Raw genomic sequence first — 109,877 nt, forward strand, 5'->3', positions numbered from 1 at the left:
CAGGAAGGGCGACGGCGAACCTGGCGTGAAAACCCTCTGGCTGGGATACCAGCGCATCAGGGATTTTGTTCAGGGCGTCGAGCATATGCGAGCGCTTCATGCGATATGAGTTATGTGTAACGCTATGAGGAAAGCTGGCGCTGCTGAAGCGCCAAGGTTTGTTCGTCCAAGCCAGTAAAGGTTAGCCAGTCAGACTCGATGACGATACCCTTGTGTTCCAGATAGGCGAGAAAGGCAACAAACTGATCCCGAGCATCAGCACCGTGTAATCTTGCCATGCGCTCGGCAAGCGAATCGACATTCTCACTACCGTCCAACCACGCCAGTGATTGGATAAGCAAGGGTTTTACTTTCGCAGTAATGCGCTTGCGGGTAGCAAGAAATACGAAATAGACCTCGTCATCCCCTCGAACATAGACGTCGACTCCATCCCGCAGGAACGGTCGGACAACCATCATGATTTAGTACTGGATTTCGCCGCCACGCACAGCGAGAAAGGCCTCCCAGTCATCTGCGGAGCCAACAAATGTCGGATCTGCACTACATACGCGAGTACAACAGGCAGAACGAGCACCGGAGCAACCTGCAGTGTATTTAGTTGCGTTGGTCATCCCGTCCTCAATCGAAACCTCGCAAAATCCCGCTATCTCAAACTGATCTTGGTCAAATTCTAGCTTCTGTGCAGCCATTTCTCTCCCCTGATCCCAGCAAAAATGGCATAATACCATGTAATTTTTCTGACTGTCTATGCGCGAAGTTCAGAGATTACGGGCTGCTTTTACACAATACCTTCTATACGCCCTCGAACTTGCAGAGGATAGCTCAGGTCGTTTTCTTCTGTGGGCCATCTGTCATTGCCGGAGGGTAGCAGAGGCCCAGCTAACCCCTCGCAATAAAATCGCAACGGTAGCAGACGGCTGGCAGTTACTGAATCCGCATTCCAGCTCAGCGGCAACACCATCCCGCAACACCTCAACCCACCCCCTCCCTCAAACTCTCATACAACCCCGCATTGTTCAGCAGGATATCCCTGAGTCCGCCCTGAACTTCCGCTGAATTCAGCGCCTGGGTGCTCATCAGCGTGTGCGCGTCGAGCGCGCCCATGATCGCGTTGAGCAGTTCGCTGGCCAGATCCGGGGAATTGGCGAACTGCTCCTTGGTGTTGTTCGCCGCCTGCTGGCGCAGCGTCGGCGACTCCAGCAGCTTGCCCTTGATCACGTTGTTCACATAGACGAGCTTGTCCTGGTCGGTCAGGTCGCCTTCGAAGAGGTCGTTCACCCTGGCGATGATCTCGACCAGGTAGGCCTTCTCCGGCTCGTGGACGCTGCCGCTGCCGGTCGCGGTGATCGGCGCGAGCTTCGGCGTCTCGCCCGAGTCGAGCGGCAGCTTGCGGCGGCCCAGGTCCTTCAGGTGGTGGTGCGTCAGCACGAGCTTGGAGAGGTCGATGCCTTCGCGCTCGCGGCCGAATTCGAGCAGCGGCAGCAGGCGCTTGTAGAAGATCGCGCGCTTCTCGATCGCGGTGTTGCCGTAGTCGAAGATCTGCGAGAGGAAGGTGTAGAGGCGCAGGTACGCGCCCATGTCGCTGCGGAACAGGAGCAGCGCGTCGATCTCGTTCTGAGCCGCTTCCTCTTCGCCGGCGTCCTTCCTCTCCCGCGCGCTCTTCAGCGCCGCGCTGGCGGCCTTGTAGCGCCGCATCACGCGGTCGCGCACCGGCTCCAGCGCGGCGACGAGGTCGGACTGCTTCGCCTGCGGGTCGAGTTCGACGGCGACGACGCGATCGACCTCGAAGTCGTCGTAGTGGCCGGCGGCGTCGAGCTTGGCGCGCAGGTTGAAGACGAGGTTCGGGTCGGTCGTCGCCGCGAGTTCGGCGGTCGTGTGGTAGGTCTTGAAGGCGGCCAGCACTTCCTCGGCGTCGTTCACTAAGTCGACGACGTAGGTGGTGTCCTTGCCCGGATGCGCGCGGTTCAAGCGCGAGAGCGTCTGCACCGCCTGGATGCCGGCGAGCCGCCGGTCGACGTACATGCCGCAGAGCAGCGGCTGGTCGAAGCCGGTCTGGAACTTGTTGGCGACGAGCAGCAACTGGTACTCGTCGCCCTTGAACGCTTCGCGGATGTCGCGCCCGTTCAAGTTCGGGTTGAGCGCCCGGCTGTTCTCGGTGAAACCGTCCGGCCCCGACTCGGGGTCGCAGACCTCGCCGGAGAAGGCGACCAGCGTGCCGATGCGGTAGCCGCGTTCCTTCACGTACTTGTCCACCGCCAGTTGCCAGCGCACCGCTTCGACGCGGCTGCCGACGACGACCATCGCCTTGGCGCGGCCTGCGAGCAGCGGCGCGACGAACTCGCGGAAGTGCTCGACGACGACCTGCACCTTCTGCGCGATGTTGTACGGATGCAGGCGCACCCAGCCCATGATCTTCTTCAGCGCCGCGCTACGCTCGACCTCGCGCTCGTCGATTTGTCTCGCCTCCTGGCCGTCCTCGCCGGCGTGCGCGAGCCGGAAGGCGAGCTTGTACGAGGTGTAGTTCTGCAGCACGTCGAGGATGAACTTCTCCTCGATCGCCTGGCGCATCGAATAGACGTGGAACGGCCGCGGCAGGTTGTCGGGCGCCGGTTTGCGCGTCGGGTCGGGACGCGTGCCGAAGAGTTCGAGCGTCTTGTTCTTCGGCGTCGCGGTGAAGGCGACGAAGGTGATTCCCGAGCTTTCGCCCTCGGCGGCGCGTCCGGCCATCTGCGCGGCGAGGATGTCCTCGCTGCTCACCTCGCCGCCGTCGGCGAGTTCCTGCCATTCCTCGGGGCTCAGCACCGCCTTCAGCTTGGCCGCCGCCTCGCCGGTCTGCGAGCTGTGCGCCTCGTCGGCGATCACGGCGAAGCGTTTCCCTTGCGTCGCGGCGAGCCTGCGCACCTCTGCGAGCGCGAAGGGGAAGGTCTGGATGGTGCAGACGACGATCTTCTTGTCGCCGGAGAGCGCCGCGGCGAGCTTGCCGCTCTTGCTGCCGTCCTGGTTGGTGATGGTGGCGACGACGCCGGTGGTGCGCTGGAAGTCGAACAGCGCTTCCTGCAGCTGCGCGTCGATGACGTTACGGTCGGAGACGACCAGCACGCTGTCGAAGACTTTCTTGTTGTCCCTGTCGTGCAGCTCGGCGAGGAAGTGCGCCGTCCACGCGATCGAGTTGGTCTTGCCGGAACCGGCCGAGTGCTGGATCAGGTACTTGCTGCCCGGGCCGTCGGCGAGGACCGCGGCCTGCAGCTTGCGCGTGACGTCGAGCTGGTGGAAGCGCGGGAAGATGATCTTCGCGATCTGCTTCTTCTTGTCGCGCTGCGCGATCAGGTAGCGGCCGAGGATTTCCAGCCAGCTCTCGCGCGCCCACACCTGTTCCCACAGGTAGGCGGTACGGTGGCCGTCCGGATTCGGCGGATTGCCGGCAGCGCCGTCGTCGCCCTGGTTGAACGGCAGGAAGACGGTCGCCGGGCCGGCGAGCCTTGTCACCATCGCCACTTCACTGTTGCTGACGGCGAAATGCACGAGCGCGCCGTTGGGGAACGAGAGCAGCGGCTCGGCGGCCTGCCCCTTCGGACGCGGCAGGCGGTCGAAGCGATACTGGTCAATGGCGTCGTCGATGCGCTGCGTGAAGTCGGTCTTCAGCTCGGCCGTCGCCACCGGAACGCCGTTCAGGAAGAGGACGAGGTCGATGCTGTTCTCGCTCACGAGCGAGTAGCGGACCTGGCGGACGACGCGCAGGCGGTTGGCGGCGTAGCGGTCGAGCAGGTCGCGGTTGATCGCAAGCGCCGGCTTGAACTACGCGAGCTTCAACGGCGCCCTGAGGCCGATCAGCTCGATTCCCTGGCGCAGCACGTGCAGGGTGCCCCAGCGGTCGATCTCGTCACGCAGGCGATCGAGCAGGACTTCGCCGGCCTGGTTGCCATGGTTTCGGGTCAGCGTTTCCCAGGCCTGCGCCTGAGTCTCCTGCACCCAGGCCAGCACGTCGGCCGGGAACAGCGCGCGCTTGCGGTCGTAGGCGGCGGCGTCGCCTTCGGCGTAGAGCCAGCCATTTTCGGCGAGATGCTCGCAGATCTCGGTCTCGAAGCGGATTTCCTTGTGCAGGCTCATGCTCGGTCCTCCTGGTCCCACGCAAGTTCCATTTCCCAAAGATCAATGATCGTTTGAAAACGTTTGAGCCGTCGATCAAGGTATTGCATCTCCGTAAAAACCATACCGGCTGCATCATCAACGAAAAAGCCTCCGAGATGGAATGCAGCCTCATCGCCCACGGTCATGTATGTCAGGAATAGCGTCGATTCGGAGTTCCCGTCACCATCTAAACGCTCCTCGTCGAGTGATCTAAGAAAACTGGAGAACAACATTTTCCCCTTATCTAAGCTAATGCCCCGCTCCCGACAGAGCCTATCTAGCTTATTGAAGAGCGACGTAGCTTCGCAGCTTGAACCCGAGGAACAAGGTTTTCCTTCAAAATCGATAATACGGCTTAAATGGTGCGCCGCGGTTGAACCCAGGACCTTCTGGACTTGGGAAATAAGTTCTGCTTGGTCTCGCCCTGATTTGGTAAATATTTCGTGAAGCGAGCGGAGGAAGTCACGGATGACTGCACAAAAAATGTATATTCCATCACCGCCTGCCGCATATCGAAGTCTTGCCACAAGGCTTTCGATAGTCATACCTCGACCTCCACGTTCGCCATCCTTCTATGTGCAGTCATGGCTCGAACGTCGATCCGGCCGGTGACGGCGGCGGAGATGAGGACGGCGCGGCGTTCCTGGAGGAGGTCGATGGCGCGCTGGGCTTCGGTGGTTAGTGCGTCGAACTCGCTAGCTTGCTTGCTGAGGAATGCGCCTATTTCGCGTTGTTCTTCGATGGGAGGATGCGCAAGGCTGTAGTTCCGAATCGTCGAAACATTGATGTGAGGTGACGTAGCACCAACGGTATCAAGTTCGCCCTGCACGTAGGTCGCCTCAGCGTTTAGAGCCCACATAAGGTACTCAGGGCAAAAATCGCCAGACGCACGAAACTGCATCATTCGCTGTCCCAGACAAAAGCGGTCGCCGTCTGGAATCAATGCCGCATGGCCCCATCTTTCACCCTCGCGACTGTAGACAATGTCGCCACAAAGCAGCGGGGCTCTGCGAATGCGGCAGGGCCTCCGCACTCGAAATGCATAAAAGGCTCGTCAACTTTCTCAATAAAATCAATGCGTAGAGACGACGAGCGTACGCCGACTAGTTGCCGGAACAACCAAGTTTTCGTCCTGTCGGTGCTCTGTGTGACGACAGGACGACGAAGAAATGTTTATAACAATCAACGACTTATTCCTAAGTGATGCAATGATATCCGAGTGCAGAAGCCCTGGCGAATGCGGATATGGTACTCAGCTTCCGATACCCTAAACATTTGGGAATCGTCGACTCGCCCCTCGTCTAGATCAGCGGTTCGAACGACGAGGTACATGCCGTTCTCGGAATAAATTGGCGTTTCATGAGGGCAGTCGACGATAAGCGTTGTTGCGTGCTTGAGCTTGGTGGTCTCCCAATGCCTCGGCACCTCTCCCAGCCACTCGATCCCGGAGTTTTTCATCGGTGCGTCGGGGTTCAGCCCCTTGGTCACGGCGTGCGAGATGACGGCTTGGCGCTTTTCCTTCAGGAGTTCGATCAGCCGCTGCTGCTCGGCGATAAGCGCGTCGATTTTCGCGGTCTCGCGGTCGAGGAATGAGGTGATCAGCCTTTGCTCAACAATTGGCGGGAAGGCACTCGCGAAATCCCGCACAAACGCATCGGGCACGCGCTTCTGGCCGCCAGCTCCGTACATGTGCGATTCGCCGAGGCAGCGGAAATCTGCCGAGATGAACAGGTAATGCAGGTATGTGCCGATGACTTCGCCTGTTCTCGGACGAGCCACGATCAACTCCGTCGTCCCGAAACCAATGCCATTGACCAAACCGCGCATCAGCGCGCCCTTGCCATTCTCGAAGCAGGGCGTGATCTTGGCGACCGTGACATCGCCATCGCGGAAGTATGTGTAGCCTGTTTCCACCTCACCGAGGGTTCTTTCTCTGTCAAGATTCAGGCTGCCGTCGTCGCCAATAGCTTCCATCGGCAAGAAGGAAACGAGGGTTTCACGGTCGAGGTCGCCTATCTCCGACTTGGATGGATTCAGTTCAGCGACGAAACGAAGCCGCTTCACTTGCCAATGCTCCGGCACCTCCCCCAGCCACTCGACGCCGCTGTCCTTGTATTTCGGATAGCGCGGAAAGCTCATGGCTGCCCCCGCTTCCAAATCGGTCGCGCCTGCCAGCCATCGGGAAAATCCATCGCGGCAAGCGGGACGGAATGGCGTCCGATGAGTTCGAGCAACCGTGCGCGCCAATGATGTTGTGGAGCGACGATATCCATGAGGTGCAACAGGATGACCAGCGTGTTGTAGAGCTTGCGCGACCCCCCGACGAATTCGCTGACGAGTTCACGCGGCTTGCTTCGCGGCAACTCCGCGGTGATGGTGAACTCGCGGTTCCAGAGGCGGCTGTGATGCGCGCAGGTGTTGCGGATGAAGGTGAGGTGGTGCATCCACGATTCGAGTACACGCTGATCGAGGCCGTAAACATCGGCGATTGCGCGACGCGTCGGCATCGGCTTGAGGTTCCCGTACCAGCGTGAAAGCAAGCCCAGCGACATGACTTCGCACACCGCCCATACCGGCGGCAATGCTTCGCTGTAGGTGTTGGTGAGGTGCTGGACGAAGGCTTCGTCGGAGCGCCCGAGCTCGACCCTGAGTTTTTCCCGGTTGGCTTCCCAGTGCCCCTGCTTGTGGGCAAGTGCGGCATCAAGATGCGCATGCGGCCCATGCCGGTGAGCCATCTGATACGCCCACTGGCTGCGCAGCGACACTTCGATGCGCTCGATCGCATCGAGCGTCAGCAGCCGCAGTTCCCGGTCGAAGACGTAGAGATCAAGGACAGTCTCGAAGCTCGTATCCGGGTGAAACCGGTGGCTGCCGTGGTCTACCTCGAACGGCAACCAGTAAGCACCGAGACGGTAGTAGTTGATGTGCTGGAGGTAAAACGCCGCCCGGTCGGGATCGTCAATGCGCATCCCACGCTGGCGCAGCAAGGCGACCTGTTCTGCGTAGGTGGTGGCGGGCTTGGTGAAAGCGCGTTTCATGCTTCCCGCCGCACAAAAAAGTAACCCGCCGGTTTGAGGATACGCTTGCGCGCATAGCCTTGGCGGGTTTTGTTGCTCAAAATTATCATTGAATTGTCGGCGAAATGCAAGCTCATGCTTCGCATCATGTCGGGAAGCGTATCCGCGAAAGACCCCTTTGGCATGATCGAATCCAGCTGTGCGTTGGGAAACATTTGCATCACGCCAGCCCCTCGATCATCTGCTTGATTCGCTCGGTGACGCCCTTCAGTTCGGCGTCGATCTCGGCGAGCGGGCGTGGCGGCTTGAACACGTAGAAGTGCCGGTTGAACGGAATCTCGTAGCCGACCTTGGTCTTCTCTTCGTCGATCCACGCATCCGGCGCGTGTGGCAGCACTTCGCGCTTGAAGTAGGCGTGCACGTCCTCGCCGAGCGGGACGTTCTCGGTGTCGCGCAGGCTGCTGTCGGCGACCGGCTTGCCCTTGCCTTTGCCCTTCTGCCCGAGGACGATCTGGCCTTCGGCGTCGCGCAGCGGGCGTTCGACGGTGATCGTCCGATAACCGAAGTCCTCGTTCCTGAAGATGCGGCTAACCGGCACCTTGCGGCCATCGACCTCGCGGCTCGCTTCTTCGAATTCGCCGAACAGGCGGGTGATCTCGTCGATGTGCTCGGGGCCGAGTTCGCGGCGCTTGCTGCCGAGGCTCTTCCTCATCTTCTGCCAGAAGCTGCTGGCGTCGATCAGTTGCACGCGGCCCTTGCGCGCGGCTGGCTTGCGGTTGCTGACGATCCAGACGTAGGTGGCAATCCCCGTGTTGTAGAACATGTCGGTCGGCAGGCCGATGATCGCTTCGACCAGGTCGTTCTCGATCACGTAGCGGCGGATTTCGCTCTCGCCCGAACCGGCGCCGCCGGTGAATAGCGGCGAGCCGTTCAAGACGATGCCGAAGCGGCTGCCGCCATCGGCGGCGGGGCGCATCTTCGAGATCAGGTGAAGCAGGAAGAGCAAGGAACCGTCGCTGACGCGCGGCAGGCCGGGGCCGAAGCGGCCGTTGAAGCCCTGTTGCTCGGCTTCCTTGCGGATTTCCTTTTCGATCTTCTTCCACTCGACGCCGAAGGGCGGGTTGGAGAGCATGTAGTCGAAGTGCTTGCCGGGCAGGCCGTCGGCCGAGAGCGTGTTGCCGAAGACGATGTTGGCGATGTCCTGGCCCTTGATCAGCATGTCGGCCTTGCAGATCGCGTAGGACTCGGGGTTCAGCTCCTGTCCGTACATGACGAGGCGCGCGTCCGGGTTGAGCGCAGCGAGGTGCTCGCCGGCGACGCTCAACATGCCGCCGGTCCCCGCGGTCGGGTCGTACAGCGAGCGGACGACGCCGGGCCGGGTCAGCGCTTCGTCGTCCTCGATGAAGAGCAGGTTCACCATCAGGCGGATCACTTCGCGCGGGGTGAAGTGCTCGCCGGCGGTTTCGTTCGAGAGTTCGGCGAACTTGCGTATGAGTTCCTCGAACACCGCGCCCATCTCGGCGTTGCTGACGACGTCCGGGTGCAGGTCGACGCCGACGAACTTCTCGGTGACGAGGTAGAGCAGCCCGCACTTCGCCAGCCGGTCGATCTGCGTGTGGAATTCGAAGCGCTCGAAGATGTCGCGCACTTCCGGCGAGAAGGCCTGGATGTAGGCGCGCAGGTTCTCGGCGATGTGATCCTGGTCGCCGATCAGGGTTTTCAGGTCGAGCGGCGAGGTGTTGTAGAAGTGCTGCCGCGCCACGCGCAGCAGGAAGGGCGCCGGATTGAGGCCGGCCTTCTCACGCACTTCCTTTTCGAGGAGAACGCCGAGCTTGGTCGGTTCGAGGACGCAGTCGAGGCGGCGCAGGACGGTGAAGGGGAGGATGACCTTGCCGTACTCGGATTGCTTGTAGTCGCCGCGCAGCAGGTCGGCAACGGACCAGATGAAGGAAGAAAGATTGATGTCGCTCATTGGGGAAGATGCTTTGTGACTGACGAGCGCTGCGCGGGGTGGGCAGCGGGACGCAAACGGGAAGTATCGTCGGGCGTAGGGTTTTGGGCAATGCCGAGAACATTGGTGGCGCTAGTTCCGGGAGCTGACTGGTCGCGCTCGCCTCGGCCGCCCTCAACTCCTCGCGGGTCGATAACGACCTGAGGCTGCCACACTCACGCTCATGCTGCCTTGGCAGCCAGTAAGCCTTGCCCTTTGCCTGCCCCGATTTCGCGAAATTCGTGATGGTCTGGTCTAAGATTTAGGTCATCCATTCAGCATCCAGGCAGCGGGCACATTCCGCGAAATGCGCAAAATGGAATCCAACAGCGAAGCCACCGCCGCGCAAGAGACCAGTCAACTCGTCGTCTGCCCGAGCGCGGTAGAAAAAGCAGGCTACCGGGCGTACGCCGTGCTCATCGCTCTGGCGCTGTGGCTACTTGGCACCATTTCAGCAGCAGCGAGCGATGCGCCCCCAGCTTCGCTGCGACCATTGGCTGATCGTGCGCTCACCTCGCTGGCCGAGCGCATCGAGCCTCCACCGGTACGCTTTGTGTTCGGATGCGCAGTCCGCAGAAGCGAAGGCGCGCCACTGCGCGAATACATACTGCGGCAACAGGCCCAAGCCATCGACGCCTTACTCACCTCGGCCACCACGCCGGAGGCAGTCGATCGCGTGACGCACTTGCTTGAGAGGCTGCAACGCGACGGCTACGCTGGGGCTGAGGCAAACTGGTTGTCGGACACCTCCCCCGGTGGCCCAGTCGGGCTGCGGCTTGCGGACAGTTTGGGGGAACTTCCGGAGGCTTTGGAAGAACGGATGCACCCGGGATGCCGCCCCGACGGGTACATCGTTCCATTAGGTCGCGACAACCAAAAGCTGGGAGCTTTCGCCAGAACTGACTATCAACGTCTGACTGAACAGGAACCCGGCGACCCTTGGCATTGGCTCGTCCTTGGCTGGCTGGCCGGACCCGAGGGAGAAGCAGCGGTCCTGCGCAGTCTTGCCGTAGCGAAGGAATTTGGCTCTCCGGATGCCGCGCGCGCTCAAATCTTCGCCTGGCAGCAGATGGCCTGGCTACGCCGACAGCAGGGTCGTGGCAGCGAAGCACTCTCTGCCGCGCTGGAGGCGCTGCGCCTCGCAGAAAACGCCACAGGCCAGGAGCCGGCCGAAAATGCCGGAATGGAGACGCAAGCGGCGACGGAGCAGGCATGGCGCGACTTCATGCAGGCCGGCAGCACACTGGCAATCACGCTCGAGGACATCGGAAAGAGGGCTGAGGCACTGGATGTTCTGGAGGGCTTGCTGCCAGTGCAAAGGCAGCTCGTTGAGCTTCGACCGGAAGACATGCCCGCACACTATGCGCTGATCGATACTCTGCTGCGAATGGGCGCACTGCAGGACGCGCTCGATTCACGAACGACAGGGGCCAGTGCCGGGCAATCTTCCCCCACTCAAGAGGCATTCTCGCTGCTGCTCCAACTTCAGCAACGCACGCCCTATACACCCATGTTATCTCCGGCTGCCTGGCACGGCGTGGTCAGCTATGCCGTAAACCTTGCAGCACTGCTTACACTACCGCTGGGCTGGGCGCTGCTCTGGCGCTACCGCCGACGCATCGCTCAACTCATGAAGTTGACGGCCGACCGAACGACCTCATCCGTGTCAGCAGTCGCATCGGGACTACAGCGCTCAAGCACGCCAATCGAGACCGTTGCAGACGAGGGCCTGCTCCCGCACGAAGCGCATAGCGCCACTGTCTCGCTACGCCGTGCTGTGGTAGTGGAGATCGTTGCAGGGCTTGCTTTCGGCCTTGTAGCAGCATGGCTGCAGCTTCGCGCTGGCGGTCACGAACCTAACGTCAATCGAATCGCCATGATTACATGGCCATGGGCTTGGCCCACAGTGTTGGCGCTGGGTCTGATATGGGGAGGGGATCGCCACCGCACGCTATTGGCACTGGCAGGGTATTTCATCGGGCTTCTGCTCATCTGCGCTCACATTGCGCTGGGCGATACACCAACGATGTCGATATACGGCATTCGCACGCCGGCCTTCTTCCAAGGATTGGTGTTCTGGGTGACCACCCTATCGGCATCGCCGATCCTGTTGCTGTTTCTCAATCGCGCAATCCGAAGCATCGGCCCCTCACTGCTCGCGATGATGCTCGTAGCCACAGCTGGCGGAATGCTGGCCCAATTGGCAGCAAGCACGCCGGCTGGAATGACTGCACTGGTCACAGCGAACGGCATCATGCACCTGCCGACAGGTTGGGTGCTACACATCGCGACTCTTGCCGGCATGGTAGCCTTCGCACCACTCGCGTGGGTACTGGGAAAGCTGCTACGCACCGCCTACGCGGCAAAGTGGTTGAGCGATCAGAGCTTGGTCATCGACACGCTCTGGATTTTCCAGGCATCTCTGCTATCGATCGACCTGACTTGGGAGATCGGGCATGAGGGCTGGATCGGACTGGGCGCGTTTCTCTTGTACAAGCTCATCACCGTCGCCGGAATGTGGCCGGCCGCACGCGCCGCGCGGAAGCGCAAGCCACTGCGACTTTTACTTTTGCGCGTTTTCAGTCGGCGCGACAAGGAAGGTAAGACCGTCAGCCGCCGCGCGAGCGCCGAGAAGCTGTTCGACCTGATCAACTCACGCTGGCGCTACGCGGGTCCGATCTACATGATCGCGGCCCCTGACCTCGCCAGCAGCACGATTGATCCCGACGAGTTCCTCGATTTCCTCGCCGGTCGGCTGCACGAGCGCTTCATCCTCAACCCGTCCGACCTGCAAGCACGGCTCGCTGCGCTCGATGATCGCTGCGATTTCGACGCGCGATGGCGCGCGACCGAGTTCTTCTGCGGTGAAGAGACATGGCGCACCGCGGTGCAAGCGCTGATGGCGCGCAGCGACCTTGTAGCAATGGATTTGCGGGACTTTCGGCCTGAAAACGAAGGCTGCCGGTTCGAGTTACAGGCCCTCGTCGATCTGGTTCCGATTCAACGCGTGTTGCTGCTGGTCGACAAGAGCACCGACATCAGTTTCCTCAAAGCCACCCTCGACTTCTGCATCGGCCAAGCACCCGCCAACTCCCCGAATGCCAAGGCCCTCGGGGAAATAGCCATGGTGAACATTGACCACGGCGAGCAGGCCGCGGTGGACCGTCTGCTTCAAATGGGCGCTGCGGGCTGACGCAAGGCGATCCGGGCACCGGGCCGCGCATGCGCCACCGACAGGACAGCTGCGCACGCGGCCAAGTCGAGAATCTGATCGCGCCCGTGGAATACGATCTGAAGTCCGATCGGACCGCGGCCGCCTCCCCACCACGCCTCCCGAACCGTACCAGTCTGATGCCCACAAACCCTATCAATTCCATACAGGTAACCGATAAAGATTGCCTTGACTTTCTCCTCATGACAAACAAAACTGCGCCCCGCAGTCTGTTTTTTGCAGGTAGATCTCAAGAAAGCAATCACTCGGAGGCAAAAGTGGGCAGGTCCACACAGACGGAGATCTTTCCATTGGGAATGATGACTGCTTCCGGTACGCCGCAGCGGCACTCGTCGGAGCTGCCGCTGGTGCTCGCCGTCGACGACAGTCCGCAAAACCTGCTGGTCGTCGGAACGCTGCTGTCGCCGTACTACCGGGTCCGCACCGCGAACTCGGGGCGTCTCGCACTGCAGCTCGCGACGCAGGCGCCTTTCCCCGAGTTGATCCTGCTCGATGTGATGATGCCCGAGATGGATGGTTACGAGGTGATCGCCCAGCTCAAGGCAGATCCGGCAACGCGCGAGATCCCGGTCATCTTCCTCACCGCGATGGACTCGACCAAGGATGAGGAGAAGGGATTGGCACTCGGCGCGGTCGACTACATCACCAAGCCGCTGCACAAGGAGATCCTGCTCTCGCGAGTGCGGACGCATGTCGGACTCTTTCGCTCGCGCCAGGCGCTGGAGCGCTATAGCGACGAACTGGAGCTGCGCGTCGAGGAACGCACGCAAGAGCTCGCGCAGGCGCTGCGGGCGGAGGAGTCCGCCAGTCGCGCGCGCAGCGTGTTCCTGAGCAACATCAGCCACGAAATCCGCACGCCGCTCTCCGTCGTCATCGGCCTCGCCGAACTGCTGAAGAAGGACATCACGCAGCCCGAGCCAATGCGGAAGCTGGACCAGCTTTGCGCCAACGCCGAGCACTTGCTGGCCCTCATCAACGACACCCTCGACCTGTCGAAGATCGAGTCCGGGCAACTCACGCTTGAGCGCACCGAATTCTGCCTCGCCAGCGTGGTCGAGAAAGTCATGAACTCGTTCGCTGAGCGGGCGCGGGAGAAGGGGCTGCAGCTCAGCGCTGACGTCGCTGCATCGATCAGCGAGCTGCACTTGCTGGGCGATCCCCTGCGCCTGTCGCAGGTCCTCATCAACCTGGTCGGCAACGCCGTCAAATTCACCGAGCGTGGATCGGTTCGCCTGGACATCCGCCGCGTGAGCGAGGAGGCCGGGGGCGTCAGACTATGCTTTTCCGTTGCGGACAGCGGCTGCGGAATCTCAGCGGCCGATCAGGCGCATATCTTCGAGCGCTTCCTGCAGCTCGATGCATCGACGACGCGCCGACACGGCGGCAGCGGGCTCGGCTTGGCCATCTCCCAGCACCTCGTGTCCATGGCGGGAGGTTCGATTCGGGTGGACAGCCAGCCGGGCTCCGGCAGCACCTTCAGCTTCGAGCTGCTCCTGCCACGCGCCGCGGGGAACTTGCCGGAGAGGACCGCCGCTCCCGCCCGTCCGCTGGCGGCCACCTTCGCCGGCAAGTGCATCCTGCTCGCCGAAGACCATCCGCTGAGCCAGGAGATTCTTGTGGACATGCTCAGGGAACTCGGCTGCATCGTCGATGCAGTCTGCGATGGTGTGGAGGCTGTCGAGCGCGCGCAGGCTGATCGCTTCGACCTCATCCTGATGGACATGCAGATGCCGCGCATGGACGGCCTTGCCGCCGCGCGCGCGATCCGTGCCCTGCCGGTACATCATGACACGCCGATCATTGCCTTGACCGCCAATGCCTTTTCGGAGGATCGGGAGCGTTGCCTGGCCGCCGGCATGAATGACCATCTCGGCAAGCCGGTGAAGCCGGCCACCCTCGCCGCGGCCCTCGGCCAATGGCTGGATGCGCCAACGGCGCCACCGCCGACAAACTAAGCGGGACGGCGGACAGATCCTCGCCGAACACCACCCTAAAAAAACTTCCGCAGGAAACTCACCTTTCCGGGGGAGGGACGTTCATGCCGCCAACGCTCTCCGTGCGATGTATCCGGAGCGGGATTCGCCCGCTGCTCGTGCCGCGGCGTCGATCCGGCGCAGCACCCGCGCAGGCAGGGTGATGTTGATGCGCTCTGCCTTGTCCGAGAGGGCAGCCAGATCGACAGACACAACAGCCCACACCCATCCGGCGAATTCGGGATTGGCTTGGTGCTCCGCAATGTGGCGAGGGTCGGGAATGGCGCCACCATCGTCGATGACTGTTTCGAGCCACAACTCGATCGCCTCCTTGGCGTTATCGACGGCTTCGTCGAGCGTGTCGCCAGCCGCAAAGCAGCCCGGCAGATCAGGCACAACCACGCCGAATGCGTGAGTATCGTCACCGGGTTCGATCGCAATCGGGTATCTCATTGCCCTCTTCCTTTCATTTCAGTCCTGCCTGCTTCAGCAACTTGTGAGCCAGACCCGCGCCCAAGTCTTTCTTTGGATGCGGCACTGTCAAATGGCCGCCTCGCTGCGGGTGAGTGAAGATGTGGTGCGAGCCTTTGATACCTCGCAACACCCATCCTTCCGCCTCAAGTCGCCTGATCAGGTCTTTGCTGTTCATGATGTGTATTCTACACACTGTAGCGACAATTCGCTTGGTCAGTGGAAGGACAGCGCGGCGTGACGATCAATGCCCCTCTTCTTGCCTTCCGCTAAAGACGCCCGCTTCCTCCCTGGCAAGCCGTTCGACGAAATCGAAGACCTCTTCAGGCACGCGAGCGGCGAGTTGCTTGCGTCGATTGTCGGAGACCTTGCCGCCGTTTTGTAGTGTCGAGACGATCAGGAGGTGCCGGTCGTTGCTGCGCAGGTCGTACGCGTCGTCGAGCGCCTTGCTGATGCGGTCGAAGCGCGCGAGGAATTCGGTTTCCCGACGCAGGTCGACGCCCAGTGCCTCTTCGGCCATGCGGAAGGAGAATTCAACGCAGGACGTCGCGTCCCAGAAGCGGTAGATCGAGTCCGCCCCCTTGAAGCGGAAATCGAAGCGATCCTCGTCGATCCAGGAGACCTCCCACAGTTTGCGCGCCGGCTTGGAGAAGGATTGCAGGGCGGCCAGATAATCGGCTTCGTGGCGCTTCATGGCGACCGACACGGGGAGCAACAGTCCGCGTTCGAGCCTTCCCGACTGGCAAAGCGCATGGTGGAAGAGGAAGCGCGACAGGCGTCCGTTGCCGTCCATGAAGGGATGGAGGAAGACGAACCCGAACGAGGCGACTGCGGCGGCAACGATCGGATCGGTCTGGCGTGGCAGCGTATTGGCCATGGCCATGAACTCCGGCATCAGCCTGGACAGCAGTTGCGGCGATGGCGGGACGTAGGTGACGCTACTCGCTCCGCGCAGAGCTCCGCCGCGCAGCCAGTTTTGTTCGTATCGGAAGGAGGCCGCTCTTTCGAACGGATTGCTGATCGTCGCGGATTGCAGGTCGGCGAGGTAGTCCTCGGTCAGTTCCGTCTTCTCGTGCGCCTGCTGGAGGAGGGCGACGAAAGCTTCCGCCTTGCGCTGGCCCGGTACTTCGCGCTCGATCGCAAAGGAACTGTCGGTTTCACTTAGGTAGGCCCAGGACAGTGCGCGATCCGCGTTGACCGCGCCGAGCGACTCGAGGAATGCTTTGGTGCGGCCCAGGATGTCGCTCTCGATTCCGTGCTTGATGCGATCGCTGAGGCGGACTGTCGGACAATAGGTGGCTGAACCGAGTCCGTTGAAATTGATTCGCCACTTGGCGTTCCTGAGCTTGGCGCCGGTGACGTAGCGTTCGGGGTCGAAGAGCTCGCCATAAGGCCCGGCCACGGTCGGCAAGTCGGCGAGTTCCGCACCCGTGAACCATTCCCAGAGGTAGCACGCCTTGCGTATGAACAGTCCGGAAGGTGACTGCCGCAGGCGGGCCACGAGGTCCGCGCCGGAGATGCGCGGCATGGCTTCGGCGAGGACTTGCAGATTGGTGCCTTCGTACCTGAGAGCAAAGATCAGATGCTCGACCGGATCGTCAGATTTCGGGGCGACCGCTTTGGGGACCTGCAATTCATCCTGAGTGTCGAGGAGCCTGCTCACGGGGCGCATCCTGGCCGGATGCTCGACCGGAAACACGGACAAGCCTAGCTCGGTTCGCAGGTACTCATAGCCAAGCTCATCCATGGTGACCTCTCCTGCACGGATTTTCTTAACGGACTTTGGATATTTTTATTTTCTTGTAGAAACGTCAAGATTTTTTTCAGCCGCGCCAAGCGGAGATCCAATGCTCGGTCGTTGGCGGCATCTTTCTGGACATCGCCGGCACGCAGCCCCTTGGCGTTGCGTCTCGTCTATGCCATGGGGATTAATGGCCTAGTATGAAGCCATCGGCCACGCTAAGGTCACCAGGAGAACGTCATGTGCAGTGATTCCCGCTCGTCCCGGAAAGCTCGCGCCGCGCTGGTGACAGCGTTTTGTCTCATCCTTGCCTCGTTCTCGCTGGCCGGCAGCGCGGCCGCCGCGAGCGACTGCTCGGCCTTCGCGACGCCGCCTTACTTCGCGCGAGCGGTGCCGCCTCCTCCCGCGCCCGGCAACAGCCGCGGGCTCACGCATGAGCAGATCAATGAGTATCTCACCGACCTCGACAAGGCCAGCGACCGGGTCGTGACCGGGGTCGCCGGCAAGTCGGTCGAGGGGCGTGACCTGATGTACGCGATCGTCGGACGCGAGGGCAAGGTGACCGCGCGGGCGCTGGCTTCGCTGCGTTCGGCCGCCCAGGACCTGATGAACCCGGACACGCCGGCAGCGGTCGCCGAGTTGCTCGCCGGCAGCACTCCTCTGATCCTCTGGGTCAGTGGCAACCTGCACGGCAACGAGGAGAGCGGTGCCGACGCGGCGTTGCGCGTGCTCCACGAACTCGCGGCTCGTGACGATTGCGCTGCCAGCACCATTCTCGACAACGCCGTCGTCGTCGTCCTGCCCGCGCAGAACCCTGACGGTCGCGAAGCCAACACACGCCGCAACCACTACGGCTTCGACCTGAACCAGGATGGCTTCGCGCGCACCCAGCCGGAAACCGACGGCAGGCTCGAACTGATGCGCCTCTACCCGCCGATGCTCGCCATCGACGCCCACGAGATGGGCAGCCAGGGCTATTTCTTCCCACCGACCGCCGACCCAACCTATCATGAACTGCCGACCCGCGCCTTCGGCTGGGTCGGGCGCATCTACGGGCCCGCGCTGGCCACCGAGTTCGAGCGTCAGAAGATGTCCTATTTCAACGGCGCCCCGTACGATCTCTTCGCCGTCGAATACGGCGACACCGTTCCGGCGGTAGGCTTCCACGCCGCCGGAATGACCTTCGAGAAATACAACGGCGCCGCGATCGCCGAGCGCAGCCACGCACACTATGTCGCGATGTGGACCGCGCTCTTCGCCGGTGCCGGCCAGCGAACGGAAATCGTCGGCGAATGGCGCAAGTCGTTCACGGAGGCGAGGGAGCAGGGGCTGGCCGGAACCCTGGCGGCGCCGCCCGAGTATTACGCCGTAAGGAAACCGTACAAGACGGTTCCCGGGATGGTGGTCCGTCACTACTTCCTGCGCAACGACCCGGCGCGCAGCCGCGAGCTGGCAAGGCTCATCCGTCGCCTGCAGCGCATGGACGTGCAGGTCTGGCAACTCACCGGCAACCTCGCGGTGAGCGACTACCGGGCCTACCGCGGTGCCGGCCCGGGCAGCATCACCCTGCCGCGCGGGACCTACTGGATTCCGCTGGCGCAACGCCAGAAGCACTGGATTCAGGCGATGCTCAACGAGGACACCTACGTTTCCGTTTCGACCAGCTACGACGTCACCGCCTGGAGCAATCCGCTGCTGATGAACCTCGACGGCGGCTACTCGGGCAAGGACCTGTTTCCCGACGCCAAGCTGGTTGCCGCGCTGGCTGAACCCGCTCCCCCGGTGCCGAGCGGCAGCCTGCCGCGGATCGGGCTGTTCGAGATTCCCGGCGGTGCGAGTGGGTTTGTGGCTGCCGGATCGATCCGCTACCTGTTCGATCGCGTCTGGCAGCTTCCGTACACGCCCGTCACCGCCGAAAACATCAGGAACGACGGTCTCGTGAGACTGGGGATCCAGGTGCTGCTGGTGCCCGACGGCTACGCCAACGCCGGCAAGCAGGCGCTCCGCAGCCAGGGACTGAAGGCGATCGCCGACTGGGTGAGCAAGGCCGGCGGTCGCTACGTCGGCTACGGCGGCGGCAGCGAGCTGGCGGTCGCCGCCGGGGTATCGACCGCGATCCTCAAGTCCTCGTCGACATCGGCGTACGGAACGCTGATCCGCGCCAGGCTCAAGGCGTGCAGTCCTCTCGCCGCCGGCATCCCCGCGCTGCCGCCGGACTGTTCGGCAGACCCGAACGCGACCACTCCCTTGTGGCTGATGTACGCCGACGACGAGATCATGAGCCCCGGCCTCGGCAACACCGCGGCCTTCTTCCCGGCGGGCGACCTGGTCGGCGAGACATCGGGCCAGTCGATCGGCGTCGACGAATTGCGCGGCAGCGCGGCGATCATCGACGAGCCGATCGGGACCGGACGCAGCATCGTCTTTTCCTTCGATCCCAATTTCCGCGCCTGGACCGACGGGACGCAGCGCGTCCTCTGGAACGCCTTGTTCGCCCAATACCCGAGCGCGGGCGTGCTCGCCGCCGAGCCTGGCAGCGCGGCCGTCGCGCGCGCGAGACAGGCGGCCAGCCAACTGCCGGATGTCGGCAAGGCGATCCGCATCACCGTCCGCCCGGAGGACGCCGACGCGACACGCGCCTTGCTGGTGAAATACGGTGCCGAGTTCAAGGAATTGCGCAAACCCGAACGCACGGTCTTCATGATCGAGAATCGCAAGGGCCTGTCGCGGGAGGAACATCCCTTCGCGATGGACCTCACGCGCGAGCTGAGGCGGCAGATCACGCCGATTTCATTCAGCATGCCGTAGCCGCACGGGGAACTCGATCGCGACGCTCCGCTGCCAGCGAAGGCGCGTGGCGCGGAGCCGGCCTGCTCAGTACATCCGGTGCCTGAACAGCCAGCTCGCCAGCGCCAGCGAGCAGGTGCCGATCAGCGCCATCGGCCACAACTGCGCGGTGAGCACGTCGAAACCGGCGCCTTCGAGGAAGACCTTGCGCAGGATGATGAGGAAGTAGCGCAGGGGGTCGATCAGGGTCACGGCCTGCACGAACTCGGGCATGTTGGCGATCGGCGTCGCGAAGCCCGACAGGGTGATCGCCGGCACCATGAACATGAAGGCACCGAGCAGGCCCTGCTGCTGGGTGACCGCGAGCGAGGAGATAAGCAGGCCGACGCCGACGCCCGAGAGCAGGAACAGCGCGAGGCCGGCGTAGAGCGCCGTCAGGCTGCCACGCAGCGGCACCTCGAACCACAAGACCGTGATCAGCAAGATCACCGTTCCCTGCACCATCCCGATCAGGAAGCCCGGCAGCGCCTTGCCGAGCAGGATCTCGCCGGGACGCAGCGGCGTCACCAGCAACTGGTCGAAGGTGCCCTGTTCGCGTTCGCGCGCGACGGTCATCGCCGTCACCATGATCGTCGTCACCAGCGCCAGCATGCCGATGATTCCGGGGATGAAATACCAGTGGCTGTCGAGGTTCGGGTTGAACCAGGCGCGCACTTCCAGGCGGGCCGGCATCTCGGGCTGCCCGCGCGCTTCGATCCAGTCCTCGTTGAAGCGGTTCACGATGCTGTTCACGTAGTTGGTCGCGATCATCGCCGTGTTCGAGTTGCGCCCGTCGACGATCAGCTGCACGGGCGCGGAATCGCCCGACAACAGGTCGGCGGAAAAGCGCTGGCCGATGCGCACGACCAGCATCGCCTGCCGGCTGTCGATCAGCGGCGCAATCTGGCTGTCGTCGGTGATCGTCGCGACGCGGCGGAAGGCCGGCGCGCCGACGAAGGTGGCCTCGAAATCGCGCGAGATCGCGCCGCGATCCTGGTTGTACACGGCGAAGGGGATCTCCTTCAGCTCGAAGCTGGCGGCGTAGCCGAAGACGATCAGCTGGATCAGGGGTGGCACGACCAGCACCGAGCGGCTGCGCGGATCCTTCAGGAGCGCGAGGAATTCCTTGACGATGAGCGCGAGGATGCGGGTCCACATCACGATCACTCCAGCCGTTTCTTCGACTTGCGCCAGGTGATGCCGAGGAAGATCACCGCCATCAGCACCAGCGCCAGCGCGTTCGGCAGCACCACGGCCCAGACGTCGCCGGCGAGGAACAGGGTCTGCACGATGGAGACGAAGTAACGCGCGACGACGAGGTGCGTCACCGCCTGGATCGGCGCCGGCATGCTGTCGATGTCGAAGATGAAGCCCGAGAGCAGGAAGGCCGGCAGGAAGGTGCCGATGATCGCGATCTGGCCGGCGACGAACTGGCTGCGCGAGACCGTCGAGATGGTCAGCCCCATGCCGAGCGCCGCCAGCAGGAACAGCGAGGCACAGGTCCACAGCAGCCAGAACGAGCCGCGCAGCGGCACCTCGAACAGCCAGACGGCAAGCGCGACGGTGAGCAGCATGCCGCCGGTGCCGAGCGTGAAGTAAGCGACGATCTTACCGAGCAGGATCTCGCTCATGCTCACCGGCGTCACCAGGAGCGCTTCGAGCGTCCCGCGCTCCCACTCGCGCGCCATCACCAGCGCGGTGAGCAACGCGCCGATCAGGGTCATGATGATCGCGACCAGCCCCGGCACCAGGAAGTTGCGGCTCTTCAGCTCGCTGTTGAACCAGATGCGCTGTTCGAGTTGCACCGGCACCTTCATGTCGACGCCCAGGCTGGCCGCGCGCCGCATCAGCCAGTTGCCCCAGGCGCCCTCGACATAGCCCTGGTTCAGGCGGGCGGTATTGGCGTCGACACCGTTGACGATCAGCTGGATCGGCGCGCCGTCGCTGCGGCGCAGTTCCTCGCCGAAGTTGGCACGCAGGCGGACGATCGCGTTGACCTTGCCCCTGCGCAGCGCCTGCTCGGCTTCCGGCATCGTCGGGAGCGTCTTGAGCGCGAAATAGTGGCTGCCCGCCAGGCTGCTGCGGAAGTCTTCCGTGTCGGCCCCGGGCTGCTCGGCGACGAAGGCGACCGGGACATGGTCGGCGTCGAGCGAGACGCCGTAGCCGAACAGCAGCAGCAGGAACAGCGGCATCAGGAAGGCGATCGCGATGCTGCTCGGGTCGCGGACGATCTGCAGGAATTCCTTCCTCACCAGCGCCGAGACGCGCATCACCCGGGGTCGGCGCAGCCAGTCGCGCAGTCGCTTCATGCGGCCTCCTCGACCTGGCGGATGAACGCCTCTTCCATGCTCGGGTCGGGATGCCCGGGCGAGCGCGCGCCGGCCTTGATCGCGGCCGGTTCGCCCATGGTCAGGATGCGACCGGCGGCCATGATCAGCAGCCGGTCGCAGTATTCGGCCTCCTCCATGAAATGCGTCGTCACCAGCACGGTGACGCCGGCGACCGCGAGTGCGTTGATGCGCTGCCAGAACTCGCGCCGCGCCAGCGGGTCGACGCCGGAGGTCGGTTCGTCGAGGAAGAGGATTTCGGGCTCGTGCATCAGCGCGCAGGCCATCGCCAGGCGCTGCTTGTAGCCGAGCGGCAGTTCGCCGGCGAGCTGCTCGCGGTAACGCGCGAGGTCGAACTCGGCTTCCGCCCAGGCCAGCCGCTCGGCGCGCTTCTCGCCGTCGAGCCCGTAGGCCTTGGCGAAGAAGACGAGGTTCTGTCCGACCGAGAGGTTGCCGTACTGCGAGAACTTCTGCGCCATGTAGCCGATGCGCGCGCGCGCCGACGCCGCCGCATGGCGCAGGTCGTGGCCGGCGACCTCGACATGGCCGGCGGAAGCCGGCAGCAGGCCGCAGAGGATGCGGAAGGTGGTCGACTTGCCGGCGCCGTTGGCACCGAGCAGCCCGAAGATCTCGCCGCGACGGACTTCGAAGCTGACGCCGGCGACGGCCTGGAAGTCGCCGAAGCGGCGGACGAGCTCGCGCACGTGGATGACCGCCGGGGATTCGTGGCCGTCAGCGTCGCGCGCCACGTCGGGATCCTGTGGGAGCGCCGTAAGGCGCGAAGGATCGACCGCCGAATTCGCGGCTGCCGCAGCTCCCACGGGGATCGGATCCTGCGCGCCGGCGCCGGGTTCGCGCAGCAGGTCGATGACGTAGTCCTCGAAGCGTGGCGGTACCGGCGTGATCGTCGCACCCTCGCCGGCGAGCAGCGTGCCGAGGGCATCCGGGATCTGCGTTCCCTCGCTCACCAGCCGGATGCGCTCGCCCTGGACCAGCGCATCGACGACGCCGTGGGTACGCGCCAGCCGCATCTGCAGGTCACGCTTGCCCCTCCCGGCCGCCGTGATCGACCAGGTCCGGCCGGCCATGCGCGCGCTCATCGCTCCCGGCGGGCCCTGGTCGAGGATCCTGCCTTGGTGCAGGACGATAACCTCGCTGCAACGCTCGGCCTCGTCGAGGTAGGCGGTCGACAGGAGCACGCTCATCCCCTCTTCGCCGACCAGCCGGTCGACGATCGCCCACAGTTCGCGCCGCGAAACGGGGTCCACGCCGACGGTCGGTTCGTCGAGCAGCAGCAGGCGCGGCGGACGCACCAGCGTGCAGGCGAGGCCGAGCTTCTGCTTCATCCCGCCCGACAGGCGGCCGGCCAGCCGGTCGACGAAAGGCGCCAGCCCGGTCATGTGCATCAGCTCGGCATAGCGCTCGCTGCGCACCGCCTTCGGCACGCCCTGCAGGTCGGCGTAGAGGTCGAGGTTTTCCTGCGCGGAGAGGTCCTCGTAGAGCCCGAAGCGCTGCGGCATGTAACCGAGCGCGGCCTGCACCGCCAGCGAATCGCGCGTCGAATCGAGTCCGAGCGCCTGTACGCTGCCCGCGTCGGGGACGAGCAGGCCGGCGGCGAGCCGCATCAGCGTCGTCTTGCCGGCGCCGTCGGGACCGATCAGCCCGGTGACGGCGCCGGGGCGGATCGCGAAGCTCACTGCCTTGAGCGCCTCGCTGCGCTGGGTGCCGCTGACGAAGGTCTTGGTCAGACTCTCGGCGACGAGGACCGGAAGGGCAAGGTCAGACATGGCGGGAAGGATGCACAGGCGCGTTGCGGTCCAAGGGTCGTCAGACCATCAGCCGGCCGCAGCCTTTTCTGCCGGCCTCACCGCCGCTCCATCCGCGCAGGGCGAGGCCTCCGGCGAGCGCGCCGCCTGGTCGAGGCTGATCGTCACCGTCGCCGGCATGCCCTGGCGCAGTTCGTCGGCGCCAGCGCAGACATAGACGCGCGTCTGGTAGACGAGGCTGGAACGGATGTCGGCAGTTTCCACCGACTTCGGCGTGAACTCGGCGGCGGGCGAGACGTAGCCGACCCAGGCGCGGTAGGTCTTCTGCGGATGGCTGTCGGTATGCACACTGGCGCTGGCGCCGACCGGAACGCGACCGAGCTGCGTCTCGGGCAGCCAGACGCGGACCCAGAGCGGTTCGGTCAGGGCCAGCGTGAACACCGGCTTCTGCGGCGACGCCATGTCGCCGCTTTCGAGGATGCGCTTGTCGATGACGCCGGCCGACGGCGCACGCAGCTCGGTCTCGGCGATGTCGCGGCGCAGTTGCGCGACGGCGGCTTCGGCGGCCGCGAGCGTCGCGCGGGCGCCGGCGATGTCCTCCTTGCGCGGCCCGAGTTCGACCAGGCGCGCCGTCTCCTCGGCAGCGAGGAACTGCGCGCGCGCCTTGTCGAGCGCGTAACGCGAGTTGTCGACCTGCAGCTGCGAGATGAAACCGCGCTCGGCGAGGCCCAGCTGGCGCTGGTACACCTGCTCGGCGTCCTGCACGGAAGCGCGCGCGGCGTCGCGCTGCGCACGCGCCTGGCGGATTTCTTCGGGGCGCGACCCGGCCTCGTTGCGGGCGAGCACCTGCTGCTGCGCGGCGGCCTGCGCCTCGGCCTGCTGCAGCGAGAGGCGCAGCCGTTCGCTGTCGATGCGTGCCAGCAACTGCCCGGCGCTGACCCGGTCGCCCTCCCTGACCTCGATGCCGGAAATGCGTCCGCTGGCGTTGAAGGCCAGCTCGACCTGGCGGATGTCGACGTTGCCGTTCAGCGTGATGGCCTTCGGCGCTGCGTCGTCCCTGTGCAGCCAGGCGTACCCGGCGGCAGCGACAACGACGACGGCGGCAGCGCTCAGGATGAGTTTCTTGTTCATGTTCAAGGTCCCCGGGTAGCCGCTACCATCATAAGCCAGCGCGCGGGCGGAGGAAATCGGGTGCGGCGCCGACCCCCGTCGGCTCCGCCGGCACGCTGGCGGTGGCCGGCGGCGCGGCGCTTTCCCTGGCCGGCTCGCTGCCGAAATCCTTGCGCAGCGACGCCAGCCTGGCGAGCCTGTCGCCGACGCGCCGGTTGATGCTGCCTGCAGGGAATTCTCCGTTTTCGTCGGGCTGTCCGGCGGCAACGCCGGTGAGCAGCTCGATCGCCTGATCGACGTCCTCGACCGCATGGATGTGGAAGCGGCCGGCACTGCAGGCGGCGACGACGTCCTCGCGCAGCATCAGGTGCTTGACGTTGGCGGCCGGGATCAGCACGCCCTGGTCGCCGGAAAGCCCGCGCGCCGCGCAGATATCGAAGAAGCCCTCGATCTTCTCGTTGACGCCACCGATCGCCTGCACGCGACCGAGCTGGTTCACCGACCCCGTCATCGCCAGCGACTGCCTGATGCCGACGCCGGCGAGCACCGACAAGAGCGCGCACAGTTCGGCGAGCGAGGCGCTGTCGCCCTCGACCGGCCCGTAGGACTGCTCGAAGACGAGGCTCGCCGCCAGGGACAGCGGCCGCTCGGACGCGTAGCGCGCGCCGAGGAAGGAGGCGAGGATCATCACCCCCTTCGAGTGGATGGCACCGCCCAGTTCGGACTCGCGCTCGATGTCGACCACCTTGCCTTCGCCGATGCGCGCAGTGGCGGTGATGCGCACCGGGTGCGCGAACCTGAAGTCGCCGAGGTCGATCACCGCCAGGCCATTGACCTGGCCGACCTGGCTGCCGGCGACGGCGATCAGCAGGTTGTCGCGCAGGATGTGCTCGTGCACGGTGCCGCGCAGGCGGTCGGCGCGGACGATCTGCGCCTTCAGCGCGGCCTCGACATCGGCAAGCGCGATCGCCTGACGGCCGGCGCTGCGCGCGTAGTGATCGGCTTCGTGCACCAGGTCGGCGATGCGGCGCCGGTCGGCGCTCAGCTTCTCGGCGTCGTCGGCCAGGCGCGCCGCGTGCTCGATCAGCCTCGCCACCGCGGCACGTTCGAGCGGCAGCGCTTGCGCCTCGCGCGCCAGCGTGGCGATGAAGCAGGCGTAGTGCCGGGTGTGCTCGTCGTCGCGCGGCAGCTCGTTCTCGAAGTCGGCGGCGATCTTGAACAGCTCGGAGAAGTCCGGGTCGTAGTGCCTGAGCAGGTAGTAGAGGCGGCGCTCGCCGATCAGCACCACCTTGACCGAGAGCGGCGCCGGTTCGGGCTCCATCGCCACGGTGCTGCCGAAGCCGAACACCTGTCCCAGCGACTCGATGCGGATCTGGCCCGAACGCAAGGCGCGCTTCAGTCCCTCCCACGCGTAGGGCTGGAGCAGCACCTTGAGCGCGTCGAGCACCAGGTAGCCGCCGTTGGCGCGGTGCAGCGCGCCGGGCTTGATCAGCGTGAAGTTGGTCGTCAGCATGCCCATGTGCGCGATGTGGTCGATGCGCCCGACCAGGTTGGGGTACATCGGGTTGTCCTCGAACACCACCGGCGCGCCCTCGGTGGCGCTGTTGTCGACCAGCAGGTTCACCCGGTAGCGGCCGACCGAGAGGGTGCCGCCCATCACCGTGTCGCCGGGATCGCCGTCGGGCTTAGGCTGCTCGCGGAAGGCCTCGCCGACCTCGACCACGTCGGCCATGACCTGTTCGAGGAAGTCGAGCACTTCCGGGATGTCGGCGTAGCGCTCCTTGAGTTCCTCGATCAGGTGACCGACCGCCAGGCGCATGGTGTCCTGGCCGACCGTCTTCACGCGTTCCTGGTTCTCGCGCCGCCAGCGCGGGAACTGGTGCATCAGCTTGCCCATGCGTTCGCCGTACTCGCTGATCAGCTTGCCGATGCGCTGCTTCTCGTCGTCAGGCAACCGGTCGAACTCGTCCGGCTCCATCGCCTCGTCGCCTTTCATCGGCGCGAAGACGAAACCGTTGGGCGTGCGCAGGAGCGCGATCTTGTTCTCGGAAGCCGACTGCCCCAGTTCGGAGAGCGCCTCCCTTTCCTTGTCCTTCAGTTCCTGGCGGATCGCCTCGACGCGGTTGTGGAACTCCTCGGTCTCGAAGCCGGCGACGATCGCCTGCGGCAGCTCGGTGATGAACTTCTGCATGTCCTGCTTGAGCGCGTTGCCGCGACCGGCGGGCAGGCGCAGCAGGCGTGGCAGGCTCGGCTCGGCGAAGTTGTTGACGTAGCACCAGTCCACCAGCGTGTCTTCGGCGCGCGCCCTGGCTTCGAGCAGCTTGCGCACCAGGGTGTGGCGACCGCTACCGGGGTTGCCGAGGATGAACAGGTTGTAGCCGGGGCGGCGCATGTCGACGCCGAAGTTCAGCGCGCCGATGGCGCGTCCCTGGCCGACCGTGTCCGCGCACTCGGTGAGCTCGGCAGTGGTGGTGAAGGGCAGCAATTCCGGGTCGCAGCGGCGGAGAAGCTGGCTGGGCTGGAGTGGGGAGATCGCTGCGCTGGCTGAGGTGGCTGAATTGGCTGACATGATGGGCTCGCTCGTTCTGCTGTGGGTCAATGCGGATGCGGGGACGAATCATTTCCGGTCCGGCGACAGCAGGCGCAGCTGTTCCCAGAGCCTGCGCTCGTCGGCCGAAATGCTTTCCGGGATGCGCAGATGCAGGCGCAGGTAGAGGTCGCCACGCTCGCCGCCGCCGTATTGCGGCAGGCCCTTGCCGCGCAGGCGCAGCGCGGCGTCGGGCTGGGTGCCGGCAGGAACCGAGACCTCGACCTTGCCGTCGAGGGTGGGCACCTCCAGCTCGGTACCGAGGACGGCGTCGACCGGTCCGATCTCGGCGCTGTGCCAGAGGTCGGCGCCGTTGCGCAGGAACCGCGGGTCGTCGGCGCTGCGCACGACGACGAAGAGGTCGCCGGGGGCGCCGCCGGGGACCGGGCTCGGCAGGCCACGACCGGGAATGCGCAGCGCCATGCCTTCCGCAACGCCGACCGGGATATTCACCGTCAGCGTCTCTTCCTCGAGCACTTGGCCGCGACCGCCGCAGCGCGCGCAGGGATGGTCGATGATGTGGCCGCGCCCGTGGCAAGCCGGGCAGATGCCGATCTGCTGGATCACTACCTCGCTGCCGCGCTGGCTACGCTGCTGGCTGATGGTCCGCCGGCCCGAGCCGCCGCAGTCCGGGCATTCGCGTGGCGCCGTTCCCTTCTCGGCGCCGCTGCCGTGGCAGTCCGGGCAGGCACGCGGGTGCCGCAAGTGCATGGCCTCCTCGCCGCCGGAGACGACCTTGGCCAAGGGGATGACGATTTCGATCTCGGCGTTGTCCCCGCGCGGCGGACCGGGCGGCTGGCGATGGAAGAAGCGTTCGAACAGCCCTCCCGCACCGAAGCCGAAGTCGCCGCGGCCGAAGATGTCCTCGAAGTCGATGCCGCCGAACAGGTCTTCGGGCGAGAAGCCGGCGACGCCGGCGAAGCCGCGGTGGTCGTAATCGGCCCGCTTCTTCGGATCGGAGAGCACGGCGTAGGCTTCGGCGATCTCCTTGAAGCGCTCCTCGGCGCCCGGGTTGCGGTCCGGGTGATACTTGAGCGCGAGCGTGCGGAAAGCGTCCTTGATCGCCTTCTGCCCGGCGTCGCGGGCGACGCCGAGAACCTCGTAGTAATCGCGCTGGGTGGCGGCAGCCATGCGCGACCTCGCTCTTCCGGGCGCTGGGCCGGCGGCTCAGCGCGATTCCTTGTAGTCGGCGTCCACCACGCGCGGACCGTTCCCCCCCTGCGCCGTGGCCTTGGCATCAGGCGCCTGGTAGGGCCGCTCGGTGTAGACGCCGCCGGCGCCGCTCTGCGCATAGACGACGACGCCGGCTTCCTTGACCAGCTTGCGCAGCCTCTCGGCGCGCTCGGTGGCGAGCTGCGCCTCGTGCCGGCCCAGCGCTTCGCGCGTCTCGCGCAGTGCCGCCTCGATGCCTGAGCGCATCTCGGCGGTCAGCTTCTCGCCGAACTCGGCGAGGAGTTTCTCGGCCTGGTAGCAGGTCGAGTCGGCGTCGTTGAGCTTCTCGGCCTCCTCGCGCCGCTTCCTGTCTGCGTCGGCGTATTTCTCGGCGTCCCTGATCATGCGCTGCTTGTCGGATTCCGGCAGACGCGTCGAGCCGCTGATGTGGATCGACTGCGACTTGCCGGTGGCCGTGTCGCGGGCGGTGACGTCGAGGATGCCGCTGGCGTCGATGTCGAAGGTGACCTCGATCTTCGGCACGCCACGCGGCGCCGGCACCAGCCCGTCGAGGCTGAATTCGCCGAGGCTGGTGTTGTCGCGCGCCATCGGCCGCTCGCCCTGGAAGACATGGACGGTGACGCTGGTCTGCATGTCGGCGGCGGTGGTGAAGTTCTCGGTACGCCTGACCGGAACCGGCGTGTTCCTGGCGATCAGCGAGGTGGCGACGCCGCCCAGGGTCTCGACGCCAAGCGTCAGCGGCGTCACGTCGACGAGGACGATGTCGCCGACGTCGCCGGCGAGCACCCCGGCCTGGATCGCGGCGCCGCTGGCGACGCATTCCATCGGGTCGACGCCCATCTCCGACTGGCGCCCGAAGATCTCCTCGAAGTACGCGCGCACCGCCGGCATCCGCGTCGGTCCGCCGACGAAGACGATGCGGTCGATCTCCTTCGGCGTGATGCCGGCGTCGCGCAAGGCCTGCTCGACCGGAGCGCGGCAGCGGTCGATCACCGGGCGCACGATGCGTTCGAGTTCGCTGCGCGTCAGATCCAGTTCGAGGTGGCGCGGCTCGCCGCCTAGCGCGGCCAGGTAGGGCAGGCTCAGATGGGTGGTCGGCGTGCTGGTCAGTTCGATCTTGGCGATCTCGGCGGCCTCCATCAGCCGCGCCGCCGCCTTGCGGTCGGCGCGCACGTCGATTCCCGACTGCTCGCGGAAACGCGCGGCGAGGTGCTCGAACAGCGCCTGGTTCATGTCGGTGCCGCCCAGCTGGGTATCGCCGCTGGTCGACCTGACCTCGAAGACGCCCTTGCCGAATTCCATCACGGTGACGTCGAGCGTGCCGCCACCCAAGTCGATGACGGCGATGCGCAGCTCCTGGCTCAAGCGGTCGAGCCCGTAGGCCAGCGCCGCGGCGGTCGGCTCGTTGACCAGGCGGTCGACCTCCAGCCCGGCGATCCGGCACGCGTCCTTGGTCGCCGAGCGCTGGTTGTCGTCGAAGTAGGCGGGGACGGTGACGACGGCGTGGGTGACCGGCTCGCCGAGGAAGGCTTCGGCGTCGCGCTTGATCTTCTGCAGCAGGAAGGCCGACAGCTGCTCGGGCGAGAATTCGCGGTCGCGCAGGCGGATCGTTTCGCGCCGTCCCATGCGCCGCTTGAACGCCGTCGCGGTCCCTTCCGGGTTGCTGGCGGCCTGCCGCCGCGCTGCTTCGCCGACCAGCATCTGGCCGTCGGCGCCGAGCGCGACGTAACTCGGGAAAGCCTTGCCGCCGAGGCTGATGCCCTCGGCGCTCGGGATGATCACGGGACGGCCGCCACGCAGCACGGCAGCGGCGGAATTCGAGGTACCCAGGTCGATGCCGATGACGGACACGTTTTCCTCCTTCGTCGAACAGGCCACCGTGCGGGAGAACCCGCACCAGCGCGGAACGGACGCCCGGTCATGACGACCGGCGAGCTTGTTACGCTGATCTTATCATCATAGGATTATTCCAAATCGGTTTCCCGCCGGCGGCATGCGGCGCCTGCACGCAAGTGGACGGGGGACGGCCTGGGATAAGATGCGCTCCCATGCTGACCATCCTCTTCCGCGACGAGCACTTCGTCGCCATCCACAAGCCTGCCGGGCTGCTGGTGCACCGCAGCGAGCTCGACCGCCACGAGACGCGCTTCGCCGTGCAGATGCTGCGCGACCAGATCGGTCGCCACGTGCACCCCGTGCATCGGCTCGACCGCGGCACCTCGGGCGTGCTGCTGTTCGCGCTCGATCGCGACAGCGCGCGGCTGGCAGGCGCGCTGTTCGAGCGCCAGGAAGTGGCGAAGACCTATCTCGCCGTGGTGCGCGGCCATCCGCCGGAATCGGGCCGCATCGACCACGCGCTCACACGGCGCCGCGACGACGCCGAGTGGGTCGGCGAGGACGCCAGCGAGGAAGCGCAGGACGCCGTCACCGACTATCGCCGGCTGGCAACCTGCGAACTGCCTTACGCGGTCGATCGCTATCCGACCAGCCGCTACGCCCTGCTCGAACTGAGCCCGCAGACCGGCCGCCGCCACCAGATCCGCCGCCACCTGAAGCACATCGCGCACCCGATCATCGGCGACTCGACCTTCGGCAAGGGACGGCACAACCGCCTGTTCCAGGAAGTCTTCGGCTGCCGGCGGATGCTGCTCGCGTGCACGCGGCTGAGGCTCGCTCACCCCATGACCGGCGAGCCGCTCAACCTCGTCGCACCGCTCGAAGGCGAATTCGCCGCGCTGCTCGCGGCGCTGGGGTGGACGGAGGCGCTGATCCCGAGCAGAAACCTCCCGCGACATTTGGAGACCTGACCCCGCCCCGGCTCCGTCTATAATGCAGTGAAACTGCAAATTGGACGAAAAATGCCAAGCAACTACCTCCCGCGCACGCTCGAATCCTTCATCGACAGGGCAAGCGAGCAGTTTCCCGCGATCATGCTGTCCGGGCCACGTCAGGTCGGCAAGACGACCCTGCTCAAGGCGCTGTGCGAACGGGAGAACAGCAGAGGAAGACACAGGCACTACGTCACACTGGACAACCCGCTGTTGCTCAGTCTGGCGCGCGAAGAGCCGGCGCTCTTCCTGCAGCGATTTCCGGCACCACTGTTGATCGACGAGATACAGTATGCCCCCGGCTTGTTCCCCTTGCTCAAGGAGGCGATCGATGCGCGAGGCGAAAAAGGTCTTTACTGGCTAACCGGGTCGCAGCCTTTCCATCTGATGCGGAACCTCTCGGAATCACTGGCTGGCCGTGTCGCCATCATGCACCTGCAGGGGCTATCGACGAGCGAAGCCCTCGAACTCGGAACGTCAACACCCTCGTTCCTGCCCGGAAATCCGCACGGTGACGCTACTTGGCCCGATGCAAGCACCTCGGCTCTGGCCTGGGTTTACGAACGCATCTGGCGTGGCGCCTTTCCGGCTCTGTCAACGCCCGGAGGCGAAGCCGTAGATCACGACCTGTTTTACAGTTCGTACCTACAGACCTATCTGCAGCGAGACATTCGCGATCTTGCGCAGGTCGGCGACCTGATGGCGTTTACCCGTTTCTTGCGCAGCGCCGCTGCCCGCACTGCGCAACTCCTCAATCTCTCCGACATGGCGCGCGATGTCGGGGTGGCGCCGAATACGGCCAAGCACTGGCTCTCTATTCTGGTCGCCTCCGGCATCGTCTGGCTGCTTGAACCCTACCACAGCAACCTGTCCAAACGACTGGTCAAGACCCCCAAGCTGTATTTCCTCGACACCGGTCTGGCAGCCTACCTCACGCAGTGGAGCAGCCCGGCCACTCTCGAAGCCGGTGCCATGGCCGGTGCCATGTTCGAGACCTGGGTCATCTCCGAACTGCTGAAGAGCTACTGGCATAACGGCAAGGAGGCCCCCCTTTACTACTATCGGGACAAGGATCAGAAGGAAATCGACGCGCTGATCGTTCGTGACGGCAAGGCCTACCCGATCGAGATCAGGAAGACGGCACAACCGGGGCGCGATGCGGTCCGTCATTTCTCCGTCCTCGAAACTCTGGGCCTGGAAGTCGGGCAGGGAGCGCTCATCTGCCTCTGCAGCGAAGTCCTGCCGCTGACGTCACGGGTCGAGCTCGTCCCGGCCTGGCGGGTCGCCTGATCACCGGGCTGCCGCCGCGTGCGCACCGCGCCGCCGTCGGTTAATCCGTTAGAATCTGCTTCCCTGCACGAGAGGAGGTATCGGGTGAACGGCGAAGTGGTCTTGATTACGGGAGCGGCAAAGCGCGTCGGCAGCGCCATCGCGCGCGAACTGCACGCCGCCGGCGCGCGCGTCGTCATCCACTACCGCAGTGCGGCGGACGACGCGCAGGCGCTGGTGGACGAACTGAATGCGCGGCGTCCCGCTTCGGCGGCTTCGGTGCAGGCCGACCTGCTCGACACGACTAGCTTCTCGCGGCTGGTCGAGGACACGGTGAGCCATTTCGGCCGTCTCGACGCGCTGGTCAACAACGCCTCCAGCTTCTTCCTCACCCCGGTCGGCACCATCGACGAGGTGGCCTGGACCGACCTCATCGGCAGCAACCTGAAGGCGCCGCTGTTCCTGACGCAGGCGGCAGCGCCTTACCTCGCCGACGCGCGCGGTGCCGTCGTCAACATCACCGACATCCACGCCGAACGCCCGCTCGCCGGCTACGCGCTCTACTGCGCGGCGAAGGCCGGCCTGCTCGGCCTGACGCGCGCGCTGGCGATCGAACTCGGACCGCAGGTCCGGGTCAACGCCGTCGCGCCGGGGCCGATCCTGTGGCCCGACGACGATGCCTTCCCCGCCGACGAGCGCCGGCGCATCGTCGAGCACACCCTGCTCAAGCGCGAAGGCAGTCCGGAAGACATCGCGCGTACCGTGCACTTCCTGCTCGCCGAAGCTCCCTACATCACCGGCCAGGTCATCAACGTCGATGGCGGCCGCACCGTGCATCTCTCATGACCCCCTCACGCAATCTGCAACGCCTGCAAAAACGCCTGCTCGGCGACGTCGGTCGGGCGATCTCCGACTACAACATGATCGAGGACGGCGACACCGTCCTCGTCTGCGTCTCCGGCGGCAAGGACTCGCACACGCTGCTCTCGCTGCTGATGACGCTGCAGCAGCGCGCGCCGATCAAGTTCCGCCTGATCGCGATGAACCTCGACCAGAAGCAGCCCGGCTTCCCGGCGGACATCCTGCCCGAGCACTTCCGCAAGCTCGGCGTCGAGTTCCGCATCGTCGAGCAGGACACCTACTCGATCGTCCAGGAGAAGATCCCGGCCGGCAAGACGACCTGCTCGCTCTGCTCGCGCCTGCGCCGCGGCGTCATCTACCGCGTCGCCAAGGAACTCGGCTGCAACAAGATCGCGCTCGGCCATCACCGCGACGACATCGTGCACACGCTGTTCCTCAACCTGCTGTTCGCCGCCAAGCTGAAGGCGATGCCGCCGAAGCTCGTCACCGACGACGGCGCGCACATCGTCATCCGCCCGCTCGCCTACTCGTCGGAAGCCGACATCGCCGCCTTCGCGCGCGGCATGGAATTCCCGATCATCCCGTGCAACCTGTGCGGCTCGCAGCCGAACCTGCAGCGGCAGAAGATCCGCGAGATGATGGCCGACTGGGACAGGCGCTTCCCCGGCCGCACCGAGGCCGTGTTCACCGCGCTGCAGAACGTCGTCCCCTCGCATCTCGCCGACCGCTCGCTCTACGACTACATCGGCCTCAAGGCCGGCACCGTCCCGGCGCCGGGCGACGGCGACGAGGCCTTCGACCCGCCCGAACTGCTGACGCTGTCGGACAACCGGCTGCCGTTCCGCGTCGTCAGCGAGGCCGACGACTGAAGCGGATGCCGCACAAGGGAAGCACATATCACGTCCCCGTAATTGCGACACGACGATGTTCGCCGACCCCTTCCATGAAACGCGCGCATTCGCGTCGATTCCGTCATTGCGAGGCGCGCAGCGCCGTGGCAATCCAGTTCGTTCTTCAAATTACGCAGCCCTACGCACTGGATCGCCACGCCCTTCGGCCTCGCGATGACGGGCTGTAGTTCCGGCCAGCACTTCGGCCCTTCGCAGTTTCACGCCAAACTCCCACCAACCCACTGATCAGACAAAGGTCCCGACCCGATGAGCGCCACCCACTCCGCACGCCCGTCCTTCGCTTCCTTCGCCCCGCCGCAGCGCACGCTGATGGGCCCCGGTCCGTCCGACCTGCACCCGCGCACGCTCGCCGCGCTGTCGCGGCCGACCGTCGGCCACCTCGACCCGACCTTCGTCGGAATGATGGACGAACTGAAGGAACTGCTGCGCTACGCCTTCCTGACCAAGAACGAGCTGACCTTCCCCGTCTCCGGCCCGGGTTCGGTCGGCATGGAGACCTGCTTCGACAACCTGGTCGAGCCCGGCGACAAGGTGATCGTCTGTCGTAACGGCGTCTTCGGCGGCCGCATGATCGAGAACGTCGAGCGCGCCGGTGGCGTCGCGGTGATCGTCGACGACCCCTGGGGAATGCCGGTCGACCCGCAGAAGGTCGAGGACGCGTTCAAGGCCAACCCCGACACGCGCGTGCTCGCCTTCGTGCACGCGGAGACCTCGACCGGCGCGCGCTCGGACGCGAAGACGCTGGCCGAGATCGCCCGCCGCCACGGCGCGCTGACCATCGCCGACACGGTCACCTCGCTCGCCGGCTGCGAACTACGCGTCGACGACTGGGGCCTCGACGCCGTCTATTCGGGCAGCCAGAAGTGCCTGTCGAGCGCCCCCGGCCTGTCGCCGGTGACCTTCTCCGCCGCCGCGCAGGAACGCATCAAGGGCCGCTCGCGCAAGGTGCAGAGCTGGTTCATGGATCTCAACCTGGTGCTCGACTACTGGAACTCGGCCAAGCGCACCTACCACCACACGGCGCCGATCAACAACCTGTACGCGCTGCACGAGTCGCTGGTGCTGCTCGCCGAGGAAGGTATCGAGAACGCCTGGGCGCGCCACGCCCGGATGCACCGCATGCTGCGCGCCGGCCTCGAAGCGATGGGGCTCGTCTTCGTCGTCCCCGAGGAATGGCGCCTGCCGCAACTCAACACCGTCCATATTCCGGAAGGCGTGAACGACGCCGAACTACGCCGCCGCCTGCTCAACAACTTCAACCTCGAGATCGGTGCCGGCTTGGGGCCGCTGGCCGGCAAGGTGTGGCGCTTCGGGCTGATGGGACACTCCTGCCGCGAGGAGAACGTGCTCCTCTGCCTGGAAGCGCTGACCGAGTCGCTGAACGCGCTCGGCCGGCCGACCGACGGCGACGCCGCGTTTGCGGCGGCGAAGGCGGCGCTTGCCAGTTGACACCACAGGAAGTGGACACGCCTGCCCTCCCACATGGCTGTCTCGTGTGAGGGCAGGCAGGCCTGAACCTCTTTGGCTGACGGCTGTCGGAGCGTCCTGCAGGCTGCGCCGCCCCCGACGGCGGCGCCCCGTACCCGTGGGCGGCATCGATTGACATCCGCGGCAGCGCGGATTAAGTTTCGTCCATAGCGCCGATTTGACCGATCAGCTTGCGGGCGCTCAACAAATACGGCTAAAGCGGGGCAGCCCAGTCCGCTCTTTTGCCGGCTGGGCTTTTTGTTTTCCGGCCACGGCTTTTCCGGAAAGCGGCCCTGCAGACCAACCTGCATCAAACAACGCGATTTCGCTCATGTCCAAGAACCTTTCCGTCGGTAGCGTGACACCGCAGCGCGCGCACTTCGCGTCGCCGCTGCTGCTCAAGAGCGGGGCCTCGCTGCCCGCGTTCGATCTGGTCTATGAAACCTACGGCGAACTCAACGCCGCGCGCAGCAACGCGGTACTCGTCTGCCACGCGCTCTCGGGCAGCCATCACGTCGCCGGCGTCTATGGCGACGATCCGAAGACGCTCGGCTGGTGGGACAACCTGGTCGGCCCGGGCAAGCCGCTCGACACGAACAAGTTCTTCGTCGTCGGCGTGAACAACCTGGGCGGCTGTCATGGCTCGACCGGCCCCCTGTCGACCAACCCGCTCACCGGCCGCCGCTACGGCGCCGACTTCCCGCTGGTCACGGTCGAGGACTGGGTCACCGCGCAGGCGCGCCTCGCCGACCTGCTCGGCATCGACGCCTGGGCAGCGGTGATCGGTGGCAGCTTGGGCGGCATGCAAGCGCTAGCGTGGTCGATCCAGTTCCCCGAGCGCATCCGCCACGCGCTGGTGATCGCCTCGGCGCCGAAGCTCTCGGCACAGAATATCGCCTTCAACGAGGTCGCGCGCCAGGCGATCCTCTCCGACCCCGACTTCCACGCCGGCCATTACGCCGAGCGCGGCGTGGTACCGGTCAGCGGACTGCGTCTGGCGCGCATGATCGGCCACATCACCTACCTGTCGGACGACCAGATGGGCGAGAAATTCGGTCGCCAGCTGCGTCACGGCGAGCGCCGCTTCAACTACGACGTCGAGTTCGAGGTCGAGTCCTACCTGCGCTACCAGGGCGACAAGTTCGCCGGTTTCTTCGACGCCAACACCTACCTGATGATGACCCGGGCGCTCGACTACTTCGACCCCGCCTACGACTTCGACGGCAGCCTCGACGCGGCGCTGGCGCGGGCGCGCGCCAACTTCTTCGTCGCCAGCTTCTCGACCGACTGGCGCTTCTCGCCGGCGCGCTCGCGCGAGATCGTCGAGGCGCTGCTGCACAACCGCCGCCGCGTCGCCTACGCCGAGATCGACTGTGCCGCCGGGCACGACTCGTTCCTGCTCGACGACCCGCACTACCACGCGCTGCTGCGCGCCTACCTGGAGAACATCGAGGCATGAACCCGATTCCCTCGTATTCCGCCGACGCCGAAGCGCGTTTCGACTACGCGGTCATCGCCGAGTGGATCCCGCCCGGCGAGCGCGTGCTCGACTTGGGCTGCGGCGACGGAACGCTGCTGCGCTACCTGCGCGAAACCAAGAACGTCAGCGGCTACGGCGTCGAGATCGACGCGCAGCGCGTGCTCGGCTGCATCCGTAACGGCGTCGACGTGATCCAGATCGACATCGAACGCGGCCTCCTCGGCTTCGAGGACGACTCCTTCGACCACGTGATCATCTCGCAGGCGCTGCAGGCGATGCACGGCACCGAGCACATCCTCGAAGAGATGCTGCGCGTCGGCCGCGAAGTGGTGGTCAGCTTCCCCAACTTTGCCTTCCGCGCCAACCGCGCGGCGATCAACGCCGGGCACATGCCGGTCTCGGAAAACCTGCCCTACGAGTGGTACGAGACGCCGAACGTGCGCTTCTTCACGCTGGTCGATTTCGAGGAACTGTGCGCGAAGATGGGCATCGAGATCCGCGAGCGGCTGGCCTTCGACGACCAGGGCGAGCCGGTCGCCGAAGACCCCAACCTCAACGGCAGCCTCGTCTTCTACCGGCTCGGCCGCGCCCGCTGATGGCGGTTACGGCGCAGCCTGCCGAGGCGTCTTCAGCGCAGGACTGGAAGCGCGCGCTCTTCTCGCGGAAGATGCTGATCTGCATCTTCACCGGCTTCAGTTCGGGCCTGCCGCTCTACCTGCTGATCAACCTGCTGCCGGCGTGGCTGCGGAGCGAGGGCGTCGATCTGAAGACGATCGGCTTCTTCGCGCTGATCCAGTTTCCCTACACCTGGAAGTTCCTCTGGGCGCCGCTGCTCGACCGCTTCGCGCTACCCAAGCTCGGCCGCCGCCGCGGCTGGATGCTGGCGACGCAGGTCGGCCTGCTGCTCGTGATCGGCAGCTTGGGTGGGCTGTCGCCGCACGACGACATCGGCCCGGTGCTGTGGCTCGCTGCGATCCTCGCCTTCCTCTCGGCGACGCAGGACATCGCGCTCGACGCCTACCGCCGCGAACTGCTCGGCGAAAGCGAGCTGGGCCTCGGCAACTCGGTGCATGTGAACGCCTACCGCGTCGCCGGGCTGGTCCCCGGGTCGCTGTCGCTGATCCTCGCCGACCGCCTGCCCTGGGGCGAGGTGTTCTGGATCACCGCCGCGTTCATGATTCCCGGCATGCTGATGGCGCTCGCCATCCGCGAACCGCAGTCGATCGGCGCAGCACCGAAGACGCTGCGCGAGGCGGTGGTCGAGCCCTTCCGCGAATTCATCGATCGCGCCGGCGTCCGCGGCGCGCTGCTGACGCTGTCCTTCATCTTCCTCTACAAGCTCGGCGACTCGCTGTGCACCGCGTTGGCGACGCCGTTCTACCTCGACATGGGCTTCACCAAGACCGACATCGGCCTCATCGCCAAGAACGCCGGACTGTGGCCGGCGGTGATCGGCGGGCTCGCCGGCGGGCTGTGGATGGTCAGGCTCGGCATCAACCGCGCGCTGTGGCTGTTCGGCGTCGTCCAGGTGGTTTCGATCCTCGGCTTCGCCTGGCTCGCCTGGCTCGGTCCGCAGCCGGAGATCGGCGCCGGCGAGCGCTGGTCGCTGGCGCTGGTGATCGGCCTCGAGGCGCTCGGCGTCGGCCTCGGCACCGCCGCCTTCGTCGCCTTCATCGCGCGCGCCACGCACCCCGCCTACACGGCGACGCAGTTCGCGCTGTTCACGAGCCTCGCCGCGGTGCCGCGCACGCTGGTCAATGCCTCGGCCGGCTGGCTGGTCGACGGCCTCGGCTGGTTCGCCTTCTTCCTCTTGTGCACCCTGCTCGCGCTGCCGGGGATGGTGCTGCTGTTCAAGGTGGCGCCGTGGCATGCGGCGGAACCTGCGCGTTTGGGATAGGAGAACAGATTGATGCCCCAATTCGTCCCGGACTGACTGAATTCGCGGCCTCGCCAGCTCGGGCGACCCGATCACAGCCCCAGGCACTGGATCGCCACGCCCTACGGGCTCGCGATGACTGGCTGCTGATCACGGCGGCTTCGGCAGATCAGCTCAGCCGATGTTTCCCGAAATTGTTCCACGTTCCCTTCAATGATTCCTGAAATGCCAACCCCTGCACAGGTCGCCACCCATACCGCCGCATCCCTGATCGACGCCGCCCGCCGGCTCTCCGCCGCGGTGGATGCGCTCGACTTCTCGTCGTCGGCGACCCACGTCTATAACCCGCTCGCCTACGCCTGGGAGGCGCATGCGGCTTACCTTGCACGCTACGGGACGGGCGAGAAGCGCGTCGTCTTCCTCGGCATGAACCCCGGCCCCTTCGGCATGGTGCAGTGCGGAGTTCCCTTCGGCGAGGTCGCGCTCGTCCGGGACTGGCTCGGCATCGAGGCGCCGGTCGGCAAGCCGGCGAACGAGAACCCGAAGAAGCCGGTCGAGGGCTTCGCTTGCACGCGCTCGGAGGTGAGCGGCCGCCGCCTGTGGGGGCTGTTCCGCGAGCGCTTCGGCAGCGCGGACGCGTTCTTCGCCGAGCACTTCGTCGCCAACTGGTGCCCGCTCGCCTTCTTCGACGGCGGCCGCAACCTGACCCCGGACAAGCTGCCGGCGAAGGAAACGGCGGCGCTCAACGCCGCCTGCGACGAGCACGTTCGCCAGGTCGTCGACATCCTCGAGCCCGAATGGCTGATCGGCATCGGCGCCTTCGCCGAGGCGCGCGCGCGTGAGGCGCTGGCCGGGAGGAAGCTGCGCATCGGCCGCATCCTGCACCCGAGCCCGGCGAGCCCCGCCGCCAACCGCGACTGGGCGGGGACGGCAACACGCCAACTGTACGAACTCGGCGTCTGGTCGTAGGCGCGCAATCACTGCGAGCTTGACCGGCTCACGCAGCGGCGCAGGGGCGGTCGCACCGCAAGCATGCGTGCGGCAGGAGGTGTCCGCGCGAATTCTCCTTCCCGCAAGCTTCGCCGAACGATCGCGACCAGCGCCCCCTGAAAAGGTGTTGCGCTGCGCTCGATCTTCCCGGATTATGCCATTGTTCTTGTTTGCAGGAGGGGAATTATTGTCAATGACATTTTCCGACGACCCGACCAGGAACCGTCTTCTGGCGGCGCTTCCTGCCGACCGATATGGTCGGCTGCTGAGTGATCTCGAACCGGTCGACCTGCATCGTGGCCAGACCCTCTATGAACATGGCGTCCGCCCGGAGCATGTCTACTTCCCCACCACCGGCGTCGTCTCGCTGCTGTTTGCCGCAGGGAAGGGCGTGCCGACCGGTTTGGCGACCATCGGCAACGATGGCCTGGTCGGCATCCCCGTGGTGCTTGGCGGCCACGCGACGAGCCATTGCGCCGTCGTGCAGAGCGCCGGCCAAGCCTACCGGATCGCTGCCGAGACGATCCGCCGGAAATTCGAACAGGGCGGCGAGCTGCGCTCACTGGCACTGCGCCACACCCAGGCGCTGATGACGCAGCTGGCGCAAAACGTGATGTGCAACCGCCGCCATACCGTAGACCGTCAGTTGTGTCGCTGGCTCTTGCAGAGCCTGGATCTCCTGCCGGGCAATCAGCTCGACGTGACCCATGAACTGATCGCGAGAATGCTCGGAGTGCGCCGCGAAGTGGTGACCGAGGCAGCCGGGAAACTGCAGGCTGCGGGGCTGATTCGGTACAGTCGAGGTCATCTCACCGTGATCGATCGGCAGGGCCTTGAAGCCCGTGCATGCGAATGCTACTCGGTGGTGAAACACGAGCTTGAGCGCCTGCTGGTCCTGGCGCCCGAGACTGGCGCGAGAGCCCGCGCGCATCCGTCCGCAGCAAGCCGGCATGCCCAAGCGCAGGCAAGGTCGGCACTGCGCGGCGCCCAGGTCGAAACGGATGCACCGCGCGATCGTTACGCCGACCTCTACGATTTTGCGCCGGTAGCCTATCTGACGCTGGATGCGCAAGGCTCGATCATCGACCTCAACCTGGCAGCAGCGATTCTGCTCGGCGTCAGGCGCTCGCAAAGGGAACTCCCGCACTTCGCAGCCGCCGTCACGCCGGAAGACTTGCCGGCTTTCAAGCGCTTCCTGGCAGAGACGCTCAAAGGGACAAGCAAGCAGACCTGCGAAATTTCACTGCTGCCTACCGACAGGCGTCCGCAGCTGCGCGTAAGAATCGAAGCCATCAGCGACGAAGCATGCGCGGAATGCCGCATGGTGTTGATCGATGTTTCCGCTGAAAGGCAGGCGGAGCGGCACAGCGCCCTGGAGGCAGACCGACGCAGCAGCGGATGGACAGACAGGCGGAGAATCCATCCCCCGGGCGCGAAGGCCAACGGCGACCCGGCTCGACAGATCGTGCCTCACGGCCCCTCCCTGGAGCGATGAGCAGCGGCCAGCCGTCGTCATTCACGCTCACCGGCAAGCCGCCGACGCGCCCGAGCGCCACATCTTCTCGATCTCGACGAGGATCATGCAGACGACGGCAAAGCCGGCGAGCGCGGCCCAGTCGGCGAGCCCGATCGGTGCCGTCTGGAAGACACGGTTGAACGCCGGCACGTAGGTGAATATCAGCTGCAGCGCCAGCATCGCCGCGCTGCCGGCCCACACCCAGGGGTTGGAGAACGCCGGCACGGTCCAGAACGGGCGCACCAGCGAACGGCAGTTGAAGAGATAGACGGTCTCGACGAGCACGAAGACATTGACGGCCAGCGTGCGCGCTTCCTCGAGCGTGCGGCCATCGCGCAGCGCCAGCTCGAACAGGCCGAAGGAACCGGCGAGCAGCAAGAGGCTGACCAGGAGCGTCCTGCCGAGCAGCACGCGGTCGAGGATCGGCGCCTTGGGGGGTCGTGGCGGGCGCTGCATGATCCCGGCTTCGGCCGGTTCGAAGGCGAGCATCATGCCGAGCAGCACCGCGGTGGTCATGTTGATCCAGAGGATCTGCAGCGCGGTGATCGGCAGCGCGGTACCGGCGAAGACGGCGACCAGGATGACCAGGCCCTCGGCACCGTTGGTCGGAATCGTCCACGTGATGAACTTGACGATGTTGTCGTAGATGCCGCGACCTTCCTCGACCGCGGCCTCGATCGTCGCGAAATTGTCGTCGGTGAGCACCATCGCTGCCGCTTCCTTGGCGACCTCGGTACCGCCCTGGCCCATGGCGATGCCGATGTCGGCCTGCTTCAGGGCCGGCGCGTCGTTCACGCCGTCGCCGGTCATCGCCACCACCTCGCCGTTGGCCTGCAATGCGCGCACCAGACGCAGCTTCTGCTCGGGCTCGACGCGGGCAAAGACGTCGACCTCGCCCGCGGCCTGGCGCAGCGCCTCGTCGTCGAGCGCGGCGAGTTCGCGCCCGGTCAGCACCGCGCCGAACGTCCCCGTTGCGCTCGCAGGAGCTGCTGCGGCGATGCCGAGCTGACGGGCGATGGCGATCGCGGTTCCCGGATGGTCGCCGGTGATCATCTTCACGCGCACGCCAGCGGCATGACAAGTGCGCACCGCGGCGGCAGCCTGCGCGCGCGGCGGGTCGATCATGCCGGCCAGGCCGACGAAGACGAGACCGCCGGCGACGTTCCCGTGTTCGAGCGTGGCGACGCCCCGGCCAAGCTGCGCGCGCGCCATCGCCAGAACGCGCAGTCCTTCGCCGGCCATGCGCGCGGCGGCCGCCTCGATCGCCGCCCCGTCGAGCGCGCACGCGTGGCCGTCGCGGTCGAGCATCGTCGCGCAGGCGGGCAGGAGCTTCTCGACCGCGCCCTTGAGGTAGACGATGCGCTCGCCTTCGACCTCGTGCGCCGTCGCCATGTACTGGCGCGCCGAATCGAAGGGCAGGGCATCGATGCGCGGGAAGACCGCGTTGAGCGTCGCGTCGTCGAGCCCGCCCTTGTGCGCGGCGACCAGGAGCGCCGCCTCGGTCGGGTCACCGACGATCTGCCAGACGGCCGCATCGCCCCCGGCTTCGTCGCCGCGCAAGAGCCGCGCATCGTTGCAGAGGACGCCGGCGACCAGGGTCTCGCGCAGCGCGCCGCCGATCGCTGCCGCGTCACCGCCCGTCGCTTCCGTAGCGCTGCCGTCAGCCACTTCGGCAGGCGCGATGCAGCCGGCACAGGCGTAGCCGGCACCGCTGACGTCGAAGGAGTCGCCGCCCGCCCACAGCTCGCGCACGGTCATCGCGTTCTCGGTCAGCGTCCCGGTCTTGTCGGAGCAGATGACGGTCGTGCTGCCGAGCGTCTCCACCGCCGGCAGCTTGCGGATGATCGCGCGCCTCTTCGCCATGCGCGCGACGCCGATCGCCAGCGTCACCGTCATCGCCGCCGGCAGCCCCTCGGGAATCGCGCCGACCGCGAGGGCGACCGCCGCCATGAACATGTCGATCATCGTTTCGCCGCGGGCGACGCCGACGATGAAGGTGAGGACGGCCAGCGCCAGGATCGCCACCAGCAGGCGCTGCGCGAAGCTGCCGATCTTGCGCGTCAGCGGCGTCGTCATGTCCGCCGCCTCGGCGATCAGCTGCGAGATGCGCCCGGTCTCGGTGCGGTCACCGGTGGCGACGACGACGCCGGCGCCGGCGCCGGAGACGACCAGCGTTCCCGCGTAGGCCATGTTCTTGCGGTCGGCGAGCAGGGTATCGACGGGCAGCGCCTCGGTATTCTTGAACACCGGCGTCGACTCGCCGGTCAGCGCCGCCTCGGCGGTGGCGAGTTCGCGGCCGTGGAAGAGGCGCAGGTCCGCAGGAACCTTGTCGCCGGCGGCGAGGACGATCACGTCGCCGGGGACGAGTTCGATCGAATCGACGCGGCGCTGGACGCCGCCGCGCAGCACGGTCGTCTCGGTGGCGATGGCACGGCCGAGCGCAGCGAGCGCGGCCTCGGCCTTGCCTTCCTGGACGAAGCCGAGCACCGCATTGACGAGGACGACGCCGAGGATCACGCCGGCATCGACCCACTCGCCGAGGAAGGCGGTCACCACCCCGGCGACGATCAGCACCAGCACCAGCGGTTGCGCGAGCTGTGCGACGAAGCGGGCAAACGGTCCGGGCCCCGGACGTTGCCGCGGCTGGTTCGGGCCCCAGGTCTGCAGGCGGCTGGCCGCCTCGGCCTCGTCGAGTCCATGCGCCGGGTCGACCCCGACGTCGGTGCTCACCCGCTCCAGTTCATGCGCATGCCAGTCTTGCATCGTCGTCTCCCCTGAGGTCGGCGCCAGCGCCGTGACAGGCGGCACGCCGCCCCACAGGGAGAGCATACATCAAGCCGGAAAATGTCTCCGCCAGCGGCCGGCGGCGACGAGCTGCGTGACGAAGTGCGCGCCGGGTCAGCGCTGGTCGATGCTGAATTCCTTGAGCATGTCCAGCGCCAGGCCGGGATGGGCGCCGATCTTCGCCGCGTCGAAACCGCGCTCGAAGAAGGGCGCGTAGGCCGGGTGCGCCAGCGCCTCCGTCGCGCCGAGACGGCGAAAACCCATGCTCCACTGGTCGAAAGAACGCTGCTCGATCGGTTCGCGCTCGATCACGAAGACGTCGGTGTGGCGGGGGTCCTTGACGATGCGGGAATAGATCTGGTCGATCGCCGCCTCTTCGCCTTCGAGCACCTGCATGAAATTGCCCTGTGCGTAGAGCAGCATTCCAGTCAGCTGCAAGGGCGCATTGTTGCGCGCCGAGGCGACGAGGATCTTTTCGAGTTCGGCTGCGTCGCACGCTGCGGTTGCCGAGCTCACGTAAATCAGATGGATGAGTGCCATGCTTGGAGAGCCTTGCGGAGGTTTTCTTGACCGGGACGAACATAGCACGGATCGAGGACAGTGGTTCGCGCAAGGCGCCGGATGCAGCGTTTGCCGTGGCGCCGTTCGCACTCTTGGGGGGAAGTAGTCCTCATCGCCAAGTTCCCGACAGTTGGCCGTGCTCGCCGGGTGGTCACCGCTTCGCCTCCCGGTATAAGCTACGGGACTTCTTCCGGCGCAGACAGCGGCACGACATCGGGATCATCCCGGCGTCGCTGTCGTTCGCAGCCGGGTCGGGCTGGAGAGGCGCTTCCTCCGGCAGAAAATCACCTCAAATCACGGACAGGCCCAGACCCTCGTCACCCTCAGCGGCACGCTGCTCCACCGCCTGATCTCCGGCCAGCTATCTTTGGCGGACATCGAGCGCGAAACGGAAGGCAGCCATGCAGATTGAGTCTAGGATAACCAGACAATGGGGCCTTTCGGGCTCTTATTCGCGGCGGAGAACATGAAAACAGCTAACACGGAAAGCTGGTCGGCGGAGTTGGTGCGCATCGGCAATCAAGCCGTGCGCGAGGCGCAAACCCGGAATCGGCAACGGGGGATACCCAACTGGTACTCCCTCAATGGCAAGCTTGTCACTGACTCACCGCAAACACAGGCTACGTTTGGGTCCGTGAAGAAAGCGCGCTGATATCAATGGCCTCCATGACCGGAGCCCGGCTCGAACGAAAAGCCATCGCCTGCCTGACAGAGGTCGGCTGCATTCCGCCCCGTGACCGGGAACCGGCCCCGGACGCCATTACTCGCCTGACTCAGGCGGAAACTATCATTGAGGAGTCCGCCTGATGTTCGACCTGCACAGCCTCGACGACCTGAGCCGGCTTGCCGAAACCGACGAACTGGAGTGCAAGCTGGCACAGGGTCAGGACGGTAAGGGCGAGATCCCGAAGGATTTCTGGCTGACTTACTCGGCGATGGCCAACGCCCGTGGCGGCGTCGTGCTGCTAGGCGTGCGCGAGAAGAACGGTCGGTTCAGCGTCGCCGGGCTGGAACATCCGCACAAGCTGCGGAGTGACCTGTTCAATACGCTCAACAACCGCGCCAAGGTCAGCGCCAACCTGCTGAGCGATACGGATGTCGAAGAGGCACGCATCGACGGCAAGTCGGTGCTCGTCGTACGCATCCCTGCCGCCACGCGCAAGCAGCGGCCAGTGTTCCTGAACGGACAGCCCCTGGGTAATACTTGGCGGCGCCTGAACGATGGCGACCGCCAGTGCGACGACGAAACGGTCAAGCGCATGCTCGCCGAGCAGCTTGAGGACAGTCGCGACACGCGCATCCTGACCGGATTCGGTATTCAGGATCTCGATGGCGACAGCCTGCACGCCTATCGCAATGCCTTTGCCGTCCATCGCCCGGGGCACCCGTGGATTGCCCTGGATGATGCGACCTTCCTCAAGATGATCGGCGGCTGGCGCGAGGATCGTAGCTCCGGTGAGGCCGGGCTGACCGCAGCCGGCTTGCTGATGTTCGGGCAATGGCCGGCGCTTCCCGAAGCGTTTCCGCTGTATTTCCTCGATTACCAGGAGCGTCCGGCCGACCCGGAGTCGACGACACGCTGGCTGGACCGGGTGGTTCCCGACGGTTCGTGGTCGGGCAATGTCTACGATTTCTTCCGCAAGGTGATCCGCAAGCTGACAGCCGACCTGAAAGTGCCGTTCGTGCTCAAGGACAACGTGCGCGTCGAGGATACGCCGGTGCATCAGGCCTTGCGCGAGGCGATGGTCAATTGCCTGATTCATGCCGATTACACGGACCGGGCCTCGGTCCTGGTGGTGAAGTCTCCGTCCGGCTTCAGTTTTCGCAATCCCGGCGCCATGCGCCTGCCGCTTGCCCAGGTCCTACAGGGCGGTGCCAGCGATTGCCGTAACCGGACACTGCACCAGATGTTCCTGTTCATCAACCTGGGGGAACGAGCCGGGTCGGGCCTGCCGAAGATACGCTCGTGCTGGGAAGCCGAGGGGCACGGACTGCGCCTGTACGACAGCTTCGAACCCTTCGACCACACGGTGCTGGAGATGAACTGGTCGGCTGCATCTCTACCGAAGGATCGCGAAACGCCGGGGAAAACGCCGGGGAAAACGCCGGGAAAAACCCCGGAAAGAATCCTTGAGGTACTGAAGGCGGAACCCGGGGTATCCATCCCCGAGCTTGCCCTGCGCCTGGGCAAGTCGGACAGTGCCATTGAACGAGCCATCCGCAAACTCCGTGAGGCCGGTCGACTGCGTAGACGGGGGCCCGCCAAAGGCGGCAGCTGGGAGCTTGTCGAATGACCGAAAGCCAACCCGAACGGGAAGCCGTCTCCTGGCTGACCGAGGTCGGCTGTCAGCGACCGCCATATAGTCTCCACTTTGTGATCGGCGTAATGGAGCCAGCGCCCGAGGAAAAGTAGGCAATGGGCATTTCGGACTTTGCAACGAGCATTCGGTAGCCTCGGCGTTTTTTTGCCGTGGGACCGATGGCCAGGAGGAAGTTCGACATGGACCACTACCGACAGGCCCTGATGCGCATGCGTCAGGGTGATTCAGATCGCGACATTGCCAAGAGCCGCCTGATGGGGCGGCGCACCGCGGCCGCCCTGCGCGCTGGCACGGGCGCAGGGCTGGCAGTTCCGAAGCGCGCGCACGACGGCTGACCTCCGGTTCATCCCCGCGGGTGCAGGGAACGCTGCATCTGATCGACGCGACACTCGAAGACGCTCGGTTCATCCCCGCGTGTGCGGGGAGCGCGCGGAGTCTCGATTCGATCGTGGCCTACAAGCGCATCGATGGGGATCAATGCGGGGAAGCGCAGCCGTCTGTTGGCGCTGGTGTCGCTGGTCATCAAGACCGAGTAAGAGAGCAGGCGGTAGCCAATGCTGCGCTTTCGCGCCCCCTGACCAAAACGTCCGAAACGATCCGCCTATGTTTTTCATTCTACTGCATCCCACGGGAGATGCTCCGTGACAACCTTCACTGTCGAAGTCAAAGACCAGGAAGTCCTCGCCAAGCTGCGCGGCCTGGTCGCCAAGGTCGGCAAGCCGCAGCCGGTCCTGCAGGCGATCGGCGAGGACATCATGGAGCGCGCCAAAGAGCGCTTCGGCACCGCGGCCGGCCCGGACGGCGCACGCTGGGCGCCGAATGCACGCACGACGCGTTTCATCCCCGCGGTTGCGGGGAACGCCCGGTTCTCGACAAGCGCGAGCTGCTCGACTACGGTTCATCCCCGCGGGTGCGGGGAACGCCGCGCGGCCTCTTTCGGTGTCGTGCCGTCGTACGGTTCATCCCCGCGGGTGCGGGGAACGCGTATTGGCCGCGCACCACGCATCGATGCGGCCCGGTTCATCCCCGCGGGTGCGGGGAACGCCCCATCGCGCGGGCCATTTTGACAAGCTGGGCCGGTTCATCCCCGCGGGTGCGGGGAACGCGCCGAGCGTGGGGGCGCGAGCAAAAAGAGTTGCGGTTCATCCCCGCGGGTGCGGGGAACGCTGCTGTGCCGCCTTGACGGCCAGCTCAGCGATCGGTTCATCCCCGCGGGTGCGGGGAACGCGTCAGAGAACAGCTTTGCCGGCTTCACGGGTCCGGTTCATCCCCGCGGGTGCGGGGAACGCTTCGCTGGCGTCAGGTTCGCGCTTGCCTTCGCCGGTTCATCCCCGCGGGTGCGGGGAACGCGATTCGACCGCCTCTTCGAGGATGATCCCGTCCGGTTCATCCCCGCGGGTGCGGGGAACGCTCGCCAAAGAATGCGAAGTTGGCGAGAGCACCCGGTTCATCCCCGCGGGTGCGGGGAACGCACGTCGCCGAGTCGGCGACCTGCCAGCAGGATCGGTTCATCCCCGCGGGTGCGGGGAACGCATTTGCAGGCCGCGCTCGCCGCCGCCCAGGCCCGGTTCATCCCCGCGGGTGCGGGGAACGCTAGAGCGAATCGGCGCAAGCGCCGACCGGGTGCGGTTCATCCCCGCGGGTGCGGGGAACGCGGCTAGTGCTCAGACGGTGAATTTCTACTCGACGGTTCATCCCCGCGGGTGCGGGGAACGCTAGCTGTTGAGGTTTTCGCCGTGCGCCGTGGTCGGTTCATCCCCGCGGGTGCGGGGAACGCATTGCGATGACTGCGCCGTCGTCCGATACGGGCGGTTCATCCCCGCGGGTGCGGGGAACGCAGACGCGGGATATCTGGAAGCTATCAAATATACGGTTCATCCCCGCGGGTGCGGGGAACGCTCGCCGGCAATGGGGGCCAGAATTCGATCATGCGGTTCATCCCCGCGGGTGCGGGGAACGCTTTCGTCATGGTTTCCGCGATAGTCGCCGTCCCGGTTCATCCCCGCGGGTGCGGGGAACGCGCGGCGGCGGTAATCCTGGCTTTCATGGTTTCCGGTTCATCCCCGCGGGTGCGGGGAACGCAGCCCGATCGCGGTGCGCGTCTTGCCGGTGCCCGGTTCATCCCCGCGGGTGCGGGGAACGCTACCGCCTGCTCGAGCGCCGTTCCATCGTTCGCGGTTCATCCCCGCGGGTGCGGGGAACGCTCAGTAGCGACGATGGCCCCCATCAAGATCGTCGGTTCATCCCCGCGGGTGCGGGGAACGCCGATTTGTATAAGCCGGTTTTAATATCGGGTGCGGTTCATCCCCGCGGGTGCGGGGAACGCAAGGGGCAGGCGCCGTGGAACAAGGGCAAGCCCGGTTCATCCCCGCGGGTGCGGGGAACGCGCGAGCCCTAGGCGCAGCTCGGATTAACCGATCGGTTCATCCCCGCGGGTGCGGGGAACGCTCGACCTGGTGCGGCGTGATCGCGCGCACTTTCGGTTCATCCCCGCGGGTGCGGGGAACGCGTGTTCGCCGGCGCCGCCCACGGCCTGTATGGCGGTTCATCCCCGCGGGTGCGGGGAACGCTTGCTCCTCCGCCAGCCTGGCAGCCGCCATCTCGGTTCATCCCCGCGGGTGCGGGGAACGCGTGCCTGCACCGAATCCGAACATGGTCGTTTCCGGTTCATCCCCGCGGGTGCGGGGAACGCAGAGGACGCCCCGCACTGCATTGGGCCGCTGCCGGTTCATCCCCGCGGGTGCGGGGAACGCGCGATCGCCTCGGCCGCGTCCATCGCCTCCGCCGGTTCATCCCCGCGGGTGCGGGGAACGCGAGCCGAACCAGAACGCGAGCGCGACGATGCCCGGTTCATCCCCGCGGGTGCGGGGAACGCCTGATCGAGCTCTCGATGGACTCGACCGAGCGCGGTTCATCCCCGCGGGTGCGGGGAACGCCATCGGATCCTTGCCGCCCGGGTCGAAGCCGACGGTTCATCCCCGCGGGTGCGGGGAACGCGTGTGGCGGTTCTGTTATTCAAGGCTCTATGGCGGTTCATCCCCGCGGGTGCGGGGAACGCGAAGGCTATATCCATGACGCCGTGTGAGGCGCCGGTTCATCCCCGCGGGTGCGGGGAACGCTACCGACGGAGACGCACAACCACCGCCGCCAACGGTTCATCCCCGCGGGTGCGGGGAACGCGGCAATAGTGCGAAGGCCCGCAAGCTCCCGCACGGTTCATCCCCGCGGGTGCGGGGAACGCCGCAGCGTCCAAGGTCTTAAACACACGCGGGTCGGTTCATCCCCGCGGGTGCGGGGAACGCCAGGGCGCCGTGACTGACATGATGAAGCACGCCGGTTCATCCCCGCGGGTGCGGGGAACGCCGCACGCTCATGGTCTCGCCGTAGTGGTCCGGCGGTTCATCCCCGCGGGTGCGGGGAACGCATGCCTATGCGAACCGGAAACCGTGAAATGTGCGGTTCATCCCCGCGGGTGCGGGGAACGCTAAGCCGAAGCAGACGCATTAACAGAAAATCCTGGTTCATCCCCGCGGGTGCGGGGAACGCGTCGATTGGCATGATTCGATCGTTCGAGGTGACGGTTCATCCCCGCGGGTGCGGGGAACGCCGCATGGCGATCCTGTCGATACTCAAGAACGCCGGTTCATCCCCGCGGGTGCGGGGAACGCGAATTCGCCCCGCTTCTCATCGCGCCTAAACTCGGTTCATCCCCGCGGGTGCGGGGAACGCTCCGTCCGGCAAGCTGCTGGACTGGCTGATCGCGGTTCATCCCCGCGGGTGCGGGGAACGCACCTCGCAACGGCCGGCGAGCATCGACAAAGACGGTTCATCCCCGCGGGTGCGGGGAACGCCGATCTGTCCGGCCTCGCGCCCGGCAGTGCGCCGGTTCATCCCCGCGGGTGCGGGGAACGCGCGCCGCCCTCCTGGTACATCTGCATCGCCAGCGGTTCATCCCCGCGGGTGCGGGGAACGCAAGACGACGGACGGCAGATACGAGATTTGGTACGGTTCATCCCCGCGGGTGCGGGGAACGCTGACCTACCAGGCGCCAAGCCTCTCCATATCTCGGTTCATCCCCGCGGGTGCGGGGAACGCACTTATGAAAGGATGCAAAATGCGTGTTACTGCGGTTCATCCCCGCGGGTGCGGGGAACGCACTGACTCGAAAATCCCTGAGTCTCATCGAATCGGTTCATCCCCGCGGGTGCGGGGAACGCCTCGAGATAAGCGCGCGCTCCGTGAGTTGTTCCGGTTCATCCCCGCGGGTGCGGGGAACGCGTGCGCCCACGCCTGTCCCATCGCCTGGTCGGCGGTTCATCCCCGCGGGTGCGGGGAACGCTGACAGGCCATCGTTGGCGTCGTTTCCGTTGCCGGTTCATCCCCGCGGGTGCGGGGAACGCTGTCGCTGCCACTGCCGCACCCGTCGAACTCGCGGTTCATCCCCGCGGGTGCGGGGAACGCCTACGAACGGAGCGGTTCTTCCGGTAGGATCGCGGTTCATCCCCGCGGGTGCGGGGAACGCCGGTTGTCGATGTCGGCCTGGTCACGCAGGATCGGTTCATCCCCGCGGGTGCGGGGAACGCGTTTGCGAAGCATGAGCTGAAGGCTCGCAATTACGGTTCATCCCCGCGGGTGCGGGGAACGCCTGGCGAATCAGCAAATCGCTGGTCTTGGGCTCGGTTCATCCCCGCGGGTGCGGGGAACGCGCGCCGGACCTCGATTCCGTCATCGCGCAACGCGGTTCATCCCCGCGGGTGCGGGGAACGCCAGATCGTGCTACGCCGCGCGCGCCTGCCCGACGGTTCATCCCCGCGGGTGCGGGGAACGCCGACGCGGCAGCGGCCCGCGATGGTCGGTTTGCGGTTCATCCCCGCGGGTGCGGGGAACGCAACTGGCGCACTCTTGATATATGGCTGATTATCGGTTCATCCCCGCGGGTGCGGGGAACGCTACCCAACTCGCCCCAGCCGCGCTTAAACAGCCGGTTCATCCCCGCGGGTGCGGGGAACGCCGTCACCAGCAGCGCGCGGTCGCGTGCGCCGGCGGTTCATCCCCGCGGGTGCGGGGAACGCTGCGTGATGCTCATGGTTGTTGTCTCCCCAGACGGTTCATCCCCGCGGGTGCGGGGAACGCGGTTTTTATGCAATAACCTCTGCTAATACCAATGGTTCATCCCCGCGGGTGCGGGGAACGCAGAGGCAGGACAAATTTCGACGATCTGGCGTGCGGTTCATCCCCGCGGGTGCGGGGAACGCGTCTGCTGAAAACTCGAAATCTGTTGCGACACCGGTTCATCCCCGCGGGTGCGGGGAACGCACACGGGCATCGCCCTGCCGCCAGATCCTGCCCGGTTCATCCCCGCGGGTGCGGGGAACGCTTACCGCCAGGGGCGTAGTGGAAGCCGCCGATCGGTTCATCCCCGCGGGTGCGGGGAACGCGCGCCATTGGGAACGCCGGGAAGGCCAAAAGGCGGTTCATCCCCGCGGGTGCGGGGAACGCTAATGCGCCACCACGTCCCCGGTAATGTGGGACGGTTCATCCCCGCGGGTGCGGGGAACGCCTGGCCCGGATTGATTGGGCCAACCGCATGAACGGTTCATCCCCGCGGGTGCGGGGAACGCGCAGCCGTAGCCGACCCCACGTTGGCCGCCTGCGGTTCATCCCCGCGGGTGCGGGGAACGCACTTCTTCCATCTCCATGAAAAACATGGAAATTCTTCGAGCCTCAAAAAATACCAACCAAAGCCGATGACGAGGTAATTTTCCGGATTCTTAAAGATCGACGTCTTTTTCCGGGTAAAAACTCACCAAGCGAACGCCATCCCAGTCAGCCGGCAGGCGGCGGTTCGCGCCGAGCGTGAGAAACTCGAAGCCGGCTTCGTTATTCGTCTTCCAGGCGATCACCGCGTTGCCGTCTTCAATGCCCTCTTCGACCTGTGCCCAGATATGTTCGCGTACCTTACGCGAATAGTTGCCGATGTAAACCCCGGCCCGGATTTCGAGCAGCCAAACCGCCAGCCGGCCACGCAGCCGGGGCGGGGCGTTTTCAAGAACGATGACCAGCATCGCCGATACTCTGCGAATTTGGGATGGCTGGGCCGACCGCGTCCGCAGACGCTTGCGGGCGGGGAATTTCTCCGGCGGCGAGAACCTCCTCGATGTCGGGAATGATCCGCTCCAGCAGGCGCGTCTGGCGAAACGCATCCCGGCACGCCAGTCGTACCGCCCGCTCGGGGTTGGGCGGCGCTTCGGCAGCGATCTTGAACGCCGCGGGAACGACCGTTTCAAATTTGTAGAGGTCGGCAATGTCGTAGACGAACGACAGCGGCTTGCCCGTGTGGATGAATCCGACCGCCGGTGCGTAACCGGCGGCGAGGACTGCGGCCTCGGTCACACCGTAGAGGGCTGCCGTCGCCGCCGACAGGCATCGATTGGTGATGTCTGCCGCGTCCCAGTTGTCTGGGTTGTAGTCTCTGCCCGACCATTTGACGCCGAACTTCTGCGCCAGCAACTGGTAGGTGCTGCGCACCCGCGCGCCTTCGATCCCGCGCAGTTGTTCGACACTGCGCCGCTGTGGCGACTCTTCGCCGAAGCGCACCGCGTACATCTTGCGCACGACCTTGAGACGCAGGTTTTCATCGAGCGCCAAGCGCGCTTGATAAAGAAGATGATCGGAACGCGCCCCTCCCGGCTGGCCGGCGGAGTAAAGGCGGACTCCGGCCTCGCCGACCCAGACCAGCAGAGTCCCGACGCGCGCCGCGAGGGCTGCTGCACGGTGCGAGACGCGACTTCCCGGCTCCAGCATGATGCAGGCGACACCGCCGACCGGGATGTGCGTGAGTACCGGCCGAACGCGCGTTCCTTGCGCGTCGACGACCACAAAAGCGCCGTCGACGACGTCGATTTCGCCTTTTTCGACGAAGACGATGGACAGCCGTTCCTTGATCGGAATGGGTTTCAGGGATGGCAACATGAGGTTTCGCTCTGATTTATCGCCGCACCGAGGTCGCCGGCGGAATCATCCGGGCCGACGCACGAGCAGCAGACCGCAGCCGAAGGCTTTCGCCGGACCGATGCCCTTGCGTAGCGCCAGTGAAAATTTTTCGGCGTCGGTCACGGTCAGTTCGCCACGAAAATCGACGGTACTGAAGCGCAGTTCGGCTTTCTTTTTGGCGCCGTGCTGCTCATAGGCCTCGACCAGCAGCGTCGGTGCGTCGACCGCGAAGCCGTGCTTTTCCGCTCGCTGCGCCAGCCAGTCGGCGCAGGTCTCGTGCACCAGGTCGTAGAGTGCGGGAGGTGGGTCGGCGTCGCCTGCCGCCGTGCGTCGATCGGCAGTCCACTCGTTCCAGTTGGCGAGTCCGCGCTCGGCGAGCATGCGCTTCTTGGCGTCCATCACCACGTCGTGCCGCGTGCGTTTCTGCTCGATCATGCGGTTGACGACCGGGTTGGCGCGCAACTCGAAGCTGAGACGCGCACCGGCAGGAACTTGTGGCGAGTATTCGCGACTCTGGACTCGCCAGGCGCCGACAGGGGCTGTCGGCGGGCGCGCGGAGACGACGTAGAACTTCGGGCCCCCATCGAGATCGCGGCGCCGGAAGAGGAAGTCGCGCGGACTTCCCCGCTCGGCGGGAAAGAAGCGCCATAGCCACTGGTGTTCGGCATACGGTCCGCCCATCCACTCGTGGGCGGCTTGGCGCTCCTCTCCGGGAATCGGTTCGATCAGATTGAAGTACATGCTCACACCTCCTCACGCAACAGCGCGACGTGTTCGGTCCGGTCGGTGAATTGCCAGCCTCGACGTCGCAACAGACGATCCTTGCGCCGGGGGGAAAGATGCGCTGTCGCTCCGGATTCGATTCCATCGCCCCAGATCAGGCGAACGATGTCGCGTTCGTCCTCAAGCGGCGCATTGCCCCACCTGTCCGCGTGCTGCGCGCGTTCGCTGCGTAGCGCTGCTCGATAGAATTCCATCGCTGCCAAGGCGTTGTCGTCAACGCTCAGCAAGGGGTGCAGCGGCGCCGCCGGCGGGCAGGACTTGCGTCCGAGGTAGAGGACGAAACGGGGCTTGCGCAGCGCTTGGGCCAGGTCTTCGAGCGGATGCGGTGCGCCAGCCCGCGCCTGCACGGCGACGAGACAGGCGGCATCCTGCCGGTAGTCGCGCGTCGACAGGATCGTGTTCAGCTTTTCTTTCGGCAGATTGAGTTCGTCGCGCCGGGTCGCGCGCGGTCGCTTTTTGAGGTCGGATTCGCTCGGAACCTGGGCCGTGTGGTAGTCACGCAGCAGCGTTCCAGCCGACTGGAGACCGACCGCAAAACTGTATCCATCGCGCAGGGCGGCGTGCGCCGCTTCGTCTTCGCGACGAACCCCCAAGGCGGCGCCGAGCAAGCCGACCAGTGCCGACTCGCCAGGGTAGTCGTAGCTGGGGCGATATTCGCCGACCGCCGTATCGCCCCAGGACGCCAGCGGCGCCTGAAGTTGAAAGACCAGAAAGGTCATTGCGCTCACCCTTGCACGAACGAGACCAGTTCGGACAGTGATCCCGTGCCATCCTCGACGTTGATTTCGTAACGGGCGTCGGCGCATTCGCCGTAGACCTTGTCGAAATTCTGCTGACGCTTGCGCAGCGCGACGACGGCCTTTTCCAGGATGTCTTCGTCTGCGTGGGGTTTCACCGGCTTGAGGAAAGCTTGTGCCAGCGAGCGCGGTTGCTGGTCGCCTTTTTCGGCCAGCACGTAGCTCGCGTAGGCGCGCGAGGCGTGACTGTTTTGCATCCCGGTCGGCGAGACTTTGGTCACGGCATGGATCAGCGCTGCCAGCGCCTTTTCGGTCAGTGCCTCGTCGCCGCCGAGGTTTTCCTTGAGCAGCTCGCGGTTGATGCAGACGTAGAGATAGAAGAGCCCGGCACCGAAGCTGCGCTCGCCGATGTGCGCGGCGCCCTTGTCTTCGAGGCCGCTGTTGAGATCGTCGACGGCGCTGAAGTAATCGTCCTCGACCGCGCTCTTGTGCACGGTGATCGCGTGCGCGACTTGAACGGCGGCTTCGACGTTGAACGCCGGGCTGTCGGCGAGCATGCGCCCGAACATGGCGATGTCGACCGAGCGACTCGGTTTGCGCAGCAGCGCCAGCTCGTCAGCGGTCGGCGCGCTCCCGCGCTCGGCGAGTTTCTTGACCAGATCTGCGATCGCCGCGCGTTCTTCGGTGCTGAAGTGCGCCAGTTGCTCGATTTGCAGATCTTCGTTCTTGTCGGTCTTGCTGTCGGACTTCGATTTGCCGAACTGTCCGGCAATCGCTCGCGCCCACTCACGCGCGTTCTTTTCGGCGACACCGGCGTCCTTCAGCGACTGGTAGATTTCCTTGCCCATGTCCTTGGTCCGCGTACCGATGTAGCCCGACAGCGCGCTCGCAAAAACGTCGGAAGTTCTCCACGCGCGTTTCTGGCTTTGCGAAGAAATCCGCAGGCGCAGGGCGTCGCCCATCAGCGCGGTCTTCGGACGGCCGGTGTCGTCGCGGTTGAGGTTGGAGGGCGGATAGCTGGTCAGAACATGCAGTTGGACGAAGCGCGACATGAATGATCTCCTGAAAGTGGTCGAATGCTTGAGATGGAAAGATGCGGCTATCGGGATTTCTGAGGCCAGACGTAGTCGTAGGCCCAGCGTTTCTTTATCGAGTCGCCCCAGTAGAGAACGTCGTTGGCCAGGGCTTTCACATCGACGCGGTTGTTCATCAACGGCAGCACGCGGCGCAGCGATGAAAACAGCGATTCGATGTCGGGGCTTTCGAGCAGACGCTGGAAGCGCAACTCGCTGACCGGCGGCTTGTCCTCAACGCGGGGTCGCGCGCTCATCGCCTCCGGCAGCGCTTGCTGACTGTCTTCCTTGACGTGGGCGAGCAGACCGACGACGGCGGCCAGCCGATCATTGCGCTCGTCCGAAGACTGGCTGTCCCAACCCGCGGCGACGAGTTGGCGATAAAGCCGCTGGTACGGCGCCGACAAGGCCACGTCGGTCAGTGATCCAGCACGCCGCAGCAACGCGCGATCGCCACGCGCGTCTTCCAGCCCGTGCCACCAACTAGCCAGTTTGTCGATTACGGGGGTGAGTTCCGACATGTATCCTCCTTATTCAGCGGTTTTGGCGGCCTTCTTCGTTGATTTGCCCTTCGCTGCTGCTTTCGCGGGCGGCGGCTCGGGATCGGGCAGACGCAACTCCTTCCGCAGCTTCGGCCCGTGCAGGTTCCTTTGCAGTTGCTTGAACGCCGCCGCAACACGCGCCGGCTTCTGCCGTTCGATCTGGCCGGTACCGACGAACACGCCGTCGAAGAGATCGCGAGCGGCCTTGTCGAGCTGCGCAAGCCAGCGCTCGCGCGTCGCAAGATCGTTGATTTCGGCTGTTTCATCGGCGAGCAGCGTTTCGATGGCTGAACGAAGCTGGCGATAAAAAGCCCCCTCGGTCCGTCCCCAGAAGCTGGCGTCGACAGCACTGAAGTCGCCTCTTGCATCGAGGTCAAACCAGGCGTCCTTGATCGCACCACGCAAGAAAGACGCGACCAGTTCGGCCGCCGCCAGCCAGGTCGATACCGCGTCCCGAAGGGATTCGAGGCCATCCTTGCCGCAGTCGGCCAATCCATAGAGCGGAAGCGTGGACTCGTACCAGCAACGGGCTTTCATGTTGTCCATGTCGTAGCCGAAAGCCCAGATGCCCAGATTGACGCCGAGCTCCTGTCCGGTGAGGTTCATCGCCCGGTTCAGGATCTCGGCCGGTCGCTGGTGCTTCTTGTCGGTCTGCTGCCCGAGCACCCAGGCCAACCAATGACGATAGCCGAGGCCACCGGGTTGCGGATGCAAGGGGAGCCAGCCCTGCTTGGTTTCGTAGTACGGCGAAAGCGGATGGTCCCACGGTCCCTTGTAGTTGAGGCCCAGGTTCTTGGTCACGTAGCGCCGTATCAGGCCTCCCGAATGCCGTCCACAGATGTCACAGCACCCGGCAACGACGTTTTCGAGGTCGAGACGGATTCGCCGCGGCGTTGCCCAGAACACGTGGTGCGGATGAACCATTGCCGGAGCCGTTTCGCCGCCAGCTTTCTGAATCGCGCTGATGTCAGCGAGCCAGGGGAAAGTGCGAAACGCATCCTGCGTGCTCGCGTCGCCGCCACGAGCGAGAAACTGCGAACGCTCGCTGACGTTGAGCCAGAGGTTCTGCCACAGACTGCGCGGCGGTTGGCTGAGCAACAGGGTCGTCAGGGGGCCACCGCCGCGCAGACCAGTCCGAATTCCCGCACCACCGGCAGGCGCATTGATCTGCAGCGTCGTCAGTGCTGCTGCGGCGCAGGCCGGGCAAAGCGCTTCGACCTGCCCTCGCTTGATGAAGTGATCGCTGTTGTTGCGCTGCGTGTTCTCTCCAGGGGCCTCGATCAATAGTGCTCCGATCGAATTTTCAGTCCCGTCACCGGCGCGTAGGCTGAAGTCCTGCATGTAGCGCGCACCGTCACCGGCGAACTCGAACGCGCCGGCAACCGGAGCGAACCACGACTGCAAGGTCTCGCGATCCGGCGGCGATCGCAGGTATTGCTTCCACTGCCCGGTCATCTCGACCGGGGTCGTCGTCTGCAACAGTCCGATCGCGAACTGCGCGAGCGCGCCGTTGAAGTCTGCCCGGTCCGCATCGAAAGCAAGGATGTCCGGGTCGGCAAGCTGGTCAGGAGCGACCCAATCGCGCTCGCCATTGCGGCGCCGAACGGGCATCCATTTTTCATTCAGCAGATTCATTCCGCCTCCTCTGAAACAGTCTGGTCCTGAGCGAGCTGGCTCAGTCCGGTGAGCGGGTCATAGACCCAGTGCAGCAACTGCGCGGGTTTCTTGTCGGCCTCGGCGGTCCAGGCGCTGCCTTGCCAGCCGTTTTTCGTCTGCTCCAGGATCAGCAGAACGGACCAAGCGCCCTTGCCGGGCAGGCTCTGCTCGACTTGGGCGATGGCCGCTTCCCGCGTGCTGTCGGCGGCGCTGGCGCGGCGTGCGATCAGGCGCTCGGCGACGCGAAGGCTGCTGTAAGCCCAGGCGGCGCGAATCTCAGGGTGAGAGACCCAGGGCCGCAGACGGTCGCCGTCCCAACATGCGAGCAGCACCGACATGCTCGCGTCGCCAAGCCGAGAGGGGGTCTTCGCTTCGCTCCACCAGTCCATCACCTGCCCGCGCACGTAGCCAGTGGCGAGCTTGACGACGTTTTGCTGGGCGATGCTGATCGCCGAATAGTCGGCACCTACGGCCTTGTTGGCGTTGCCCTGCAAGCCTTCGGGGAGCGCTGCTTCATCGCCGAAAACGCCTTCGACCAGGCTGCGCGAGTCTTCCGGCATGGATACCTTGCCGGCTCGCAAGTGCTTGGCGGTGAGCCACAGGCGACCGTGGTGCGGATAGACTCCGGCGGCTTTCGGAAACGCTTCCTTGAACCAGCGCGGTCCGGGCTGCTCGTCCCAAGCGGGGCCGAAGACCCACAGGCAGGCGGGACCACGCTGGTCGCGCTCGCGCGGATCGGGCAGGCGCCGGCCGGTGCCGTCGCGCGGATGGCGCTGCAAGCGCCCGGCGCGCTGGATGATGCGGTCGATCGGCGCCAGATCGGTGACGATGAAGTCCCAATCGGCGTCAAGACTCTGTTCGGCGACCTGAGTGGCGATGACGAGACGACCTGCGCGCAGTTCGGGAGTGCTGTCCTTGCCGAAGTGATGCAGAACGGCCTCTTCGATGCGCAGGCGGTCATCCAGGCTGAAGCGCGCATGGAAGAGGATCATTTTTTCTGCCGGCAGCAGGTCGCGGAAGTGTTCGTAGGCCGAAATCGCATCGGCAACGGTGTTGCGCATCCAGCAGACGCATTTGCCGGCGGCGAGCGCCGCGCCGATTCCGGCGAGGACTTCTGCCTCGTCACTGACGTAGTGAATCGCCAGTTCCCGGCGCACGTCGTCGCGCGTCGCAATGGCTTGCTGCACGCATTGGTCGGGCGCTTCGCTCTGCCAGGCAGTGACCAGCGGGAAGTCGTTGGCCGTCAGCGGCGGCGCTTTCTGCCGCCGCCCTCTGGCGAACGCACCGAGCAACTGCCGCTTCATTCCCGCCGGCAGGGTTGCCGAAAGAAGGATCGCGCTGCCGCCGCCGAGCGCGTGAAATTCGAGCAGGGATTCCAGTACCGTCAGCATGTACGGATCACAGGCGTGAACTTCGTCGACCACCAGCACCTTGCGGAAGAGGCCGAGCAGGCGCAGCGACTGGTGTTTGCTATGCAGGACGGCAAGCAGTGCCTGGTCGACGGTGCCGACTCCTGCCGGAGCGAGCAGCGCTCGTTTGTTGTGGTCGGCGAGCCAGGCGCTACAGCGCGCGCTCGCGCTTTCGTCTTGCTGCGCCGAATCGGATTCCTCGGGACCGGCGCGCAGGACGGAGGCGGCGAAGTTTTCGACGAGCTTGCGGTTGCCATGCGCGAGGACCAGGCTTGCATCGCTGGCGAAGAGTCGCGCATAGACGGCGGCGATTCGCTGATACATCGCGTTAGCCGTTGCCATGGTCGGCAGGCCGATGAAGAAGCCGTCGGCCGCCCCCGTGGCCATCAGCCGGTGAGCGAGCATCATCGCTGCCTCGGTCTTGCCGGCGCCGGTGACGTCTTCGAGCAGGTGAATTTGCGGCCCCGGCGCCAGTTCGACTTCGGCAGCCCACTTTTGAAGCGGCGACGCCTGCGCGATAGCTGGAAACAGTTCGGAGAAGCCGAGTTCAGTCGCACCGCTCGGCGGCAGAACACCCGACTCGCTCAGCGCCTGCTCTGCGCGCTCCTGCGCGAGCAGCCAGTAGTCCGACAGGGGAATAGGATCGTCGCAGTACGGGAAGTAATCGGTGTTGGAACCGAGCCAGTCGGCAAGAACGGTGACGCCGGCAACCCACCAGCAAAGGCACTGGCTTATCAACTCGAACAAGTCGGCTTCGAGTAGCGAAGCGACGCTCGCGGAATCACCAGCGAGCAGCAGCGAACGCAGTTCGCCGACGAATTCCACGATCGCGGCGCGATCTTCCTGTGGATCGAAGAAACTCTTCCAACCGATGCTCACCGAGCGCGGCGGCTCTCCGTGATGCCCGGTCACTGCTCGCGCCCACCATGCGAGCCCCTCTTCCCGGTCTTCGCTATCCGCGCCGAACCAGCCATCGGACTTGGCGAGATCGAGCAACTGACTGTTCCACATCAGCATGCCCAGGCTGTCGTGACGCATTCGGCCATAGGGCTTGCCGGGATCAGGCGCACGTTCGCGCAACTTGAGGAAGAGGTCCGGGATCTGGCTCTGGAAAGCTTCCGAGAACTTGCCGAGATCGTGCAGCGCCAGCCAGAAAGCCAGCCAACCGATCAGCGCTTCTTCCGAAGATACCTGCAAGGCTTGCATCAGCAATCGCCGCAGGGAGTGGTGCCGGCGCAGATAGACGGCGCCGACGGCAGCCACGTCGAGACAGTGATACGGAAGCAGATGACAAGCCGTCGTGGCATCGCCAGCAGGCCTGGCTTTTCCCCAGTACTTGAAATAACTCGGAACGGTCACTCGAAGCCTCTTGCACCGGAGATATCGACCGCTACCCAACGGTCAGTGACTCACCCGGTGATCCTGCAAAGAAGTTGGAGAAAAATTTCGTGGCAGTCGGAGAGAATAACACTTGGGCCGAAAAAAATGCCTTGAAAATTCTTCAATGGCGTATTCCCAGCACGATCGCATTCTCGTTCTGAGATGAAATCCGCCCTTCAGGCGATCTGGCAGGCAAGCCAGATAATGTCAAATGCACATTCGCGGCTGCTGCCGTGCCGAAAAAGAGCGCTCCGATAGCAACGGAGAGCGGCCGGACACGTGAGGTCTGTAAGGCCCGAATCAAGGAGGTCCTTGGCCGAGATTTGACCTTGAACCCGGAGGTGGGCTGCTCTGGCCACACCATCCGCCATCAGCCACACGAGCCGCGGCAATGTTATAAAGGCACTGAGCGCCCTGAGAGACGCGTCCGGATTTACACACAGATGACCGCCCGGAAAGGGAGAGAGAAGAAGGCATGAGCGGCGCACGTACCTTGGCATTGGTGGATGAGTTGCTTGCACTGCCGGCTGAAACGACATGGGTTGAGTTCAAGGAGAACAATGCCGATGCGGAGATGATCGGCAAACGCATTTCGGCGATGTCCAATGCAGCACGGTTGGCAGACAAGCCCTTCGCCTACCTGCTGTGGGGGGTACGTGACGCCGACCACGCTGCCATCGGTACCACCTTCGAGCCTTCCAGCCACAAGCATAGCAACCAGCCTCTGGAGTTATGGCTCACACAGCATCTGCGACCCGCCATTGCCTTTACCTTCAAGGTGCTGGATTACCGGGGCAAGCGAATGGTGCTGCTGGAAATCCCGGCTGCCACCAGCAGTCCAGTAGAGTTCGACCGGCAGGCCTACATCCGCATCGGCAGCGCCACACCCCGCTTGTCAGATCACCCGGAGCGCCTCAAGGCACTTTGGGCCACATTGCAACCCTACGCTTGGGAAAGCGGCATCGCCGCACAGTTTCTCAGCGGCGATGAAGTGCTCGCTCGTCTGGACTATGCGGCCTATTTCGATCTCACCGGGCAGCGTCTGCCAGACAACCGCACCGGCATTTTCGACAAGCTCGTGGCCGATCATCTGATCCAGGCGGACGTCGGTGGGTGCTGGAACATCACCAATCTCGGTGCGGTGCTGTTCGCCAGACAATTGGCGGATTTCCCGTCCTCGATTGCCCGCAAGGCCATCCGTTTCGTCGCCTACCACGGCCCTGGGCGTGCCGACACGGTGACCCACAGACACGACGGACAAAGAGGCTATGCCCTGGGTTTTTCTGCGCTTATCGACTACATCGATGGTCTGATGCCGCGTAATGAGTACATCGGCAAGGCTTTCCGTGAAGAACGCCCATTGTACCCAGCCATTGCCATCCGCGAACTAGTGGCGAACGCGCTGATCCATCAGGACATGACCATAACCGGCGCAGGCCCTCTGGTGGAGATGTTCTCCGACCGCTTGGAGATCACCAATCCCGGGCTGCCGCTGGTGCAGCCGGATCGCTTCCTGGATTTTCCGCCACGCTCGCGTAACGAGTCTCTGGCGGCGCTGATGCGCCGCATGCGTCTGTGTGAGGAGCAGGGAACCGGGATTGACAAAGTGATCGTGGCCGTCGAACTTCATCAGTTGCCGCCGCCGGATTTTCGCGTGGAGGGCGACGCTGTTCGGGCTGTGTTGTATGCGCCACGTAAGTTCGCTGAAATGACGCCGCAGGAGCGGGTTAGAGCCTGCTACCAGCATGCTGCCTTAAAATATGTGAGCGGACGGAAGATGACCAATTCGACTTTGCGCGAGCGCTTTGGCATCGAGCCGCAAAACGCGGCACAAGCTTCCGCTGTGATCCGTCAATCGCTGCAAGCTGAACTGATCCGGGCCGCAGACCCCGCTTACCCGCGCTCGGGCTATGTCCCCTTCTGGGCCTAGGTTGGCAAGTTTTGATCGAGGTTTGATCAGAGACTCATGAAAGCACATTGCCTCAAGGCAGAAATCCATTTAGAACAAAGAGTTACCAGCAACGAATGGACGCGGGAAGTTTTGATCGGGTTTTGATTCACTCCGCGGCAATCGCAGCGGTCGAACATCCCCGCGTTTGGGGGGGAGCCGCGCCATCAGCGACACGAGCCCCGGCAATGTTATAAAGGCACTCACCTTCCGCCCCTCGCCGCCCCTTCGCCATGCTCGACATCGACTCGCTCTCCCGCCGCTTCAACGGTCGCAGCGTGCTGCAAGACCTGTCGCTGCACCTGCAGACCGGTGAATACGTCGCGATCGTCGGCGAATCCGGGGTCGGCAAGTCGACGCTGCTGAACCTGATCGCCGGCCTCGACCGGCCCGACGGCGGCCGGCTCGCGCTCGACGGGGTCGATTATTCGGGGCTCGACGAGGACGCGCTGACGCGGCTGCGCCGCGACAAGCTCGGCTTCGTCTTCCAGGCCTTCCACGTGCTGCCGCACCTGACCGTGCGCCAGAACGTCGCGCTGCCGCTCTGGCTGCAGGGGATCGAGGGCGCTGCGGCCGAGGCGCCGGCGCAGCAGCTGCTCGACGCGGTCGGTCTCGGCGAGCGTGCCGCGAGCTGGCCGCGCGAGCTTTCGGGTGGCGAGATGCAGCGCGTGGCGATCGCGCGCGCGCTCGTGCATCGGCCGCGGCTGGTGCTCGCCGACGAGCCGACCGGCAACCTCGACCCGGCCAACGGCTCGCGCGTGCTGGCGCTGCTCGGCGAGCGCATCCGCAGCGCCGGCGCGATCGGCATCCTGGTCACGCACTCGCTCGAAGCGGCGGCGACCGCCGACCGCATCCTGCGCCTCTCCGCCGACGGACTCAGCGAGCTGGAGTCGGGCGAAGAGCGTTCGCGCGACGCCTGAGGGTGAGCGGATGAGTCTCGCCCGCGTCTTTCTCGGCTCGCTCGCCCGGCGCCGGCTGGCGACGCTGTTCTCGTTGGCGGCGATCGTCCTCGGCGTCGGCCTCGGCATGGCGGTGCAGGTCGTGCATGAGGCGGCGCTCGCCGAATTCGCGCGTGGCATGCGCAGCATGAGCGGCGACGCCGACCTGCAGGTGGTCGGCGCGCGCGGCGGCTTCGCCGAGGCGAGCTATGCGCAGGTTGCCGCGCTCCCCGAAGTGATGGCGGCGAGCCCGATCGTCGAGATCGATGCGCAGATAGCCGGCGGCGACCAGCGCCTGCAACTCGTCGGCGTCGACGTGTTCGCGCTGGCGCAGGTGACGCCGGCGCTGCTGCCCAGGCCGGCCGCGGCCAGCCCTGCGAGCGGCGTCTCGAACGACGGCGAACGCTTCGCTGTCCTTGCCGACGACGCGATCTTCCTCGCGCGCGCGGCGCAGGACGCGCTCGGCGTGAAACCCGGCGACACGCTCCGGCTGCAGGCGGGCGCCGGCGAGGTCGCGCTGCGCGTCGCCGGCGACATCCCCGGTGCGGCCGACAATCCGCGCCTGGCGCTGATGGACATCGCCGCCGTGCAGGAACGCTTCGGCAAGCTCGGCCTGCTCTCGCGCATCGACCTGCGCCTGGCCGAGAAGGTGCCGCCCCCGGGAAGCGCAGGTGACTCCGCCTTCGTCGCGCGCGACGAATGGGTGGCCGTCGACGCCGGGACCGCCCGCGCCCGTGTGCAGGCGCTGCTGCCGGCGGGCGTCATCGCCGAGCCGCCGCAGGCGGGCGAGAGCCAGGCCTCGCGGCTGTCGCGCTCGTACCGGGTGAACCTGACCCTGCTGGCGGCGATGGCGCTCCTGACCGGCGGCTTCCTCGTCTTCTCGGCGCAGGCGCTGTCGGTGGTACGCCGGCGCACCGAGTTCGCCTTCCTGCGCGCGATCGGCCTCGACCGCCGGCGCCTGTTCGCCTGGCTGCTCACCGAGGGTGCGCTGGTCGGTCTCGCCGGCGGCATCGCCGGTGCCGCGCTCGGCTATGCACTGGCCGCGGCGCTGCTGGCGCTGCTCGGCGGCGACCTCGGTGCCGGCTTCTTCGCCGGCCTCACGCCGAAGCTCGAATTCGAACCCTCGGTGACGGCGCTCTACGTGCTGCTCGGCATCGTCGCCGGCGTCGGCGGCGCCTGGCTGCCGGCGCGCGAGGCAGCAACCGTGTCGCCGGCGCAGGCGCTCAAGGCCGGTGACGAGGCGGCGCTGCCGGGCGGACACGGGCATCCGCACCTGGCGCTCCTGGTCCTGCTCGCCAGCCTCGCCGCCTGCGCGATCCCGCCGCGCGACGAGCTGCCGATCGGCGGTTATCTGGCTGTGCTCGGGCTGCTCGCCGGCAGCATCATGTTGCTGCCGACGGTTGCCGCCACCATCGCCCGCCATCTGCCGGCGCGCGGCAGCGTTCCGGCACGGCTGGCGATCGCCCGGCTGGCGGCGGCGCCCGGGCACGCGGTGGTCGCCGCGGCCGGCGTGCTGACCAGCGTCGCGCTGGCAGCGGCGATGGCGATCATGGTCACTTCCTTCCGCGACTCGGTCGGCAACTGGCTCGAACTGGTGCTCTCGTCCGACCTCTACCTGCGCTCGGGACGAACGGCGAGCAGCACCTACCTCGACGAGGATCTGCAGCGGCGGATCGCCGCCGTTCCGGGAATCGCCAGCGTCGAGTTCACCCGGCTCGACCAGGTGCGCCTCGCTCCGGAACAGCCGCCGGTGGCCCTGGTCGCGCGACCCGTCGTCCCCGACGGCAGCGAGCTGGCGCTGGTCGGCGCCGCCGATCCGGCCGCTTCCGGAGGCGAACCCAATCTGTGGATCTCGGAAGCCGTGCACGACGCCCAGGGCTGGCGCACCGGGCAGCAGGTCGACTTCCCGCTCGCCGGCAGGCTCGTGCGCATGCACGTCGCCGGCATCTGGACCGACTATTCGCGGCCGACGGGGACGGTGATGATCGACCTCGACGACTACCGGCGGCTCACCGGCGACCGCCTCGCCAACGACGCGGCGATCCGCCTCACACGCGGCGCCGACATGCAGGCAGTGAGCGCGGCGCTGCTGGCGCTGGCGGCCCCGGGGACGATCGAGGTGGCGCCGCCCGACGAGATCCGCGCGCTCAGCCTGCGCCTCTTCGACCGCACCTTCGCCGTCACCTACCTGCTCGAAGCGGTCGCCGTCGCCATCGGCCTGGCCGGTGTCGCCGCCAGCTTCGCCGCGCTGGCCGCCGCGCGCCGGCGCGAGTTCGGGATGCTCAGGCACCTGGGCCTTGCGCGGCGCGAGATCGGCAAGATGCTCGCGCTCGAAGGTGCGCTCGCCGCCGGCGTCGGCGTGCTCGGCGGCCTGCTCGCCGGCGGTGCCATCGGGCTGGTGCTGATCGAGGTGGTCAACCGGCAGAGTTTCCACTGGAGCATGGACCTGCGCGTGCCATGGGGGTCGCTGGCGCTGTTCGCGCTCGGCCTCGTCGCCCTGGCCGCGCTGGCGGCAGTCCTCGCCGGCCGCCAGGCGATGCGCCAGGATGCGGTGCTCGCCGTGCGCGAGGACTGGTGAACGACGATGAGGCAACGATGAAGCGACGTGGATTCCTGCTGGCGCTGGCGGCGTTTCCGGCGCTGCGCGCATGGGCGGCCGGACAGGCGGGCGCGGGCCAGGAGCAAGCGACCGCCTTCGCGCCGGTGCTCCCCGGCCGGCAGCTCGTATTCCCGCGCGACCACGGCGCGCACCCGGACTTCCGCACCGAGTGGTGGTACGCGACCGGCTGGCTGAAGCTCGCCGACGGCAGCCCGCTCGGCTTCCAGATCACCTTCTTCCGTGTGCGCACCGGCATCGGCGAGGACAACCCGAGCGCCTTCGCACCGCGCCAGCTGCTGCTCGCGCACGCGGCGATCGCCGACCCGCGCCACGGTCGGCTGCGCCACGACCAGCGCTCGGCGCGCAGCGGTTTCGGCCGCGCCACCTATGCGCAGGAGACGACCGACGTCCGCGTCGGCGACTGGCGCTTCGCGCTCGTCGGCGACAGCTACCGCGCCGAAGTGCGCGGCGAGGAATTCGCCTATGCGCTGAACCTGCGCCCGGACGCGCCACCCCTGCTCAACGGCAAGGCGGGATTCAGCGTCAAGGCGCCCGACCCACGCCACGCCAGCTACTACTACAGCCGGCCGCAGCTCGCGGTGAGCGGGACGCTCAGCCTCGACGGACGCGCGCAGCCGGTCAGCGGCCGCGCCTGGCTCGACCACGAATGGTCGAGCGAACTGCTGCCGACGGCGGCACAGGGCTGGGACTGGATCGGCATCAACCTCGACGACGGCGGTGCGCTGATGGCCTTCCGCCTGCGCGACCATCGGCAGGGAACGCTGTGGGCGGCGGCGACACTGCGCGCGGCCGCGAGTGCGCGCGGGGCGGATGGCGCCGGCCAGCGCGCGCCCGCCTCGGAGATCCTGGCGCCGGAAGCGGTCGAGTTCGTCCCGCTGCGCCAGTGGCGCTCGCCGCGCACCGGCATCGAATACCCGGTCGAATGGCGGATCCGCGTCGGCCGGCGCAGCTTCCGGCTGCTGCCGCTGCTCGACGACCAGGAACTCGACAGTCGGCGCAGCACCGGCGCCATCTACTGGGAGGGCGCGGTGCGCCTCCAGGAGGAGGGCCGCGAGGACGGGCCGGGCGGCCGCGGCTACCTGGAGATGACCGGCTACGGGGAGCGCATCCGCGTCGGCTGAAGGCGCGGGCGGCTAGCCAAGCCCTCGCCGCTTGCCGCACAATATGCCCCCCGAAAATGACGGAAGAAGGCAAGCATGGTGTTCACGAAGAAGAAGAACGTACGTTTCTCGCATTGCGACCCGGCGGGGATCGTCTTCTACCCGCGCTACGCCGAACTGTGCAACGAACTGGTCGAGGACTGGTTCCGCGAGGCGCTGGGAGTGGATTTCCATCAGTTCCAGGAGAAGCTCCGGCTGAGCGTGCCGGCAGTCCGCCTCAACGTCGAATTCCTGCAGCCGAGCACCTACGGCGAAGTCCTCGAGTTCGCGCTGCACGTGACCGAGCTCGGCAACTCGTCGCTGAGCCTGTCGGTGATCGCCTGGTGCGGCGAGCAGGAGCGCGTGCGCATCCAGTTGAAGCTGGTGATGATTTCGCTGGACACGATGCGCTCGGTGAAGATCGACGACGAGTGGCGCGCGAAGTTTTCGGCCTTCCTCGAATGAGCCCTGAAAACTCTTTTCAGCCACGAAAAACACGAAAGCCACGCAACGAGACATGGGTTCGCGGTGCTTAAGGGTTTAAGCCGTCGGGTTGCCTCCGCGATATCGAACCCTTTGAATGAGTTGGTTTTTTTCGTGAATTTCGTGGCCGACTGCTTTTTGCAGGATGAATCGTCGGCGTCCGGAAGTCAGCGTCGACCCACCTGAGGCGCCCTGCCATGCCCAAAGTCCATCTGAAACGCCTCAGCGTCGGCGCCGACGCGATCGACGTGCACGAGCACGTCAACAACCAGGAGTACCTGCGCTGGCTGCAGGAAATCGCGATCGAGCACTCGACGGCACAAGGCTGGCCGCTGGAACGCTACCTGACGCTCGGCGCCTCGTGGTACGTGAAGTCGCACTTCATCGAGTACCTGCGCCCGGCCATGCTCGGCGATGCGATCGTGATGCTCACCTGGGTGTCGGCGATGAGCGAGCGCAGCAGCCCGCGGCAGACCCTGTTCCTGCGCGAGTCGGACCGGCGGATACTGGCGCGCGCCGAAACGCAATGGACCTTCGTCAGCCTGAAGAACGGCCGCCCGCAGCGCATCCCCGAGGAAGTCGCGACGGCCTTCGCGATCGTGGCCAGCGAGGAGGAGGCGCTGCGCGAGGTCGGCTGGGCAGGGGACTAGCCTGCCAGCCGGGACGAGCTCGTGGGAGGGGCGGCAGCCCCGAAGCGGGCTCTGCAGCGGCGATCAGCGCCGCCGGCTGCCGCCGCCGAGGATCGAGCCGAGCACGCCGCGGACGATCTCGCGGCCGACCTGCGAGCCGATCGAGCGCGCGGCGCTCTTGGCGGCGGCAGCGATGACCGAGTCGCCGCCGCGGGCGCGGCTCCTGACCGGGCTCGCATCACCGCCGCCGAGCAGGTCGCCGAGCGTGTTGCCGAGGCTGCTCAACCAGCCGCCCGATTCTTCGGTCTGCGCATTGCCGCCGCCAGCGGCGGCAGTAGCCCCCCCAGTTCCCGCACTGCCCGCCGCCGGGATGCCCTTGAGCTTTTCATAAGCCGATTCGCGGTCGATCGCGGCCTCGTAGTGGCCGTAGAGCGCCGAGGCCTGGATGCGGGCCTGACGTTCGGCACCAGATAGCGGCCCGATACGCGAAGATGGCGGCATGATGAATGCACGTTCGACTACGTTCGGCCGCCCCTTCTCGTCCAGGAAGGACACCAGCGCCTCGCCGACGCCGAGTTCGGTGATCGCCGACTCGGCGTCGAAGCGCGGATTGGCGCGCAGCGTCTGCGCCGCCGCCTTGACCGCCTTCTGGTCGCGCGGGGTGAAGGCGCGCAGCGCATGCTGGACGCGGTTGCCGAGCTGGCCGAGGACGGTGTCGGGGATGTCGAGCGGGTTCTGCGTGACGAAATAGACGCCAACGCCCTTCGAGCGGATCAGGCGGACCACCTGCTCGATCTTTTCCAGCAGCGCCGGCGGTGCCGCGTTGAACAGGAGGTGCGCCTCGTCGAAGAAGAAGACGAGCTTCGGCTTGTCCAGGTCGCCGGCTTCCGGCAGCCGCTCGAACAGTTCGGCGAGCAGCCAGAGCAGGAAGGTCGAGTACAGGCGCGGCGAGCCCATCAGCTTCTCGGCGGCGAGGATGTTGATCACGCCGCGCCCATCCTCGGTCTGCATCAGGTCGTCGATGTCGAGCATCGGCTCGCCGAAGAATTTCTCGCCGCCCTGTTCGCCGAGGGTCAGCAGGCCGCGCTGGATGGCGCCGATCGAAGCCGCCGAGATGTTGCCGTACTCGGTGGTGAAGCTCTTCGCGTTGTCGCCGACGTGCTGCACCATCGCGCGCAGGTCCTTGAGATCGAGCAGCAACAGGCCGGCATCGTCGGCGATCTTGAAGACAAGCTGCAGGACGCCGGTCTGCGTCTCGTTGAGGTTCAGGAGCCGCGCGAGCAGCACGGGGCCGAGGTCGGAGATGGTCGCGCGCACCGGATGGCCCTGCTCGCCGAAGACGTCCCAGAACACCGCCGGAAATTGCGCCGGCGCGAAGTCGTCGATGCCGAGCGACTCGATCCGGGCCGCGAGCTTCGGCGACAGACTTCCCGGCGCCGCCAGCCCGGACAGGTCGCCCTTGACGTCGGCCATGAACACCGGCACGCCGATCGCCGAGAAGCGTTCGGCCATCAGCTGCAGGGTGATCGTCTTGCCGGTGCCGGTGGCACCGGTGATCAGCCCGTGGCGGTTGGCCAGTGCGGGCAAGAGCGCGAGGGTGGTGGTTCCGTGGCGGGCGATAGCGAGGGGAGCGGTCATGATGTTCGGTTCCAGCGACACAGGAGCGACGATTCTAGCAGGAGCATTCGGGCTGCCGCGCATGCCGGGTAGCACGCGTCCCGGAACCGCGCCACAATCGCGTACTTGCCACCAGCAACCCGCGCCCAGCATCAGCCCACCGATCGCATGTTCCCCGACTTCCAGACCCTCGACGTGCTGCGCAAGCGCTCGAGCAAAGAATACCGCACACAGAAGCTGACCCGACCAGCGGAGACTCTGCCGACATGAGCTGGACCAGCGCCCGCGAACTCAAGGCCCAGGTTTCCCGCCTGTGGGAACGAGGCGAACTGCTGCGCGAAGCGATCGACGAAAAAAGCCGCTTCCCGCTGCGCCTCGTCCTCAAGGGGCCGGCTTCCGACGATCTCGGCAAACAGTTCGACGCGGTGCGCAGCTGGATCCGCGAGCTGGAGAAGCTGCCCCACGTCTGCATCCTCTGGCGCGAAGTCAATCACCGCATCGTCGGCCGGCAGCGGCTGCCGCAATGGGTGCACATCAGCAAGCTCGACGAGGCGCTGGCGTTGATCGGCAAGCGCGACGACTACGCGCGCTTCAAGCGGATGGTCGAGCGCACGCGCGAGCGCCAGCCCGAACTGCTGGCCTGGCTCGACAGGCGCCCCTTGCAGGCGCTCGACGTCGAGGCGCAGTGGGACAAGCTGCTCGCCGTGGTCACCTGGATGCGCCGGCACCCGCGTCCGGGCATCTACCTGCGCCAGGTCGACCTGCCCGGAATCGACAGCAAGTTCATCGAGGCACAGCGCGGCGTGCTCGGCGAACTGTTCGACCTCGTCCTGCCGCCCGCGGCGATCGACGTCGAACACTCGGGTGTCGGCCGCTTCGCGCAGCGCTACGGATTCCGCGAAAAACCGCAGCGAATCCGCTTCCGTCCCCTCGACCCGAAGCTGCTGCCGGGACTGCCGCTCTCGGACCTCACGCTCGACGCCGACAGCTTCGCAGCGCTCGAACTGCCGCTCGCGCGCGTCTTCATCACCGAGAACGAGATCAACTTCCTCTGCTTCCCGCCAGCCGAGGCGTCGATCGTCGTCTTCGGCGCCGGCTACGGCTGGGAGGCGCTGGCGCGCGCCGGATGGCTCAAGCGCTGCCGCATCCTCTACTGGGGCGACATCGACACGCACGGCTTCGCGATCCTCGATCAGTTGCGCGCGCGCTTCGAGCATGTCGAGTCGCTGCTGATGGACCCGCGGACCCTGTTCGCGCACGAGGCGATGTGGGGCGAAGAAGCCGACCCGGTCAGCCACGAACTCTCCCGCCTGACCGACGAAGAACACGCGCTGTTCGAGCAACTGCGCAGGGACGAAATCCGCCCGAACCTGCGCCTCGAACAGGAAAGAATCGGCTTCGAGTGGGTGAGGAAGGCGGTCGCCAGGGTGCTGAAGCAGGGCTGAAGCCGACCGCTCTTGCTCGAACCTTCAGGCAGGGTGCTGCCGCCCCTGCCTTCGCGCATCGGGTCGAGCGCTGAAGTTTGCAGTCGTTCGCGCCCCTGCGCAGGCGATCGGTCGGGTGTGCTAAGCTGGCATAGCCTTTCGTCATTCCCCAGGGGTCGCCGATGAACGATTTTCCCACCCATGAAGAGATCCATGTCATCTCCGACATCCACATGGGCGGCAAGCCCGGCTTCCAGGTCCTGCGCGAGACGGCGCGGCTGGCCAAGTTCATCAGCTGGGTCGGGGCTCGGCGGCCGGAGCAGCGCGTCGCACTGGTCCTCAACGGCGACGTGATCGATACGCTGGCCGAAGACATCGCCGGCTACGTCGCGGTCGACGACGCGCTGCCGACGCTGGAGCGCATCATGGGCGACGCTCACTTCCGGCCGGTGTGGGACGCGCTCGCGACCTTCGTCAGGCGCGAAGGGCGCCAGCTGGTGCTGGTGATCGGCAACCACGACATCGAGCTCGCCTTCCCGCAGGTGCAGCGGCGACTGCTCGAACGCCTGTGCGGCGACAACGCCGCAGCGCGGGCGCGCGTCGAGTTCTCGACGACAGGCGCCGGCTATGCGTGCACGGTCGGCAACGCGCGCGTGTTCTGCACCCACGGCAACGAGGTCGACCCGTGGAACTTCAACCGCTACGAGGACATCGCGCGCGTCGCGCGGCGGATCAACAGCGGCCGCCACCTCTACCTCGACGAATGGACGCCGAACGCCGGCACGCGACTGGTGCGCGACGTGATGAACGAGGTGAAGCGCAAATACGCGTGGATCGACCTGCTGAAGCCCGAAACGGCGACGGCGATCGGCACCCTGCTCGCGATCGATCCGTCGCAACTCGGCAAGATCGCCAAGCTGCCGGCGATCGTCGGCGCCAGGATCGGCGGCGACGTGCAGGTCGACCAGCGGCTGTCGGCCGACGGCCTGCAGCGGCCGCCGCCGAGCAGCGGGCCGCCGGCCCTCGAAGCGCTGCTCGGCGCCAACGTGCGGCAGAGCATGCGCGGCTTCGGGCAGGGACGCAGCGGCGACGAGATGCTGCTGGCGCTCGAAGATCCGGCGCCGCCGGCGAAGGCCTTCGGCGACGCGCCGCTCGGCGTGACGCAGCTGCTCTGGGACCGCCTGACCGGCTGGCTGAGCGGAATCAGCCCCGAGGAAGCCTTGCGCATGGCGCTGCTCGACTGGTGGCGGCAGGATCGTAGCCTCGACCTCGGGCATCGCGACGAGACCTGCAGCGAGGTCGTCGCCAAGCTCGGCCAGGCGGTCGACTTCGTCGTCACCGGGCACACGCACCTGGAGCGCGCGATCGACCTCGGCGGCCGCTACTACTTCAACAGCGGCACCTGGATCCGGCTGATCCACTTCGACGAAACGCTGCTCGCGGACCGTGCCGCCTTCGCGCCGCTCTATCAGATCCTCAAGCGCGGCCAGATGAGCGAGCTCGACGCCGCGCGTATCGGTGGCAAGCCGCTGGTCCTCGACCAGAGCAGTTCGGTGGCGATCGGCGTCGAAAACGGCGTCACCGTCGGCAAGCTCAACCACGTCGACGCGAGCGGTACGCCCCTGCTCGTCAGACAATTCCCGTGAGGTCGGCGATGAACTCGATCCATGGCGTCACCCTCGAACTGGTCCGCGCCGGTCCGGCGCACAACCAGTTGCTGTCGCCGCTGACTCCCTACATCGCGCTGTGCGGCGGCGACAGCCCGGTCAGCGTGCACCTGCCGTTCGAGCACCATCAGCTGCTGCTGCGCCTGCAGCGGCTGCGCTACGAAGCCCAGGAGAACACGCCGAGCGAAGCGCAGAGCGCGCAGCGGCAGGGCGAACTGCTCGACATGGGGCGCCTGCTCGGCGACGTCCTCGGCAGCATCCCGGCCTTGCTCGCCGAGCTGAGCCGGGCACGCTGCCAGGGCGGTCAGCTGGTGCACCTGCGCCTGTCGCTGTCGGCGAGCGAACTCGGCATGGTGCCTTTCGAGACGGCGATCTCACCGGCAGGCTTCCCCGGCTTCGGCTCACCCTTGTTCCTGCAGTCGAACACGCCGGTGTCGATCACCCGCGAAATCCGGCGTGGCCGACCGCTTCCCCTGGACTGGAACCGGCGTCCGAAAATCCTGTTCGCCTTCGCTTCGCCCCCCGAGTATCCGCCGGTGCCGGCCGAACAGCATCTGCGCGCACTGCACGAAGCGATCAAGCCCTGGCTGAAGATGCAGGACGACGCGCAGGGCCGGCTCAAGGAGATCAAGCAGTTCCTGACCGTCCTACCCGACGCCAGCCTGCAGGAGATCCGCAAGGCCTGCACCGGGGAGCACTTCACGCATGTGCACATCCTCGCGCACGGTGCGCCGATCAGCATCGCCGGCGACCGCCGCTACGGCGTCGCGCTCTGCCAACACGACGACAGGGCGCAGCCTGAATTTGTCGACGGCGAGAGCCTTGCGTTCACGCTGACCGGCAAGGACGCCGCAGGCGACGGCGGACACGTCCCGACCCTGGTCTCGCTGTCCACCTGCGACTCGGGCAACCTCAATTCGACGCTCACCCCCGGCGGCAGCGTCGCCCACGCGCTGCACGCGGCAGGCATCCCGTGGGTGATCGCCTCGCAGTTCCCGCTATGGATGAGGGCCTCGGCGATCGCCACCCGGGAACTGTTCTCGGGAATCCTCAACGGCGAGGACCCGCGCTGGGTCCTCTACGGACTGCGCCAGAAACTGCGCACCGATTGTCCGAACACGCACGACTGGGCGAGCATCGTCGCCTACGCGACCCTTCCCGACGACTTCGTGCAGCAGGTGCAGCGTTTCCGCGACGAGCAGATGAAGGCGCGGCTGGACGTCAAGCTCGACCAGCTGGACCGCGCGATCAAGCGAGTCAATCCGGAATCTGCGGACCGGCTCCTCAGGCTGCGTTCGGGAAGTCCCGATGGCGACGCGAGCGCAGCCAGGCCTCCGCTCGACGAGCTCGCCGGGATGGAACGCGAGACGGACGCCGAACTGCAACGCTGGCTGGCAACGGTCGGCGGCGACGGCGGCGACTGCAAGCTGAAGGCTGCTGCAGCGCAGCGGCTGGCGCGCTGCGCGGCGTGGAAGAAGCGGCTCGGCGTCGCCTACGCAACGATCGCGCCGACCCTGGCGGACGCAGCGCCGGCGCTTGCCGCCGCACAAAACGCCTACCGCGCGAGCCGCGACCATTACCTTGACGCGCTGGAGCAGGATCCCGCATCGACCTGGCTGGCCACCCAGTTCCTCGCACTCAACGCCGTCACTGAGCCCGCAAAGACACCGGCCCGGATGCCAATGGGAATCGACGAGAAAGACCTGTGGCTGGTCGCGCTCAAGCTCGCGCGCGGCGAAACTCGGCGCGGGCAGGACGAAGAGAAAGCCTGGGCGCTGACCACGGTGGTCGAGCTCTGCCTGCTCGGCGCTCGTTACAGCGCTGCCTTCGACCCGGCCGGTGCAGCGAAGGAAATCGAGGACGCGATCCACGAAATCCGGCGTCTGGAGGGACGCGCTCCCATGCCCGCGAAGGCACTCGAGTACCAGCTCCGGCGCTACCACCGGCAGTGGAGGGATGAGCGCTGGGACGCGCTGGTCGAAGTGGCAGTGCAGACCCTGCACCCCGATGGAGATTCGCCATCCGGGCTGCCCGCCAGCGGGGGTGGGGAAGCGAGTTCGCCCGACCTCGCTCGCCAGGCAGGCACAGACCTCGACAGCCCCGTCGCGAGCGTCGCGCCCGGCGACGAGGGTGCTGAACCCTGCCAGCCGACAGGCGAGCGCGAAGGGCCCGGCACGGACTAGCGCCCCAACTGGCGCAGGCGTCGACCTGCTGACGATCGCCGGGCGATGTCGCTCGGCACGCCGATCTCTCCCGCGACATGCTCGTCGCCGGACCGGCGCGCGCGGGCCGATCCTGCACACGCACAACAATTCAAGCAGATAGCCGGGCTCCGATGCGAAGATAGGCCGCGCCAGCCGCTATAATGTCGTGTTTTGCTGCGCCCGCCGGCGCGGCTCATTTTCCAGTTTCCAGCGCGGCCGCGGACGGTCGGCGCAGACGAGAGGTCACGATGGCAGGTCACAGCAAATGGGCGAACATCCAGCACCGCAAGGGTCGCCAAGATGAAAAGCGCGGCGCCGCATTCTCGCGCGTCGCCAAGGAAATCACGGTTGCCGCGCGCATGGGCGGCGGCGACCCGGCGTTCAACCCGCGCCTGCGCGTGGCGATCGACAAGGCCAAGGCAGTGAACATGCCGAAGGACAAGATCGAGAACGCGGTCAAGAAGGGTACCGGCGAGCTCGAGGGCGTCGATTACGTCGAGGTGCGCTACGAGGGCTACGGCATCGGCGGCGCCGCGATCATGGTCGACTGCGTCACCGACAACAAGACGCGCACGGTCGCCGAGGTCCGCCACGCCTTCAACAAGTACGGTGGCAACATGGGCACCGACGGCTGCGTCGCCTTCCAGTTCAAGCACTGCGGGCAGATGCTGTTCGCCCCGGGAACCGACGAGGCGGCGCTGATGGACGCGGCGATCGAGGCCGGCGCCGACGACGTGGTGCCGCAGGACGACGGCTCGATCGAAGTGCTGACGCCGCCGAACGACTTCCTGACCGTCAAGGACGCGCTCGAAGCCGCCGGCTTCAAGCCCGAGTTCGCCGACGTGACGATGCGCCCGGAAGTCGAGATCGAACTCGCCGGCGACGACGGCGCGCGCATGCAGCGCCTGCTCGACGTGCTCGAGGACCTCGACGACGTTCAGGCCGTCTACACCAACGCCGCAATCGACGAGTAAAGCCCGCGTGCTGCCGGTACCGGCAGCACCGATTCGCCAGCCTGCGCCAGGCCGGCGGCCAACCCACTCCGACTCCGCCCCCGCCCGCGCCCTCCGGCGCCGCGGGGCTTTCCGCTTCAAGGAACCGCCCATGCAAGCCGACCGCAGCCAAGAACTCGAGACCCTCCTCGAACGCCGCATCCTGATCCTCGACGGCGCGATGGGGACGATGATCCAGCGTCATGGCCTGACCGAGGAGGACTATCGCGGCGAGCGTTTCAGGGAGCATCCCCATGACCTGAAGGGCAACAACGACCTCCTGCTGCTGACGCGGCCCGACGTGATCCGCGGCATCCACGCCGACTACCTCGCGGCCGGCGCCGACATCGTCGAAACCTGCACCTTCAACGCGACGGCGGTTTCGCAGCACGACTACCACCTCGAACACCTCGCCTTCGAGCTCAACTTCGCCGGCGCCCGGCTCGCGCGCGAGGTCTGCGACGAGTTCACCGCGCAGAACCCCGAGAAGCCGCGCTTCGTCGCCGGCGTCATCGGGCCGACCTCGCGCACCGCGTCGATCTCGCCCGACGTGAACGACCCCGGCTACCGCAACGTCGGCTTCGACGACCTCGTCGCCGACTACAAGGTCGCCGTGCGCGGCCTGGCCGAGGGCGGCGCCGACATCATCCTGATCGAGACGGTGTTCGACACGCTCAACGCCAAGGCGGCGCTGTTCGCGGTCGAGGCCTTCTTCGACGAGGTCGGCCAACGGCTGCCGATCATGATCTCGGGGACGATCACCGACGCCTCCGGCCGCACCTTGTCGGGGCAGACCGCCGAGGCCTTCTGGAACTCGCTGGCGCATGCCAAGCCCCTGTCCTTCGGCCTCAACTGCGCGCTCGGCGCCGGCGAACTGCGCCAGTACGTCGCCGAACTGTCGCGGCGCTGCGACTGCCATGTCTCGGCGCACCCGAATGCCGGCCTGCCCAACGCCTTCGGCGGCTACGACGAGACACCCGAGATGCTCGCCGCGGCGATCCGCGAATGGGGCGAGTCCGGAATCATCAACATCGCCGGCGGCTGCTGCGGCACCTCGCCCGACCACATCCGCGCCATCGCCAACGCACTCGCAGGCCTGCCGCCACGGAAAAAGCCGACGATCGAGCCGGCGCTGCGCCTGTCGGGGCTGGAGCCGCTCAATGTCGGCGCCAACTCGCTGTTCGTGAACGTCGGCGAGCGCACCAACGTCACCGGTTCGAAGGCCTTCGCGCGCCTGATCCTCAACGGCGAGTACGAGCAGGCGGTCGCGGTCGCGCGCAACCAGGTCGAGGCCGGCGCGCAGGTGATCGACGTGAACATGGACGAGGCGATGCTCGACGCCAAGGCGGCGATGGATCGCTTCCTCAAGCTGATCGCCTCCGAGCCCGACATCGCGCGCGTCCCGGTGATGATCGACTCGTCGAAGTGGGAGGTGCTGGAGACGGGCCTGAAGTGCCTGCAGGGCAAGGGCATCGTCAATTCGATCTCGCTCAAGGAAGGCGAGGAGAAGTTCCTCGCGCAGGCGAAGCTGATCCAGCGCTACGGCGCGGCGGCGATCGTCATGGCCTTCGACGAGCAGGGCCAGGCCGACACCTTCGCGCGCAAGACCGCGATCTGCAAGCGCGCCTACGACCTCCTGGTCGCCAACGGCTTCCCGGCCACCGACATCATCTTCGACCCGAACGTCTTCGCGATCGCCACCGGCATTCCCGAGCACGACAACTACGCGGTCGATTTCATCGAAGCGGCGCGCTGGATCCGCCAGAACCTGCCGCACGCGCAGGTCTCCGGCGGCATCTCCAACGTCAGCTTCAGCTTCCGCGGCAACGACCCGGTGCGCGAGGCGATCCACACCGTCTTCCTCTATCACGCGATCCGCGCCGGCCTGTCGATGGGCATCGTCAACGCCGCGCAACTCGGCGTCTATGAGGAGATCCCGGCCGAACTGCGTCGCCGCGTCGAGGACGTGGTGCTGAACCGTTCGCCGGAGGCCGGCGAGGCGCTGGTCGAGTTCGCGCAGACGGTGAAGGGAAGCGCCAAGGCCGCGGTCGAGGACCTGTCCTGGCGCCAGCAGCCGGTCGCCGAGCGGCTCGCGCACTCGCTGATCAAGGGCATCACCGAATACATCGTCGTCGACACCGAGGAAGCGCGCGCCGCCTGCGAGGCCGCCGGACAGCCGCCGCTGGCGGTGATCGAGGGACCGCTGATGGCCGGGATGAACGCGGTCGGTGACCTGTTCGGCGCCGGCAAGATGTTCCTGCCGCAGGTGGTGAAGTCGGCGCGCGTGATGAAGCAGGCGGTCGCGCACCTCCTGCCCTTCATCGAGGCCGAGAAGGCGCGCACGGGCGCGACCCAGGCCAAGGGCAAAATCGTCATCGCCACGGTCAAGGGCGACGTGCACGACATCGGCAAGAACATCGTCGCCGTGGTGCTCGGCTGCAACGGCTACGACGTGGTCGACCTCGGCGTGATGGTTCCGTGTGACAAGATCCTCGCCGCGGTGCGCGAGTCGAACGCCGACATCGTCGGTCTCTCCGGGCTGATCACGCCTTCGCTCGAAGAGATGAGCCAGGTCGCTGCCGAGATGCAGCGCCAGGGCTTCAGGCAGCCGCTGCTGATCGGCGGCGCCACCACCAGCCGCGCGCACACCGCGATCAAGATCGCGCCGAACTACGCGGAGCCGGTCGTCTATGTGCCGGACGCGTCGCGCGCGGTCGGCGTCGTCTCCAGGCTGCTCTCGGCCGAGCAGGGTGAGGCCTACCGCGCCGAGGTTGCCGCCGACTACGAGAAGGTGCGCGGCCAGCACGCGAAGAAGGCAGGCACCAAGCTCGTTTCGCTCGCCGCAGCGCGCGCCAACGCTTTCCGCTGGAACGAGGACCCGGCCTACCGGCCGAGCGCACCGCGCACGCTCGGCGTGCAGGTGATCGACGACATCGATCTGTCGACGCTCGCGCAGTACTTCGACTGGGGCCCGTTCTTCCAGGCCTGGGACCTCGCCGGACCATTCCCGCGCATCCTCGACGACGAGATCGTCGGCGAATCGGCGCGCTCGGTGTATAAGGACGGCCAGGCGATGCTCGCCGAGCTGATCGCCGGCCGCTGGCTCAAGGCGAAGGCGGTGTTCGGCCTGTTCCCGGCCAACTCGGTCGGCGACGACATCGAGTTCTACGCCGACGAGTCGCGCAGCCAGCCCGTCCTCGTCTGGCGCAACCTGAGGCAGCAGCACGAGCGCCCGGCCGGCAAGCCGCACGGCTGCCTGTCCGACTTCGTCGCGCCGAAGGGAACGCCCGACTGGGTCGGCACCTTCGCCGTCACCGCCGGCATCGGCATCGAAGCAAAACTCGCCGAGTTCGAGGCTGCGCACGACGACTACCGCGCGATCATGCTGAAGGCGCTCGCCGACCGCTTCGCCGAGGCTGCCGCCGAGTGGCTGCACGCCGAGGTCCGGCGCAAGCACTGGGGCTACGCCGCCGACGAGGCGCTCGGGAACGAGGACCTGATCGCCGAGCGCTACCGCGGTATCCGCCCGGCACCTGGCTACCCGGCCTGCCCCGACCACACGGTCAAGGGCCCGCTGTTCAAGCTTCTCGACGCCGAAAACCGGGTCGGCATGACGCTGACCGAGAACTTCGCGATGAGCCCCGCGTCCTCGGTGTCCGGCTTCTACCTCGCGCACCCGCAGGCGCGCTATTTCGCGGTCAGCAAGATCGGCCGCGACCAGCTCGAAGACTGGGCGAAGCGCAGCGGCATCAGCGTCGAGGAAGCCGCGCGCTGGCTGGCGCCGGTGCTGTAGGCGCGGACAGGATGACTCACCGCAGCCTGGCGGGAAGGCCCGAGTTTTTCGTGGGAGGGGCGTCAGCCCCGAACAGCCATGCTGGCCAAGCTGTGGAAAACCTGTGGAAATACTGTTGGCAACTGTCGTGCGCGTCAGCGAGCAACAGCCGTGTCGGCGCGCACCGAATCGCGCCGACTCGCGCTGATGCCGTGTCATTGCGAGGCGCGCAGCGCCGTGGCAATCCAGTTCGTTCTTCTGACTCCGCACCCTTCCCGAACGCCAAGGACGACCCGATTCCAGCCCCAGGCACTGGATCGCCACGCCCTGCGGGCTCGCGATAACGGGCTACTTCTTGACACACCATGCTGCCTGACTGGATCCGCACCGAGGTCGAACTCGCCACGCTGAACACGCTGGCGCTGCCGGCGCGCGCCGCGCTGTTCGGCCGGCTGGAAACGCCCGGCCAGATCGCCGCAGTCGCCACCGACCCGGCGCTGATGAGCCGGCGCCGCTTCGTCCTCGGTGGCGGCAGCAACGTCCTCCTCGGCGGCGGTGAGTTCGACGGTCTGGTCTTGCAGGTCGCGCTGCGCGGTCGCGAACTCGTCGGCGAGGACGGCGAGGCCTTCTACGTGCGCGCCGCCGCCGGCGAATCCTGGCCCGACTTCGTCGACTGGACGCTCAAGCAGGGCTGGCCGGGCCTGGAAAACCTGGCGCTGATCCCGGGAACGGTCGGCGCCGCGCCGATCCAGAACATCGGCGCCTACGGCATCGAGGTCGGCGAACGCATCCACTCGCTCACCGCCTTCGACCTGCGCCATGGCGAATGGCAGAACTTCAGCCGCGATGACTGCCGCTTCGCCTACCGCGACAGCGTGTTCAAGCAGGAAGGCTGGCACCGCGACGGCAGCCTCGTCGTCAGCGAGGTCGTCTTCCGCCTGCCGAAGCGCTGGCAGCCGCTGCTCGGCTATTCAGGGATCGGCGAGGAACTGGCGCGCCGGGGAATCGACAGGCCCGATGCGCGGCAGGTCGCTGCCGCGGTCGTCGCCCTGCGCCGCTCGAAGCTGCCCGACCCTGCCGAACTGCCCAACGCAGGCAGCTTCTTCCACAACCCGGTCGTCTCCGCGGCGCAGGCCGAACAGCTCGCGTGCGAGTTCCCGGGAATGCCGCGCTGGGTGCAGGCCGACGGGATGGTGAAGCTCGCGGCCGGCTGGCTGATCGAGCGCGCCGGCTGGAAGGGCCGCCGGCTCGGTCCGGTCGGCATGTACGAGAAGCAGGCGCTGGTGCTGGTCAATCACGGCGGCGCCACGGCGGCCGACGTCACCGCGCTGGCAACGGCGGTCGGCGCCGACGTCGAGCGCCTCTTCGGCGTCAGCCTCTGCATCGAGCCGGTCGCGCCATAGAGCGTTGGAACTCATGGATTCGGGCAGTACGGCCCTCCCACGGCAGGCACCCGTTGCAGCGGGTGCGTTTTCCAGGAAGCGGCAGCCGCGAATACGCGCCCTCAGAAGTCCTTGGGTGCTTCCCAGAGGATGTAGCCGTCGTCGCGTTGTGTGCGCTGCAAGAGGTCGAGCAGCGGGAAGGCGCGACGCGACAGGCTGATCGGCTCGACCGGGCTGCCGTTACGATCGGGGGGCGGGTTGGCATCGCAGGGTAGCGGCAGCGAACCGCCGGCGGCGACCGCCCGGCGCAGGCGCTCGATCGCTTCGCCGACCTGTTCGGCAGTGATGACGCCGCGTTCGTCGCAGCGCTTGCCGACGATCTCCAGCAAGGCGTGCGCCACCGGCGCGAACATGACGATTTCCCCGGCGACGCTGGAGTGGAACTTGACGAGCATGGTGCTGTCCTCGGCGATACGCCGGCAGAAGGCCGGCGGTACGTGGGCGAAAGTGCTTGTGCCGGTCCATTGTCGCCGGCAGCGCGGCGCGAGGCAAGGCGGGCGCTGAGGTAGAATGACGACGATCCGGCGGCGCTCGTTCCGCCCGCCTTGCCGCCGCCGCGGCCCCGTCCCGAAGACCGACAACGATGCCAGACCTCGAAAATCTTTTCGCGAACAACCGCGAATGGTCGGAGCGCATGCGCGCTGCCGACCCCGAATTCTTCAATCGCCTGGCGAAGATCCAGAAGCCGGACTACCTGTGGATCGGCTGCTCGGATTCGCGCGTTCCCGCGAACGAGGTCATCGGACAGCTCCCCGGCGAGGTGTTCGTCCATCGCAACATCGCCAATGTGGTGGTGCACAGCGACCTCAACCTGCTCTCGGTACTGCAGTTCGCGGTGGACGTGCTGAAGGTACGCAGGATCCTCGTCGTCGGCCACTATGGCTGCGGCGGCGTCACTGCGGCGCTGGAGAACCGTCGCCACGGGCTGGTCGACAACTGGCTGCGCCACATCCAGGACGTGCGCCAGAAGCACCGCAAGCTGCTCGCCGCCTGCACCAGTACCTCGGCCCGCGTCGATCGCCTGTGCGAGATCAACGTCATCGAGCAGGTGCTCAACCTGGCGCAGACGACGGTGATGCAGGACGCCTGGGCGCGCGGACAGGAAGTGTTCGTGCATGGCTGGATCTTCGGCCTCAACGACGGCATCATGCGCGACCTCGGCATCACCCTCGACGGCAAGTGCGACCTCCTCACGGCCTACGACTCGGCCATCGACATGATTGCGGCGAAGGCCTGCAACTGCGGCAACGACTCCGCCTGATCCTGCGGTGATGGCGGCCACTGCCGAAGTCTCCCCGCTGCGCGGACTGCATGACGCCGGTCCGATCCGCATCGGCATCGACCTCGGCGGCACCAAGATCGAGATCGCTGCGCTTGACGCGAAGGCAAGCGTCCTTCTGCGTCGGCGCGTGCCGACGCCAGCCGGTGACTATGCAGCGACCGTCGCCGCCGTCGTGCAACTGGTCGAGGACGCGGAGCGCGAACTCGGGCAAGGCGCGACGCTGGGAATCGGCACCCCGGGCGCCGAGACCGCCGACGGACTGATCAAGAACTCCAATTCGACCTGCCTCAACGGCCGCCCCCTGCGTGCCGATCTGGAAGCGGCGCTCGGGCGGCCGCTGCGCCTCGCCAACGACGCCAACTGCTTCGCGCTCGCCGAAGCTGAAGCCGGCGCCGGTCGCGGCGCCGGGGTGGTATTCGGCGTCATCCTCGGCACCGGCGTCGGCGGCGGCATCGTCGTCCATGGCCGCCTGCTCGAGGGCGCCAACCGCATCGCCGGCGAGTGGGGACACAATCCGCTGCCGCTCGCCGATGAGTGCGATGAGGAATCGAGTCCGCGCGCGCCCCCCGCCTGCTACTGCGGACGCCGGGGCTGCGTCGAAACCTGGCTGTCGGGACCGGGGCTCGCCGCCGACCACCGTCGCCACGGCGGCGCCGAACTCAGCGCCGAACAGATCGCTGCCGGCGCCGCCCGCGGCGACCGCTCGTGCCTGGCGACGCTCGCGCGCTACCACGAACGGCTGGCGCGCGCGCTGGCGACGGTGATCAACATCCTCGACCCCGACGCGATCGTCCTCGGCGGCGGGCTCGCCAAGCTGCAGGGACTCGCCGAGGCAGTCAGCGAACGCCTGCCGCAGCACGTCTTCTCGCCGACGCTGGCAACGCGCGTGCTGCGCCACGAACTCGGCGATTCGGCCGGCGTCCTCGGTGCTGCCGCGCTCTGGTCGCCCGCCGAAGCCGCTTCCCTGCTGTCAGGGGCGACCGCCAAGCAGGGCGCGGGAGAGTAGGGCGCATGCTCTGGCTCAAGCTCTTCCTGCCGTTCGCCGGCGCCTACTTCCTCTCCTACCTCTACCGCACCGTCAATGCGGTGATCGGGCCGAGCCTCTCCGACGAGCTGGCGCTCGGCGCCGGCGCGCTCGGGCTGCTCACCAGTGCGTATTTCCTCGCCTTCGGCGCCGTGCAGCTGCCGCTCGGCATGCTGCTCGACCGCTTCGGCGCGCGTCGCGTCGAGTCGGCGCTGCTCCTCGTCGCTGCCGCCGGCGCCGCGCTGTTCGCGCTCGGCGACAGCCTCGGCGAGCTCGCCGTCGGGCGCGCGCTGATCGGGATCGGTGTCTCGGCCTGCCTGATGGCGGCGTTCAAGGCCTTCTCGCTGTGGTTCCCGCCCGAACGCCAGGCTTCGCTGACCGGCTGGATGATGAGCGCCGGCGGCCTCGGCGCAATCGTCGCTTCGACCCCGCTCGAAATGGCGCTGACCTGGACCGGCTGGCGCGAGATCTTCTTCATCCTCGCCTGGCTGACCTTCGCCGCCGCGCTCTGGATTTTCTTCGCCATCCCCGAACGCGAGGGCGCTGCGAAACCCGAGCCGCTGGCGACGCAGCTCGCGGGGGTGCGCATGGTCTTCGCCAGTGCGCATTTCTGGCGCTTCGCGCCGCTCGGCTTCGCGCTCACCGGCGGCTTCATGGCCGTGCAGAGCCTGTGGTCGATGACCTGGCTGATGCAGGTGAACGACTACTCGCGCGCAGTCGCCGCCGACCACCTGACCGCGATGAGCGTCGCCATGCTCCTCACTTACGTAGGCATCGGCCTGCTCGCCACCGGCCTGGCGCGGCGCGGCGTGCCGCCGGTACGGCTGCTCGGCGTCGGTCTCGGCCTGTCGCTGCTCTTCCTGGCGCTGATCGTCGGCGAGGCTTCCTCACACACGACCGCGCTGTGGGTCGCCTACGGCATCTGTTCGAGCTTCGGCACGCTCGCCTACTCGCAGGCCGCCGGCGGCTTCCCGCTGGCGCTCGCCGGGCGCGCCAACACCGCCTACAACCTCCTCGTCTTCGCCGGCGCCTTCGGCCTGCAATGGGGAATCGGACTGCTCATCGACCTGCTGCGCGCGCAGGGCAGCAGTCCCGCCGACGCGCAACGCGTCGCCTTCGCCGCGCTGCTGGCGCTGCAGATCGCGTCCTTCGCCTGGTTCATCTTCGTCGGCAGGAAGCGTAGCGTGCCCGCCGCGGATCACTCACGCTGAGTTTTCCGCAGTACCTCCGGGAACGAAGGGAAAGGCGCGCGGTCAACGACAGCGGCCGGCCACTTGCGCCTTGAGGCTCGATCGACTCAAGTGGGCGCCGCTGCCAGCGCGACGATGGCGTCGCGTCTCCCGACCTCGCCCCGCGAGGTGCCGATGGCAGCTCACCTGACTCGTCGCCCTTCAGGCTCAAGAAACCATGAATCAGACTTCAACGAATTCTGCGCACCGCGTCGTCATCGTCGGCGGCGGCGCCGGCGGTCTCGAACTTGCGACCCGGCTCGGCGAAAAGCTCGGGCGCAGCGGCAAGGCACAGATCACGCTGATCGACCGCAGCCGGACCCACATCTGGAAGCCGACCCTGCACGAGATCGCTGCGGGCAGCATGGATCCCGCCGAACACGAGGTCGCCTACCTGGCGCACGGCCGCTGGCACGGCTTCCGCTACCGGATCGGCGAGATGATCGGGATCGACCGCAAGATCAAGGAGATCCGGCTCGCCGCCTACGTCGACGACGAAGGCCGCGAAGTGACCGCGGAACGCTCGCTGCCCTACGACACGCTGGTGATCGCGGTCGGTTGCCAGTGCAACGACTTCGGCACGCCCGGCGTCAAGAACCACGCGATCAAGCTGGAGACGCCGAAGGACGCGCGCCGCTTCAACGTCTCGCTGATCAACGCCTGCGTCCGCGCGCACGCGCAGAAGACGCCCTTGCGCCCCGAACAGATGCACGTGGCGATCATCGGCGCCGGCGCCACCGGCGTCGAGCTCGCCGCCGAGCTGCACCACACCATCCGCGAGCTGCTCTCCTACGGACTCGACCGCGTCAGCGCCGACCGCGACCTCAAGCTCTACCTGATCGAGGCCGGACCGCGCGTGCTGCCGGCGCTGCCGGAGCGCCTGTCGAACGCCACCGAGGCGCTGCTCAAGGACCTCGGCGTCGATGTGATGACCGGCGCCAAGGTGACCGAGGTGCGCGAGAACGGCGTGCTCCTCGCCGACGGGACGCTGCTGCCGGCCGAATTGATCGTCTGGGCGGCGGGGGTCAAGGCGGCCGAGTTCCTGACCCGCCTCGACGGACTCGAGACCAACCGGATCAACCAGCTGCTGGTCAGGCAGACCTTGCAGACGACGCTGGACGACGACGTCTTTGCCATTGGCGACTGCTCGTGCTGCCCCTGGCCGGAGAAGGACAGCTTCGTGCCGCCGCGCGCGCAGGCCGCGCACCAGCAGGCCTCGCACCTGTACACGCAGATCCAGCGCCGCATCGAGGGCAAGCCGCTGCAGGACTTCCGCTACGTCGACTACGGGTCGATGGTTTCGCTCGGCAAGTTCAGCACCGTCGGCAGCATGATGGGCGGACTGACGAAGGGCAGCCTGTTCCTCGAAGGCGCCTTCGCCAAGATGATCTACATCTCGCTGTACAAGAAGCATGAGCTCGCGCTGCACAGCTGGGTGAAGGTGGTGCTCGACACCATCGGTCGCTTCCTCAACCGGCGCACCGGGCCGCACGTGAAGCTGCACTGACCCGTAAAAGCTCTTTTCAGCCACGAAAAACACGAAAGTCACGAAACAAGACATGGGCTTGTAGTCGTTCAGCATCCAGTTCCGTGCCTGGGCGGGTGTTTTTCGTGCGTCGTGGCCAAGTTTCTGCATTGACAGCTGTTTGCCGGACCAGGCGGCGCCGGAGCAGGCCGCCCGGAGCGTGTTTTCGCTGCGGATCCGGATCGGCTGGGTCCGCCCTTCGAGGAGTCACAGCCATGAGCAAGCCGGAAATAACCGCCAAGTCACCTTGTGCCGTCGAAGTCGAGCAGGGAAAGAACTACTGGTGGTGCTCCTGCGGGCGCAGCAAGTCGCAGCCCTTCTGCGACGGCTCGCACAGGGGAACGGGGTTCTCACCCTTGAAATACACGGCCGACGAGAACAAGACGGTCTATTTCTGCGCCTGCAAGCAGACGCAGAACCCGCCCTTCTGCGACGGAACGCACAACTCGCTGTAGCGCGGCCGCGCGCTAGAACTCCAGCGGGTCGACCTCGAGGTGCCAGCGCAGGCGCGAGGAGTGCTTCTGCGCGGCGATGAACTCGCGCCAGGGCGTCAGGAAAGCCTGCAGCGCGCGCCGTGACGGCGACTCGGCGAGGAGTTGTGCGCGCTCGTGGTTGGCGCGACGCGCCAGGCGCATCGGCACCGGGTCGTAGCAGGCGACCGCCGGATGCTCGGCGATCCCCGGCCAGGCGCGCGCTGCCGCCAGGAAGGCGATCGACTCGTCCATCTCCGGCGCTTCGGCACGCAGCATCGCCTGGTAGGAATAGGGTGGGAAGCCGGCCTGCGCGCGCTCGGCGAGCTGTTGCGCGGCAAAGGCCGGGTAGTCGTGCCGCGCCAGCGCCTGATAGAGCGGATGCTCGGGATTCTCGGTCTGGATCAGCACCTCGCCGGGCAGGCCGGCACGACCGGCGCGGCCGGAAACCTGCAAGAGCTGCGCAAACAGCCGTTCGGGCGCACGCCAGTCGGCGGCGAACAGCGCCGAATCGGCGCCGATGACGCCGACCAGGGTCAGGCGCGGAAAGTCGTGCCCCTTGGCCAGCATCTGCGTACCGACGAGGATATCGGCGTCGCCGCCGTGGATGCGTTCGAGCAGGGTTTCCCATTGCCTGCGGCTCTTCGCCGAGTCGCGGTCGACGCGGACGACGCGCGCCTCGGGGAAGCGCGCCGCGAGCACCTCCTCGATGCGCTGCGTGCCACGCCCGAAGGGCAGGATGTCCTGGTTGCCGCAGGTCGGACAGGCACGCGGGATGCGCTGCTCGAAGCCGCAGTGGTGGCAACGCAGCCGGCGGTCGGCGAGGTGCAGGACGAGGTTGGCAGTGCAGCGCGTGCAGCGCGCGACCCAGCCACAGGCGGTACAGGTCAGCACCGGCGCGTAGCCACGGCGGTTGAGGAAGACGAGGCTCTGCTCCTTGCGTTCGAGGCGCCGGGCGAGGGCGGCAAGCAATTCGGCTGACATCCCGTCCTGGAGCTTCTCGCGCCGCGTGTCGATGTAGCGCAAGGGTGGCAGTTCGGCGCCGGCGATCGCCCGCGCCGGCAGGCTCAGCAGCGTGTAGCGTGAAGCGGCACGCGCTTCGCCGGACGCGCCCGCGCTGCCGAGCGCCCTGGCGCTGAGCTCGGGATTGGCGTTGGCCCAGCTTTCGAGCGAGGGCGTCGCCGAGCCGAGGACGATCGGCACGCGCCGCTCGTGCGCGCGGAAGACGGCGACGTCGCGTGCCGAGTAGCGCAGCCCGTCCTGCTGCTTGAACGAGGCATCGTGCTCCTCGTCGACAATGATCAGTCCCAGCTCAGGCAGCGGCGTGAATACGGACAGGCGCGTGCCGAGGACGATGCGCGCCTCGCCGAGGAAGGCGGCGCGGAAGGCGCGCGTACGCGCAGCTTCCGACAGTTCGCTGTGCAGGCTGACCAGGCCCGCCTCGGGAAAGCGCGCAGCGACGCGCGCTTCGAGTTGCGGCGTCAGGTTGATTTCGGGAACGAGCAGCAGCGCCTGCCGGCCGGCGACGAGTGCGCGCTCGATCAGGCGCAGATAGACCTCGGTCTTGCCGCTGCCGGTGACGCCGTGCAGCAGGTAGGCGGCGAAGCCGTCGGCGACGGTGATCGCGTCGAGCACCGCGCGCTGGCCGGCGGTAAGTTCCGGCGGCGTTTCAGCCGGCGGCGGCTTGGTGCGGCGCTTCGGCGTGCGTGCCTGCGGCGGGTCGACGCGGCGCAAGCCCTTCGGCAGCGTCGACAGCATCACCTCGCCGAGCGGCGCCTGGTAGTAGGCAGCGCAGAACTCGGTCAGCCGGAACCAGTCGGCCGGCAGGGACGGCAGGTCGCGCAGGATCTCCTCGGCCGGACGCAGGTGCTCGCCGGCGACCTCGCTGACCTCGGGCAGGTCGACGATGATGCCGATCCGCGAACGCGTGCCGAAGGGGACGCGCACACGGCGGCCGATGTCCTCGCGCACGGGCAGGTCGCCTTCGGCAGCGAGGTAATCGAAGAGACGCGGCAGGGGAACGTCGAGGGCGACGCGCAGGAAAGCCATCGGCTAGTGCGGGGCGGGGGATAGCGTCGTCAGACCGGCGACAGAGCCGGTCGAACGACGGGTAGCAAAGCGTGACGGCGACGAGGGCAGAGACCCCGGCCGCCGCAGGCGGCGACAAGCATTCAGCCGCGGGAACTCCGGCGGCTTCTTGAAACAGTCGCTAACTGCTTCACTCGTCGAGAGTTTCAAAGTTGCTCACACGGACTGTGGATAACTTTGTGGATGACGTCGCAGCTGGCGGCTGCCGGCGCGGCGGAGAGCGCAGCGGCAAGCGCCGCGAACCCCGGAAACTTCATACAAAACCCTTTGAAATCATGGTCTTGTAAAACCACGCCGTGACTGATTGGCGCATGTGACAGGAGGATGACAGTCCCGCGACTTCTGTGCATAAGTCGCGGGATAAACTGTCACCGGCGCGCTCAGGCGGCCTGCGCGCGGAGCTGGCGGCTGTATTCGTGCACCGTGTTGACCAGCGTCGTCACGTGCTCGGGCGGCGTGAACTGCGAGATGCCGTGGCCGAGGTTGAAGACGTGGCCGGTGTTGCCCGGGCCATAGCTGTCGAGCACCTTCTTCGCTTCGACGGCGATCTTTTCCGGCGAAGCAAAGAGCACGTTCGGGTCGAGGTTGCCCTGCAGGGCCACCTTGTCACCGACGCGACGGCGCGCTTCGCCGATGTCGATGGTCCAGTCGAGGCCGACCGCGTCGCAGCCGATGTCGGCGATCGATTCGAGCCAGAGGCCGCCGCCCTTGGTGAACACGATCGACGGGATGCGCTGGCCGTCCTTCTCCTTGATCAGGCCGGCGACGATGCGGCGCATGTACTGCAGCGAGAATTCCTGGTAAGCCGCCGCCGACAGGCCGCCGCCCCACGAGTCGAAGATCATCACGGCCTGCGCGCCGGATTCGATCTGCGCGTTGAGGTAGGAAGTGACCGAATCGGCGGTCACCGACAGGATGCGGTGCATCAGGTCGGGACGGTCGTAGATCATCGTCTTGACGTTGCGGTAGTCGTCGCTGGAGCCGCCCTCGACCATGTAACAGGCGAGCGTGTACGGGCTGCCCGAGAAGCCGATCAGCGGCACCGTGTTGTTCAGCGCGCGGCGGATTTCGGAGACGGCGTCCATCACGTACTTGAGGTGCACGTAGGGATCCGGCGCGGTCAGGTCGCGGATCGCCCATTCCTCGCGCAGCGGGCGCTCGAACTTCGGACCTTCGCCCTCGGCGAAGTAGAGGCCCAGACCCATCGCGTCAGGGACGGTCAGGATGTCGGAGAAGAGGATCGCCGCGTCGAGGTCGTAGCGCGCGAGCGGCTGCAGCGTGACTTCGCAGGCCATGCTCGGGCTCTTGCACAGGTTGAGGAAGCTGCCGGCGCGCTTGCGCGTCTCGCAGTACTCGGGCAGGTAACGGCCGGCCTGACGCATCAGCCACAGCGGCGTATGGTCGGTCGGTTCCTTGAGCAGCGCGCGCAGGAAGTTGTCGTTGGCGGGACGGGTCATGAAAGGCTCCGCGAAGTGAGGGCGAAAGGATTGGAAAAGCGGCGAAGATGCGAAAACCTGCAATTATCCGCTGTAAGTGCCTACTTGCGCCAGAAGGCCGGCGTCAGCACGACGAGCAGGGCGAAGATTTCGAGGCGGCCGAGCAACATCGCGAAGGTACATACCCAGGTCTGGAAGTCGGACAGGGTCGAGAAGTTGCTCGCCGGACCGACTCCGCCGAGGCCCGGGCCGGTGTTGTTGATGCTGGCGACGACCGCCGAGAACGCGGTGATGATGTCGAGCCCGGACAGCGAGAGCAGCAGGGTCATCGAGGTGATCGCGACCATGTACATGAAGGCGAAGGCGAGCACCGCGGAGAGGACGCTGTCGGGCGTGCTCGCGTGCCCGATCTTCACCGGATAGACGGCATTCGGGTGCAGCGCACGCACCAGCTCACGGTAGACCTGCTTGTAGAGGATGATCGCGCGCATCATCTTGAGGCCGCCGCCGGTCGACCCCGCGCTGGTGACGAAGGAGCACAGAAACAGCATCCACAAGGGTGCGAAGAACGGCCATTGCCCGTAGTCGATGGTGGCGAAACCGGTGGTCGTCGCCACCGAGACGAGGTTGAAGGCCGCATAGCGCAGCGCTTCGAGGTAGCTCTCATAGACCCCCTCACGCCAGAGCAGGGCGGCGATGCCGAGCACGCTGAGGACGAGCACGAGCACGACGTAACGCGCCTCCGGGTCGCGTTGGTAGGGACGCAGCGAGCGGCCGGAGAGCGCGAGGAAGTGGGCCGCGTAGTTGATGCTCGAGATGAGCATGAAGACGATGGCGATGCCCTCGATCAGTGGCGAGTTCCAGTAGGCGAAGCTCGCGTCGTGGCTCGAGAAGCCGGCCAGGGAGACCGTCGAGAAGGCGTGCATCAGTGCCTCGAGCGGCTCCATCCCGGCGAAACCGTAGGCGCAGGCGCAGGCCAGCGTGATCAGCACGTAGATCCCCCACAGCCCTTTCGCGGTCTCGCCCATGCGCGGCGTCAGCTTCGCGTCCTTCATCGGTCCGGGGACTTCGGACTTGAACATCTGCCGGCCGCCGATGCCGAGCATCGGCAGCACGGCGACGGCGAGGACGATCAGGCCCATGCCGCCGAGCCAGACCAGTTCCGTGCGCCAGAAGTTGATCGAGGGCGGCATCAGGTCGAGCCCGGAGAGCACCGTGCCGCCGCTCGCGGTCAGTCCCGAGACGGCCTCGAAGTAGGCGTCGGTGAAGGAAAGATCGAGCTGCAGCAAGAGCGGCAGCGCGGCGAAGGCAGGCAGGCCGGCCCAGACCAGCGCGATCATCAGGAAGCCGTCGCGCGTCGTCAGCTCGCGCTTGTAGTTGGCGGTCGACGCCCAGAGGAAGCCGCCCCAGCTCACCGCCACCGTGATCGCGGTGGCGAAGGCGGCGAAGGCGCCGTCGTCGAGCCACCACGACAAGGCGAGCGGCGCCAGCATGGTCGTCCCGAAGATGAGCAGGAAGAAGGACCAGATGCGGACGACCGGAAAATAACTCTGCATGGCCGGCGCTCAGAAGAAGTGGAAGCCGACGGCGAACAGCTGCTCGACCTTCTTCACCACCTTCTTGTTCAGGCAGAAGACGATGACGTGGTCGTCCGACTCGATGACGACGTCGCGGTGCGCGATCAGGACGTGGCCGAAACGCTTCTGCGTCGACAATCCTTCGCGCGTCACCTCGTCGAGTTCCTCGAGGTTGCGGACGACGGCGGCGATGGTCGCGCCGGGGATCGGCGGCAGGTCGCCGATGCGCCGGCCGACCACGCGCGAGGTGCGCTCGTCGCCGTGGGCGACGATTTCGAGCGCCTCGGCGGCACCGCGGCGCAGCACATGCACCTTGGCGACGTCACCCTGGCGCACATGCGCGAGCAGCTCGCCGATCGACACCTGCGCCGGCGAGATCGCGATGTCGATCGGTCCGCCCTGGACCAGGTCGGCGTAGGCACGGCGGTTGATCAGCGCCAGCACGCGCTTGCAGCCGAGCTTCTTGGCCTGCGACGCAGACATGATGTTGTCCTCGTCGTCGTTGGTCAGCGCGAGGAACAGGTCGGTCTCGTCGATCGATTCCTGCGTCAGCATCTCGGCGTCGGTGGCGTCGCCCTGCAGCACCAGCGCACGGTCCAGCTCGCGGGCGGCGAACTCGGCGCGCTGCGGCGACATCTCGATCAGCTTGACCTGGTAATCGTTCTCCAGCGTCTTCGCCACGCGCAGTCCGATCGAACCGGCGCCGGCGATGATCACCCGCCGCACCGGCTTCAGCATGCGGCGCATCTCGCGCAACAGCGGCCGGATGTGCTCGGAGGCCGAGAGCAGGAAGACCTCGTCGCCGGGCTCGATGTGCGTGTCGCCGGTCGGCGTCAGCGGACGCTCGCGGCGGTAGATCGCGGCGATGCGCGCGTCGATCCCGGCGCGCAGGTGCTGATGCATCTCGGAGATCGGCTTGTCGACCAGGAGGCCGCCGGCGTAGGCGCGCACCGCGACCAGCGCGACGCGGCCGCCGGCGAAGGAAAGCACCTGCAGCGCCTCGGGCAGCTCGACCAGGCTCGTGATGTACTCGGTGATCACCTGCTCGGGGCAGAGCGCGTAATCGACGGCGAAATTCTCGTGCGCGAGCAGGGTCTCGCTGGCGAGGAAGTCGCGCGCGCGCAGGCGGGCGATCCGCGTCGGGACGTTGAACAAGGTCTTGGCGATCTTGCAGGCGACGAGGTTGGTCGCGTCGCTCATGGTCACCGCGATCAGCAGGTCGGCGTCGGCGATGCCCGCGTCACGCAGCACCGAAGGCAGGGTGGCGTCGCCGACGACGGTGCGCAGATCGAGCCGGTCCTGCAGGTAGCGCAGGCGCTCGGCGTTCGTATCGACGATGGTGATGTCGTTGTTTTCCGAGACCAGGCCTTCGGCAACGCTGCCGCCGACCTGTCCGGCACCGAGGATGACGATCTTCACGGCAGTCCCTCCCGCTCGACTGCCGCCGCCCTGGCGTGCGCTGCCACTGTCAGTTTCATGATCATTCCTCGCCACGCCGTCCGGGGTTGAGCGCAAGTTGCTTGAGCTTGCGGTAGAGATGGGTCCGCTCGAGCCCGGTGCGCTCGGCAACGCGGGTCATGTTGCCGCCGGCCTGGCGCAGGTGATGCTCCAGGTAGAGCCGCTCGAAGGCCTCGCGCGCCTCGCGCAGCGGCTGCTCGAACATCGGCAGCACCGTCGCCGCGGCCTGCGCCGGGCCGTCGGGTTGCAGCACGCGCACGACGTCGTCGACGCCGATCTCCTCGTCGAGCGCCGACAGCGCGAGGTTCTTCACCGCCGCCGTCAGCTCGGCCCAGTCGCCGGGCCACGAATGCATGCGCAGGCGGTTAAGCGCCGCGCTCGAAAAGCGGCGCAGCGGCGCGTCGCCGCGTTCGGCGAGGTGCGACAGGAGCAGAACGGCGATCTCCGGCACCTCGTCGGCGTTGCCGGCCAGTTGCGGCAGCGCCACCCAGACCTCGCCGAGGCGCGCGATGACGCCGGCGTCCCAGCCGGCTTCGCCGAGCGCGGCGAGCGGCTTGGTCGTCGCCGCGACCAGCTGCAGCTTGTGCTTCTCCAGGCGTTCGAGGGCGAAGGCCAGGTTCATCTGCTGCATGCGACCGAACTGGGCGAGGTCGGCGACGAAGACGATGCCGCCGGCCGCGTTCTGCAGGGTCTCGCTGCTGATCGGCTCGCTCGTCGCCGACAGGTCGAGCCAGGGCATGTTGCGCACGTGCAGGGTGCGCGCGCAGATCTCGGCGATGCTGCCCGAGCTGCTGCGCAGGAGCAGCACCGAGGTGCGTGCCGCCGCCTGTTCGAGCCGCCGCTTGAGGTCCTTCAAGAGCGGCGAGCGCGCGAAGTCGTCGAGCGTGAGCGGCCGCTTCTGCGGCGCCACCGGGCCCTTCAGCGCCTTCTTCACCGTCGCCAGCAGTTTCTGCAGCGCGATCGGCTTTTCCAGGAAATCGGTGGCGCCGATGCGCGTCGCTTCGACCGCGGTGTCGATCGTCCCGTGTCCGGACATCATCACCACGGGCATGGTCAGCAGACCCGCTGCCGACCATTCCTTGAGCAGGGAGACGCCGTCGGTGTCGGGCATCCAGATGTCGAGCAGGACGAGGTCGGGACGCAGCTCGCTGCGCACGCGGCGCGCGCTGGCCGCGTTCTCGGCGAGGCGGACCGAATGCCCTTCGTCGGCAAGGATTTCGGAGAGGAGTTCGCGAATGCCGATTTCGTCATCGACGACCAGAATCTGCGCCATGTTCAGCTCGCGGAAAAAGAGTTTGAGGGGGATGCATCGTCAGCTGCCGCGTCGGGATCCGCTGCAACGGCGGCGGACGCCGCCGTCGGCGCCAGCGGCAGGCGGATGCAGACTTCGGCGCCACACGGCTGGCGGTTGCCGAGGATGATCTGGCCGTGGTGCTCGTCGACGATCTTCTTGACGATCGCCAGGCCCAGGCCGGTGCCGCGCGCCTTGGTGGTGACATAGGGCTCGAAGGCGCGCCCGAGGATCTCGGCGGGAAAGCCGGGACCGCTGTCGGCGACATAGAGTTCGGCCAGCCCGTCGACCAGACGCGTGCCGATCGCGATCACGGGCTCGGGCAGCGCTTCCTGCGCGTCCTCGGCGTTGCGCAGGAGGTTGTGGATGATCTGGCGCAACTGCGTCGCGTCGCCGGCCACCGGCGGCAGGCCGGCGGCGAGCGCGACGTCGATACGCGCGTGCGAGGTCTCGTAGAGGCCGAGCACCTCGCCGACCAGCGCGTTGAGGTCGACCGCGGCGAATTCCGGCGCCGGCATGCGCGCGTAATCGCGGAAGTCATCGACCATGCGCTTCATCGCCTGCACCTGATTGACGATCGTCTGCGTCGCGCGCGCCAGGGCCTCGGCGTCGGCGCCATGCACGCGACCGGCGAGCTTCATCTGCAGGCGCTCGGCCGAGAGCTGGATCGGCGTCAGCGGATTCTTGATCTCGTGCGCGAGACGGCGCGCCACTTCGCCCCAGGCGGCGCTGCGCTGGGCGGCGATCAGCCGGGTGATGTCGTCGAAGACGGCGACGTAGCCGCCGCCGCTCGCCACGGGCAGGCCGGTGCCGCGCAGGAGCAGCACCTGCGGCTGGCCGCCGGGACGTTCGAGTTCGATCTGCGTCTGCCATTGCAGGTCGCCGTGCTCGACGAAGGCATCGCGCAGTGCAGTGCCGAGCGCCTGTTGACGCGGCCAGGCCTCGACGGTCTCGCCGTGCATGCCATCAAACTCGTCGCCGAGGATCGAGCGAGCACCGCGGTTGGCACTGCGCAGCACGAAGCCCGCGTCGAAGACAAGCACCCCGGCCGAGAGGTTGGCGAGGATCAGCTCGAGGTAGGAACGCGCCGCTTCGACCGCGGCGCGGTGGCGGTCGGTCTCGCGCCGGGCCTCGTCGAGCTGCCGCGTCATGCGGTTGAACGACTGCGTCAGCACGCCGAGTTCGTCGCGGCTGTAGATCGCCTGGCGCGGCGTGAAGTCACCGGCGGCGACTGCCTGGGTGCCTTCGGCGAGGATCGACAGCGGCGCCGACAGCCAGCGCGCGAGGACGAAGGCCAGCGCGAAGGCGCCGAACAAGGCGAGCAGGACGGTCAGCGTCAGGGTCATCGCGTAGATCCGCGTCAGGCCCTCGCGACCGAGCGAAAGCTCCTGATAGTCGCGATACACCGCCTGCACGCTCTCGGCGTTGCGTACCAGCGCCGCCGGCGCCTCCTGGGTCAGTTGCAGGATGCGCGCCTCATCGCCGAGACCGCGACCATGCACCGGCAGCAGCACGCGCAACTGCAAATCCTGTCCGGCATCGCCCTCGACCAGCCCATGCCCCGACGCGACCCGCGCCTGGCGCAGTTGTGCCGGCGTCGGCAACGGCGGTCGCACCGTGGCGAGGTCGCCGCTCGAACTGGCGAGCAACTCGCCGGCCGACGAGAAGAGCGCTGCGGTCTGCACGCCGGCGCTCTCGCGCAGGCGGTTGAGCATCGCCGGGCGACTGACGTCGGGCTGATCGCCGAGTTCGAGCGCCATCGAACGCCCCTTGTCGGTGAGATCGACGAGCAGCGAATCGAGCGCGCTACGGCCGAGGTCGAGCCCCGATTCGAGCGCCTTTTCGACGCGGACGTCGAACCAGGTCTCGATGCTCTTGGTCAGGAACTGGACCGAAACCGCGTACACGAGCACGCCGGGGACCACCGCCATCATGCCGAAGAGCAGCATCAGGCGCAGTTTCAGCCGCGAGCCGAACACCTTGGCGCGGTGCTCGCGCCACAGCGCGTGCAACTGCCAGCCGACCAGTCCGAGCAGCGCCAGCGCGACCAGCGCGTTGAGCGCGAGCAACCACGCATAGTGGCGGGCGAACAGCGCCGTATTGGCGCTCGCCGAAGCGAGCAGGAAGAGCAGGATGCCGCCGAAGGCGGCAGCGACGATGATGAAATATTTCATCGCTATCTCGGCTCGCCGGCCACACGCAGGTCGGCGAGCCCCGCGCCCGAGAGGCCCGAGCCGAAGCCGGCGCCCCGCGGGTCGACGGCACGGACTTCGCTCGGCAGGAAGTTCCAGCGCGTCCAGTCGGAGGCGAGGCTCCAGTCACGGTTGGAGAGCGCGCTGACCTGGAAGGTCTTCGCCATCTGCGACAGGTCCAGACGCATGCGCAGCGCGGCCTGGTAGCTTTCGTCGTTGCGTACGGCCCCCTTGTCGAGCACCTGCCAGTTGCGCATGCGGGAAAAGGTGCGCAGGGCTTCCTCGAGCGTCGCGAAGTTCTGGTGCAGCGGGCCGGTCGTCAGCCGGTACTGGCGCGTCAGCGCGTGGTAATAGAGGCGAAAGGTCCGGCTGCGCGTCACCACCTTCTCGTCGAGCCAGTACCAGCGCGCGCGCGACAGCTCGAAGTCGACGACGAAGTAGAGGACGACGCCACGATTCACCGCCTCCTCGAGGCGCGGGTTGAAGTCGAAGACGAAATCGGCCGAGACGGTGAAGCCCTCGTCGGAAGCCTGCAGTTGCGGATTCCTGACCTCGACCTCGGGCATCGCCGCCTCCACGGTCAGCGCCGTCAGCAGCAGGCAGGCAGCGAAGAGCGACCTGAGCATGACGCCCACGCCCTGCGCCGCACAGGCGAGGGCAGGCCCGCTAAACAGTCTTGCGCAGCAGAGCATAGTAGAACCCGTCGTGTTCGGCCTGCGGCAGCAGTTGCTCCTCCTGCTCGCGCCGCGTGTCGGGGTGGCGATGCAGGAAGGCGTCGATCTGGCCCACGTTCTCCTCCGGGAAGACCGAGCAGGTCGCGTAAAGGAGCTTGCCGCCGTCGCGCAGCAGCGGCCAGACCGCGTCGAGGATCGCCGACTGCACCGAGAGCAGTGCACGCACGTCGGCGACCCGGCGCAGCCACTTGGCGTCGGGGTGGCGACGGACGACGCCGGAGGCGGAGCAGGGCGCGTCGACCAGGATCGCGTCGAAGGGACGCCCGTCCCACCAGCCCGTGCCGGCACGCACCGGCAGGCTGGCGTCGGCGACCCGCGTCTGCGCGGCGAGCCCCAGGCGTGCCAGCGTCGCATCGACGCGGCGCAGGCGCGTGGCGTCGACATCGAGCGCGAGCAGGTCGAGTTCGGCGCGTTCGAGCAGGTGCGCGCTCTTGCCGCCGGGGGCGGCGCAGACGTCGAGGACGCGCGCACCGGGGGCCGGATCGAGCAGCAGCGCCGCGCGCTGCGCGCCGGCATCCTGCACCGAGACACGCCCGTCGGCGAATCCCGGCAGCGCATCGACCGGCTGCGGACGCGCCAGCAACAGACCGTCTTCGCCGAGCGGGCTTGCGCTGATGCCGAGCCCGGCGAGCTCGGCGGCGTAGTCGGCGCGCGTGCCACGGCGACGATTGACGCGCAGGCACATCGGCGGCTGCCCGTTGCCGGCGGCGACGATCGCCTGCCAGGCGCCCGGATAGGCGCGCTGCAAGCGCTCCAGCCACCAGCGCGGGTGCTGGCTGGCGACTGCGGGATCGGCGGCCGCGGCGGCGAGCAAGGCCTCGCGCTGGCGCAGGAAGTTGCGCAGGACGCCATTGACCAGGCCGCGGAAGGCACCGCCGGCAACTTCGCCGGCAGCGACGACGGCCTGATCGACCACCGTGTGCGTCGCTTCCGGACGCGTCTCCAGGCGATGGAGCGCGACCAGCAGGAGCGCGCGCACCTCGACGGCCTTCAGCGGCGTCTGCAGCAGACGCCCGAGGATGAAATCGCCCCAGCCGTAGCGGCGCAGCGCACCGTAGGCCGCATCCTGAGCCGCCGGTCTCGCCACCGCCGGCGCCGTGGCCAGCCGCGCCAGGCCGGTGTCCAGACTGCGTCCCTCGAGTACGGCGGCGACCGCCTGCGCCGCGAGCAGCAGGCTCAGCGCGAGCGAGTCGGCGGGCAGGCCGGCACCGGGAAGCACCCCTGCCTTGGCGGCGGCAGGGCGGCGCGCGGAAGCGCTGTCAGCGGCACCTGCCGCGCGCACCACACGCCGGCGCAACGGCGCCGCAGGCTTGCCAGGAGGAGTCGCAGCAGCGCTTGCCGGCGCGGCTTGGGCAGCGACCGGATCGGCGGACGAGGGCTTGCCGGCCGTCCGTGACGGCGACGACGGAGCAGCGGGAACGCGAGGGCGGGAAGAAGAAGCCAAGGGCCTGTATTTCCGGGAAATGGAACAGATTTAGCGGGGATCGTGAAGTTTATCATGGCACCCGCTGCGCACCGTCGGCAGTCCATGCGGCCCTGGATCGGCGCATAATGGATTCATGTCATCACCATCGCTCAAACGCTACGCCTGGCTGTCGATCGGTGCCGCCGTATCGACGATAGTGCTGAAAACCGTCGCCTGGATGCTCACCGACTCGGTCGGGCTGCTTTCCGACGCGCTCGAATCGGGCGTCAACCTCGCCGGAGCGACCATGGCGCTGGCCATGCTCGGCGTCGCGGCGCAACCCGAGGACCGCGAGCACACCTACGGGCACGGCAAGGCCGAGTATTTCGCCAGCGGTTTCGAAGGTCTGCTCATCCTGATCGCGGCTGTGGCGATCGCCTGGACCGCCATCGCGCGGCTGCTCGCGCCGCAGCCGCTGCAGCAACTCGACATCGGCCTCGTCGTCTCGGTCGGCGCCAGCCTGATCAACCTGGTGACGGCGCGCGTCCTGCTCGCCGCCGGCGCGCGTCACCGCTCGATCACACTCGAAGCCGACGCGCGTCACCTGATGACCGACGTGTGGACTTCGGTCGGCGTCATCGCCGGCGTCGGCGCAGTCGCGCTCACCGGCTGGCTCTGGCTCGATCCGGTGCTGGCGCTGCTGGTCGCCGCCAACATCGTCTGGACCGGCGCGAACCTGCTGCGGCGTTCGGCCGACGGGCTGATGGACGTCTCGCTACCGCACGACGAACACGCCGCGCTCGACGCAGTCCTCGCCGCCTATCGCCATTCGGGAATCGAGTTCCACGCCCTGCGTACGCGCCAGGCAGGCGCGCGCAGCTTCGTCGAACTGCACGTGCTGGTTCCCGGCCAGTGGACCGTGCAGCAGGGACACGACCTGCTCGAACGCATCGAGAGCGACATCCGCACGGCACTGCCTTGCGTCACGGTCACCACTCACCTGGAGCCGCTCGACGACCCGGCGGCACAGGACGACGTGTCGAGCAAGGAATGATGTCGAGGAAGGGCTGCAGCAGCTTCCGCTGGCGCCGCGGCCTCGGCGCACTGCTGCTCGCTTGCGGCCTGCTGGCGGCGCCCGCAGCACAGGCCTGGAACGCCGCCGGCCACCGCTTGAGCGCAATGATCGCCTGGGAGGCGCTCGACCCGGACACGCGCGCACAGGTCGCAGGGCTGCTGCGGCTGCATCCCGACCATCCACGCTGGATCGCCCATGCTCGTGGCGCCGACCCGGACCTCACCGCCTTCGTCGAAGCCTCGACCTGGCCCGACGACATTCGTGACGACCCGCGCTTCCACGAGGCCGACGAGGATCCGACACCGACGCTGCCCGGCTTTCCCGACATGGAACGTCATCGCCAGTGGCACTACCTCAACCGCCCGCTGCACGGAGCGCTTTCCGCCCAGAAGGACGACGGCGAACTCGAACGGCAGCTTTCCCGGCTCACCAGGAACCTGCGCAGTGCCGACGCACAGCGCCGCGCCTGGGCGCTGCCCTGGCTGATCCATCTGGTCGGCGACGCACATCAGCCGCTGCACGTCGCCACGCGCATCGGCCCCGACGGCAAGCCCGACGCCGGCGGCAACGGACTCATCGTCGACAACCCCTTCCTGCCGAAGAAGCGTCTGGTCAGCCTGCATCGCTACTGGGACGACCGCCCCGGACCGCCCTGGCTGCGCGGGGAGGCGCTGGGCATCGCGGCACGCGCGATCGTCGCCGCCAATCCGCCGCCGCCCCCTTCAGGCACCTTCGCCCGCTGGATCGACGAAAGCTTCGCCATCGCCGGCAGCGAGGCCTATCCGCCCGACGCGGAGGAAGGACTGCCACCGGTGATCAGCGCCGAGTTCGACGAGCGGGCCGGCAAGATCGCCGACCGCCGCATCGCCTGGTCAGGCTACCGCCTCGCCGAACTCCTGCAACGGACCTTGCATTAGCCGCTAAGCAATCCCGGTGCATGGCGGTCAAAAGCCGCGCCGATGTTTCACGTGAAACATGCGTCCCTTCCTGGCAACGGAATCACCGCGGTGGGAAAGCAACTCGTGTTTCACGTGAAACAGGCGGGCGTTTTGTTTCACGTGAAACAAGCGTAGGGACGCGCCGGGCACCTTGGCACGGGATCGCTTGTGGGAGGGGCGCCACGGTGCGCCGGCACTCCGAAGACAGCCACCGGCTCGTCGTGCGTTTCACGTGAAACATTGCATGCGTCAGCCCGAAGGTCGGGGCAACATGAAACGTGGAACAATTTCGCGAAAGATCGACCGACCTGATCTGCCGAAGCCGTCGCGATCAGCATCTCGTCATCGCGAGCCCGAAGGGTGTGGCGATCCAGTGCGCAGGGCTGCTGTCGGCTCGCCCGGGTTTGGCGAGACCGCGAAAGAACGAACTGGATTGCCACGGCGCTACGCGCCTCGCAATGACGGCAGTGAATGGCCATGCTCAGGGGTGGCACGACTCGCCATGACCGTTACCGTGAAACAGCAGCGTGGGCCGTTCTCGATTCGGGCCTTCCGGCCCTCCCACGACAGGCCAATGCAGCCTGAGCGTTTTTCGTGGGAGCGACGTCAGCCGCGAAAGAACACCTGTCATGGCATGGGGCTGCTGACGTCGCCATGAATGTTACCGGCGACACACCCGGTAGCGGCAGCGGAGCGCGACGCGCTCGCGCTCCAGCCGCGCCTTACGCCGTCTTGGCCGCGTCCTGGGCGCCGAGCACGACGCCGGCTGCCAGCACGGTGCCGGCGAGGAACTGGGCAACCGGCAGGCGCTTGCCGCCAGCCTTCTGCAATTCGAGCAGGCGCAGCGCGCCTTCGCCGCAGGCGACGACGATTCCGTCGCGGTCGGCGGCAAGGACGGTTCCGGGTTCGCCCTGCGCCGGCCCCGACGTCGAACCGGCGGCCAGCGGCGTCGCCCGCCAAACCTTAACCAGCGTTCCGCCGAGCGTGAAGGATGCGCCCGGTGCCGGGTTGAACGCGCGCACGCGGCGGTCGATCTCGATCGCCGGCAGGCTCCAGTCGATCGCCGCCTCGGCCTTGTCGATCTTGGCCGCGTAGGTGACGCCCTCGGCGGGCTGCGTCTGCGCCGGCAAGGGCAGCGCGGCGATCGCCTCGACCACCAGGCGGCCGCCGAGTTCGGCGAGCCGATCGTGCAGCGTGCCGGTGGTGTCGTCGTCGCCGATGGGGATCGTCTGGCTGAGCAGCACCGGCCCGGTGTCGAGTCCGGCTTCCATCTGCATGATGGCGATCCCGGTCTCGGCGTCGCCGGCGAGCAGCGCACGGTGGATCGGCGCCGCACCACGCCAGCGCGGCAGCAGCGATGCGTGGATGTTGATGCAGCCGAAGCGCGGCATGTCGAGCACCACCTGCGGCAGGATCAGCCCGTAGGCGGCGACGACCATCACCTCGGCGCCGACTGCGCGCACGCGTTCCTGCGCCTCGGCGTCCTTGAGCGTCGGCGGCTGGAAGACCTCGACCCCGGCCTCCAGGGCAACGACCTTGACCGGTGACGGCTTCAGCGCCATCCCGCGTCCGGAAGGACGGTCGGGCTGCGTCAGCACCAGCGCGACTTCGTGGCCGGCCGCGATCAGCGCACGCAGCGCAGTCGCCGCGAACTCGGGCGTTCCCGCGAAGATGATCTTCATGCCGTGATCCGCGCGCGCTTCACGAACTTGGCGAGCTTGGCCTTGGCGCGGGTCTGCTTGAGCAGCGACAGGTTGTCGATGAAGACGTGTCCTTCGAGGTGCTCCATCTCGTGCTGCACGCAGACGGCGAGCAGGCCCTCGGCGGCGAGCGTCTGCTCCTTGCCTTCGAGATCGAGATAGCGGACGACGACGCGCTGGGCACGCTCGACCTTGTCGTAAACGGTCGGGAGCGACAGGCAGCCTTCCTCGTAGGTCTGCACGCCTTCGCGCTCAAGGATCTCCGGGTTGATGAGAACGAGCAGCTGGTCCTTGGTCTCGCTGATGTCGATGACGACGAGGCGCACATGGACGTCGACCTGGGTCGCGGCGAGGCCGATCCCCGGCGCTTCGTACATGGTTTCGGCCATGTCGGCGACGAGACGACGCAGTGCGTCGTCGATCTTCTCGACCGGTTTGGCGATCGTCTTCAGCCGCGGATCGGGGTAACGGAGGATGGACAGGAGAGCCATAGCTTGATCGGATAAGGAAGGTTGGGCACAATCATCGTGCATATTTCGGGCACATCCAAGTCATCGGACCGGTGACGGACGCACGGTCGGCGAGGGTGCGCAGGGGGCAGGCGAGGGCAGCGGCCGCGAGCGGGGACGCAGTCGTAGACCGCCGGGCAGCGGCCCGAGTTCAGCCACGCGCTGCCAGTATTCCCGGCAAGGACCCGGCCAGCGGCCGGCGGAGGATATCACGATGGACCGTTCTCTTTCCGCACGCCCGCGTCTTTCCACGCCGGCGCACCGCTCCCCGGCGAGCCGCTGCGCCTGCCGCGAAGCATGAACGACGAACTGGCGGACTGGCTGCGGCTGACGCTCGCCCCCGGCATCGGCGGCCAGACGCAGCGAAGGCTGCTCGCCGCCTTCGGACCGGCGCCGGCAGTCTTCTCCGCCGGGCGCAGCGCGATCGTCGGCGTGATCGGCAGCGCCGCAGCGGCGCGCCTGCTCGACAGCAACAACGCCGCCGCCGTGGCCGCCGCGCTCGCTTGGCGCGCGCGTGGCGACGACCGCCACATCGTCGTCCTCGGTGACGCCGACTACCCGCAGGCGCTGCTCGAAATCGACGACCCGCCGACGCTGCTCTACGTCCGCGGGCGGCGCGAGTTGCTCAACCGGCCTGCGCTGGCGATCGTCGGCAGCCGCAACGCGACGCCCGCCGGCGTGCGCAACGCCGAGCAGTTCGCCGCGGCGCTCGGCAGCAGCGGACTCGTCATCGTCAGCGGACTCGCGCTCGGCATCGACGGCGCCGCGCATCGCGGCGCGCTCGCCGCCGGCGGCGACACGCTGGCCTTCATCGGCACCGGCATCGACCGCGTCTACCCGTCGCGGCACCAGGAACTGGCGCGCGAGATCGCGACGCACGGCGCCATCGTCTCCGAGTTCGCGCTGGGAACGCCGCCGCTGCCGCCCAACTTTCCGCGCCGCAACCGCCTGATCGCCGGCATCGCGCGCGGCGTGCTCGTGGTCGAGGCGGCGACCGGCAGCGGCTCGCTGATCACCGCCCGCCTCGCCGCCGAACAGGGGCGCGAGGTCTTCGCCATCCCCGGGTCGATCCACTCGCCGCTCGCGCGCGGCTGCCACCAGTTGCTGCGCCTGGGCGCCAAGCTCGCCGAGAGCGCCCAGGACGTGCTCGAAGAGCTGGCTTGGGCCAGCCCCCTGCCAGGCCTGGGCAAGGCCAAAAACGGCGCTGCAGGGGGCACCGCTGCCGACCCCGACGACGCGGAGGCTGGGCGCCTGCTCGACGCGCTCGGCCACGAAGCGCGCACGCTCGACCAGCTGGTGCAGGGCAGCGGCTTGACTGCCGACCGGCTTTCCGTGATCCTGCTCGAACTCGAACTCGCAGGACGCGTCGCCAGCCTCCCCGGCGACTGTTACCAGAGGCTGCCTGAAAGCTGAACCATCATGATCGACATCCTCGTATACCTCTTCGAGAACTACCAGGACCTCGACGCCCAGCCGGGCAGCGAGGCGCTGGCGCAAAGCCTCACCGAAGCCGGCTTCGACGACGGCGAGATCAGCTTCGCGCTCGACTGGCTCGACGGCCTGCACAGCTCGCAAATCGCCGATTTCGTGTGCAGCCCGCGCTCGCTGCGCATCTATACGGAAGAGGAACGCCGACGCCTCGGCAGCGAGTGCCTCGACTTCGTGATCTTCCTCGAACAGGCCGGCGTGATCACCCCGGCGCTGCGCGAGCTGATCATCGACCGTGGCCTCGCGCTCGACGAGGACGAAGTCCCGATCGACAAGTTCAAGGTCATCGTGCTGATCGTCCTGTGGAGCCGCGATCAGGACCTCGAACCGCTGATCGTCGAAGAGCTGCTCTCCTCCCCAGACGACACGCCGCTGCACTGAGCGGCGGCGCAGCCCGGCGCCCGGATACTGGATGGAACGCGGCGCCGTCAGCCCGGCGCCAAGGCCGTCTCCAGGTCCCCCGGAGCGTGCTTGCCAAGCGCGGCACGGTACTCTTATCATGCCCCGCGCAGTAGTCGATCCCTCCCACCCGACGCCCGCCGACGGCGTCGCCTTCCTGGCAAGCCTTTCATGAGCAAGAAGCTGATCATCGCCGAAAAGCCTTCCGTCGCCGCCGACATCGCGCGCGCGCTCGGCGGCTTCACGCGCCATGACGATTATTTCGAGCGTGACGATTACGTCGTCTCATCCGCCATCGGCCACCTGCTCGAACTCGCCTGTCCGGAAGAGTACGAGGTCAAGCGCGGCAAGTGGTCGTTCGCGCACCTGCCGGTGATTCCGCCGCACTTCGCGCTGAAGCCGATCGAGAAGACCGAAGCGCGCCTGAAGCTGCTGACCAAGCTGATCAAGCGCAAGGACGTCAGCGGCCTGGTGAATGCCTGCGACGCGGGGCGCGAGGGCGAACTGATCTTCAACTACATCGTCGCGCATGCGAAGAACGCGAAGCCGGTCGAACGCCTCTGGCTGCAGTCGATGACCCCGCAGGCGATCCGTGAAGGTTTCGCGCAGCTGCGCGGTAGCGACGAGATGCGCGGCCTCGCCGACGCCGCGGTCAGCCGCTCCGAATCGGACTGGCTGGTCGGCATCAACGGCACGCGCGCGATGACCGCGTTCAACTCGAAGACCGGCGGCTTCCACCTGACCACCGTCGGTCGCGTGCAGACGCCGACGCTGGCGCTCCTGGTGCAGCGCGAAGCGAAGATCCGCCGCTTCCAGCCGAAGCCCTACTGGGAAGTCGAGGGCGTCTTCGCCTGCGCCGCCGGCGAATACCGCGGCAAGTGGTTCGACGAGAAATTCAGCAAGGGCAAGAGCGAGGAAGAGGAAGTCCTGCGCGCCGACCGCCTCTGGGACGAGGCAAAGGCCCGCGCGCTCGCCGATCGCTGCCGCGGCAAGCCAGGCATCGTCAGCGAGGAGGCCAAGCCGACGACGCAGTTGTCGCCGCTGCTCTACGACCTGACCAGCCTGCAGCGCGAAGCGAACGGCCGCTTCGGCTTCTCGGCGAAGACGACGCTCGGCCTCGCGCAGGCGCTCTACGAAAAGCACAAGGTATTGACCTATCCGCGGACCGACGCGCGCGCGCTGCCCGAGGACTACCTCGGTACCGTCGATGCGACGCTGGCGATGCTCGAAAGCGAAGGGACCGTCGCCAACCGCTACGGCCACTTCGCGCACACCATCCGCAGCAAGCAGTGGGTCGTCCCGAACAAGCGCATCTTCAACAACGCGAAGATCTCCGACCACTTCGCGATCATCCCGACGCAACAGGCGCCGAAGACCCTGTCCGAGCCCGAACAGAAGCTCTACGACATGGTCGTCAAGCGCTTCCTCGCCGTCTTCTACCCGGCCGCCGAGCACCTGGTGACGACGCGCATCACGCGTGTCGAGGGCGAGCCGTTCAAGACCGAAGGCAAGGTGCTGATCAACCCCGGCTGGCTCGCCGTCTATGGCCGCGAGGGCCAGGAAGGAGAGGAGGGCAACCTCGTTGCCGTCGCGCCGAAGGAAACCGTCGCCACCGAGGACGTCGTGCTCAATGCCGGCATCACCAAGCCGCCGGCACGCTACTCCGAAGCGACGCTGCTCTCGGCGATGGAAGGCGCGGGCAAGACCGTCGACGACGAGGAACTGCGCGCGGCAATGGCCGGCCGCGGCCTGGGCACGCCGGCGACGCGCGCGCAGATCATCGAGAACCTGATCACCGAACAGTACATCCTGCGCGAAGGCCGCGAACTGCAGCCGACCGCCAAGGCCTTCTCGCTGATGACCCTGCTCGACGGACTCGGCATCCGCGAACTGACCGCCGCCGAACTGACCGGCGAATGGGAATGGAAGCTCGCGCGCATGGAGCGCGGCGAGATGTCGCGCGACACCTTCATGCAGGAAATCGCCGAGATGACGCGGCGCATCGTCGAGCGCGCCAAGACCTACGACAGCGACACCATCCCCGGCGACTTCGGCGAACTCTCGACGCCGTGCCCGAAGTGCGGCGGCAAGATCAAGGAAACCTACAAGAAATTCCAGTGCCAAGGCTGCGAGTACTCGCTGTGGAAGATCGTCGCCGGCCGCCAGTTCGAGCCCGCCGAGATCGAGACGCTGCTCTCCGAGCGTTCGGTCGGTCCGCTCACCGGCTTCCGCAACAAGATGGGCCGCGCCTTTGCGGCAACCGTCCGCCTCAACGCCGAGAACGCCCCCGAATTCGACTTCGGCCAGGGCCTGCGCAGCGAGGAGGGCAGTGCCGAGGAAGTCGATTTCTCGACGCAGACCCCGCTCGGTGCCTGTCCCAAGTGCGGGGCCCGCGTCTTCGAGCACGGCATGGCCTACGTCTGCGAGAAATCGGTCGCCGCCGAGCGGCAATGCGACTTCCGCTCGGGCAAGCTGATCCTGCAACAGCCGATCGAACGCGAGCAGATGGAAAAACTGCTCGCCACCGGCCGCACCGACCTGCTCAAGGACTTCGTCTCGGCGCGCACGCGGCGCAAATTCTCGGCCTTCCTCGTGCGCGGCAGCGACGGCAAGGTAGGCTTCGAGTTCGAGAAGAAGGAACCGAAAGCCGGGGCTGCAGCGAAGGGCGCCAAGAGCACCAGCAAAGCCGGCAGCGAACCAGCAGCAGAGCCCGCCGACGAGGCGCCCGCGAAGCCTGCGCGCAGGACGACGAAGAAGGCCTGAACTGCGCCGCCGGCATTCCCCACAGATTCCGGGGACAAGCCTGTGGATAAAACGTAAACAGGCGCGTCACGTATCTGTGCCGGCGGGGAGAGACGGCTGTGCCTAATTTTTGGGCAGCCCGAGTTCACATTGAACGGCGCAGGCTAAAGCGAACCCTCAATACATGAGGGCAAAGCATCTCGGACAGCGATGTGACCCGTCGCTAGGGGTTCCGCAAATCTTGCAACGCGGGCCAGAAACGGTCTGCGCTGTCTTTTTCGGCAGTGGGCTGCATGCATTGCAGCACCCAGCCCTTTTGGACCAGCAATTGCTGACACAGACAAGCTTGTTGCAGATAGCGCACCGCCTGCGAGGAGCGTGCGGAGTGCACCCACAACGTTCACAAACCGCTTTCAAGCTGACCACCTACGCTTACCCGTGAGACCCGACTGGGAGCTTGAAGAAAAGCACATAGAGGTCATGTTGGACTCGTTGCTGTATTCGGTGCGCCGTTAACCCGGGTTTAACAGCTACCTTAAACTTTCCTTGTAAAACATAGTCTTGCGTTAAAAATTTTTCGCGAGTGGCACTACATGTGCTTTTCGCGAAGGGATGGCAGCTCAGTCGACGCGTTTTTTGGTGCCTCCGGGCAAGTGGTCGAG

At 66.6% G+C, this 109,877-nt stretch carries 81 protein-coding genes, 1 pseudogene, 1 CRISPR repeat array and 1 riboswitch; of the genes and pseudogenes, 40 read left to right on the top strand and 42 right to left on the bottom strand.

The features are described from left to right. Positions 1 to 109 (top strand): IS4 family transposase (locus CCR84_RS16870; protein ID WP_201211599.1); only part of this gene is annotated, 109 nt, incomplete at its 5' end. Between the two features lie 13 nt (positions 110 to 122). Here CCR84_RS16870 and CCR84_RS06030 read toward each other — a convergent pair. The 9 genes from CCR84_RS06030 to CCR84_RS06070 form a co-directional block, all read right to left on the bottom strand. Beyond that, positions 123 to 458: a hypothetical protein gene (locus CCR84_RS06030; RefSeq protein ID WP_201210558.1), complete on the bottom strand. Its 336-nt coding sequence runs from the start codon at positions 456 to 458 to the stop codon at positions 123 to 125. A 514-nt stretch (positions 459 to 972) separates the two neighbouring features. Continuing rightward, the gene (locus tag CCR84_RS06035) at positions 973 to 3,777 is read right to left on the bottom strand and encodes a type I restriction endonuclease subunit R (RefSeq protein WP_338052575.1); all 2,805 of its coding nucleotides are present in this window, start codon (positions 3,775 to 3,777) and stop codon (positions 973 to 975) included. Between the two features lie 18 nt (positions 3,778 to 3,795). Beyond that, complete coding sequence (locus tag CCR84_RS06040; RefSeq protein WP_201210562.1) at positions 3,796 to 4,107, bottom strand: hypothetical protein; 312 nt, start codon at positions 4,105 to 4,107, stop codon at positions 3,796 to 3,798. Next, positions 4,104 to 4,673 carry a hypothetical protein gene (locus tag CCR84_RS06045; RefSeq protein WP_201210564.1) on the bottom strand — a complete coding sequence of 190 codons (570 nt, stop codon included), beginning with the start codon at positions 4,671 to 4,673 and terminating at the stop codon, positions 4,104 to 4,106. Before CCR84_RS06045 ends, CCR84_RS06040 begins: the two co-directional genes overlap by 4 nt. Continuing rightward, a complete protein-coding gene (locus CCR84_RS06050) occupies positions 4,670 to 5,161 on the bottom strand; it encodes a restriction endonuclease subunit S (RefSeq protein WP_201210566.1) in 492 nt (163 codons plus the stop codon). The genes CCR84_RS06045 and CCR84_RS06050 overlap by 4 nt, the downstream gene beginning before the upstream one ends. A gap of 149 nt (positions 5,162 to 5,310) precedes the next feature. Next, positions 5,311 to 6,267, bottom strand: coding sequence for a restriction endonuclease subunit S (locus CCR84_RS06055; protein WP_201210568.1), 957 nt, complete (start codon positions 6,265 to 6,267; stop codon positions 5,311 to 5,313). Beyond that, the gene (locus CCR84_RS06060) at positions 6,264 to 7,166 is read right to left on the bottom strand and encodes an Abi family protein (protein ID WP_201210570.1); all 903 of its coding nucleotides are present in this window, start codon (positions 7,164 to 7,166) and stop codon (positions 6,264 to 6,266) included. Before CCR84_RS06060 ends, CCR84_RS06055 begins: the two co-directional genes overlap by 4 nt. Then, positions 7,163 to 7,366: a hypothetical protein gene (locus CCR84_RS06065; RefSeq protein WP_201210572.1), complete on the bottom strand. Its 204-nt coding sequence runs from the start codon at positions 7,364 to 7,366 to the stop codon at positions 7,163 to 7,165. Before CCR84_RS06065 ends, CCR84_RS06060 begins: the two co-directional genes overlap by 4 nt. Further along, the gene (locus tag CCR84_RS06070) at positions 7,366 to 9,117 is read right to left on the bottom strand and encodes a type I restriction-modification system subunit M (RefSeq protein ID WP_201210574.1); all 1,752 of its coding nucleotides are present in this window, start codon (positions 9,115 to 9,117) and stop codon (positions 7,366 to 7,368) included. Before CCR84_RS06070 ends, CCR84_RS06065 begins: the two co-directional genes overlap by 1 nt. Positions 9,118 to 9,451: 334 nt before the next feature. On the opposite strand from CCR84_RS06070, the gene CCR84_RS06075 reads away from it, so the two are divergent. Beyond that, positions 9,452 to 12,328, top strand: coding sequence for a hypothetical protein (locus CCR84_RS06075; protein WP_201210576.1), 2,877 nt, complete (start codon positions 9,452 to 9,454; stop codon positions 12,326 to 12,328). Positions 12,329 to 12,714: 386 nt separating this feature from the next. After that, entirely contained in the window at positions 12,715 to 14,322 is a 1,608-nt protein-coding gene (locus tag CCR84_RS06080) for a response regulator (protein ID WP_201210578.1), read from the top strand. 81 nt (positions 14,323 to 14,403) lie between these two features. On the opposite strand, the gene CCR84_RS06085 is transcribed toward CCR84_RS06080, so the two are convergent. From CCR84_RS06085 to CCR84_RS06095, 3 genes are all read right to left on the bottom strand, one after another. Beyond that, a complete protein-coding gene (locus CCR84_RS06085) occupies positions 14,404 to 14,793 on the bottom strand; it encodes a type II toxin-antitoxin system HicB family antitoxin (protein ID WP_201210579.1) in 390 nt (129 codons plus the stop codon). 13 nt (positions 14,794 to 14,806) lie between these two features. After that, positions 14,807 to 14,989, bottom strand: coding sequence for a type II toxin-antitoxin system HicA family toxin (locus CCR84_RS06090; protein WP_201210580.1), 183 nt, complete (start codon positions 14,987 to 14,989; stop codon positions 14,807 to 14,809). Positions 14,990 to 15,055: 66 nt separating this feature from the next. Then, complete coding sequence (locus CCR84_RS06095) at positions 15,056 to 16,558, bottom strand: Fic family protein (protein ID WP_201210581.1); 1,503 nt, start codon at positions 16,556 to 16,558, stop codon at positions 15,056 to 15,058. Positions 16,559 to 16,792: 234 nt separating this feature from the next. Between CCR84_RS06095 and CCR84_RS06100 the strand changes: the two genes are divergently transcribed. Continuing rightward, positions 16,793 to 19,360 carry a M14 family zinc carboxypeptidase gene (locus tag CCR84_RS06100; protein ID WP_201210582.1) on the top strand — a complete coding sequence of 856 codons (2,568 nt, stop codon included), beginning with the start codon at positions 16,793 to 16,795 and terminating at the stop codon, positions 19,358 to 19,360. A 66-nt stretch (positions 19,361 to 19,426) separates the two neighbouring features. Here the strand turns inward: CCR84_RS06100 and CCR84_RS06105 are convergent, their stop codons facing one another. From CCR84_RS06105 to dnaK, 7 genes are read right to left on the bottom strand one after another with little or no spacing between them, the layout of a single operon-like run. Then, positions 19,427 to 20,536: an ABC transporter permease gene (locus tag CCR84_RS06105; RefSeq protein WP_201210674.1), complete on the bottom strand. Its 1,110-nt coding sequence runs from the start codon at positions 20,534 to 20,536 to the stop codon at positions 19,427 to 19,429. Between the two features lie 5 nt (positions 20,537 to 20,541). After that, a complete protein-coding gene (locus CCR84_RS06110; RefSeq protein WP_242508576.1) occupies positions 20,542 to 21,687 on the bottom strand; it encodes an ABC transporter permease in 1,146 nt (381 codons plus the stop codon). Next, positions 21,684 to 23,492, bottom strand: coding sequence for an ATP-binding cassette domain-containing protein (locus tag CCR84_RS06115; protein WP_201210583.1), 1,809 nt, complete (start codon positions 23,490 to 23,492; stop codon positions 21,684 to 21,686). Before CCR84_RS06115 ends, CCR84_RS06110 begins: the two co-directional genes overlap by 4 nt. A 48-nt stretch (positions 23,493 to 23,540) precedes the next feature. Beyond that, positions 23,541 to 24,602 (bottom strand): HlyD family secretion protein, encoded by a 1,062-nt coding sequence (locus CCR84_RS06120; RefSeq protein ID WP_201210585.1) that lies wholly within the window; start codon positions 24,600 to 24,602, stop codon positions 23,541 to 23,543. Between the two features lie 28 nt (positions 24,603 to 24,630). Then, positions 24,631 to 27,150 (bottom strand): Lon protease family protein, encoded by a 2,520-nt coding sequence (locus CCR84_RS06125; protein ID WP_201210587.1) that lies wholly within the window; start codon positions 27,148 to 27,150, stop codon positions 24,631 to 24,633. 48 nt (positions 27,151 to 27,198) lie between these two features. Next, a complete protein-coding gene (locus CCR84_RS06130) occupies positions 27,199 to 28,299 on the bottom strand; it encodes a DnaJ C-terminal domain-containing protein (RefSeq protein WP_201210589.1) in 1,101 nt (366 codons plus the stop codon). A gap of 36 nt (positions 28,300 to 28,335) precedes the next feature. Beyond that, the gene (gene dnaK / locus CCR84_RS06135) at positions 28,336 to 30,192 is read right to left on the bottom strand and encodes a molecular chaperone DnaK (protein WP_201210591.1); all 1,857 of its coding nucleotides are present in this window, start codon (positions 30,190 to 30,192) and stop codon (positions 28,336 to 28,338) included. Positions 30,193 to 30,389: 197 nt separating this feature from the next. Between dnaK and CCR84_RS06140 the strand changes: the two genes are divergently transcribed. The 5 genes from CCR84_RS06140 (at position 30,390) to CCR84_RS06160 (ending at position 35,659) form a co-directional block, all read left to right on the top strand. Next, positions 30,390 to 31,148 carry a tRNA pseudouridine(65) synthase TruC gene (locus tag CCR84_RS06140; RefSeq protein ID WP_201210593.1) on the top strand — a complete coding sequence of 253 codons (759 nt, stop codon included), beginning with the start codon at positions 30,390 to 30,392 and terminating at the stop codon, positions 31,146 to 31,148. A gap of 27 nt (positions 31,149 to 31,175) precedes the next feature. Further along, complete coding sequence (locus CCR84_RS06145; protein WP_201210595.1) at positions 31,176 to 32,459, top strand: DUF4143 domain-containing protein; 1,284 nt, start codon at positions 31,176 to 31,178, stop codon at positions 32,457 to 32,459. A gap of 84 nt (positions 32,460 to 32,543) precedes the next feature. After that, positions 32,544 to 33,284 carry a pteridine reductase gene (locus CCR84_RS06150; RefSeq protein ID WP_201210597.1) on the top strand — a complete coding sequence of 247 codons (741 nt, stop codon included), beginning with the start codon at positions 32,544 to 32,546 and terminating at the stop codon, positions 33,282 to 33,284. Further along, positions 33,281 to 34,168 carry a tRNA 2-thiocytidine(32) synthetase TtcA gene (ttcA, locus tag CCR84_RS06155; protein ID WP_201210599.1) on the top strand — a complete coding sequence of 296 codons (888 nt, stop codon included), beginning with the start codon at positions 33,281 to 33,283 and terminating at the stop codon, positions 34,166 to 34,168. The genes CCR84_RS06150 and ttcA overlap by 4 nt, the downstream gene beginning before the upstream one ends. A 288-nt stretch (positions 34,169 to 34,456) precedes the next feature. Further along, positions 34,457 to 35,659 (top strand): pyridoxal-phosphate-dependent aminotransferase family protein, encoded by a 1,203-nt coding sequence (locus CCR84_RS06160; RefSeq protein ID WP_201210600.1) that lies wholly within the window; start codon positions 34,457 to 34,459, stop codon positions 35,657 to 35,659. Between the two features lie 178 nt (positions 35,660 to 35,837). Then, positions 35,838 to 35,916, top strand: a riboswitch (SAM riboswitch). Here CCR84_RS06160 and CCR84_RS16695 read toward each other — a convergent pair. Next, positions 35,879 to 36,010: a hypothetical protein gene (locus tag CCR84_RS16695; RefSeq protein WP_274610784.1), complete on the bottom strand. Its 132-nt coding sequence runs from the start codon at positions 36,008 to 36,010 to the stop codon at positions 35,879 to 35,881. It overlaps the preceding riboswitch by 38 nt. On the opposite strand from CCR84_RS16695, the gene metX reads away from it, so the two are divergent. The 5 genes from metX (at position 36,009) to CCR84_RS06185 (ending at position 41,518) form a co-directional block, all read left to right on the top strand. Further along, positions 36,009 to 37,136 carry a homoserine O-succinyltransferase MetX gene (metX, locus tag CCR84_RS06165; protein WP_201210602.1) on the top strand — a complete coding sequence of 376 codons (1,128 nt, stop codon included), beginning with the start codon at positions 36,009 to 36,011 and terminating at the stop codon, positions 37,134 to 37,136. The two genes, CCR84_RS16695 and metX, sit on opposite strands and share 2 nt — an antisense overlap. Beyond that, the gene (gene metW / locus CCR84_RS06170) at positions 37,133 to 37,753 is read left to right on the top strand and encodes a methionine biosynthesis protein MetW (protein ID WP_201210603.1); all 621 of its coding nucleotides are present in this window, start codon (positions 37,133 to 37,135) and stop codon (positions 37,751 to 37,753) included. Before metX ends, metW begins: the two co-directional genes overlap by 4 nt. Continuing rightward, on the top strand, positions 37,753 to 39,054 hold the full coding sequence (locus CCR84_RS06175; protein WP_242508577.1) for an AmpG family muropeptide MFS transporter: 1,302 nt from the start codon (positions 37,753 to 37,755) through the stop codon (positions 39,052 to 39,054). The genes metW and CCR84_RS06175 overlap by 1 nt, the downstream gene beginning before the upstream one ends. A 204-nt stretch (positions 39,055 to 39,258) precedes the next feature. Next, complete coding sequence (locus tag CCR84_RS06180) at positions 39,259 to 40,002, top strand: uracil-DNA glycosylase family protein (RefSeq protein WP_201210604.1); 744 nt, start codon at positions 39,259 to 39,261, stop codon at positions 40,000 to 40,002. Positions 40,003 to 40,216: 214 nt separating this feature from the next. Continuing rightward, positions 40,217 to 41,518: a helix-turn-helix domain-containing protein gene (locus CCR84_RS06185; RefSeq protein WP_201210605.1), complete on the top strand. Its 1,302-nt coding sequence runs from the start codon at positions 40,217 to 40,219 to the stop codon at positions 41,516 to 41,518. 27 nt (positions 41,519 to 41,545) lie between these two features. Here the strand turns inward: CCR84_RS06185 and CCR84_RS06190 are convergent, their stop codons facing one another. Both CCR84_RS06190 and CCR84_RS06195 read right to left on the bottom strand, forming a co-directional pair. Next, complete coding sequence (locus tag CCR84_RS06190) at positions 41,546 to 44,302, bottom strand: cation-transporting P-type ATPase (RefSeq protein WP_201210606.1); 2,757 nt, start codon at positions 44,300 to 44,302, stop codon at positions 41,546 to 41,548. Positions 44,303 to 44,437: 135 nt separating this feature from the next. After that, the gene (locus CCR84_RS06195; RefSeq protein WP_201210607.1) at positions 44,438 to 44,863 is read right to left on the bottom strand and encodes a BLUF domain-containing protein; all 426 of its coding nucleotides are present in this window, start codon (positions 44,861 to 44,863) and stop codon (positions 44,438 to 44,440) included. Positions 44,864 to 45,350: 487 nt separating this feature from the next. Between CCR84_RS06195 and CCR84_RS06200 the strand changes: the two genes are divergently transcribed. The 4 genes and pseudogenes from CCR84_RS06200 to CCR84_RS16875 form a co-directional block, all read left to right on the top strand. After that, positions 45,351 to 45,536 carry a hypothetical protein gene (locus CCR84_RS06200; protein ID WP_201210608.1) on the top strand — a complete coding sequence of 62 codons (186 nt, stop codon included), beginning with the start codon at positions 45,351 to 45,353 and terminating at the stop codon, positions 45,534 to 45,536. 154 nt (positions 45,537 to 45,690) lie between these two features. Next, entirely contained in the window at positions 45,691 to 47,178 is a 1,488-nt protein-coding gene (locus CCR84_RS06205; protein WP_201210610.1) for an RNA-binding domain-containing protein, read from the top strand. Between the two features lie 206 nt (positions 47,179 to 47,384). Next, positions 47,385 to 47,540, top strand: a complete 156-nt coding sequence (locus tag CCR84_RS06210; protein WP_201210680.1) for a hypothetical protein — start codon at positions 47,385 to 47,387, stop codon at positions 47,538 to 47,540. 306 nt (positions 47,541 to 47,846) lie between these two features. Then, a pseudogene (locus CCR84_RS16875) lies at positions 47,847 to 48,020 on the top strand (phage virion morphogenesis family protein); the annotation flags it as partial. An 18-nt stretch (positions 48,021 to 48,038) separates the two neighbouring features. Then, positions 48,039 to 52,887: a CRISPR direct-repeat array (repeat unit 29 nt; unit sequence CGGTTCATCCCCGCGGGTGCGGGGAACGC). A gap of 89 nt (positions 52,888 to 52,976) precedes the next feature. Here CCR84_RS16875 and cas2e read toward each other — a convergent pair. The 8 genes from cas2e to cas3 are packed head-to-tail and all read right to left on the bottom strand — an operon-like array spanning position 52,977 to position 61,757. Next, positions 52,977 to 53,270, bottom strand: a complete 294-nt coding sequence (cas2e, locus tag CCR84_RS06220) for a type I-E CRISPR-associated endoribonuclease Cas2e (RefSeq protein WP_201210612.1) — start codon at positions 53,268 to 53,270, stop codon at positions 52,977 to 52,979. Further along, the gene (gene cas1e, locus CCR84_RS06225) at positions 53,251 to 54,177 is read right to left on the bottom strand and encodes a type I-E CRISPR-associated endonuclease Cas1e (RefSeq protein ID WP_201210615.1); all 927 of its coding nucleotides are present in this window, start codon (positions 54,175 to 54,177) and stop codon (positions 53,251 to 53,253) included. Before cas1e ends, cas2e begins: the two co-directional genes overlap by 20 nt. 45 nt (positions 54,178 to 54,222) lie before the next feature. Further along, complete coding sequence (gene cas6e / locus CCR84_RS06230) at positions 54,223 to 54,939, bottom strand: type I-E CRISPR-associated protein Cas6/Cse3/CasE (protein WP_201210617.1); 717 nt, start codon at positions 54,937 to 54,939, stop codon at positions 54,223 to 54,225. 2 nt (positions 54,940 to 54,941) lie between these two features. Further along, entirely contained in the window at positions 54,942 to 55,700 is a 759-nt protein-coding gene (gene cas5e / locus CCR84_RS06235; RefSeq protein WP_201210619.1) for a type I-E CRISPR-associated protein Cas5/CasD, read from the bottom strand. Positions 55,701 to 55,705: 5 nt separating this feature from the next. Further along, positions 55,706 to 56,770, bottom strand: a complete 1,065-nt coding sequence (gene cas7e / locus CCR84_RS06240; protein WP_201210622.1) for a type I-E CRISPR-associated protein Cas7/Cse4/CasC — start codon at positions 56,768 to 56,770, stop codon at positions 55,706 to 55,708. A gap of 47 nt (positions 56,771 to 56,817) precedes the next feature. After that, positions 56,818 to 57,312 carry a type I-E CRISPR-associated protein Cse2/CasB gene (casB, locus tag CCR84_RS06245; RefSeq protein WP_201210624.1) on the bottom strand — a complete coding sequence of 165 codons (495 nt, stop codon included), beginning with the start codon at positions 57,310 to 57,312 and terminating at the stop codon, positions 56,818 to 56,820. A 9-nt stretch (positions 57,313 to 57,321) separates the two neighbouring features. Next, positions 57,322 to 58,968 carry a type I-E CRISPR-associated protein Cse1/CasA gene (gene casA, locus CCR84_RS06250; protein ID WP_201210626.1) on the bottom strand — a complete coding sequence of 549 codons (1,647 nt, stop codon included), beginning with the start codon at positions 58,966 to 58,968 and terminating at the stop codon, positions 57,322 to 57,324. Then, on the bottom strand, positions 58,965 to 61,757 hold the full coding sequence (cas3, locus tag CCR84_RS06255; protein ID WP_201210627.1) for a CRISPR-associated helicase Cas3': 2,793 nt from the start codon (positions 61,755 to 61,757) through the stop codon (positions 58,965 to 58,967). The genes casA and cas3 overlap by 4 nt, the downstream gene beginning before the upstream one ends. A 496-nt stretch (positions 61,758 to 62,253) precedes the next feature. Between cas3 and CCR84_RS06260 the strand changes: the two genes are divergently transcribed. The 6 genes from CCR84_RS06260 (at position 62,254) to CCR84_RS06285 (ending at position 69,556) form a co-directional block, all read left to right on the top strand. Further along, positions 62,254 to 63,708, top strand: a complete 1,455-nt coding sequence (locus CCR84_RS06260) for an ATP-binding protein (protein ID WP_201210628.1) — start codon at positions 62,254 to 62,256, stop codon at positions 63,706 to 63,708. A 251-nt stretch (positions 63,709 to 63,959) separates the two neighbouring features. After that, positions 63,960 to 64,646: an ABC transporter ATP-binding protein gene (locus CCR84_RS06265; protein WP_201210629.1), complete on the top strand. Its 687-nt coding sequence runs from the start codon at positions 63,960 to 63,962 to the stop codon at positions 64,644 to 64,646. Between the two features lie 10 nt (positions 64,647 to 64,656). Beyond that, entirely contained in the window at positions 64,657 to 67,242 is a 2,586-nt protein-coding gene (locus CCR84_RS06270) for an ABC transporter permease (RefSeq protein ID WP_201210630.1), read from the top strand. A gap of 17 nt (positions 67,243 to 67,259) precedes the next feature. Further along, a complete protein-coding gene (locus tag CCR84_RS06275; protein ID WP_201210631.1) occupies positions 67,260 to 68,405 on the top strand; it encodes a lipocalin-like domain-containing protein in 1,146 nt (381 codons plus the stop codon). A gap of 75 nt (positions 68,406 to 68,480) precedes the next feature. Further along, complete coding sequence (locus tag CCR84_RS06280; protein ID WP_201210632.1) at positions 68,481 to 68,888, top strand: acyl-CoA thioesterase; 408 nt, start codon at positions 68,481 to 68,483, stop codon at positions 68,886 to 68,888. 215 nt (positions 68,889 to 69,103) lie between these two features. After that, positions 69,104 to 69,556 (top strand): acyl-CoA thioesterase, encoded by a 453-nt coding sequence (locus CCR84_RS06285; protein ID WP_201210634.1) that lies wholly within the window; start codon positions 69,104 to 69,106, stop codon positions 69,554 to 69,556. 63 nt (positions 69,557 to 69,619) lie between these two features. Here the strand turns inward: CCR84_RS06285 and CCR84_RS06290 are convergent, their stop codons facing one another. Beyond that, on the bottom strand, positions 69,620 to 71,173 hold the full coding sequence (locus tag CCR84_RS06290; RefSeq protein WP_201210636.1) for a helicase HerA-like domain-containing protein: 1,554 nt from the start codon (positions 71,171 to 71,173) through the stop codon (positions 69,620 to 69,622). 245 nt (positions 71,174 to 71,418) lie between these two features. On the opposite strand from CCR84_RS06290, the gene CCR84_RS06295 reads away from it, so the two are divergent. From CCR84_RS06295 to murB, 6 genes are all read left to right on the top strand, one after another. Then, entirely contained in the window at positions 71,419 to 72,597 is a 1,179-nt protein-coding gene (locus CCR84_RS06295) for a Wadjet anti-phage system protein JetD domain-containing protein (RefSeq protein WP_201210638.1), read from the top strand. 161 nt (positions 72,598 to 72,758) lie between these two features. Further along, positions 72,759 to 74,222, top strand: coding sequence for a metallophosphoesterase (locus CCR84_RS06300; protein ID WP_201210640.1), 1,464 nt, complete (start codon positions 72,759 to 72,761; stop codon positions 74,220 to 74,222). 8 nt (positions 74,223 to 74,230) lie between these two features. Further along, positions 74,231 to 76,426 (top strand): CHAT domain-containing protein, encoded by a 2,196-nt coding sequence (locus CCR84_RS06305; protein WP_201210642.1) that lies wholly within the window; start codon positions 74,231 to 74,233, stop codon positions 76,424 to 76,426. A gap of 269 nt (positions 76,427 to 76,695) precedes the next feature. Beyond that, positions 76,696 to 77,421: a YebC/PmpR family DNA-binding transcriptional regulator gene (locus CCR84_RS06310; RefSeq protein WP_201210644.1), complete on the top strand. Its 726-nt coding sequence runs from the start codon at positions 76,696 to 76,698 to the stop codon at positions 77,419 to 77,421. Positions 77,422 to 77,551: 130 nt separating this feature from the next. After that, positions 77,552 to 81,232: a methionine synthase gene (gene metH / locus CCR84_RS06315; RefSeq protein WP_201210645.1), complete on the top strand. Its 3,681-nt coding sequence runs from the start codon at positions 77,552 to 77,554 to the stop codon at positions 81,230 to 81,232. Positions 81,233 to 81,576: 344 nt separating this feature from the next. After that, entirely contained in the window at positions 81,577 to 82,614 is a 1,038-nt protein-coding gene (gene murB / locus CCR84_RS06320) for a UDP-N-acetylmuramate dehydrogenase (RefSeq protein WP_201210646.1), read from the top strand. A gap of 101 nt (positions 82,615 to 82,715) precedes the next feature. On the opposite strand, the gene CCR84_RS06325 is transcribed toward murB, so the two are convergent. Beyond that, positions 82,716 to 83,048, bottom strand: coding sequence for a DUF1840 domain-containing protein (locus tag CCR84_RS06325; protein WP_201210647.1), 333 nt, complete (start codon positions 83,046 to 83,048; stop codon positions 82,716 to 82,718). A gap of 188 nt (positions 83,049 to 83,236) precedes the next feature. On the opposite strand from CCR84_RS06325, the gene can reads away from it, so the two are divergent. From can to CCR84_RS06350, 5 genes are all read left to right on the top strand, one after another. Beyond that, the gene (gene can / locus CCR84_RS06330; RefSeq protein WP_201210648.1) at positions 83,237 to 83,914 is read left to right on the top strand and encodes a carbonate dehydratase; all 678 of its coding nucleotides are present in this window, start codon (positions 83,237 to 83,239) and stop codon (positions 83,912 to 83,914) included. A 10-nt stretch (positions 83,915 to 83,924) separates the two neighbouring features. Further along, positions 83,925 to 84,941, top strand: a complete 1,017-nt coding sequence (locus CCR84_RS06335) for an ROK family protein (RefSeq protein WP_201210649.1) — start codon at positions 83,925 to 83,927, stop codon at positions 84,939 to 84,941. Positions 84,942 to 84,946: 5 nt separating this feature from the next. Next, positions 84,947 to 86,170 carry an MFS transporter gene (locus CCR84_RS06340; RefSeq protein WP_201210651.1) on the top strand — a complete coding sequence of 408 codons (1,224 nt, stop codon included), beginning with the start codon at positions 84,947 to 84,949 and terminating at the stop codon, positions 86,168 to 86,170. A 196-nt stretch (positions 86,171 to 86,366) separates the two neighbouring features. Beyond that, positions 86,367 to 87,695 carry an NAD(P)/FAD-dependent oxidoreductase gene (locus tag CCR84_RS06345; protein WP_201210653.1) on the top strand — a complete coding sequence of 443 codons (1,329 nt, stop codon included), beginning with the start codon at positions 86,367 to 86,369 and terminating at the stop codon, positions 87,693 to 87,695. A gap of 233 nt (positions 87,696 to 87,928) precedes the next feature. After that, a complete protein-coding gene (locus CCR84_RS06350; protein WP_201210655.1) occupies positions 87,929 to 88,168 on the top strand; it encodes a CDGSH iron-sulfur domain-containing protein in 240 nt (79 codons plus the stop codon). A gap of 12 nt (positions 88,169 to 88,180) precedes the next feature. On the opposite strand, the gene CCR84_RS06355 is transcribed toward CCR84_RS06350, so the two are convergent. From CCR84_RS06355 to rsmB, 8 genes are all read right to left on the bottom strand, one after another. Beyond that, the gene (locus CCR84_RS06355; protein ID WP_201210657.1) at positions 88,181 to 90,232 is read right to left on the bottom strand and encodes a primosomal protein N'; all 2,052 of its coding nucleotides are present in this window, start codon (positions 90,230 to 90,232) and stop codon (positions 88,181 to 88,183) included. Positions 90,233 to 90,651: 419 nt separating this feature from the next. Continuing rightward, complete coding sequence (gene hemE, locus CCR84_RS06360) at positions 90,652 to 91,728, bottom strand: uroporphyrinogen decarboxylase (protein ID WP_201210659.1); 1,077 nt, start codon at positions 91,726 to 91,728, stop codon at positions 90,652 to 90,654. 80 nt (positions 91,729 to 91,808) lie between these two features. Continuing rightward, on the bottom strand, positions 91,809 to 93,263 hold the full coding sequence (locus tag CCR84_RS06365; protein ID WP_201210660.1) for a TrkH family potassium uptake protein: 1,455 nt from the start codon (positions 93,261 to 93,263) through the stop codon (positions 91,809 to 91,811). Between the two features lie 9 nt (positions 93,264 to 93,272). Continuing rightward, the gene (gene trkA, locus CCR84_RS06370; RefSeq protein WP_201210661.1) at positions 93,273 to 94,703 is read right to left on the bottom strand and encodes a Trk system potassium transporter TrkA; all 1,431 of its coding nucleotides are present in this window, start codon (positions 94,701 to 94,703) and stop codon (positions 93,273 to 93,275) included. Between the two features lie 61 nt (positions 94,704 to 94,764). Further along, positions 94,765 to 96,015: a sigma-54-dependent transcriptional regulator gene (locus CCR84_RS06375; protein ID WP_201210662.1), complete on the bottom strand. Its 1,251-nt coding sequence runs from the start codon at positions 96,013 to 96,015 to the stop codon at positions 94,765 to 94,767. Between the two features lie 2 nt (positions 96,016 to 96,017). Continuing rightward, positions 96,018 to 98,207 (bottom strand): sensor histidine kinase, encoded by a 2,190-nt coding sequence (locus tag CCR84_RS06380; protein ID WP_201210663.1) that lies wholly within the window; start codon positions 98,205 to 98,207, stop codon positions 96,018 to 96,020. Positions 98,208 to 98,209: 2 nt separating this feature from the next. After that, entirely contained in the window at positions 98,210 to 98,851 is a 642-nt protein-coding gene (locus CCR84_RS06385; RefSeq protein WP_201210664.1) for a DUF4390 domain-containing protein, read from the bottom strand. Between the two features lie 40 nt (positions 98,852 to 98,891). Beyond that, complete coding sequence (rsmB, locus tag CCR84_RS06390; protein ID WP_338052574.1) at positions 98,892 to 100,403, bottom strand: 16S rRNA (cytosine(967)-C(5))-methyltransferase RsmB; 1,512 nt, start codon at positions 100,401 to 100,403, stop codon at positions 98,892 to 98,894. Positions 100,404 to 100,518: 115 nt separating this feature from the next. Between rsmB and CCR84_RS06395 the strand changes: the two genes are divergently transcribed. After that, positions 100,519 to 101,418 carry a cation diffusion facilitator family transporter gene (locus CCR84_RS06395; protein ID WP_201210665.1) on the top strand — a complete coding sequence of 300 codons (900 nt, stop codon included), beginning with the start codon at positions 100,519 to 100,521 and terminating at the stop codon, positions 101,416 to 101,418. Next, the gene (locus CCR84_RS06400) at positions 101,415 to 102,356 is read left to right on the top strand and encodes a S1/P1 nuclease (RefSeq protein ID WP_201210667.1); all 942 of its coding nucleotides are present in this window, start codon (positions 101,415 to 101,417) and stop codon (positions 102,354 to 102,356) included. The genes CCR84_RS06395 and CCR84_RS06400 overlap by 4 nt, the downstream gene beginning before the upstream one ends. Positions 102,357 to 103,099: 743 nt before the next feature. On the opposite strand, the gene fmt is transcribed toward CCR84_RS06400, so the two are convergent. Next, entirely contained in the window at positions 103,100 to 104,059 is a 960-nt protein-coding gene (fmt, locus tag CCR84_RS06405; protein WP_201210669.1) for a methionyl-tRNA formyltransferase, read from the bottom strand. Then, positions 104,056 to 104,568: a peptide deformylase gene (def, locus tag CCR84_RS06410; RefSeq protein ID WP_201210670.1), complete on the bottom strand. Its 513-nt coding sequence runs from the start codon at positions 104,566 to 104,568 to the stop codon at positions 104,056 to 104,058. Before def ends, fmt begins: the two co-directional genes overlap by 4 nt. A 315-nt stretch (positions 104,569 to 104,883) precedes the next feature. On the opposite strand from def, the gene dprA reads away from it, so the two are divergent. From dprA to CCR84_RS06425, 3 genes are all read left to right on the top strand, one after another. Then, positions 104,884 to 105,999, top strand: coding sequence for a DNA-processing protein DprA (dprA, locus tag CCR84_RS06415; RefSeq protein ID WP_201210671.1), 1,116 nt, complete (start codon positions 104,884 to 104,886; stop codon positions 105,997 to 105,999). Between the two features lie 6 nt (positions 106,000 to 106,005). Continuing rightward, positions 106,006 to 106,455, top strand: coding sequence for a Smg family protein (locus CCR84_RS06420; protein WP_201210672.1), 450 nt, complete (start codon positions 106,006 to 106,008; stop codon positions 106,453 to 106,455). A 189-nt stretch (positions 106,456 to 106,644) separates the two neighbouring features. Continuing rightward, the gene (locus CCR84_RS06425) at positions 106,645 to 109,236 is read left to right on the top strand and encodes a DNA topoisomerase III (RefSeq protein WP_201210673.1); all 2,592 of its coding nucleotides are present in this window, start codon (positions 106,645 to 106,647) and stop codon (positions 109,234 to 109,236) included. Positions 109,237 to 109,877: the final 641 nt, after the last annotated feature.

Source organism: Rhodocyclus purpureus, from assembly GCF_016653115.1.
Classification (GTDB): domain Bacteria; phylum Pseudomonadota; class Gammaproteobacteria; order Burkholderiales; family Rhodocyclaceae; genus Rhodocyclus; species Rhodocyclus purpureus.

What these genes read in the sequence shown, in the direction of transcription:
- CCR84_RS06030 (WP_201210558.1), bottom strand. Translation starts at nt 458, where the DNA reads ATGATGGTTGTCCGACCGTTCCTGCGGGATGGAGTCGACGTCTATGTT.
- CCR84_RS06040 (WP_201210562.1), bottom strand. Translation starts at nt 4,107, where the DNA reads ATGAGCCTGCACAAGGAAATCCGCTTCGAGACCGAGATCTGCGAGCAT.
- CCR84_RS06045 (WP_201210564.1), bottom strand. Translation starts at nt 4,673, where the DNA reads ATGACTATCGAAAGCCTTGTGGCAAGACTTCGATATGCGGCAGGCGGT.
- CCR84_RS06055 (WP_201210568.1), bottom strand. Translation starts at nt 6,267, where the DNA reads ATGAGCTTTCCGCGCTATCCGAAATACAAGGACAGCGGCGTCGAGTGG.
- CCR84_RS06060 (WP_201210570.1), bottom strand. Translation starts at nt 7,166, where the DNA reads ATGAAACGCGCTTTCACCAAGCCCGCCACCACCTACGCAGAACAGGTC.
- CCR84_RS06065 (WP_201210572.1), bottom strand. Translation starts at nt 7,366, where the DNA reads ATGCAAATGTTTCCCAACGCACAGCTGGATTCGATCATGCCAAAGGGG.
- CCR84_RS06070 (WP_201210574.1), bottom strand. Translation starts at nt 9,117, where the DNA reads ATGAGCGACATCAATCTTTCTTCCTTCATCTGGTCCGTTGCCGACCTG.
- CCR84_RS06075 (WP_201210576.1), top strand. Translation starts at nt 9,452, where the DNA reads ATGGAATCCAACAGCGAAGCCACCGCCGCGCAAGAGACCAGTCAACTC.
- CCR84_RS06085 (WP_201210579.1), bottom strand. Translation starts at nt 14,793, where the DNA reads ATGAGATACCCGATTGCGATCGAACCCGGTGACGATACTCACGCATTC.
- CCR84_RS06090 (WP_201210580.1), bottom strand. Translation starts at nt 14,989, where the DNA reads ATGAACAGCAAAGACCTGATCAGGCGACTTGAGGCGGAAGGATGGGTG.
- CCR84_RS06095 (WP_201210581.1), bottom strand. Translation starts at nt 16,558, where the DNA reads ATGGATGAGCTTGGCTATGAGTACCTGCGAACCGAGCTAGGCTTGTCC.
- CCR84_RS06100 (WP_201210582.1), top strand. Translation starts at nt 16,793, where the DNA reads ATGTGCAGTGATTCCCGCTCGTCCCGGAAAGCTCGCGCCGCGCTGGTG.
- CCR84_RS06105 (WP_201210674.1), bottom strand. Translation starts at nt 20,536, where the DNA reads ATGTGGACCCGCATCCTCGCGCTCATCGTCAAGGAATTCCTCGCGCTC.
- CCR84_RS06110 (WP_242508576.1), bottom strand. Translation starts at nt 21,687, where the DNA reads ATGAAGCGACTGCGCGACTGGCTGCGCCGACCCCGGGTGATGCGCGTC.
- CCR84_RS06115 (WP_201210583.1), bottom strand. Translation starts at nt 23,492, where the DNA reads ATGTCTGACCTTGCCCTTCCGGTCCTCGTCGCCGAGAGTCTGACCAAG.
- CCR84_RS06120 (WP_201210585.1), bottom strand. Translation starts at nt 24,602, where the DNA reads ATGAACAAGAAACTCATCCTGAGCGCTGCCGCCGTCGTCGTTGTCGCT.
- CCR84_RS06125 (WP_201210587.1), bottom strand. Translation starts at nt 27,150, where the DNA reads ATGTCAGCCAATTCAGCCACCTCAGCCAGCGCAGCGATCTCCCCACTC.
- CCR84_RS06130 (WP_201210589.1), bottom strand. Translation starts at nt 28,299, where the DNA reads ATGGCTGCCGCCACCCAGCGCGATTACTACGAGGTTCTCGGCGTCGCC.
- CCR84_RS06140 (WP_201210593.1), top strand. Translation starts at nt 30,390, where the DNA reads ATGCTGACCATCCTCTTCCGCGACGAGCACTTCGTCGCCATCCACAAG.
- ttcA (WP_201210599.1), top strand. Translation starts at nt 33,281, where the DNA reads ATGACCCCCTCACGCAATCTGCAACGCCTGCAAAAACGCCTGCTCGGC.
- CCR84_RS06160 (WP_201210600.1), top strand. Translation starts at nt 34,457, where the DNA reads ATGAGCGCCACCCACTCCGCACGCCCGTCCTTCGCTTCCTTCGCCCCG.
- metX (WP_201210602.1), top strand. Translation starts at nt 36,009, where the DNA reads ATGTCCAAGAACCTTTCCGTCGGTAGCGTGACACCGCAGCGCGCGCAC.
- CCR84_RS16695 (WP_274610784.1), bottom strand. Translation starts at nt 36,010, where the DNA reads ATGAGCGAAATCGCGTTGTTTGATGCAGGTTGGTCTGCAGGGCCGCTT.
- metW (WP_201210603.1), top strand. Translation starts at nt 37,133, where the DNA reads ATGAACCCGATTCCCTCGTATTCCGCCGACGCCGAAGCGCGTTTCGAC.
- CCR84_RS06175 (WP_242508577.1), top strand. Translation starts at nt 37,753, where the DNA reads ATGGCGGTTACGGCGCAGCCTGCCGAGGCGTCTTCAGCGCAGGACTGG.
- CCR84_RS06180 (WP_201210604.1), top strand. Translation starts at nt 39,259, where the DNA reads ATGCCAACCCCTGCACAGGTCGCCACCCATACCGCCGCATCCCTGATC.
- CCR84_RS06185 (WP_201210605.1), top strand. Translation starts at nt 40,217, where the DNA reads ATGACATTTTCCGACGACCCGACCAGGAACCGTCTTCTGGCGGCGCTT.
- CCR84_RS06190 (WP_201210606.1), bottom strand. Translation starts at nt 44,302, where the DNA reads ATGCAAGACTGGCATGCGCATGAACTGGAGCGGGTGAGCACCGACGTC.
- CCR84_RS06195 (WP_201210607.1), bottom strand. Translation starts at nt 44,863, where the DNA reads ATGGCACTCATCCATCTGATTTACGTGAGCTCGGCAACCGCAGCGTGC.
- CCR84_RS06200 (WP_201210608.1), top strand. Translation starts at nt 45,351, where the DNA reads ATGAAAACAGCTAACACGGAAAGCTGGTCGGCGGAGTTGGTGCGCATC.
- CCR84_RS06205 (WP_201210610.1), top strand. Translation starts at nt 45,691, where the DNA reads ATGTTCGACCTGCACAGCCTCGACGACCTGAGCCGGCTTGCCGAAACC.
- CCR84_RS06210 (WP_201210680.1), top strand. Translation starts at nt 47,385, where the DNA reads ATGGACCACTACCGACAGGCCCTGATGCGCATGCGTCAGGGTGATTCA.
- cas2e (WP_201210612.1), bottom strand. Translation starts at nt 53,270, where the DNA reads ATGCTGGTCATCGTTCTTGAAAACGCCCCGCCCCGGCTGCGTGGCCGG.
- cas1e (WP_201210615.1), bottom strand. Translation starts at nt 54,177, where the DNA reads ATGTTGCCATCCCTGAAACCCATTCCGATCAAGGAACGGCTGTCCATC.
- cas6e (WP_201210617.1), bottom strand. Translation starts at nt 54,939, where the DNA reads ATGTACTTCAATCTGATCGAACCGATTCCCGGAGAGGAGCGCCAAGCC.
- cas5e (WP_201210619.1), bottom strand. Translation starts at nt 55,700, where the DNA reads ATGACCTTTCTGGTCTTTCAACTTCAGGCGCCGCTGGCGTCCTGGGGC.
- cas7e (WP_201210622.1), bottom strand. Translation starts at nt 56,770, where the DNA reads ATGTCGCGCTTCGTCCAACTGCATGTTCTGACCAGCTATCCGCCCTCC.
- casB (WP_201210624.1), bottom strand. Translation starts at nt 57,312, where the DNA reads ATGTCGGAACTCACCCCCGTAATCGACAAACTGGCTAGTTGGTGGCAC.
- casA (WP_201210626.1), bottom strand. Translation starts at nt 58,968, where the DNA reads ATGAATCTGCTGAATGAAAAATGGATGCCCGTTCGGCGCCGCAATGGC.
- CCR84_RS06260 (WP_201210628.1), top strand. Translation starts at nt 62,254, where the DNA reads ATGAGCGGCGCACGTACCTTGGCATTGGTGGATGAGTTGCTTGCACTG.
- CCR84_RS06265 (WP_201210629.1), top strand. Translation starts at nt 63,960, where the DNA reads ATGCTCGACATCGACTCGCTCTCCCGCCGCTTCAACGGTCGCAGCGTG.
- CCR84_RS06270 (WP_201210630.1), top strand. Translation starts at nt 64,657, where the DNA reads ATGAGTCTCGCCCGCGTCTTTCTCGGCTCGCTCGCCCGGCGCCGGCTG.
- CCR84_RS06275 (WP_201210631.1), top strand. Translation starts at nt 67,260, where the DNA reads ATGAAGCGACGTGGATTCCTGCTGGCGCTGGCGGCGTTTCCGGCGCTG.
- CCR84_RS06280 (WP_201210632.1), top strand. Translation starts at nt 68,481, where the DNA reads ATGGTGTTCACGAAGAAGAAGAACGTACGTTTCTCGCATTGCGACCCG.
- CCR84_RS06285 (WP_201210634.1), top strand. Translation starts at nt 69,104, where the DNA reads ATGCCCAAAGTCCATCTGAAACGCCTCAGCGTCGGCGCCGACGCGATC.
- CCR84_RS06290 (WP_201210636.1), bottom strand. Translation starts at nt 71,173, where the DNA reads ATGACCGCTCCCCTCGCTATCGCCCGCCACGGAACCACCACCCTCGCG.
- CCR84_RS06295 (WP_201210638.1), top strand. Translation starts at nt 71,419, where the DNA reads ATGAGCTGGACCAGCGCCCGCGAACTCAAGGCCCAGGTTTCCCGCCTG.
- CCR84_RS06300 (WP_201210640.1), top strand. Translation starts at nt 72,759, where the DNA reads ATGAACGATTTTCCCACCCATGAAGAGATCCATGTCATCTCCGACATC.
- CCR84_RS06305 (WP_201210642.1), top strand. Translation starts at nt 74,231, where the DNA reads ATGAACTCGATCCATGGCGTCACCCTCGAACTGGTCCGCGCCGGTCCG.
- CCR84_RS06310 (WP_201210644.1), top strand. Translation starts at nt 76,696, where the DNA reads ATGGCAGGTCACAGCAAATGGGCGAACATCCAGCACCGCAAGGGTCGC.
- metH (WP_201210645.1), top strand. Translation starts at nt 77,552, where the DNA reads ATGCAAGCCGACCGCAGCCAAGAACTCGAGACCCTCCTCGAACGCCGC.
- murB (WP_201210646.1), top strand. Translation starts at nt 81,577, where the DNA reads ATGCTGCCTGACTGGATCCGCACCGAGGTCGAACTCGCCACGCTGAAC.
- CCR84_RS06325 (WP_201210647.1), bottom strand. Translation starts at nt 83,048, where the DNA reads ATGCTCGTCAAGTTCCACTCCAGCGTCGCCGGGGAAATCGTCATGTTC.
- can (WP_201210648.1), top strand. Translation starts at nt 83,237, where the DNA reads ATGCCAGACCTCGAAAATCTTTTCGCGAACAACCGCGAATGGTCGGAG.
- CCR84_RS06335 (WP_201210649.1), top strand. Translation starts at nt 83,925, where the DNA reads ATGGCGGCCACTGCCGAAGTCTCCCCGCTGCGCGGACTGCATGACGCC.
- CCR84_RS06340 (WP_201210651.1), top strand. Translation starts at nt 84,947, where the DNA reads ATGCTCTGGCTCAAGCTCTTCCTGCCGTTCGCCGGCGCCTACTTCCTC.
- CCR84_RS06345 (WP_201210653.1), top strand. Translation starts at nt 86,367, where the DNA reads ATGAATCAGACTTCAACGAATTCTGCGCACCGCGTCGTCATCGTCGGC.
- CCR84_RS06350 (WP_201210655.1), top strand. Translation starts at nt 87,929, where the DNA reads ATGAGCAAGCCGGAAATAACCGCCAAGTCACCTTGTGCCGTCGAAGTC.
- CCR84_RS06355 (WP_201210657.1), bottom strand. Translation starts at nt 90,232, where the DNA reads ATGGCTTTCCTGCGCGTCGCCCTCGACGTTCCCCTGCCGCGTCTCTTC.
- hemE (WP_201210659.1), bottom strand. Translation starts at nt 91,728, where the DNA reads ATGACCCGTCCCGCCAACGACAACTTCCTGCGCGCGCTGCTCAAGGAA.
- CCR84_RS06365 (WP_201210660.1), bottom strand. Translation starts at nt 93,263, where the DNA reads ATGCAGAGTTATTTTCCGGTCGTCCGCATCTGGTCCTTCTTCCTGCTC.
- CCR84_RS06375 (WP_201210662.1), bottom strand. Translation starts at nt 96,015, where the DNA reads ATGGCGCAGATTCTGGTCGTCGATGACGAAATCGGCATTCGCGAACTC.
- CCR84_RS06380 (WP_201210663.1), bottom strand. Translation starts at nt 98,207, where the DNA reads ATGAAATATTTCATCATCGTCGCTGCCGCCTTCGGCGGCATCCTGCTC.
- CCR84_RS06385 (WP_201210664.1), bottom strand. Translation starts at nt 98,851, where the DNA reads ATGCTCAGGTCGCTCTTCGCTGCCTGCCTGCTGCTGACGGCGCTGACC.
- CCR84_RS06395 (WP_201210665.1), top strand. Translation starts at nt 100,519, where the DNA reads ATGTCATCACCATCGCTCAAACGCTACGCCTGGCTGTCGATCGGTGCC.
- CCR84_RS06400 (WP_201210667.1), top strand. Translation starts at nt 101,415, where the DNA reads ATGATGTCGAGGAAGGGCTGCAGCAGCTTCCGCTGGCGCCGCGGCCTC.
- fmt (WP_201210669.1), bottom strand. Translation starts at nt 104,059, where the DNA reads ATGAAGATCATCTTCGCGGGAACGCCCGAGTTCGCGGCGACTGCGCTG.
- def (WP_201210670.1), bottom strand. Translation starts at nt 104,568, where the DNA reads ATGGCTCTCCTGTCCATCCTCCGTTACCCCGATCCGCGGCTGAAGACG.
- dprA (WP_201210671.1), top strand. Translation starts at nt 104,884, where the DNA reads ATGAACGACGAACTGGCGGACTGGCTGCGGCTGACGCTCGCCCCCGGC.
- CCR84_RS06420 (WP_201210672.1), top strand. Translation starts at nt 106,006, where the DNA reads ATGATCGACATCCTCGTATACCTCTTCGAGAACTACCAGGACCTCGAC.
- CCR84_RS06425 (WP_201210673.1), top strand. Translation starts at nt 106,645, where the DNA reads ATGAGCAAGAAGCTGATCATCGCCGAAAAGCCTTCCGTCGCCGCCGAC.